Below are 115,343 nucleotides of genomic sequence, written 5' to 3'. Positions count from 1 at the left end.
GGTCTCCAGTGTCGAGGGGGCGGTCATGGTCCGAGGTCCTCCTTGGGCAGGTCCTGCCGGAGCGGCTACTCCTCTCACCATCCGCAGCGCGCTCGTCCGCGTCCAAGACCCATCGGCGACCAGCCGATAAACGGCGTCTATCGAGGGCTGGTCAGGGGCCTGGCAACGCCCTTGATAGACAGCTGCTATCGGCCGTTCGCCAGCGGGTATTGGACGCGCACCGGGTGCCACCGCACGCTCGCAGTGGATGTTTCGTCGGACCTGTGCGAGGGGGTGGGGTCATGGCCGTTCCGGCCGCGGCATCCGTGCGTGACGCGAACCGGTACCGGCCTGCGGAGGTCACGGGCCTTGCCGACCTCCTCGACCGGCAGGTACGTGAACGCCCGGACGCCCGGGCCCTCGTGGTGACCGGCGAGCGTGTGCACCTGTCGTACCGGGGGCTGGCGTTCCTGGCCGAGGATGTGGCGGCCCGGCTCGGTGGTGCGGGGCTGCGTCCCGGTGATGCGGTCGGCCTGATCTGTGCCAATACGGCTGAGTTCGTCGTCGGGTTGCTCGGCGCGGCGCGGGCCGGGCTGGTGGCCGCGCCGCTGGATCCAGCGCTGCCCGGGTCCCAACTGTCCGCACGGCTGATGGCGTTGGGGGCGCGGGCGGTTCTCCTCGATCCGTCGACGTCCGGTGTCGTCCCGCTTCCGGTGCCGGCCTGGCCGCTGCGGGTGGACGTCTCCCGGGCGGGGACTGCTGCGGTGGTTCTCGAACCCGGTGTCTGCGAAGTGTCGCAAGGCGGGGGCGCGGCCGGTGAGTTGTCGGACCGGGACGCCCTCGTGCTGTTCACCGCCGGCACCACCGCCCGGGCGAAGATGGTTCCGCTGACGCACGCCAATGTGGCTGCCTCGGTCCGAAACATCTGCGCCACCTATGAGTTGGGTCCCGGGGACGCGACGGTCGCGGTGATGCCGTTCTTCCACGGCCACGGGCTGTTCGCCGCGCTGCTGGCGTCCCTGGCGAGCGGGGGCTGTGTGCTGCTGCCCGAGCGGGGGCGGTTCTCGGCGGGCACGTTCTGGGACGACATGCGGGCCGTGGGCGCCACGTGGTTCACGGCGGTGCCGGCGATCCACGAGATCCTTCTGGACCGATCGGAGCGGGAGTACCCGGGTCCGCAGGCGCCGCCGCTCAAGTTCGTCCGCAGTTGCAGCGCGCCCCTCAACACGGCGACGCAGCGGGCGCTGGAGCGCACGTTCGGTGCGCCGCTGCTGTCCGCGTACGGCATGACGGAGTCCTCGCACCAGGCGACCAGCGAACCACTGCCGCAGCGGGGAGCGCTCAGGCAGGGTTCGGTGGGCCGGCCGACCGGCGTCGAGGTGCGGGTCGTGGACCGGGGCGGGCATGCCTGTCCGGTGGGTGTCGAGGGCGAGGTGTGGGTGCAGGGGCCCACGGTCGCCCGGGGTTATCTCGCCGACGGGGACGAGTCGGCGCGGACCTTCGTCGACGGGTGGCTGCGCACGGGTGATCTGGGCGCGCTGGACGAGGACGGGTACCTGTCGCTGACCGGGCGGATCAAGAACCTCATCAACCGGGGCGGGGAGAAGATCTCGCCCGAGCATGTCGAGGACATCCTGGCCGGCTGTCCGGGGGTCGCGGCGGCGGCCGTGTTCGCGGTCCCCGACGGGGTGTACGGGCAGCGGGTCGGCGCCGCCGTGGTGGTGCGCGAGGCCGACGGCATCGGGCGCGAGGAGATCCTGCGGTACTGCCGCGACCGGCTGGCCGCGTTCGAAGTACCGGACCGGCTCGAACTGGTCGCCGCGCTGCCGTACACCGCGAAGGGAGGACTGGACCGGAAGGCGGTCCAGTCGCGGTACGCGCCCTGACAGGGGCGGATGGGGGCAGGGGCCCGACGAGGGGCAGGGCTCGCCGTTCCCGGTGGGGGCAGCCTGTGGGTGGCAGCGCTCCGACGAGGCACCCTTGGGGGGAGCGCCCCGACAGGACAGCCGGGACAACGCCCGCCGCACCCGGCAAGGAGCTGCCTGCCGGAGGCAGCGCACCGACGAGGCAGCCTCGAGGCAGCCACCGGCGGCGTAGTCACGGCAGCTCCCACCATGCCCGGCAAGGAGCGACCCGTCGGAGGCAGCGCCCCGACGAGACAGCCTCGAGGCAGCCACCGGCGGCGTAGTCACGGCAGCTCCCACCATGCCCGGCAAGAGGCGACCTGTCGGAGGCAGCGGCCCGACGAGGCAGCCTTGGGGCAGCGACCCGACAAGCAGCCGGGGCAGCGTCCGTCGTGCTCGCCCAGGGAGCGGCCTGCAGGAGACAGCAACCCCGACGAGACAGCCTTGAGGCAGCAACCCGACAAGGCAGCCGGGACAACGCCCGCCGCACCCGGTGAACCCGCCTCGTAGTCCGCGGCCAGGCCCGCCGGGTGGGCGATGGCGGCCGGCGCGCCCTTGGAGGGCTGGAGCGCCTGACCTCGCAGATGACCTTGACGCCGTCGCCGCGCAGGGCGGCCACGCCGTCCTGGGCCGCGGGAGGCTTCGCCGTGCGAGCAGCCGGCCGTTGGCAGCACGCCGACGAGACAGTCTCGGGGGCAGCGCCCCGGCGGTGCAGCCGGGGCCGCGTCCGCCGTGTCCGGCAAGGAGCGGCTGGGACGGAATCGGCCCGGGCAGGCCCGCCCGCCGCCGTGCTGCCGTACGCCGCCGTGCGAGAACCGAACCCGAGAAAGCCGTGCCGACACGCGCGCCCTCGCGGAGCTCAGCGCACCCGGTGTTCGGTGGGCAGGGGGCGGGCGAAGAAGTCGTCCAGGGACAGGCCCGTCGCCGCGTTGACGAACGCGCGGGCGGCGACCGAGCCGGGGGTCGCCGCGTGGATCGCCACGGAGACCTGGGCTCCGGCCTCGGGGTCGACCAGCGGCAGGGCTCTCGTCCGGCCCACCACCGGCATCGCGCGCAGCCAGGTGTGGGGCACGATGCTCGCCCAGCCTCCGCCGCCCACGTGGGCGTAGAGGGAGGCGATCGAGTCCGTCTCGACCTGCGGGGTCACCACGTACCCCTTCTCCGCGAACACGCTGTCGACGATCTGGCGGATCCGCATGTCCGGCGTCAGCAGGGCGAGCGGCAGCTGGGCCGCGTCCGCCCAGGACACGGTGGCGGACTGGGCCACCAGATGGTCGTCGGAGACCAGGAGCATGTACCGCTCCTGGTAGAGGGGGACGACCTGGAGGCCCTCCTGGTCGTCCGGGTCGAAGTGGGCGATGGCCACGTCAAGTTCGTAGTCGCGCAGCTGGCGGTGGAGTTCCTTCGTCGACAGCCGGGAGCGGACCTGGACCTTGGCCAGCGGATGCGCCGCGCAGAAGGCGGCCACGGGAAGGGCGAGCGTCGTGGACGCGGTGGGGTCGGTGCCGAGGCGGAGGGTCCCCGTGATGCCGGACTGCACGGCGGCCACCTCGGCCTTGAAGGCGTCCTGTTCGGCGAGGATCCGCTTGGCCCACACCACGAGCCGCTCGCCCTCCGGGGTGAGGCCCTGGTAGTTGTGGCCGCGGTTGATCAGCGTGACGTTCAGCTCCCGCTCCAGCTTGGCGATCGCCGCCGAGAGCGCGGGCTGGGAGACGTAGCAGGAATCCGCCGCCCGGGCGAAGTGCCGTTCCCTCGCCACTGCCACGAAGTATTCGAGCTGCCGGAACAGCATGAGCGGCTCCTCCCTGCCCATGGGATCACTGTCTCCATACTGTATGCAGTGTGGAGTGATGTACAGGGAGGAGACCGCACCGGTCAGCGCAGAAGCTTCACCGCGGCCACCACCAGGGGGTCGAGGCCGTCCACGCCGGCATCGACGAACTCGTTGAGCCGGGTGCGCATGCGCGGGTCCCAGAACCTGCCGATGTGCCCCGCGATCGCCTCCGCCGCGTCCTCCCCCGGCAGATGTCCGAGGTTCCTGGCGATGTCGTTGGCCATCCTGCACTCCGACGGCACGGTCGCTGTCATCTCAGTCCACCACCGTCACGAGGTCGTTCCCGGCGGCCTCGGTGTCGCTCTGCCGGTCCGGGCGGGCGAGCGCCACCTGTACGGCGGTCACCTTGTACTCCGGGCAGTTGGTCGCCCAGTCGGAGTTCTCCGTGGTCACCACGTTGGCGCCGGTGACGGGGTGGTGGAACGTGGTGTACACGACCCCGGTCGGCATGCGGTCGGAGAGCTCGGCGCGCAGAGTCGTCTGCCCGACGCGGCTGGCCAGGGTGACCATGTCGCCGTCGTTGATGCCGCGGACCTCGGCGTCGTGCGGATGCAGCTCGAGTACGTCCTCGGGGTGCCAGGCGACATTGGCGGTGCGGCGGGTCTGCGCGCCGACGTTGTACTGACTGAGGATACGGCCCGTGGTGAGGACCAGGGGGAAGCGCCGGGTGCTGCGTTCGCTGGTCGGCACGTAGGAGGTGACCACGAACTTGCCCTTGCCGCGGACGAATTCGTCCACGTGCATGACGGGCGTGCCCTCGGGCGCCTCCTCGTTGCACGGCCACTGGACGCTGCCGAGCTTGTCGAGGAGGTCGAAGGAGACTCCGGTGAACGTCGGCGTGACCGACGCGATCTCGTCCATGATCCGGCCGGGATGGTCGTAGGACATCTCGTAGCCCATGGCGGTGGCGATCTCGCTGACGATCTGCCACTCGTGTTTGCCCGTCTTCGGCTTCATCACCGCGCGTACCCGGTTGATGCGGCGTTCGGCGTTGGTGAAGGTGCCGTCCTTCTCCAGGAAGGACGCGCCGGGCAGGAAGACGTGCGCGAACTTGGCCGTCTCGTTGAGGAACAGGTCCTGGACGACGACGAGTTCCATCGCTTCGAGGGCCGCGGTGACGTGCCCCAGGTTGGGGTCGGACTGGGCGATGTCCTCGCCGTGGACGAACAGGCCGCGGAAGGTGCCGTCGATGGCCGCGTCGAACATGTTGGGGATGCGAAGTCCCGGCTCGGCGAGGAGGGTTCCGCCCCAGAGGTTCTCGAACACCGTGCGGACGGCGTCGTCGGAGACGTGGCGGTAGCCGGGGAGTTCATGGGGGAACGAGCCCATGTCGCAGGAGCCCTGCACGTTGTTCTGGCCGCGCAGCGGGTTCACTCCGACCCCGTCGCGGCCGATGTTCCCGCACGCCATCGCGAGGTTGGCCATTCCCATGACCATGGTCGAGCCCTGGCTGTGCTCGGTGACGCCGAGGCCGTAGTAGATGGCCCCGTTGGACGCTTCGGCGTACAGCCGTGCCGCGGCCCGGAGTTCGGCGGCCGGTACGCCGGTGATCTCCTCGACGGCCTCCGAGCTGTTCTCCGGTCGGGCGATGAACTCGGCCCAGTCGTCGAAGCCTTCGCACCGCGCGTCCACGAAGGACCGGTCGACCAGGCCTTCGGTGACCACGACGTGTGCCATCGCGTTGACCACGGCCACGTTGGTGCTGGGCCTCAGCTGGAGGTGGTGCCGCGCCTCGATGTGCGGCGAGCGCACGAGGTCGATGCGGCGCGGGTCCACGACGATCAACTGGGCGCCCTCACGCAGCCTTCGCTTCATCCGGGAGGCGAACACCGGGTGTCCGTCAGTGGGGTTGGCGCCGATCACCATGATGACGTCGGCCTCGGCGACCGAGCGGAAGTCCTGGGTGCCGGCCGACTCGCCGAAGGTCTGCTTGAGGCCGTATCCCGTCGGGGAGTGGCAGACGCGGGCGCAGGTGTCGACGTTGTTGTTGCCGAAGGCGGCGCGGACCATCTTCTGTACGACGTAGACCTCTTCGTTGGTGCACCGTGAGGAGGTGATCGCGCCGATCGCGCTGGAACCGTGCTGTTTCTGGATCTCGCGCATCCGCCGGGCGACCGTGCCGATCGCCTCGTCCCACTCGACCTCGCGCCAGGGGTCGGTGATCCGGTCGCGGACCATGGGCTTGAGCCGGCGGTCGGGGTGGGTGGCGTAGCCGAAGGCGAAGCGGCCCTTCACGCAGGAGTGGCCCTCGTTGGCGCCACCGTCCTTGTACGGCACCATGCGCACGAGTTCGTCGCCGCGCAGCTCGGCCTTGAAGGAGCAGCCGACCCCGCAGTACGCGCAGGTGGTCACCACCGACCTGGTGGGCATGCCCAGTTCGACGACCGAGCGTTCCTGGAGTGTGGACGTCGGGCAGGCCTGGACGCAGGCCCCGCAGGAGACGCACTCGGAGTCCATGAAGGTCTCCCCGGCGCCCGGCGAGACCTTGGAGTCGAAGCCGCGGCCCTCGATGGTGAGGGCGAAGGTGCCCTGGACCTCGCCGCAGGCGCGCACGCAGCGCGAGCAGGCGATGCACTTGGACGGGTCGAAGTCGAAGTACGGGTTGGAGGTGTCCTTCTCGGCGTCGAGGTGGTTCTCGCCCTCGTAGCCGTAGCGGACCTGCCTGAGGCCCACCACCCCTGCCATGTCCTGGAGTTCGCAGTCCCCGTTGGCCGGGCAGGTCAGGCAGTCCAGGGGGTGGTCGGAGATGTAGAGCTCCATGACGCCCTGGCGGAGCTTCTCCACCTTGGGTGTCTGGGTGCTCACCTTCATGCCGTCGGCGCACGGGGTGGTGCAGGACGCCGGGGTGCCGCGTCGGCCGTCGATCTCCACCACGCACAGCCGGCAGGAGCCGAACGCCTCCAGGCTGTCGGTGGCGCAGAGTTTGGGTATGTCGACGCCGGCCTGCGCGGCCGCGCGCATCACCGAGGTGCCCTCGGGGACGGTCACCGGCAGGCCGTCCACCTCGACGGACACCGTCGCCGGTCCTGGCCTCTCGGGGGTTCCGAAGTCGGGTTCCTTGAGGAGTGTCATGCCGTGCCCTCCGTCCTTCGGCCCGTCGCCTGTACGGGCTGGATGTCCAGGAGTCGACGGCCGCCGAGGAAGTCGTCGGGGAAGTGGGTGAGGGCGCTGCGCACGGGCAGCGGGGTCAGACCGCCCATCGCGCACAGTGAGCCCTCGGTCATCAGGTCGCAGAGGTCTTCGAGCAGGGCGAGGTTCTCGTCCCGGTGGGTGCCGGCGACGATCTTGTCGATCACCTCGACGCCACGCACCGCGCCGACCCGGCACGGTGTGCACTTGCCGCAGGACTCCTCGGCGCAGAACTCCATCGCGAAGCGGGCCTGCGCGGCCATGTCGACGCTGTCGTCGAAGACGACCACTCCGCCGTGGCCGACCATCGCCCCGGCCGCCGCGAACGCCTCGTAGTCCATGGGCAGATCGAACATCTCCGTCGGCAGGTAGGCGCCGAGGGGGCCGCCGACCTGCGCGGTGCGCACCGGGCGTCCGGAGAAGGTGCCGCCGCCGTACTCCTCGATGAGCTCGCGCAGGGTGATGCCGAAGGCGGTCTCCACGATGCCGCCGTGGGCGATGTTGCCGCCGAGCTGGAACACCTGGGTGCCGCGGGAGCGTTCGACGCCGAGTCGCTCGTACGCCTTCGCGCCCTCGGCCATGACCACGGGCACGGTGGCGAGGGTGAGGACGTTGTTCACCACGGTCGGTTTGCCGAACAGGCCCTCGATCGCCGGGATCGGCGGTTTCGCGCGGACCATGCCGCGCTTGCCCTCCAGGCTCTCGAGCATGGAGGTCTCCTCGCCGCAGATGTACGCGCCGGCGCCGACACGGACGTGCAGGTCGAAGTCGAGGGCGGAGCCGAGGATGTTCCTGCCCAGCCAGCCGTGCTCGCGGGCGATCCCTATCGCCCGGCTCATCGTGGCCACCGCGTCCGGGTATTCCGAGCGGATGTACAGGTAGCCCTCGCTCGCCCCGACCGCGTGTGCGGCGATCGTCATGCCCTCGATGAGCATGAACGGATCGCCCTCCATGACCATCCGGTCGGCGAAGGTCCCACTGTCGCCCTCGTCGGCGTTGCAGCAGACGAACTTCAGCTCGTCGGCGCAGTCCAGCACCGTCTTCCACTTGATGCCGGCCGGGAATCCGGCGCCGCCGCGGCCGCGCAGTCCGGACGCGGTGACCTCGGCGACCACGTCCGCGGGGGCGCGTTCCAGGGCGGCGCGCAGTCCCGCGAGGCCGCCGTGGGCTTCGTAGTCCTGGGCCGACAGCGGGTCGGTCACTCCGACTCTGGCGAAGGTGACGCGGTTCTGACGCGCCAGCCAGGGCAGTTCGTCGACGAGACCGAGCCGCAGGGGGTGATCGGCGCCGTCGAGCATGCCCGCGGCCAGGAGCCCTTCTACGTCTTGCGAGGTCACCGGGCCGTAGCCGACACGCCCTTGGGGGGTCACCACCTCGACCAGGGGCTCCAGCCACAGCATGCCGCGGGATCCATTGCGTACGACGTCGAGGGCGAAGTCCCCGCGGTCGGCGGCGTGTTGAAGGGCCTGTGCGACCTCGTCCGCGCCGACGGACCTGGCCGCGGAGTCGCGGGGGACGTACACGCTGGCCGTGGGGTGCGTGGGGTTGTTCATGAGGAGACCGTCCCGTTGAGGATCGCGCCCAGCTTGGCCGGGCCAACTCGTCCGTACAGCCGTCCGTCGGCCTCCACCGACGGGCCGAGCGCGCAGTTGCCGAGGCAGAAGACCTGCTCGACGGTGACCGAGCCGTCCGGCGTCGTCTCGCCCAGGGGCAGCCCGGACTGGCGTGCGTAGCTCACCAGTTGGTCGGCGCCCAGCGCCTGGCAGGCCTCCGCGCGGCAGATGCGCACGGTGGTGCGGCCCGCGGGCTCGCGGCGGAAGTCGTGGTAAAAGGTCACGACTCCGTGCACGTCCGCCCGGGAGAGGTTGAGCTCCTCGGCCAGCACCGGCACGGCCTCCTGCGGCACATGGCCCAACTCGGCCTGAACGGCGTGCAGTACGGGCAGAAGTGCGCCGCGCTCGCCCCGGTGACGGGCCACCACCCTTCGGACCACGTCCTCGACCGTCACATCACTCCCGCTGGTCGTCATGATCGCTTCGCCTTCCGTCACACGGGTCCCCGGCGAGGGATGCAGGAGACTGAGACAATACTCCATACAGACTTCTGTATACACAACCCTGCCAACGGGAGGACCGTGAGCGTCAACCAGCGCGGTCCCCGGCGTCGACGGCCGCCATGTTGCATACCAAAACCTGTATGCTGACGCGGCCGTCGGCGACCCTCCGCACGGCCCCCACTTGGCAAAGCCGCCGCCCGGCGACAGCGGCGGCAGAACGGGACAACCATGCGCGAGGCACTCACGGCCGCAGCGTCCCGGCGCGTCACCCGCCCGGCGCCGCTGCGTCAGGCTGTGTACGACGCCCTGACCGAGCTGATCATCAACGGCTCCCTGAAGCCGGGCCAGCATCTGGTCGAGGCCGAGCTCGCCGAACACCTCGGCGTCAGCCGCCAGCCGGTCCGCGAGGCGCTCCAGCGGCTCCAGACTGCCGGCTGGGTCGATCTGCGGCCCGCCCAGGGGGCCTTCGTCCACTCCCCCACGGAGGAGGAGGCCGCCCAGCTCCTCGGCGTCCGTTCGGTCCTGGAGACCTACTCGGCCCAGCTCGCCGCGAAGAACGCCAAGCCCGAGGACATCGCGCGCCTTGACGAACTCCAGCTGGACGGGATCGCCGCTCTCGCCGACGGCGACGTCGAGCGCCTGGTCGCGGCCAACACCGCACTGCACGACTTCATCACCGCGGTCGCCGACAACGCCGTGCTGGCCGAACTGATCGCCCAGGTCGGCCAGAAGGTCCGCTGGTACTACACGCCCATCGCCAAACCCCGCGGCAAGGAGGCCTGGAACGAGCACACCCAGCTCATCAGGGCCATCGCCAAGGGCGACGCGGACCGGGCGGGCGAGGTCATGCGCAAGCACACCGAGCGTACGACCGACTTCTACCGCAGGCAGATCGCGGACGGGGCGAATCAGGACTGACGTTTTGCCGGGCACGGTTCAGGACGCGGCGAGGGAGCCGGCGGGGCGGCGAGCGCTCCCGAGGTCGAGGGCCGGTGGGCGGCGGGTCCCGGCGGCGGCCCGCAGTTCGAGCAGCCATGGCAGGACCGTGCGGAGCACGATGTCGAGTCCGCCGCCGTCCGCTCCGAGCATCGCCTCCGCGGGCACCAGCACCGGGTCGGCGAACACCGTGGAGGTCGCGCTGCCGCGGGGTCCCGCGGCGCCGGCCCGCGCCGGGACGAACAGGTCCGGGGCGTGCGCCGGGACCGCCCAGAGCGTCAGCCCGTCGGGGGCAGCGAGGGGCCGGGAGGACCAGACGTAGAGGTCGGCCTCCCCCGCCGCGACCACTCGCTGCTTGCGGGCCCGCAGGGCCACCACCTCACCGGAACGGGTGGCCGCGGAGCGCGGCACGAGCAGCTGGGTCTCCGCCGACGGCCCATGGCCCTCCCCCTGCACCTCCACCACCGACTCCGACTCCGACTCGGCGAGCGCAAGACTGGCTAGATGGCGTCCGGCGGCGATCTCACCCCGCGTCCAGGGGTCGCCGTATGCCTCGATGACGGCGACCGCCGTGTAGTGGGACTGGAGGACGGCCGCCGTCGCCGCGCAGACGCGTCCGGTCCGCGCGACCACGTCGACGGCCTCCGGCAACCCCCCTCCCCCGCCGCCGAATTCGGTGGAGACGGTGAGTCCCAGCAGTCCGGCGCGGCCGAGGGCCGTCACCGTGCCGCGAGGGAACCGGCCCTGCACGGCGGTTGCTTCGGCGACGGGTCCGACGACACTGGTCAGGACTTCGGAGAGAGCGGTGCGGTACGACACGGGGCGACCCCCTCGGGCGTGGCTGCTGGTCCACTGTCGAATGATGATTGCATACAGTATTCTGCATGGAAGGCCGCCGCGCCAGGGGGACCGGCCGGGCAATATCCGGGAGACCCATCAGCCGAACGAGGGAGACAGGGCCCATGCCCGATACACCCACCGTGACAGCCCGTGGCCCGATCAGCAGGCCCACACCGCTCCGCCAGGCCGTCTACGAGGCGCTCACCGAACTGATCATCAACGGCTCGCTCACGCCCGGCCAGCACCTCGTCGAGGCGGAGTTGGCGGAGAGCCTCGGGGTGAGCCGGCAGCCGATCCGCGAGGCGCTGCAGCGGCTCCAGACCGCCGGCTGGGTCGACCTGCGCCCTTCACAGGGGGCGTTCGTCCACTGCCCCACCACGCAGGAGTGCGCCCAACTCCTCAGCGTCCGGGCGCTCCTGGAGACCCACTCCGCGCGCGGCGCGGCCCGGCACGCCACTGCCCGTGACGTCGCCCGGCTGTGGGAACTCCAGCAGACCGGTCTGGCCGCCCTCGCGGCCGGCGACGCCCGGGCCATCGTGGAGGCGAACGCCGCCCTCCACGGCCACATCACCCTGCTGTCCCGCAACGCGGTCCTGGCCGAACTCGTCCCCCAGGTCGACCTGCGGGTGCGCTGGTACTACATGCCCATCGCCAGGCCCCGTGGCAAGGACGCCTGGAACGAGCACGCGAGGATCATCGAGGCCATCGGCGAGGGTGCCGCCGACCGCGCCGAGGAGCTCATGCGCCGACACACCCGGAACACCACGGACTTCTACTGCGAGCAGATCTCCGCGGTGGCCGGCCGGGACGACTGACCCCGGTCGGCCACCACCGTCAACGAACAAGGGTGGCTCAGGAGTTCGGGTCGATCTCCCGCAGCAGTCCCGTCGTCACGTCGAAGACGAAGCCCCGCACCTCGCCGGTGTGCGGGAGGAACGGCGAGGTGCGCACCCGCTGCATGGACTGCCGTACGTCCTGGTCGACGTCCTGGAAGGCCTCCACCGCCCATGCGGGGCGCTGGCCGACCTCGAGTTCCAGTTCGTGCCGGAAGTCCTCGGTCAGGGTCTGGAGACCGCACCCGGTGTGGTGGATGAGCGCCACACTGCGGGTGCCGAGCGCACGCTGACTGACCGTCAGGGAGCGGATGGTGTCGTCGGTGACGACTCCGCCGGCGTTGCGGATGGTGTGGCAGTCGCCGAGCTCGAGGCCGAGCGCGGCGTGCAGGTCGAGGCGGGCGTCCATGCAGGCCACTACGGCCACGCGCAGAACGGGTCGGGCGCCCATGCCGGGGTCGGTGAATCGGGCGGCGTAGGCGCGGTTGGCTTCCACGAGCCGGTCGGTGACCGTCGCGGTTCGGGGTGCTGAAGTCGACATGTGGGGCTACCTCACTCCGGTCGGGTCGGGTCGGTCAGATGACGCCCTGCTCCTTGAGCCGCGGCAACTCGGAGCGGGAGAACCCGAGTTCGCCGATGTAGATGTCTTCGTTGTGCTGGCCGAGGAGGGGTGGGGTGGTGATGGTGGTGGGGGAGTCGGAGAGTTTGAGGGGGTTGCCGACGGTGGTGAAGGTGCCGCGCTGCGGGTGCTCGACTTCGACGATCATGTCGTTGTCGGCGAGTGAGGTGTCCTCGATGATCTCTTTCGGGGACAGGATCGGCCCGCACGGGATGTTGTGGCTGTTGAGCTGGTGCAGGACCTGCCACTTGGGCAGGGTCGAGGTCCATTCCTCGATCAGCTGGAACATCTTCGCCAGCTTCGGCAGCCGGGCCTCGGGGCTCGCCCACTCGGGGTCGGCGGCCAGTTCGGGCCGGCCGATCAGCGCGGCCAGTGGTGTCCAGCCTTGCGGTTGGACGATGACGTACACGTAGTCGTTGGGGCCGCCGGGCGCGCACCGCACCGCCCAGCCGGGCTGCCCCCCGCCGGAGGCATTGCCCGAACGCGGCACCTCCTCGCCGAAGGTGTCGTTGGGGTATTCGGGGAGCGGGCCGTGGGCCAGGCGCTGCTGGTCACGGAGTTTGACCCGGCACAGGTTGAGGACCGCGTGCTGCATCGCCACGTTCACCCGCTGCCCGCGCCCGGTCCTCTCCCGCTGCAGCAGCGCCGCCAGGACGGCGGCCACCGCATGCACGCCGGTGCCCGAGTCACCGATCTGCGCGCCGGTGGCAAGCGGCGGCCCGTCCTCGAACCCGGTGGTGGCCATCGAGCCGCCCATCGCCTGCGCGACCACCTCGTAGGCCTTGAAATCCGTGTACGGGCCGTCCCCGAAACCCTTGATCGACGCGTACACGATCCGCGGGTTGATCTCCCGGATCCGCTCCCAGGTGAACCCCATCCGCTCCACCGCACCCGGCGCGAAGTTCTCCACCAGCACATCCGCACCCCGGATCAGCGCGGTCAGGATCTCCTGCCCCCGCTCGGTCTTGGTGTTCAGCGTGACACTGCGCTTGTTGCAGTTGAGCATCGTGAAATACAGCGAGTCCGCGTCCGGGACATCCCGCAGCTGCCGGCGCGTGATGTCCCCGCCCGGCGCCTCCACCTTCACCACATCCGCCCCCAGCCACGCCAGCAACNTCAGCGCGGTCAGGATCTCCTGCCCCCGCTCGGTCTTGGTGTTCAGCGTGACACTGCGCTTGTTGCAGTTGAGCATCGTGAAATACAGCGAGTCCGCGTCCGGGACATCCCGCAGCTGCCGGCGCGTGATGTCCCCGCCCGGCGCCTCCACCTTCACCACATCCGCCCCCAGCCACGCCAGCAACTGCGTCGCCGACGGACCCGACTGCACATGCGTCATATCCAGCACCCGCACACCCTCAAGAGCCGACGTCATGCTCACCACCCCATCTCTGCGTCGTCGTGTGTTCGCCGGTGGCCGGGCGGCCGCCCCTTCACGGGGCGCCGCCCGGACTCGCCTCACGGCATCAGCTGGTACTCGGGGAAGTTCCCGGGCAGCCGTTCGCCTTCCGGGCCCCGGGTGACCGCGCGCACCAGCAGTTCGCCGCCGACGAAGGCGCCGCGCCAGGAGGCGCCGAACCCGCCGAACAGCTCGTCCCGGTCACCGCGGGAGCGCGGCTTGCCGTGACCGACCTTGAACGCGCGGATCTGCGGGGCGAGCCGGTCGAAGGTGGCCCGGTCGTCGGTGGACAGGGTGGCCACCAGGGCGCCGTTGGAGGCGTTCATCGCGGCGAGCAGTTCCGCCTCGGTGTCGACCAGGACAATGGTGTCGACCGGGCCGAAGGGCTCCGCGTGGTGCAGGGGCGAGGACCGGGGCGGGTTGAGAAGGGTGACGGGCTGGACGTACGCGGAGGTGTCCTGGCCGGACAGGAAGCGGGCGTCCGCCTCGTTGCCGCGGTGCACGGGGACGGCGCCGCGGTTGATCGCCTCGGCGACCTGGTCGCGCAGTTCCTTCGCCTTGGCCGCGTTGATCACCGGTCCGAAGTCCAGTGCGGGGTAGGGGTCGTCCGCGTGCTCGACGGCGAGCGGGTGTCCCAGGCGCAGGGTGCGCACCGCGGGAAGGTAGGCCGCCAGGAACTCGTCGAACAGCTCGCGCTGGACGACGAACCGCGGGTAGGCGGTGCAGCGCTGTTTGCCGTAGTCGAAGAGCTTGGGGATGACGGCGGTCAGCGCGTCCCAGTCGGTGTGGTTCCAGATGCCCCAGGTGTTGAGTCCCTCCTGTTCGAGTACGTGACGCTTGCCGAGGTCGGCGACGGCCGTGGCGACGGCGGCTCCGGTGTCGCGGCCGCCGACGAAGGAGACACAGCCGATCTCGGGCGCCCGCACCAGCGCCTCGGACAGCTGTCCCCCGCTGCCGCTGACGAGGGTGACGGGGATGCCCTCGCGGGCGGCCAGCGCGCAGGCCAGGGTGAGACAGGCGACGCCGCCGTCGGTCGGGGTCTTGGCGATGACCGCGTTGCCCGCCAGGGCCTGTATCAGCATGGCGTGAACGAGCACGCTCATCGGGTAGTTCCAGCTCGCGATGTTGGACACCGGGCCGTCGAGCGGGGCCCGGCCCTCGACCATCGGCTCGATGCCGTCGACGTACCAGCGGACGCCGTCGATGGCCCGGTCGACGTCGGCCTGCGCGAGGCGCCAGGGCTTGCCGATCTCCCAGACGAGCAGGAGCGCGAGGAGTTCGCGGTGCTGGGTGAGGGCGTCGAGGGTGGCCGCGACGCGGGCCCGGCGCTCTTCGAGCCGTATGTGCCGCCAGGCGCGGTGCTGGTCGAGGGAGGCGCGGACGGCCTGGTGGGCGGCTTCCCGGTCCAGGCGCGGCGGGCCGGCGATCGGGCTGCCGTCGACGGGGCTGGTGGCGGGCAGGGCCCGGCCGTCGGCCCGCCAGGCGGAGGCCCAGAGGTTGAGGACGCGGTCGTCCCGGAAGGCCTCGGGGGCGACGGCGAGGCAGCGCTGCCAGGCGTCGTTCCAGGAGGTACCGGACTTCACCACGAGGTGGGTGGAGTTGAGGGTGGTTGTCATGTGATGTCTCCGCACTCGGTGCACAGTCGGGGGCGGGGTATGGGGGACGGGGTGGAGCCGGACGGGTCTGCGTCCGGCTCCGTGTGGATCCGGGTTCAGGCGCGAGGGGCCTCGCGGACCGTGTCCAGCTGGGCGAGTACGAGGCGGGCCGTCTCGGTGGGGGTGTTCCCGACCTGGACGCCGGCCGCCTCCAGCGCCGCTTTCTTCGCCTGCGCGGTGCCCGTCGAACCGGACACGATGGCGCCCGCGTGGCCCATGGTCCTGCCCTCGGGCGCGGTGAATCCGGCGATGTAGCCGGCGACGGGCTTGGTGACGTGCTCACGGATGTACGCGGCCGCCCGCTCCTCGGCGTCGCCGCCGATCTCCCCGATGAGGACGATCAGTTCGGTGTCGGGGTCGTCCTGGAAGGCCGCGAGACAGTCGATGTGGGTGGTGCCGACGACGGGGTCTCCGCCGATGCCGACACAGGTGGAGAAGCCGATGTCGCGCAGTTCGTACATGAGTTGGTAGGTGAGCGTGCCCGACTTGGACACCAGACCGACGCGGCCGGAGCGGGTGATGTCCGCGGGGATGATGCCCGCGTTGGACTGGCCGGGGGTGATCAGGCCGGGGCAGTTGGGGCCGATGATCCGTGTCCCCTTCTTCTTCGCGTACGAGGTGAAGGCGACGGAGTCGTGGACGGGGATGCCTTCCGTGATGACCACAGCCAGTCCGATTCCGGCGTCGGCGGCCTCGACAACTGCCGCTTTGGCGAAGGCGGGTGGCACGAAGACGACGGTGACGTCGGCTCCGGTCGCCTGTATGCCGTCGGCGACCGAGCCGAAGACGGGGACGACACGGTCGTCGAAGTCGACCGTCTGGCCGGCCTTGCGCGGATTGACGCCGCCGACCACGTTGGTGCCCGCCGCGAGCATGCGCCGGGTGTGTTTCATGCCCTCGCCGCCGGTCATGCCCTGGACGAGGACCCTGGACTCCTTGGTCAGGAAGATGGCCATGTCCCGCTCCTTCAAGTGGCGTCGGCGAGTTCGGCGGCACGGCGGGCGGCGCCGTCCATGGTGGTGGCCTGCTCGACCAGGGGGTGGGCGCGCTCGTCGAGGACGGCGCGGCCGCGGGCGGCATTGTTGCCGTCGAGGCGTACGACGAGCGGCTTGGTGAGCCGGACCTCGTCCAGGGCCCTGACGACGCCGGCAGCGACCGCGTCGCAGGCGGTGATGCCGCCGAAGACGTTGACGAACACGGACTTCACCGCCGGGTCCGACAGGATGACCCCGAGTCCGTCGGCCATGACCTGGGCCGAGGCACCGCCGCCGATGTCGAGGAAGTTGGCGGGACGGGCTCCGCAGCCGGCGACCACGTCGAGGGTCGACATGACCAGGCCGGCGCCGTTGCCGATGACGCCGACCTCGCCGTCGAGCTTGACGTAGTTGAGGCCCTTCGCGGCGGCGGCCGCCTCCAGCGGATCGTCGTAAGCGATGCCGTCGGTACTCCAACGGGTCTGTCGGAAGCGGGCGTTGTCGTCGAGGGTGACCTTGCCGTCTAGGGCGAGGATGTGCCCCTGCCGGGTGCGGACGAGCGGGTTGACCTCGACGAGGACCGCGTCCTGGCGGACCAGTACCTCCCACAGTCGTACGAGAACGTCGACGGTCTGCGGTGGCAGTCCGGCCGCCTCGGCGATCTGACCCGCCTTCGCCGAGGTGACACCTTCGGCGGGGTCGATGTGTATACGGGCGACCGCCTCCGGGCGGGCCGCGGCGACCTCCTCTATCTCCATGCCGCCCTCCGCCGAGGCGATGGCCAGGAACCGGCCCGCGGCCCGGTCGAGCACGTAGGCGACGTAGAACTCCGTCTCGATGTCGACGGTCTGGGCCAGCATGACCTTGCCGACCGTGTGTCCCTTGATGTCCATGCCGAGGATCCGGCGTGCCGCCCGCTCGGCCTCGGCCGGGTCGGCCGCGAGCCGGACACCGCCCGCCCTGCCCCGGCCGCCGGTCTTGACCTGCGCCTTGACGACGGCGCTGCCGCCGAGCCTCCGGGCGATCGCGCGGGCCTCCTGGGGGGAGTCGGTGACCTCCGCCCTCGGCACCGGGATTCCGTGTTCCTCGAAGAGGGCCCGGGCCTGATGCTCGTACAGGTCCATGATGAGGCTCCCGTCTGAAAGTGATGCACGACTGAAAAGTGCTGCACGCCCCCTGGACATCACCCACCGGATGCGGGATAACAATCTTCATACAGTATTCGTCGACTGTATGCAATGTGCCGAACAAGGGTCGGTCCAGCTCATCGCCAGGACGCTCAAGGCAACGGACAAGTGAGGTGGCTTGTGTCGAGGACGGCTCTTGAGGGTGTGCGGGTGCTGGATATGACGCATGTGCAGTCGGGTCCGTCGGCGACGCAGTTGCTGGCGTGGCTGGGGGCGGATGTGGTGAAGGTGGAGGCGCCGGGCGGGGACATCACGCGCCGGCAGCTGCGGGATGTCCCGGACGCGGACTCGCTGTATTTCACGATGCTCAACTGCAACAAGCGCAGTGTCACGCTGAACACCAAGACCGAGCGGGGGCAGGAGATCCTGACCGCGCTGANGTTGCTGGCGTGGCTGGGGGCGGATGTGGTGAAGGTGGAGGCGCCGGGCGGGGACATCACGCGCCGGCAGCTGCGGGATGTCCCGGACGCGGACTCGCTGTATTTCACGATGCTCAACTGCAACAAGCGCAGTGTCACGCTGAACACCAAGACCGAGCGGGGGCAGGAGATCCTGACCGCGCTGATCCGGGGTGCGGATGTGCTGGTGGAGAACTTCGCGCCGGGTGCGGTGGAGCGGATGGGGTTCACGTGGGAGCGGATCCGGGAGATCAACCCGCGGATCGTGTACGCCTCGATCAAGGGTTTCGGGGACGGCCCGTACACGGATTTCAAGGCCTACGAGGTGGTCGCGCAGGCGATGGGCGGCTCGATGGCCACCACCGGGTTCGAGGACGGGCCGCCGCTGGCCACCGGTGCGCAGATCGGTGACTCGGGCACCGGCGTGCATGCGGTGGCCGCCGTCCTGGCGGCGCTGCTGCAGCGGGAGAGGACCGGGCGCGGGCAGCGGGTGAACGTGGCGATGCAGCACGCGGTCCTCAACCTGTGCCGGGTCAAACTCCGTGACCAGCAGCGCCTGGCCCACGGCCCGCTCCCCGAATACCCCAACGACACCTTCGGCGAGGAGGTGCCCCGATCGGGCAACGCTTCCGGAGGCGGACAGCCCGGCTGGGCGGTGCGCTGCGCGCCCGGCGGCCCCAACGACTACGTGTACGTCATCGTCCAACCGCAAGGCTGGACACCACTGGCCGCACTGATCGGCCGGCCCGAACTGGCCGCCGACCCCGAGTGGGCGAGCCCCGAGGCCCGGCTGCCGAAGCTGGCGAAGATGTTCCAGCTGATCGAGGAATGGACCTCGGCCCTGCCCAAGTGGCAGGTCCTGCACCAGCTCAACAGCCACAACATCCCGTGCGGGCCGATCCTGTCCCCGAAAGAGATCATCGAGGACACCTCACTCGCCGACAACGACATGATCGTCGAAGTGGAGCACCCCGAGCGCGGCACCTTCACCACCGTCGGCAACCCCCTCAAACTCTCCGACTCCCCCACCACCATCACCACCCCACCCCTCCTCGGCCAGCACAACGAAGACATCTACGTCGGCGAACTCGGCCTCGGTGACGAGGAGTTGCGTCTGCTCAGGTCGGGCGGGGTGATCTGACGTGGTGAACAGGAGCCACATCCCGGGGCCCTTGGGCGGTGGTCCATGACGTGAATGAGCACGGGGTCCGGCGGCGGTGCGCGTCGGTGGACCCCGGTGATCCGTGCGCGCACGAAAGGAATTTGGACAGGGGGCGCTGGCCAGATCTTTCGACGCAAGGAGTGCTTGAAGACTATGACAACCGTCGATTACTCGTCGTCCGCCACCTTCAGGGAGGTGACGGACCGCAATGGCCGCGTGTACCGGATCGGTGAGACCGACCGGCACATCATGGGACGGCCACGATGGACCATGGTGCTCTTCCCGTGGATGGGCATGCTGGGCATCAGTTCCTCGGAGTACGCGTTCACGTCGGCCGAGGACACACTGCACGAGGCGCATCTGTGGAGCAGTGGGCACATCTTCTGGCTGATGGGTGTCTGGGTGTTCTTCCAGGCGGCCGTGGCCTTCCCGGCCGGGCAGCTCAGGGAGAGCGGAAAACTTCCGGCTCGCTACGCGATGATGCTCGGCGCGCTGGGCACCGTCCTCGGCTATCTCTCGCTCGCCTTCGCGCCGAACGTGATCGTGGCCTACCTCGGCTTCGGTGTGTGCAGCGGTATCGGCGCCGGTCTTGTCTACGCGACCTGCGTGAACATGGTCGGCAAGTGGTTCCCGGAGCGCAAGGGCGGCAAGACCGGCATGGTCAACGGCGGTTTCGCCTACGGCTCGGTGCCCTTCGTCTTCCTGTTCACCTCGTACATGGACCTGAGCAACTACCGGGGCGTCCTGGTGACGGTGGGCCTCGTCTGCTGCTCGGTGGTGGCGTTCGCGGGCTGGTTCTTCAAGGACCCGCCGAAGAACTGGTGGCCCCCGCACGTCGACCCGCTGAAGATGACCGACGACCCGAAGATCCGGCGGGCGCTGGAGAAGAACCCGCCGGCCGTCAAGCAGTACACCCCGAAGGAAGCGGCGCGTACGCCCGTCCTGTGGATGATGTGGTTCTGCCTGCTGTGCACGGCCGGGATCAACATCTTCGGCATCGCCTTCCAGGTGCCGTTCGGCAAGGACATGGGCTTCGCGGGTGGGATCGTGGCCACGGCGATGTCGCTGAAGGCGATCGTCAACGGCACCGGGCGCGGTGTGATCGGCTGGATCTCCGACAAGTTCGGCCGCCGCAACACGCTGATCATCGTGTGTCTGGTGCTGGGCACCGCGCAGTTCGGGGTGCTGGTCTCGGGCCAGATGGGCAGCATGCCGTTCTTCCTCTTCTGCTCCATGGTCTCCGGCTTCGGCGGCGGCGCGATCTTCCCGCTGTTCGCCGCGATGACGGCCGACTACTTCGGTGAGAACAACAACGCCTCCAACTACGGCATGGTCTACAGCTCGAAGCTCATCTCGGGCCTCGTGGGCTCGGGTGTCGGCTCGATCGTGGTCGGCGTGTGGGACTACCAGGGCGCGTTCGTGCTGGCCGGCTCCATCGGCCTGGCGTCCGCGGTCCTCGCGCTGTTCCTGAAGGCACCGGGCAGGCCCCAGACCAGCCGTCGGACCGTCCCCAACCCGCAACCGCTCGGCGAGGAAATGGCCTGACATGACGGCAGATCCGTACGCAGCACGCAGCGAGACCGACAAGACCGCACTCTTCACCGCCGCACAACCTCCCTACCGAGAAGTGACCGACGCCAACGGTCGCGTCTACCGCATCGGCGAGACCGACCGGGACATCCTCGGCCACTCGCGCAAACTCATGGTGTATCTGCCCTGGCTCACCATGATGGCCATCAGCGTCTTCGAGTACGCGTACGGCTCGGCCGAGGACACCCTGTCCCACGCTCACGGCTGGACGCAGAGCAACACCTTCTGGATTCTCAGTGTCTGGGTCTTCTTCCAGGCCGGTATCGCCTTCCCGGCGGGCTGGCTGCGGGAGAAGGGCATCCTGACCGCCCGCAAGGCCATGTACATCGGCTCGGGCATGTGTCTGGTCGGGTTCCTCGCCCTGTCGCACCTGGACAACGTGCTGCTGGCGATCCTGGGATTCGGCGTCATCGGAGGTATCGGCGCCGGACTGGTCTACGCGACCTGCATCAACATGGTCGGCAAGTGGTTCCCCGAACGCCGGGGCGCGAAGACCGGGTTCGTCAACGGCGGCTTCGCGTACGGATCGCTGCCCTTCATCTTCATCTTCAACTACGGCTTCGACACCGCGAACTACCACCGCGTGCTGGACCTCATCGGCTGCTACATCCTGATCGTGGTCGTCGGGTGCGCGTTCTTCTTCAAGGACCCGCCGAAGAACTGGTGGCCCGCCGACATCGACCCGCTCACCCACGGCGGCAGCGGGAAGGGGGGCGTCGCCCTCTCCAAGAACCCTCCGGCGGTACGGCAGTACACGCCGAAGGAGGCCGTCAGGACCGGCATGCTTCCCCTCATGTGGATCGCCCTCGTCATGACCGCGGGGGTGTCGATCTTCGGGATCTCCTTCCAGGTCGACTATGCCAAGGAGGTGGGGTTCGGCCCGCTGGTGGCGGCCTCCTCGATGGGTGTCATGGCGGTCATCAACGGCGTCGGGCGCGGGGTGGTGGGCTGGCTGTCCGACAAGTGGGGCCGTAAGTCCACGCTGGTGTTCGTGATCGTCGTGCTGGGGCTCGCCCAGTTCGGGGTGATCTGGGCGGGCGACATCAGGAGCGAGTCGCTGTTCCTGGTCTTCGCGTTCCTGTCCGGGTTCGGCGGCGGCGCGTTCTACCCGCTGTTCGCGGCGCTGACCCCGGACTACTTCGGGGAGAACTTCAACGCCTCCAACTACGGGCTGGTGTACAGCGGCAAGCTGATCAGCGGCCTGTTCGGCGGCGGCCTAGGCTCCATGGTCGTCGCGGCCTGGGGCTACGACGGGGCGTACGCCCTGGCCGGCGCCACGTCGATGGTCGCGGCGGCGATCGCCCTGCTGCTACGGCAGCCGGGACGGCCCCGGGGCGCCACCCCGGTACCGCAGCCACAAGCGGCGGCCTGAGCAGAGCAGTTCGGACGGATCAGGCGGCCCTGCGCCTCGGCGTTCGCCGGGGCAGGGCCGCCTCATCCGATGGTTCGGGGCCCGCGGCCCAGAGCTTCAGCGGTCTGCACGCGAGGCAGCGACCGCAACCTCGAAAGCTGCCGCCTTGCTCTATCGGTTTGGCGCGCGGCTCACCCCGGGCCAGGGCCAGGCCCGGCTGCCGGGACGCGCGGCGGACGACACGGCCGCGAGAACCGCGCCCCACTGCCGTGGCTTCAACGCGCGGCTCAGCCCGGCAAAGGCCGGCAGCTCGGACGCGCGACGGCAGCACGCCCACAAGAACCCGCACCCCACCGCCGTGGCTTCAACGCGCGGCTCAACCCGACAAAGACCCGGCAGGCCGAACGCACGACGGCAGCACGCCCACAAGAACCCGCACCCCACCGCTATGGCTTCAACGCGCGGCTCAGCCCGACGAAGGCCCGGCATGTCGGACGCGCGACGGCAGCACTCCCGCAAGAACCGCGCCCCGCTCGCTCGGCCTCGGCGCGCGGCTCAGCCAGCCCAAGGCCAGCAGCTCGAACGCGGGGCGGCGACACGCCCGCGAGATGCGCGCCCCACTGCGTCGGCTTGCGGCGCGCGACTCAGCCCGGTTAAAGCCGGCAGCTCGAACGCGCGGCGGCGCTATGGCCGCAGAAAGCCGCCATCCCGTTCCAACGGTCTCTACGCGCGGCCGGAAGCGGGCTGGGCGGCACCGCGTGGGGTGGTCTCGCACGGTCGTGGACGCGGACTCGCTCGGAGGCTACTTCTCGCGGTCGTGGTACATCTTCCGTGTGTGTTCCGTGTGTTGGCGCATGACCGCGGTGGCGCGCTGCTCGTCGCGGTCGGCGATCGCGGCGATCAGCTCACGGTGCTCGATCCAGGACTGCCGACCACGCTGCCGGGCGATCGGCGTGTAGTACCAGCGCACCCGGCGATCCACCTGCCCCGCCAACTCCGCCAGAACCGCATTGCCCGCCAACTCCATGACCATCGCATGCAGTCGGGCATTCAAAGCCACCGCGGCGTCCACGTCGTCCGCGGCGACCGCACTCTCACCCTGCGCGCACAACTCCTCCAGCACGGCGATACCGGCACTGCCCGCGTTCGCCGCCGCCAGCCGCGCAGCCTCCGCCTCCAACAACGTCCGCACCGTCAGAAGCTGATCAGCCTCCTCATCCGTCGGCTCATGCACGAACGCACCCTGAGCAGGCCGCAGATCCACCCAACCCTCAGTGTTCAACCGCTGCAAAGCCTCACGCACCGGCTGCCGCGACACCCCCAGATGCCCCGCCAACTCACTCTCCACCAAATGCTGACCCGGCTGCAGCGCACGCGTCGTGATCAGTTCGAGCAACGCCCCGTAGACACGGTCACGCAGCGGACCGGGGCGCTCGAGCCTGGGCACCGTCCCGTACGGCAGTCCTGTCGTCGGCAACATCGCGGTCCCTCCTGTACAGCGTCGTCGCTGCAGCTGAGAGCCAATTATGAATTGGTTTTCGCCTACAGTCTACGGCACACAAGGCCCCCTGGGCCTTGGCCGTGCAAGGGCGTAGCAGCAGCTCAATGGGCTTGGTGGCGTCACGACCCTTGCTGAGCACTCCCTCCATCCTGTAGACAATATCCAGTCGACACAGTCGGCAGTTCCTCGGTCACCCTCACCGAACGGAGCTTCCACCCATGAAAGTCGCCATCCTCGGCGCCGGAGCCATCGGTGCCTACGTCGGCGCGGCACTCCACCGCGCCGGCGCCGACGTCCATCTCATCGCCCGGGGCCCGCATCTGGCGGCCATGCGGCAGCACGGTGTCCAGGTCATCAGCTCCCGCGGTGACTTCACCGCTCACGCCCACGCCACCGACGACCCGGCCGAGATCGGCCCGGTCGACTACGTCTTCCTCGGTCTGAAGGCCAACTCGTACGCGGCGTGCGGGCCGCTCATCGAGCCCCTTCTCACCGACACCACCGCGGTCATCGCGGCTCAGAACGGCATCCCCTGGTGGTACTTCCACCGGCACGGCGGCCCGCATGACGGCCACCGCATCGAGAGTGTCGACCCGGGCGGTGCGGTCAGTGCGGTGCTCGCGCCCTCCCGGGCCATCGGTTGTGTCGTCTACGCGGCGACCGAGCTCGAAGAGCCGGGTGTCGTACGGCATCTGGAAGGCACCCGGTTCTCCATCGGGGAGCCCGACCGCAGCCTCTCACCCCGGTGCGAGGCGTTCAGTGAGGCCATGCAGGCCGGGGGGCTCAAGTGCCCGGTCGAGCCGGACCTCCGGGACGACATCTGGCTCAAGCTGCTGGGCAACATCTCCTTCAACCCCATCAGCGCGCTGGCCCGTGCCACCATGCGCCAGATGTGTCTGCACGGCGGCACCCGGAAGGTCATCGAGACCATGATGGCCGAGACTCTCGCGGTCGCCGAGGCCCTCGGCTGTACCGTCGGTGTCTCCATCGAACGCCGCCTCGCCGGCGCCGAACGGGTCGGAGACCATCGCACCTCCACGCTCCAGGACCTGGAGCGCGGCAAGCCCCTGGAACTGGACGTCCTCCTCACCGCCGTCATCGAGCTGGCGGAGATCACCGGCGTGGACGTGCCCACGCTGCGCACCGTCCACGCGCTCTCCGACCTCCTCGCGATCCGGTCCGCCGCATGACGGAACTGGGCACCCACGCCATCGGTTCGGTACTTCGGATCCGGCCGAACGTCGGATCCGAAGTACCGATGGCCCATGCGATCGGCCGGGAGATCATCCGGGCGGGCCTTGCCGACCGGGAGTTCATCGATCGTGCGACCCGGGGCTTCGAGGAGTACAGACGACTCGTCGAGCCGTGGACTGTGTCGCTCGCGGTGAAGGTGACGGGCGTACCGGCCGCTGCCATACGTGAGTTGGCGCAGGCCTACGCGCGGGGCGAGCCGTTCCGGGCGTTCGACGGCACCGAGCACGAGGAGGACCGCGCGCTGATCAACCTGTCACTGCTCACCGGCTGCGGTCACACCGAGCGGAAGGGGCGTGCACCTTTCCATCTGGTCCGGCACACCCCTCCCGTCGACCTGACGGACGAGGAGTATCCGGTCCGGCTCACCAAGGGCCGTCGTCTGGACTCGTACAACATCCTTCTGCAGAAGGGTGGTTCGGGGCCGCCGTTGCGGCGTACCGAGTGTGTCGAGCTGAGTCCGGAGGACGCCGAGCGCTATGGCGTGGTCGTCGGCGAGCAGGTGCGGGTCGCCACCCGGCGAGGTTCGACGACGGCACCGGTGTGGGTGGACCCGGCTCTGCGGCCCGGTGTGGCGTTCATGACCGGCCGCCCACCCGAATCGTCGGACGCGAACCAGTGGCCCGGCAGGGCGAGTTGTCCGGTCGCGGGGGCTCTGGAGTTCGAGGCTGCCGCGATTCGGATCGAGAAGATGCCCGTCGTGGCGATAGGGAACTGAGGCCGGACATGGGACGAGTCACGGAACGACGCAAGGTGATCCGCATCCGCGACGGGGCGATCTCCTCCCGCCCCGACACCCTGGTCACCGAGGAACCGCTGGAGATCCGCCTCAACGGCAAACCCCTCGCCATCACCATGCGCACCCCCGGCGACGACTTCGCCCTCGCCGCCGGCTTCCTCGTCAGCGAAGGCGTCCTCACCCAACACGACGACCTCCAGAACATCGTCTACTGCGCCGGAGCCACCACAGACGGCACCAACACCTACAACGTCGTCGACGTCACCACCACCCCCGGCCTCCCCATCCCCGACATCACCCTCGAACGCAACGTCTACACCACCTCCTCCTGCGGCCTGTGCGGCAAAGCCAGCCTCGACGCCGTACGCACCACCACCCACTGGCCCATCAACGACACACCCCCACTCCGCATCGACCCCGACCTCCTCACCAGCCTCCCCGACCGACTCCGCACCGCCCAGCAGGTCTTCGACCGCACCGGCGGCCTGCACGCCGCCGCCCTCTTCACCGAACACGGCGAACTCCTCGACATACGCGAAGACGTCGGCCGCCACAACGCCGTCGACAAACTCATCGGCCGCGCCCTGCAGAACACCAACCTCCCCCTCACCCGCGTCATCCTCCTCGTCTCCGGCCGCGCCTCCTTCGAACTGGCACAGAAGGCCGTCATGGCAGGCATCCCCGTCCTGGCGGCCGTGTCCGCACCCTCGTCACTGGCAGTGGACCTGGCCACGGAAACCGGCCTCACCCTGGTCGGCTTCCTCCGCGGCCCCTCCATGAACGTGTACGCGGGAGAACACCGACTCACCCTGCGGGCCGTGGCGGCCGCGCAGGGCTGACGGTCCTCCCGCTGCACGAACGGCGGGACCCCGACCGGCGGGGAGCGCCCCCTGCGCCGTCGGGGTCCCGCCTCACTCGTGTGCTGTCAGCACTTCTCCCGCAGCGAGTGCAGGTACGCGCTGGAGCGGCGGGCGAAGGTGAAGGACTCGGCGGGCTGGTCGTGTTCGGTCTGCCAGTGGTGGGCCAGGCGCTCGCCCTTCAGCCGGGTCACGGCGGAGATGAACTTCTGGTAGTCGATGTCTCCGTCGCCGACGTCGGTCATGCGGTAGCCGTAGGTGTTGGCCGGGTCGCTCACCCCGTCCTTGACGTGGAAGAGCGGGTAGCGGTGGGGCTGCCTGAGGACGTAGTTCAGGGGTTCGAAGGGGGCGGGGGTGCCGTCGGGCCGCTGGGAGAAGCGGAACTGTCCCGAGTACGCCCAGAAGATGTCCATCTCCAGAAACACCAGGTCGGGGTCGGTCTCCCTGAGCAGCACGTCGTAGAGACGGACCTTGGGGTTGTCGGTGGCGAAGGAGAACTCCTCGGAGTGGTTGTGCTGGTAGAACTTCATGCCGCGTGCCTTCGCCGCGGCTCCGTAGGTGTTGAACTCCTCGGCGGCGCGCTTCCACGCGTCGACGGTCGAGCCGTAGCGGAAGGGTCCTGAGGCGGTGCCGATGTGCTTGAGGCCGAGGGCCTGGGCGTCGTCGAGGACCTTGGTGAGGTTCTGGGCGAAGGTGTAGGCGTTCGGGTCGTCCGCGTAGTAGCCGACATGGCTGCCGATCGGGTTCAGGCCGTGGTCGTGTGCCAGCCGCTTGAGCTGGGCGAGGGTGATGGGCCCGGCCGAGCCCTGGGTGTAGCCGGCGAACTCGACCTCGTCGTAGCCGTACTTCTCGAGTTCGGCGAAGACGGGGGCGAAGCCGAGCGTGGAGACCTTGTCGCGGAGGCTGTAGAGCTGGATGCCGAGGCGGCCGGGGGGCAGGACGGGGCGGCCGCGGCCTGATGTCTTGTCTGCCGTCTCGGTGGCGGCGGTCGCCGGAGTCGCTGCGGCGCCCAGCAAGGCGGCCGCGGTGGCACCCGCGGCCACGCCGAGCATGCCTCGTCTGGTGAGGCGGTGGGTGAGTTCGGGGTCGGGCTGGAACATGCGGCTCATGTCTGGTCTCCTCGGGTCAGAAGGCGTTGTCAGTGGCGGGTGCTTCACTGGTGATCAGTCGGGAAAGACCGGCCAGTCGGAGCAGGAGTGACTTCACGTCGGTGGCCGCGATGCGGTCGCCGACGGCGCGGGGGGTGGAGCAGATGAGGAGCGGACCGTCGTCGTCGCTCTCTGGGAGGCGGCCGTGGCTGCCGCGAATAGGTGACGGGTCGAGGGGCACGACCGCCATGCGATAGCGCAGGCCGAGCTTCTTGCGGGCCAGTGCGGTGGCCGCCTTGACCTTGACGTAGGGGTCGAGCGGGTCCATGAAGAGTTCGACCGGGTCGTAGCCGGGTTTGCGGTGGATCTCGACCAGCTGCGCGAAGTCGGGCGCGCGGTCGTCGTCGAGCCAGTAGTAGTACGTGAACCAGGCGTCCGGCTCCGCCACGGCGACGAGTTCGCCGGAACGCGGATGGTCGAGGTGATGGGCCTTCTTGCCCTTGTCGTCGAGGAGTCGCTCGATGCCGGGCAGGCCGTCGAGGGCGGCGCGGGTGGCGTCCAGGTCCTCGGGGCGGCGCACATAGACATGGGCGATCTGGTGGTCGGCGACCGCGAAGGCACGGGATGCCATCGGGTCGAGGTACTCCATGCCGTCCTGTGTGTGTACCTCGAGGAGTCCGGCGCGGCGCAGGGCGCGGTTGATGTCGACGGGGCGGTCCGCGCGGGTGATGCCGTACTCGGACAGGGCGACGACGGTACGGCCTTCCGCGCGGGCGTCGTCCAGGAGCGGGGCCAGTGCCCGGTCCAGGTCGGCGGCGGCTTTCAGGGAGCGCGGGTCGTCGGGGCCGTAGCGCTGGAGGTCGTAGTCGAGGTGGGGGAGGTAGCAGAGCGTCAGGTCGGGGTGGCGGGTGCCCATGATGTGGCGGGTCGCGTCGATGATCCACTGGCTGGACACCAGGTCCGCGCCGGGGCCCCAGAAGTGGAAGAGGGGGAAGGTGCCGAGTTTCTCGGTGAGTTCGTCGTGCAGGGCCGGGGGCCGGGTGTAGCAGTCGGGTTCCTTGCGGCCGTCGGCGTAATAGACGGGGCGGGGGGTGACGGTGAAGTCGGTGTCGGCGCCCATGGCGTACCACCAGCAGATGTTGGCGACGGTGTAGCCGGGGTGGGCGCGGCGGGCGGCGTCCCAGAGCTTGTCGCCGGCGACCAGACCGTTGTGCTGACGCCACAGGAGTACATCGCCGAGCTCGCGGAAGTACCAGCCGTTGCCGACGATGCCGTGCTCGGAGGGGTGGGTGCCGGTGAGGAAGGTGGACTGGGCGGCGCAGGTGACGGCGGGCAGCACGGTCGCGAGCGGGGCGTGAGATCCGGACTGGGCAAGGGACTTGAGGTGGGGCATGTGGTGGAGGAGGCGGGGTGTGAGGCCGACGACGTCGAGGACGAGGAGAGGGGTCGGTCCCGCCTCTTGGGGCTGGTGGGTCATGGCAGCTCCTTCAGGCCGAGGTCCGTCAGCAGGTCGCGGGCGAGGGTGAGTTCCGCGGCGATGCCGTCGGCGAGCTGGGTGCGGCTGCGGGGGCGCAGTTGCGGTGGGAGGGCCTGCCAGGTGTAGGTCTCGACCTCCAGGTGTCGGGTGAGGGGGTGCGGGCCGCCGACGAGCCGGGTCAGGGCGGACTTGAGTACGGGGAGCGTGGAGGTGAGGGGTGCGGCGGGGGCCGCGTGCAGCGGGACGTGGAAGTGGGCGCGCCAGGGTGCCCCGTCGGGCAGGGCGTCGCCTGCGAGGGCCTCGCCTAGGTCGTCGGTGCCGCGGAGGCCGGCGGACGTCCCGGTGCGGGTCTGGTGCAGGAAGCGGGGTTCGTCGAAGGCGGCGAGTGCCTCGCGGACCTCGGGGAGATGGGGGTGTTCGGCGTGCAGGGCGGCTGAGAGCTGGGACTTGACGACGGGGACACGGGCCGCGGTGAGCGCGTCCAGGGCGGTGTGCGGGTTTTCGAAGGAGGTGGCGAGGTGGCAGGTGTCGACGCAGATGCCGATGCGTTCGTGGGCGATCGCGGTCAGCGGTGCGATGGCGTCGCCGGTGGTCTCGACGACGCAGCCGGGTTCGGGTTCGAGGCCGACGCGGATGGAGCGGCCGGTCAGCTCCTGGAGGGCGTCGAGGCGTTCGGCGAGGGTGAGCAGGGCGGTGCGGGCCTTGTCGGCGCTGCCGTTGTCGTAGGCGGTGCGCCAGGCGAGCGGCAGGGTGGAGATGCTGCCCTCGGTGACGTCGTCGGGCAGGAGTCCGGTGAGGACGCGGGCCAGGGCGGTGGTGTGGTCGAGGCGTTCGGGGTCGGTCCAGTCCGGTTTGTAGACGCGGTACTTGACCTCTTCGGCGCCGAACCCTTCGTAGGGGAAGCCGTTGAGGGTGACGACCTCGAGGCCGCGGCGGTCGAGTTCGGTGCGCAGGTCGCGCAGCGCGGAGGGGTCGCTGACCAGGGCGTGGGCGGCGTCGCGGGCGAGCCACAGGCCGATGCCGAGGCGGTCGCGGCCGAGGCGGCGGCGGACGGGTTCGCAGTGGTCGCGGAGTTGCGCGAGGACGCCGTCGAGGGTTTCGGCGGGGTGGACGTTGGTGCAGTAGGCGAGGTGGACGGTGGTGCCGTCGGGGTGGCGGAAGCGCATGGCTCACGCCCCGCCGCGGAGGATGGAGTTGCCCTCGTGGGTGGCTTCGGTGGCCGCGATGTCGAGGTCGAGCCGGCCGCTGAGTCCGTAGAAGGCGACGGGGTTGCGCCACAGGACGCGGTCGACGTCGTCCTCGGTGAAGCCCTCGGCGAGCATGAGGTCCGCGACCTTGCGGGTCTTGAGGGGATCGCTGCGGCCCCAGTCGGCGGCGGAGTTCACCAGGACCTGTTCGGGGCCGTAGGAGCGCAGGATCGCGATCATCCGCTCCTCGTCCATCTTGGTGTCGGGATAGACGGAGAAGCCGAGCCAGCAGCCGCTGTCCTTGGCCTCCTTGACGGTGGTCTCGTTGAGGTGGTCGACCAGGACCCGGTCGGTCGCCAGGGCGGACTCGCGGACGACGTCGAGGGTGCGGCGCAGCCCGGCGAGCTTGTCGCGGTGCGGGGTGTGGACGAGCGCGGGCAGTTCGTGGTCGGCGGCGAGCTGGAGCTGGGCGGCGAGGGCGTTGTCCTCGGCCGGGGTCATCGAGTCGTAGCCGATCTCGCCGACGGCGACGACCTGGTCCTTGACGAGATACCGGGGCAGCTCGTCGAGGACGGGGACGCAGCGCGGGTCGTTGGCCTCCTTGGGGTTCAGGGCGAGGGTGCAGTGGTGGGCGATGCCGTACTGGGCGGCGCGGAAGGGCTCCCAGCCCAGCAGGGCATCGAAGTAGTCGAGGAAGGAGGCGGGAGAGGTGCGGGGCTGGCCGAGCCAGAAGGACGGCTCGACGACGGCGCGGACGCCGGCGGTGTGCATGGCCTGGTAGTCGTCGGTGGTCCGTGACGTCATGTGGATGTGGGGGTCGAAGATGCGCATCAGGACTCCTTGCCGTGGGTGCCTTCCGCGCCGTTCGGGCCGTGGTCGGTGGCCGGCGCGGGTGGGGTGGCCGTGGGGTCGGTCAGGGTCAGGACGCGGTGCAGGTCCTCGGGCACGGGACGGCCCGCGGCGGTGCGTTCGGTGGCGTAGTCGCCGAGCATGCGGGCGAGTTCGGTGTCCGCGTGGGCCCGTCTGTCCAGGTCCGCCACCTCGGCGACGGGTACCCCGGTGAACAGGCACTTCAGGACGGCGTGGCGCCAGTGGTGGGTGTCGAGGTGGCGGGCGGCGTAGGGGCCGACGGCGGCGGCCAGGAGGCGGGTGTCGTTGGTGCGCAGGGCGTCCTCGACGAGCGGGAGGGCCTCGGGGCCGGACACCAGATGGGGCAGGGCGTGCAGGACGGCACGGCGTTCGGCGGCGGTGCCCTGGGAGTAGACCCGGGTCAGGGCGTCGGTGTCGGCGCGGGCCGCGTGCAGGATCAGGATGCGGACGGCGTCGGCGTGTTCGGGGCCGCAGCGGCGTCCGGCCTCGGCGAGGCGCAACTCCCATACGGAGATGGGGCCGTGGGCGCCGGGGTGGGCGGCGGCCTCGTCGAGGGCGTGGTCGAGCCAGGTGCGGGCGGCTTCGCCGAGGTGTTCGCGGACGTGGTTGCGCAGGTCGTGCAGCGGGGTTCGGGCGAGGGTGGTGCCCTGGGTGTCCGCCGGGGAGGTTGCCTGGTGGGCATGGGAGTGGGTCATGGGGTGCTTCCTTGTGAGAGCGCCACTGCCTGATGGAGGAACGGGAGGGAGAGTTCGGCGAAGTGGGGGCCCGCGTGGGAGTGGCGGGGCAGTTCGACGACCGTCAGGCCCTGGTAGCCGGTGTCGGCCAGGGCGGCCAGGACGGGCGGGAAGTCGATGTCGCCGTCACCGAAGGGGAGGTGTTCGTGGACGCCCCGGCGCATGTCCTCGATCTGGACGTGCCGCAGCCAGGGGCCCGCGGCGCGCACGCACTCGGCGGGCGACAGGGGTTCGAGGCACTGGCAGTGGCCGATGTCGAGGGTCAGTCCGAGGGCTGCCGGGTCCCCGAGGGTGGTGCGCAGGTGGTGGAAGTCGGCGAGGGTGGCGAGAAGGTGGCCCGGTTCGGGCTCGATGGCGAGGGGGATGCCGGCGGTGGTGGCGGTATCGAGGACGGGGGTGAGGGTTTCGGCCAGCCGTTTCCACGCCGTGTCCGGGTCCGTACCCGTCGGGGTGATGCCGCTGAAGCAGTGCACGGCGTGCGCGCCGAGGTCGGCGGCGACCTGGACGCCCCGGACCAGCAGGTCGACGCGGCGGGCGCGGTCGTCCGGGTCGGGGTCGAGCAGCGAGGGGCCGTGTTTGCGGCGTGGGTCGAGCACATAGCGGGCGCCCGTCTCGATGGTGACCGTCAGACCGAGCGCGTCCAGGCGGTGCGCGAGGCGGCGGGTGCGGGCAGCCAGGTTGGAGGCGAGGGGGTCCAGATGCATGTGGTCGAGCGTCAGACCGACACCGTCGTACCCGAGGTCGGCGAGCAGGGCGAGGGCATCGTCGAGACGAAGATCGGCGAGACCGTTGGTGCCGTAGCCGAAGCGGAGCGGGGCGGCGTCGGGGGCTGGGGCGGGGTGGGGTGGAGCGTGGGGGCCGGTCATGGTGCCGTTGGAGCCGGCAGTGGGCCGGGGCGGAGCAACGTGCGCGGTCGTGTCGCCACCGGGACCGGCAGGAGGCCCGGGTACGGCAACGGACGCAGCCGTGTCCCCACCAGGACCGGCAGGAGGCCCGGATGCGGCAACGGACGCAGCCGTGTCCCCACCAGAACCGGCAGGAGACCCGAGTACAGCAACGGACGCAGCCGTGTCCCCACCAGGACCGGCAGGAGGCCCGGATGCGGCAACGGACGCAGCCGTGTCCCCACCAGAACCGGCAGGAGACCCGAGTGGAGCTAGGGGGCCCGTCGTGTCACCGTCGGAGTCCGGAGTGGGCCGAGGCCGCACAACGGGGTCAGCCGTGGCTGCACCAGGGCCCCGAGGGGGCCGGGGCCGAGCCTCGCGGCCGGTCATGACTGCGCGGGGGCGCCGAGGCGGCGGGGGCGGTCCAACGGGCGCAGCGTCGTCGCCGGGGCCCGGAATGGGTCGGCGCGGCGAGAGGGGGTCGGTCATGTGACGCTGACCTTCCTCGCGAAGCGTCCTGCCAGGGGGGCGAGGGCGGTGGTGAGCAGGGCCGTGACGGTCGCGCCCTTCGCACCTGAGCGGGCGGTGAGGGCAGCCTGGAGGGGGATCGTGGCCCGGATGCCGGCGGTGACGGCTCGTTGGGTGAGCGGGGGTGAGGGGTTGAGGGTGGCGTGGAGGTAAGGGCGGGCGGTAGTGGCCGCGTAGGCGGCGGCGAGGGCGAGGCGCAGGGCCGCGTGCGTGTCGAGGGGGTTCGGGCCGGTGCCGGGTGGGGGCCTGTGATCGCCGGTCTGCCGCCGGGGGCGTGACTCCCGGAACATGGCTGCGGCGCCCAGGTCCACCAAGTTCGCCAGGTTCGCCAGTCGGCGCGATCCGGTACCGCGTCGGCTTCCGTCGATCCCGTCCATTGGGCGCGAACGCTGTTGGATCACCGTCCGCGTCAGTGCCGCAGTCGCGGCGAGCGCCGCGAAGGGGGCCAGGGGTGAGCCGCCCTGGGCCTCGCGGCGGGACACGGTGGTCACGGCGAGGGTGTGGGCGCCGAGCAGGGCGGCGGTGGGCAGGGCCTGTCGGATGCTGCGAAGGGCCGCAGAGGGGAATGCCTGGCGGTCACCGAGGAGCGAGGTGGGCGGCAGAGCCCGACGGATGCCCAGGAGGGCAGCCGGCTGCGGCGACCTACGGGCGCCACGGTGAGCAACGGCGGTCGCGGCCCGGCGGATGCCGTCCACGGTGCCGGGAACGGCCGCCGCCCCCAAGGCCACCCGAGGCTCGTGGGCGACGGCTGTAGCCCACGCTCGGCCCGCACCTACCTTCCGGCCCACGCCGCCCACCCCGGCCACGCCGCCCACGCCGGCCCTCGGGTCCAACCGGCTTGCCCCGGCCGTCGCCGCCGCACCGAGGAGCAGGTCAAGCCCTCGTGCCGTCGCCATGGCGAACGGTCCTGCCGGGGTGTTCTTCAGGGCGAGGTCGTATGCCCAGACCGTGGCCGCGAGTGGGACCGCGACCGTGAGGGCGGGGCGTCCCGCGCAGGCCGCCAGGGAGAGGCCCGCGCCGGTGAGGGCGCAGGCCGCGCCGAGGGCTGCCGCGGGGCGGACACGGCCGGAAGGGAGGGGACGGTGAGGGCGTTCCACAGCGTCCACCTCGCGATCGGCCCAGTCGTTGAGGGCCATGCCGGCCTCGTAGAGAGAAAGGGAGGCGGCTATCGCGAGGAGAGTCCGGGCAGTGGGGCGCTCGGAGACCGCCGCCGCTCCGGCGAGGGCGTCGCCGGGGACCGTGAACAGGGCGGGCAGGCGAAGGAGTTCGGCCCAGGCGCGGGCGCCGGCGGTGAGTGGTGGAGGCTCCTTGAGCGGGGGCGTGGTGGGGGTCGGTGTCGTCCCGCCCGTGCCCTTGAACAGGTCCTCCGGCGCCGCGGCTCTGCTCGCCCTCACCACTGCTCCCCCGAACGATCGGCCGAACTCGAGGCGCCGCCGCCACCCCCGCCGTCCGCACCCTCCGCGACCCGTCCCTCAACAAAGGCACCGCCCCGCTGTCCTGAGCGCTCCTCCCGTAGCCGCTCCGCGAACCCCACCAGCCGCGCGTACTGCTCCCCCAGCCCCGCGGGCCCCTCCCCCACCGGGTCCTTGAAGTAGAAGCCCAGCTCGCTCAGCGGGCCGGACAGCCCCCTCTCGTGCGCGCGTACGGCCAGACGGGCCAGGTCGAGTACGAGAGGTGCGGCCAGGGAGGAGTCGCAGCCCTGCCAGGTGGTCTGGAGGACCATGCGGGTGCCGAGGAATCCGTCGAAGGCGATGTGGTCCCAGGCGGTCTTCCAGTCGCCGAGGGCGGGAACGTCGTCGATGTGGACCTCGCCCTCCGGGGTGGTGCCGAGGGTGTCTGCCAGGACGCGCTCCTTGCCGGCGTTCTTCGCCGCGGCGGCCGACGGGTCGGCGAGGGAGGCTCCGTCGCCCCCGCCGAGGAGATTGGTGCCGGACCAGGCCCGGACCGTCAGGGCGCGCTGGGTGAACATCGGGCCCAGCACGGACCGGAGCAGGGTCTGCCCGGTCTTGCCGTCGCGGCCCGCGAACGGCAGGCCGCAGGACTCGGCCTGCCGCCTCAGCGAAGGGTGGTGCAGGCCCGTCGAGGGGGTGAAGTTCACATACGCGCAGCCCGCGCGCAGGGCCGCCGCCGCGTACAGGGAGCTCGGCGGCAGGGCGTCGCCGGTGGGTGCGGGTTCGGTGGAGGCGACGTTCACCACTACCGCTCGCGTCAGCCGGCACCGTCGTACGAAGGACCGTATGTCCGCGGCGAAGGCGGCGATCAGGTCCTCCTCGGACCTCGTGTCTCCGGGGAGGGGGCCGCCGGGCCTGATCTCCCGTTCCGCGGCGGCCAGTTCGGCGCTGACCGCCGTCGGCAGGCCGTGGGGCAGGACGCCGCCCGCGGCCAGGGCTTCGGCCCGTTTGGGCAGGGGGCAGTCCAGTGTGTCGTGGCCGCCGAAGACCAGGGAGGACAAGGCGGGCAGACCGCTCTCGGTGAAGGGCGGTGTCTCGGTGAGCAGGCCCGTCGGCGGGTGCAGGCCCGCGGTCATGGCGGCACAGCCCGCGACGACCGTCGTGGCGACAGAACCTCGGGCCCCGATCAGCCAGACGCCGACGCGCGGTACGGAAATGGACGCGGACATGGCAGCCTCCTTGCCGAGCACATGGGTGCGCAGACCCTGCGACGAAGCGATGGACGACGAAGGGGTGAAGACGGCGGGCGGGGGTCCGGCGTCCCCCGCCCGCCGCCGCTCAATCGCCCTTGGCGGGCAGTTCCTTGACCCGGATGTCGCGGAACGACACCTGGTCGTCGGCTCCGTGGTTCTGGATGCCGACATGCCCCTCACGCAGGCTCCGGGCCGGATCGGTGTTGGTGAAATCGTTGATCTTCACGCCGTTGAGCCAGACGCGGAGGCGTTCGCCCTCCACGCGGATCTCGTACGTGTTCCACTCACCTGGCGGGTTCAGCGCACGGTCGCGCTTCTTCAGGTCGGCGGAGCGGAAGCCGTAGACGGACCCTGTGGTCTTCTCGGGTACGTCGGTGGCGTCGATCTGGATCTCGTAGCCGTTGTCGACGGCGGACCAGGGGTCGTCCGAGGGCGGGAAGCCCACGAACACACCCGAGTTGTCGTCACCCGAGGCGCCGGCCATCTTCCAGTCGAGCTTCAGGGAGTAGGCCCCGAAGCTCTGACCGGCGTACCAGAGCATCCCCATACCGCCGGACGAGGTGAGTGTGCCGTCGTCGGACCGGGTGAAGGAGCCCGGACCCGCCTGTTTCCAGTCGTCCAGCGACTCGGCCGTGCCGTCGAAGAGCGGACGGTAGCCGTTCTCCGGCCGGCAGTCTGCCTGGGCGTCGCCGATCGCATACCGGATTCCGCCCAGGACATGGCCTCGGAACGCCGGGTCCGCGTACGACTCCTTCGTGTGGCCGAGGCCGGTGTAGAAGGCACGGCCGCCCTGGTAGTCCTGGCACCAGGCGATCGGATGGTCGCCGTTCATCGTGCCGCCGGTGTACGACGACTCGTCGAGCGAGGCGAGGACGTGGACCCGATCACGGGGATCGGAGCGGTAGTTGTACCACTCGTCGGTCCGGTTCCACGTGGCAGGCAGCCCTGAGGTGGACGGGTGGGCCCGGTCCTCGGCCACCACCGTGGCCGGCTGGATCGCCGGGTGCGACTGGAAGTAGGCGCCGACGAGGCCGCCGTAGAACGCCCAGTCGTACTCGGTGTCGGCGGCGGCGTGGATACCGACGTATCCGCCGCCCTGCCTGATGTAGCCCTCGAAGGACCGCTGTTGGGTGGGGTCGAGGACGTCTCCGGTGGTGGAGAGGAACACGACCGCGTCGTACCGGCGCAGGTTTTTCGGGGTGAACGCGTTCGCGTCCTCGGTGGCGTCGACCGTGAAGCCGCCGCTCTCACCGAGCTGCTTGACCGCGGCGACACCGTCGGGGATGGAGTCGTGCCGGAAGCCGGCCGTCTTGGAGAAGACCAGCACCCGTTCGGCGTCCGCGGAGTGCGACGCGGCGGGTTCGGACACGCAGCCGAGGAGCAGGGCGGCTCCCACAACCGCCGTCGTCCATCGTCCAGTTGTGTTCATACGAGCCCCTCCTCTCAGCCGGTCGTGAAGGTGAAGTCGTCCACGTCGAACAGGGCGCCGGTGCCGCTCCCCTTGAAGACGAGGTAGAGCGTGGTGGTGCCCCTGGGCGCGCGGGACAGGTTGGCGGTGACGTCCTGGAAGGTCTCCCAGCCGCCGGTCACCGGTACGGTCGCCTTGCCGAGCAGGGTGCCGGTCGCCGATCCCGCGCGGATCTCGAGCGTGCCGCCGGCTCCGCCGGAGGACACCCTCGCGGAGACGGACTTGGCGTTGCTCAGGACGTACGGCGTGAAGGCGACCCAGTCACCGTTGTTGATGTCGCCGACCGTGTTGCCGCCGTGTGCGGTGTCCTTGGCGATGACCGAGACGCCCGAGCTGGTGCCGAAGTGCTCGGCCTGGCGGTGCCTGGGCTGCAGGACGCTCTGGTCGTGGGTGGTCAGCGGGGCCTGGCCGCCGCCACCGTTGTCGGTGTACTCGGCGTCCATCACGCCGAAGATGTTGGCGTCCTCGTCGTGACCGCCGTCGGCGCTGGTCTGGATGGTGCCGGTGCAGCCGTTGGCGGAGGTCACGGGGTGGCCGTGGCTGTCGTGGCCGAGGACGAAGGTGACCTTGACCTTGGTGCAGTCGATGGACCGGCCGTCCTCGGGGTCACTCACCCGCACCTTGAACGGGATCGCGTCACCGAAGCTGAACAGCTGCCCGTCCTGCGGGAGTTCGAGCGTCACCTTGGGCGCGGTGTTCCCGACGACGATCTGCACGCTGGCGCTGCCGGTGCGGCCGCTCGCGTCCTTCGCGGTCAGGGTCGCCGTGTAGGTGCCGTTCTTCTTGTACGTGTGGGCCGGGTTCGCCGCCGTGGACGTGCCGCCGTCGCCGAAGTCCCAGCTGTACGTGAGGGCGTCGCCGTCCTGGTCGCTGGTGCCCTCGGAGGAGAACCGCACCCGCAGCGGCGCCTGCCCGGAGGTACGGTCGGCCGATGCCTGGGCGACCGGGGAGTGGCCGTCGGTGGCGTTCTCGATGCGGTACAGGGCGGAGTTCTCGTCGCCGCCGAACCAGGAGACGCCGTAGTCGAGGACGTACAGCGCGCCGTCGGGGCCGAAGGCCATGTCCATCACCTGGGTGCCGGTCCAGGGAATGTCGTTGATGGACTGGACGGTGCCGGCGGAGTCACTCGTGATCCGTTTGATCCAGCGGCGGCCGAACTCCCCTGCGAAGAAGTCGCCGTCGTAGGCTTCGGGGAACTTCACCGGTGAGTCGAGCGCGGGGTCGTAGTGGTAGACCGGGCCGCCCATGGGGGACTCGGAGCCGGTGCCGAACTCGGGTACCGATCCGTTGTCGTAGGGGATCCAGGCGGCCTGCGCCGGGGGAAGGTCGGTGAGGCCGGTGTTGTGCGGGGAGTTGTTCTTCGGCGCGGCGCAGTCGAAGGCGGCGCCCGAGGTGCCCGTCGCGAAGTCGTAGTCGACGTAGGCGTCGTTGGCGCCCGTGCAGTACGGCCAGCCGAAGTTGCCGGGGCCGGTCACGCGCGCGAACTCGACCTGGCCGGCCGGTCCGCGGGCCGGGTCGGCGGCGCCCGCGTCGGGGCCGTAGTCGCCGACGTAGACGATCCCGGTCTGCTTGTCGACGCTGAAGCGGAACGGGTTGCGGAAGCCCATGGCGTAGATCTCGGGCCGGGTCTTGTCCGTGCCGGGCGCGAACAGGTTGCCGTCGGGGATGGCGTAGGAGCCGTCGGCGTTGACCTTGATGCGCAGGATCTTGCCGCGCAGGTCGTTGGTGTTGCCGGCGGTGCGCTGGGCGTCGAAGACGGGGTTGCGGTTGGCGCGTTCGTCGATGGGGGTGAACCCGTCGGACTGGAAGGGGTTGGAGTCGTCGCCCGTCGACAGGTAGAGGTTGCCGGCCGCGTCGAAGTCGATGTCGCCGCCGACGTGGCAGCAGATGCCGCGGGTGGCGGGGATGTCGATGATCTTCGTCTCGCTGGCGGCGTCGAGGGTGCCGTCGGTCTTCAGGACGAACCGGGAGAGCCGGTTGACACCGTCGAAGGGCGCGAAGTCGGCCGCGGTGCCGGTCTCGGGAGCGTCGCCCGCCGGGGTGTTCAACGGGGGCGCGTAGTACAGGTAGATGAAGCGGTTGTTGGGGAACTGCGGGTCCACGCCGACGCCTTGGAGGCCTTCCTCGTCGTGGGAGTAGACGTCGAGCTTGCCGGCGAGCCGGGTGGTGCCGGCCGCGTCGGTGATGCGGAGTTCGCCGTCGCGTGAGGTGTGCAGGACCGAGCGGTCCGGGAGGACGGCGAGCGACATGGGCTCGCCCATCTCCGGCTCGCCCTTGGCGAGGGTGACCTGCTGGAAGTCCTCAGCGGCGGCCGCGGGGGCGGCCTTCTCGGCGGCGACGGCTGCGCCTGCCTGGGGAGCGGCGAGGGTGAGGGAGGCGCCGGCCAGCAGGAAGCCGGTGAGCAGGGCCGCCGCTCTGCGCCAGGGGGCGCGTGGTCTGTGGGTCTCGATTCTGTCGGGTGTGGTGGTGCGGTCTTTCCCGTGCACGGATGCCTCCAGAAAGGGGCCGGTCGTACGGGTGGGTGCGGGTACGCCGGGATGCGCCGTCATCCCGGAACTGACCAGTGCGGCTCAGTCGTTGCCGCCGAACGCCGCGTCGAACGAGGCCGACGGCGGCTCGAAGTCGTACGCCTTGAGTCGGCTCAGTGCCTCCGGTGCGCCCTGGAGCCGGTCCATGCCGGCGTCCTCCCACTCGACCGAGATGGGGCCCTGGTAGTCGATGGAGCGCAGCATGCGGAAGACGTCCTCCCAGGGGACGTCACCGTGGCCGGCGGAGACGAAGTCCCAGCCGCGGCGCGGGTCGCCCCAGGGCAGGTGGGAGCCGAGGCGGCCGTTGCGGCCGTCGAGGCGCTTGCGGGCTTCCTTGCAGTCGACGTGGTAGATCCGGTCGCGGAAGTCCCACAGGAAGCCGACCGGGTCGAGGTCCTGCCACACGAAGTGCGAGGGGTCGAAGTTGAGACCGAAGGCCGCCCGACCGCCGACTGCCTCCACCGCGCGCTGGGTCGTCCAGTAGTCGTACGCGATCTCGCTCGGGTGGACCTCGTGGGCGAACCGCACGCCCTCGGCGTCGAAGACGTCGAGGATGGGGTTCCAGCGCCCGGCGAAGTCCTCGTAGCCGCGGTCGATCATCGACTCGGGGGCGGGCGGGAACATGGCGACCAGGTGCCAGATGGCGGAGCCGGTGAAGCCGATGACGGTGTCGACGCCGAAGGCGCGTGCGGCCCGCGCGGTGTCCTTCATCCGGTTCGCGGCCCGCTGCCGGACGCCTTCCGGGTCGCCGTCGCCCCACACCTCACCGGGCAGGATGGCCTGGTGGCGTTCGTCGATGATGGCGTCGCAGACGGCCTGGCCGACCAGGTGGTTGGAGATCGCCCAGCACTTGAGGCCGTACTTGTCGAGCAGCGCGTGCCGGGAGTCCAGGTACGACGGGTCGGCGAGCGCCTTGTCGACCTCGAAGTGGTCGCCCCAGCAGGCGAGTTCGAGTCCGTCGTAGCCGAAGTCGCGGGCGAGGCGGCAGACCTCTTCGAGAGGGAGGTCGGCCCACTGGCCGGTGAAGAGCGTGAACTGGCGCGGCATCTTGGGGAGCCTCCTCAGACGGCTATCGGGGTGTAGACGGAGTTCTTCTCGGCGCTCTCCTCCACGGCCGCGAGCACCCGCTGGACCTGGAGCCCGTCGGCGAAGGAGGGTTCGGGGCGGCGGCCCTCGGCGATCGCGTGGACGAGGTCGCGGGCCTGGTGGACGAAGGTGTGCTCGTAGCCGAGGCCGTGGCCGGGCGGCCACCAGGCGTCCAGGTAGGGGTGGTCGGGCTCGGTGACGAGGATGCGGCGGAAACCGGCGTGCGCCGCGGGTTCCGTGCCGTCGTGGTAAGAGAGTTCGTTGAGGCGTTCCAGGTCGAAGGCCAACGAGCCGCGTTCGCCGTTGAGTTCGATGCGCAGGGAGTTCTTGCGGCCGGTGGCGTACCGGGTCGCCTCGAAGGAGGCGAGGGCACCGGAGGTGAAGCGGCCGGTGAACAGGGCCGCGTCGTCCACGGTGACCTGGCCGGTGCCGGTCCCGGAGACGGCGGCGAGGCCCTTGACGGCGCCGCCGGTCAGCGGGCGTTCCCGTACGAAGGTCTCGGTCAGCGCGGAGACTCCGGCCAGTGGCTCTCCCGCCAGGTACTGGGCGAGGTCGACGATGTGCGCGCCCAGGTCGCCGAGCGAGCCCGATCCCGCCTGCTCCCGGCGCAGCCGCCAGGTCAGGGGGAACTCCGGGTCCACGAGCCAGTCCTGGAGGTACGACACCCGTACATGCCGGAGGGTGCCGAGCCGTCCTTCGGCCACCATGCGGCGGGCCAGCGCGGTGGCGGGCACCCGGCGGTAGTTGAAGCCGACCATGGCGAACTGACCTCGGTCGAAGGCCTCTTCGGCGGCCCGGGTCATCACCTCGGCCTCCTCGACGGTGTTGGCGAGGGGTTTCTCGCACAGCACGTGCTTGCCCGCGGCGAGCGCGGCGACGGCGATCTCGGCGTGGCTGTCGCCGGGGGTGCAGATGTCGACGAGGTCGACGTCGTCCCGCTCGATCAGCGCCCGCCAGTCGGTCTCGGCGGCCGCCCAGCCGTGCCGGTCGGCTGCCCGGCGCACGGCGTCCCCGTCCCGTCCGCAGATCGCGGCGAGCACCGGGCGGCGAGGCAGGTCGAAGACGCGTCCGACGGTCCGCCAGCCCTGGGAGTGGGCGGCGCCCATGAAGGCGTAGCCGACCATGCCGACCCGGAGCGGCGGCACCTCGGCCTCTTCTGACTGCTGCGGCTGTGCCATGCGCGATGTCCTCCTCGTCGTCGTGGCGCGGTGGGGGGTGCAGCCCGGTCCGTCGACGAACCGGGCTCCTGGGACCTGCCGTTCGGATCGGCCGGGCAGGGGCGCACCGCTGCTCGCGGCCGGCCCGGTCGGTAAGTCAGGCCCCGGATCGGGACGCCTCACTTGAAGCCGGTGGACATGTACTGGTCGACGTTGGTCTTGTCGACGACGGCCGAGTAGAGGGTGAGCGAGGCCGGGATCTCGAACTCGGAGAGGCCGCTGATGCCCTTGGACTGGCCGAGGGCGCGGGCGAGGTCGATCGCCGAGGCGGCCATGGTCGGCGGGTAGAGGACGGTCGCCTTGAGGACGCCGTTGTCCTGCTTGATGGCCTGGAAGGCGGACAGGGCGCCCGCGCCGCCGACCATCAGGAAGTCGTCGCGGCCGGCCTGGTCGATGGCGCGCAGCGCGCCCACGCCCTGGTCGTCGTCGTGGTTCCACAGCGCGTCGAAGCTCGACTGGGCCTGCAGGAGCTGGGCCATCTTGGCCTGCCCGGACTCCACCGTGAACTCGGCGGCCTGACGGGCCACCTTTTTGACGTTGGGGTAGTTCTTCAGGGCGTCGTCGAAGCCCTTGGTGCGCTGCTTGGTGAGTTCCAGGTTGTCGAGTCCGGCCAGTTCGATGACCTTGGCGTTCGACTTCCCCTTGAGTTTCTCGCCGATGTAGTGGCCGGCGTTGAGGCCCATGCCGTAGTTGTCGCCGCCTATCCAGCAGCGGTACGCCTGCGGGGTGTTGAAGATGCGGTCGAGGTTGACGACCGGGATCCCGGCGCGCATCGCCTTGAGTCCGACCTGAGTGAGGGCCTTGCCGTCGGCGGGCAGCACCACCAGGACGTCGACCTTCTTGTTGATCAGAGTCTCGATCTGGCCGATCTGCTGGGCGGTGTCGTTGGAGCCCTCGGTGATCTCAAGGGTGACGTCGGAGTACTTCTTCGCCCGGTTCTTGGCGTTGTCGTTGATGGCGTTGAGCCAGCCGTGGTCGGCCTGCGGTCCGGCGAAGCCGATGGTGACCGGCTTGCCGGACGACTCGGCGGCGGCCGGCTGATCGTTCGCGGCCGGCTCGTCGTCGCTGGAGTCGTTGCTGGTGCAACCTGCGAGGAGGGCACCGGCCCCGACGGCGGCGGTCCCGAAGAGCAGGCCTCTGCGACTGGTGAAGCGGCTCGTGTGCTGTGGCATGGCGGTGAACCCTTTCCTCAGGTCGTGCTTGCGGTACGGCGCTGGACCAGCACGGCGGCGACGATGATCGCGCCCTTGGCGATCTGCTGGACGTCGCTCTGCAGGTTGTTCAGGGCGAAGATGTTGGTGATCGTGGTGAAGATCAGGACGCCGAGCACGGAGCCGGTGATGGTGCCGCGGCCCCCGCTGAGCAGGGTTCCGCCGATGATCGCGGCGGCGATGGCGTCGAGCTCGTAGAGGTTGCCGTTGGTGTTCTGGCCGGAGCCGGACAGGATGATCAGCAGGAAGGCGGCGATGCCGCAGCACAGTCCGGACAGCAGGTAGAGGTAGAGGCGCTGACGGCGGACGTCGATGCCGGCGAGCCGGGCGGCCTCGGCGTTGCCGCCGACGGCGACCGTGCGGCGGCCGAAGGTGGTGCGGTTCAGCACCAGCCAGCCGATGATCGTCACGACCGCGAAGACCAGGACCAGCGGAGGGATGCCGAGCACATACGCGTCCCGCTCTCCGAGATCCAGCACGCTGTTGATCGAGACGATCTGCGTCCTGCCGTCGGTGATCTGCAGGGCGAGTCCGCGGGCCGAGGCGAGCATGGCGAGCGTGGCGATGAACGGGACCATCCCGCCGTACGCGATGAGCAGCCCGTTGACCAGACCGCAGCCGACTCCGACGATCACCGCGGTGAAGAGGATGCCCGCGAAGCCGTACTCCTGGGTGGCGACGGTGGTGGCCCACACCGAGGCGAGGGCGACGATCGCGCCGACGGACAGGTCGATGCCGCCGGAGGTGATGACGAAGGTCATGCCGACGGTGACGACACCGATCACCGAGGCCTGGGTGAGGACGAGTTGGAGGTTGCGGGTGTCGAGGAACTCGTCGGGCTTGGTGATGCCGCCGATGAGGATCAGTACGGCGAGCACGCCGAGGAGGGAGAGGGTCCGGACGTCGGCGCGGGCGAACACCCCTCGCCACGCGAACGATTCGCTCGCCGGAGGCACTTTGTCGGCGCTTCCCCTCGGCGGGGACACATGTTGCGTCATGACGCCGGGCTTCCTTCCATGACGAGGTCGAGTACACGGTGTTCGTCGAGCTCACGGGCGGGTGCCGTATGCACGACACGGCCCTCGCGGAGCACCAGGACACGGTCGGCGAGGCCGAGCACCTCGGGGACCTCGCTGGAGACCAGCAGCACGGCCAGGCCTTCGTCAGCCAGTCGCCGGACGACCGCGTACAGCTCGGCGCGGGCGCCCACGTCGACGCCCCGGGTGGGTTCGTCGAGCAGCAGGACCCGGCAGCCGCGCAGCAGCCAGCGGGCCAGGACCGCCTTTTGCTGGTTGCCGCCGGACAGGGTGCGGATCGGCACGGAGGGGTTGTCGGGCCGCAGCGACAGTTCACGGGTCGCCGCCCGGGCCGCGCCGAGTTCGGCGCCCCGGTCGATCCAGCCGGCCCGGGAGAAGCGGGACATGGAGGAGACGGAGACGTTGCGTGTGACCGACTCCAGCATCAGCAGGGCCTGCGCCTTGCGCTCCTCGGGGGCCAGTCCGATCCCGGCGCGGACGGCGGCGCGGACACTGCCGGGCTTCAACGCCTTGCCGTCCACGACGACTTGACCGGTGGTGGGCTTCCGGGCGCCGTAGACGGTCTCCAGGATCTCGGAGCGTCCCGAGCCGACGAGTCCGGCGAGGCCGACGATCTCTCCGGGGTGGAGCACGAGGTCGAGGGGTTCGAACTCGCCTTCCCGGGCCAGGCCCTTGACCTCCAGAACCGGCGGACCACCAGGTCCCGACACCGGCCGCTCCGGAAAGACGTACTCGACGTTGCGGCCCGTCATCAGCGCCACGACCTCGCGCGTCGGCGTCGACTTAGCGGGCAGTCCGACGGCGACGGCCCGGCCGTCCTTGAGGACCGTCACCCGGTCCCCGATCCGCCGGATCTCCTCCAGGCGGTGGGAGATGTAGACGACGGCGACGCCCTCGGCGGTGAGGTCGCCGACGATCCGGAACAGGTTGTCGACCTCGTCCGGGTCGAGGGCGGCGGACGGTTCGTCCATCACGATGAGCCGTACGTCATGGGAGAGTGCCCGCGCCATGGACACGATCTGCTGCTGTGCCGCCGACAACTCCCCGACCAGGCGGACCGGATCGATCTCCGGGTGCCCGAGCCGTCGCAGCAGTGCGGCCGTCGACTGACGGGCCGCCTTGCCCCGTACGACGAACCCCGCCGCGGTGGGTTCGTGGCCGAGGTGGACGTTCTCGGCCACGGACAGGTGCTCCACCAGGTCGAGTTCCTGGTAGATGGTGGCGATGCCGAGGCGCATGGCGGCGATCGGCGAGCGGAGCGTGACCTCCTCGCCGCGCCAGCGCAGGCGGCCGGTGTCGGGCTGGTGGGCGCCGGCGAGCACCTTGATGAGCGTGGACTTCCCGGCCCCGTTCTGGCCGAGCAGACAGTGCACTTCGCCGGCCTGGACATCGAGGTCGACGCCGTCCAGGGCCCGGACTCCGGGGAACGACTTGGTGATGCCGGACATGCTGAGCAGCGGTGGTTCTGGTGCCATGAGGTCCCCTTGGCGGGCGTGCGGGCCGGTTTCAGGGCAGGGCGAAGCAGGAGCGCTGTGCTGAAGAGGCGTGTCGGAAGGTGCCGTGGCGGACAGTGCCGTACCGAGAAATGGCTTACGCGGGTGAGAACAGGTGGTCGCTGATGAGCCGGGCCGCGCCGATGACTCCGGCGGTGGGGCCCAACTCCCCCAGAACGATGGGCAGGTTGCCGGTCGCCAGCGGCAGCGACTGGCGGTAGACCTGGGTGCGGATCGCGGCGAGCAGGGTGTGGCCGAGGCCGGTCACCCCGCCGCCGATCACCACCAGGCCAGGGTTGAAGAAGCTGACCAGTCCGGCGATGACCTGGCCGGTCCGGTTGCCTCCCTCACGGATCAGGTCGAGGGCGGTGGGATCACCGGCGGCAGCGGCGGCGGCGACGTCGACCGCGGTCAGGCCGCCGTTCGCCGCGAGGCGTGTGGCGAGCTCCTCGGAGCGCCCCTGCTCGACCGCCTCCACGGCGTCCCGGGCGAGAGCGGCCCCGCTGAAGTGGGCTTCCAGACAGCCCCGGTTGCCGCAGGCGCACGGTCGGCCGTCGGGCACGGCCTGGATGTGCCCGATGTCGCCCGCGCTGCCCGTCACCCCGCGGTGGACCTCACCGCCGGCGACGATGCCGCAGCCGATGCCGGTGCCGATCTTCACGCAGAGGAAGTCGCCCACGGAGCGTGCGACGCCCGCGTGCATCTCCCCCATCGCCATCAGGTTCACGTCGTTGTCGACCATGACCGGACAGCCGAGTTCCTGGCTGAGCGCCTCCCGCACGGGGAAGCCGTCCCAGCCGGGCATGATCGGCGGAGCCACCGGTACGCCCTCGGGGAAGCGGACCGGCCCCGGGACGCCGATGCCGGCGCCGTCGAAACCCTCCGCGAGCCCCGAGGCCCTCAACTTAGCGGCCATGGACAGGACTTGCTCGAAGACCGCGACCGGGCCCTCGCGGACGTCCATGGGCTGGTTGAGATGTCCCAGGATCTCCAGCTCGGCGTTGGTGACAGCGACGTCGACCGAGGTCGCGCCGATGTCCACGCCGAGGAAACGCAGATTGGGGGCGAGCCGGATGTTGTGGGAGCGGCGCCCACCGCGGGAGGCGGCGAGTCCGTCGGCCACGATCAGGCCCGTCTCCAGCAGCCGGTCCACCTCCACGGCCAGCTTGGACCGTGACAGGTCGACCTGATCGCCCAGTTGCGCACGGGAGTTGGGTCCTCCGTCGCGCAACAGTTTGAGCAGCCGGGCCTGATGCGCGTTCGCGGGTCGTGCCGTCATGCGTCTCACGAGCCCCTCCCCGCCTCATTCGGCCACCAGTTGCCGGGCTTTCGAGGGGAACGTAGCAGCGGCTGCCGAACCTGGGAAGAAGCTGTGCACAGATTGATGCCGACTTTCTCCACTCTCAGGACAAAGACCTGTCGCACTCTGGTGTCCCGGCACCCGGCCGCGCAGGATGGGCGCGAGGGAGGGGTGTACATGTTTCTGGTGACGGGTGCGACGGGGAACGTGGGGGCCGAGCTCGTGCGTGCGCTGGCGGAGTCCGGCGAGCGGGTGCGGGCGGTCAGCCGGTCCGGGCGCAGCGAGGGGTTACCGGCCGGGGTGGAGGCCGTGGCGGGGGATCTGAACCGGCCCGAGACCGTGCGGGCCGCCCTGGACGGCGTGCGCGGGCTGTTCCTGATGCCCGGGTACGGCGGCCAGCGGCAGATCCTGGCGGACGCGCGGGCCGCGGGGGTGCGTCGCGTGGTCCTGCTCTCCGGCCTGTCTGCGGGTACCGGCGACAGGGACAACGCGGTCGCCGGCTATCTGCTGGACGCGGAGGACGCCGTACGGGACTCGGGACTCGCATGGACGTTCGTCCGCCCGACGAGCTTCATGACCAACGCGCTGCGGCTCGCGGACCAGATCCGCGAGGGTGACACGGTTCGGGTGCCCTTCCCGGACGCGCGGACCACGGACATCGACCCGTACGACATCGCGCAGGTCGCGCTCCGAGCCCTGCTGTCCGACGAGTTCGCGGGCCGCGTTCTCGAAGTCACCGGCCCCGAGGCGCTGTTGCCCGCCGACCGGGTCCGGATCCTTGGCTCGGCGCTGGGCCGGGACCTGCGTGCCGTGGGACTGGAGCACGAGGAGACACGCGCGGAGATGGAAGCGGCCGGCGTGCCGAAACCGTACGTCGACGCCTTCTTCGCCTTCTTCGTCGACGGCACCCTGGACGAGTCGGTGATGCTGCCCACGGTGCAGCAGATCACGGGACGACCGCCACGCACCTTCGCCCGATGGGCCCGGGACCACACGGACGCGTTCCGATGAGGTGACCACGCTGCCGGCAAGCGGGTACGACGTCCGCTTCATCGTAGACGGCACCCTGGACGAGTCGGTGATGCTGCCCACGGTGCAGCAGATCACGGGACGACCGCCACGCGCCTTCGCCCGATGGGCCCGGGACCACGCGGACGCGTTCCGGTGAGGTGTGGGGTGACTACGGGCGTCGGCGTGCGTGGTACGACGTTCGCGTGTGCTCGGTGTGTTCCCGCATCAGTTCGGTGGCCCGCCGCTGGTCGCGGTCGGCGATCGCGGCGATCAGCTCACGGTGCTCGATCCAGGACTGCCGACCGCGCTGCCGGGCGATCGGCGTGTAGTACCAGCGCACCCGGCGATCCACCTGCCCCGCCAACTCCGCCAGAACCGCATTGCCCGCCAACTCCATGACCATCGCATGCAGTCGGGCATTCAAAGCCACCGCGGCGTCCACGTCGTCCGCGGCGACCGCACTCTCACCCTGCGCACACAACTCCTCCAGCACGGCGACACCGGCACTGCCCGCGTTCACCGCCGCCAACCGCGCAGCCTCCGCCTCCAACAACGTCCGCACCGTCAGAAGCTGATCAGCCTCCTCATCCGTCGGCTCATGCACGAACGCACCCTGAGCAGGCCGCAGATCCACCCAACCCTCAGTGTTCAACCGCTGCAAAGCCTCACGCACCGGCTGCCGCGACACCCCCAGATGCCCCGCCAACTCACTCTCCACCAAATGCTGACCCGGCTGCAGCGCACGCGTCGTGATCAGTTCGAGCAACGCCTCATACACGCGATCGCGCAGCGGACCCGGACGCTCGAGCTTCGGCACGGCTCCCTGCGGCAGACCTGTCGACAACATCGCGGTCCCCCTCCTCGACGGCGGACACCCCGGACACCCCTACCAGTTGCCTTTTGTCTACAGTCTACGGCGCACAGCAGCCAGGTAAACCGCGAATCGACCTCGTCACATCCCGCATGTCACGGGCAGCGGACGACCTGCCCCGCGTACGACAGGTTGCCGCCGAACCCGAAGAGAAGCACCGGGTCCCCGGTGGAGATCTCGCCCTGCTCGACCAGTTTGGAGAACGCGAGCGGAATACTGGCCGCCGACGTGTTCCCGGACTCCGTGACATCACGGGCCACCACGGCGTTGACCGCGCCGATCTTCTCCGCGAGCGGCTCGATGATCCGCAGGTTCGCCTGGTGCAGCACGACCGCGGCGAGGTCCTCGGGGGTGAGCCCCGCACGCTCGCAGGCCTGCCGGGCCAGCGCCGGAAGCTTGGTGGTCGCCCAGCGGTAGACGCTCTGCCCTTCCTGCGCGAACCGCGCCGGCTCACCCTCGATCCGCACGGCGTGCCCCATCTCGGGCACCGATCCCCACAGCACGGGAGAGATGCCGGGCACGTCGGTCCCCTCGACGACCGCCGCCCCCGCCCCGTCGCCGACGAGCACGCAGGTGGTGCGGTCGCTCCAGTCGGTCACCGCCGACATCTTGTCGGCGCCGATGACCAGCGCCCGGGTCGCCGCACCGGCCCGGACGGTGTGGTCCGCGGTGGCCAGCGCGTGGGTGAAGCCGGCGCACACCACGTTGACGTCCATCGCGGCCGGCGAGGGGATGCCGAGCCGGGCCGCGACCCGGGCGGCCATGTTCGGGGACCGGTCGACGGCGGTCGATGTGGCGACCAGGACCAGGTCGATGTCGGCGGGGGCGAGCCCGGCCGAGGCCAGCGCCTTGGCGGCGGCGTGCGAGGCGAGCTCGTCGACCGGCTCGTCGGGACCGGCGATGTGGCGGGTCCTGATCCCGACCCGGGACCTGATCCACTCGTCGCTGGTGTCGACCAGGCCCGCCAGTTCCTCGTTGGTGAGTACCTTGGCGGGCTGGTAGTGGCCGACTGCGGCGATCCGCGAGCCGTTCATGGAGGGTCCCCTCGTTGCCTTGGGTTGGGATCCTCCAGTCTGATCAGTGACCCACGGGTACGAGGGCACGTAAGGCCACAGGAAACGGGCGCCCGAGTTGTCGGCTTCCCTCACACCCTCGGACGCCCGAACACCTACCGAACAGTCACCCGGTGAACAGCTGCGTCGCTTTCTGAACGAGTTCGTAGAGCCCGTAGGCGAGCGGCGCGCCGACCCACACCCAGGCCAGGGCGATCAGCGGGCGCCGGTCAGGCGGACTCTGGCTGCTGTCGGACTGCGACATCGGCGGCCTCCCTCGGTGCGGGAATGTGGTGGCGGGCACTGACGGGGCGGACCAGTTCGTTGGCGACGAAGCCGACGACGAGCAGCCCGATCATGATCACGAACGACAGGCCGTAGAGGGCGGACCCGCTCTTGCCCGCGTCCTCCTGCCGGTCGGCGATCCAGTTCACGATCAGCGGTCCGAGAACGCCGGCGGTGGACCAGGCGGTGAGCAGCCGGCCATGGATGGCGCCGACCTGGTAGGCGCCGAAGAGGTCCTTCAGGTAGGCGGGGATCGTCGCGAAGCCGCCGCCGTAGAAGGACAGGATCACCAGCGCGCACAGGATGAACAGTGGCTTGGAGGAGTCACCGAACAGGGCGATGAGCCCGTACATCACGGCGCCCACGCCCAGGTAGACGCGGTAGATGTTCTTCCGTCCGATCAGGTCGGACGTCGACGACCAGCCGATCCGGCCGGCCATGTTGGCCGCCGACAGCAGCGCGACGAAGCCGGCCGCGGCCGACGCCGAGACCGGGGTCGACGTCTCCTTGAAGAAGTCCGTGATCATCGGCGCGGCCTTCTCCAGGATGCCGATGCCCGCGGTCACGTTCATGCACAGCACGACCCACAGACACCAGAACTGGGGCGTGCGCACGGCGTTGCGGGCCGAGACCTGCGGTCCTTCGAAGGCGCTGGGCGCGCTCTCGACCGGCTTCTCGCTGCGCGGCACGCGCACCAGCAGGACTCCGAGGAGCATGAAGACGGCGTACGACAGCCCGTGCACGAGGAACGCCAGGGCGATCCCGGAGCTGTCGGAGCCGAAGGACTGCAGCATCTGCGCCGACCAGGGCGAGGCGATGAGCGCGCCGCCGCCGAAGCCCATGATGGCGATGCCGGTGGCCATGCCGGGCCGGTCGGGGAACCACTTGATCAGCGTGGATACCGGGGAGATGTAGCCGATGCCGAGGCCGATGCCGCCGACGAAGCCGTAGCCGAGGACTATCAGCCAGTACTGCTCGGTGGCCGCGCCCAGCGCGGAGATCAGGAAGCCGGACGAGAAGCAGATCAGCGCCACCGTCATCGCCCAGCGCGGCCCGTTGCGCTCGACGAGCGTGCCGCCGAACGCGGCGGACAGGCCGAGCATCACGATGCCGAGCTGGAAGGGCAGTGCGCTCTGCGTGCCGCTGAGACCGAGCGAGGACTCGAGCGGCGGCTTGAACACGGACCATGCGTACGCCTGGCCGATGGAGAGATGGACCGAGAGAGCGGCCGGGGGGACGAGCCAGCGGCTCCAACCCGGGGGCGCGACAGGGGGACTCATGATCCCGGACGGTAGGAACAAAGAAGCTGGTTGAAAAGGCGGCGCGTCGACCGTATGCGATGAGCGGTATCCCGGACGCGACGAACGGTCGAACCGGCCGGTTTCCCGAGCGGCCCGGGTCGTGGCTTCGGCGCCCGGATCACCGTAGTCGGACTTCGACAGGCGAGCCGCGGGTACCTGAGGCGAGGCCCGCTCCATGTGCAGGACAATGGGGTCATGAAGGTCACCACCCCGCACGAGCCCACGGTGACCCAGAGCAACCTCTGCAACAAGGGCCGTTTCGGCTACCAGCACGTACAGAACCGGGACTGAGACACATATGGGACGAGTCACGGAACGACGCAAGGTGATCCGCATCCGCGACGGGGCGATCTCCTCCCGCCCCGACACCCTGGTCACCGAGGAACCGCTGGAGATCCGCCTCAACGGCAAACCCCTCGCCATCACCATGCGCACCCCCGGCGACGACTTCGCCCTCGCCGCCGGCTTCCTCGTCAGCGAAGGCGTCCTCACCCAGCACGACGACCTCCAGAACATCGTCTACTGCGCCGGAGCCACCACAGACGGCACCAACACCTACAACGTCGTCGACGTCACCACCACCCCCGGCCTCCCCATCCCCGACATCACCCTCGAACGCAACGTCTACACCACCTCCTCCTGCGGCCTGTGCGGCAAAGCCAGCCTCGACGCCGTACGCACCACCACCCGCTGGCCCATCAACGACACACCCCCACTCCGCATCGACCCCGACCTCCTCACCAGCCTCCCCGACCGACTCCGCGCCGCCCAACGCGTCTTCGACCGCACCGGCGGCCTGCACGCCGCCGCCCTGTTCACCGAACACGGCGAACTCCTCGACATACGCGAAGACGTCGGCCGCCACAACGCCGTCGACAAACTCATCGGCCGCGCCCTGCAGAACGCCAACCTCCCCCTGTCCCGCGTGATCCTCCTCGTCTCCGGCCGCGCCTCCTTCGAACTGGCACAGAAGGCCGTGATGGCAGGCATCCCCGTCCTGGCCGCCGTGTCCGCACCCTCGTCACTGGCAGTGGACCTGGCCACGGAAACCGGCCTCACCCTGGTCGGCTTCCTCCGCGGCCCCTCCATGAACGTGTACGCGGGAGAACACCGACTCACCCTGGAAGCCACAACGGCCACCCAGGGCTGACCACTGGTCCGAGCGTTCAGCCCGCCAGGAAGCGCACCTGGTCCGCCGTCGCCACCGTGCCCAGGCGCGGGAAGTCGAGCCGTGCCGAGGCGTCGTGCTCGGCGGCGGTGAAGGCGGCCATGGCGTCCTCCACGAAGACGAGGTCGTAGCCGAGGTCGAGGGCGGCGCGGGCGGTGGACTCGACGCCGAGGTTGGTGGCGATCCCACCGAACACCAGCGTGGTGACGCCGAGTTCACGAAGGCGCGCGTCCAGGTCCGTGCCCTGGAAGGCGCCGATGGTCCGCTTCACGATCTCGATGTCGCCGTGGCGGGCGAGGCCGGGCATCAGCCCGCTGCCGGGTGGCTGGACGGGGACCCCGGGCCGCTCGACGCGCACGAGCACGACGGGTGCGCCGGCGCCGCGGAAGGCGGCCGCCAACTTCTCGGCGGCGGCGAGGACTTCGGTGCCTTTGCGGGGTTCAAGGGGCAGCGCGACGATCCGGTCCATCAGATCGACGAGTACGAGGGCGCTGCGCGCGGGGTCGAGTGCGAGGGGTCCGGTCATGACGGAACGTTATCCGTCATCAGCCCTGCGTACCGGAGATCCGGATCAACAGTTTCATGAACTGGGCGCGTTCGGCCGCTGAGAGAGGGGCCAGCAGCTCGTCGTTGGCCTCGCGGGCCGCCTTCTCGCAGCGTTTCAGCAGCCGTGCCCCCTCGTCCGTGAGGGACACCGCGTTCTTGCGGCGGTCCGTGGGGTCCGGTTCGCGCAGGACGAGCCCCGCGGACTGGAGGTCGTTCAGGATGCCGACCAGGTCCTTGGGGTCGAGCCGCACCCCGCGGCCGAGGTCGGCCTGGGCGACGGGGGCGAGGTCACGGACGGCGGAGAGCACCACGTGGTGCCACATCTTCATGCCTTCGGCGGCCAGCGCCTCGGCCACCAGGGCCCGGCCGCGGGCGGCGGCGCGGCCGAGGAGCCAGCTGGGGAGGGAGCGGATCGCGGGCAGGGGTGCTTCGGCCATGCGGCCAGCCTAGCCACTATTCATTGGACTTCCCAACGATCGTCCACGTATCGTTGGGACCACCAATGAATTCAGGGGAGGCCGGGTCGATGCGTCGCGTCCGTTACGAGTCCATGGGTGGTCCGCTGTTCCTGGAGGAGGCGCCGGTCCCCGAGCCGGGCCCCGGAGAGCTCCTCGTGCGCTGCGAGGCGGTGGGCGTGACCCTCCCGGTCGTCCGCAAGGTCACCGAGGCCGCGGAGCCGGTGCCGCTCGGGGGCGAGCTCGCCGGTGCGGTGGTGGCCGTCGGCGCCGGGATCACCCGCTTCCGCCCCGGCGAACGCGTCACGGGCCTGTGCTTCGGCCACGGTTACGCCGACTTCGCGCTGCTGCACGAGGCCATGGCCTCCCCGATCCCCGACGGCGCCTCGGCGACCGACGCGGTCGCGCTGGTCCGCAGCGGGCTGGTCGCGCTCGGCGCGCTGGAGGCGGCGCACCCCGAGCCGGGAGAGACCGCGCTGATCACGGCGGCGGCGAGCGGGGTCGGCCACCTCGCCGTGCAGCTCGCGCGGGCCCGGGGCGCCTCCCGTGTGGTGGGCGCCGTCTCCGACCCCGCCAAGACGGACTTCGTGCGCTCGCTGGGCGCCGACGCCACCACCCTGTACAGGGACGGCAGTTGGGGTGATGCCGTCGACTACGTCCTCGACGCGGTCGGCGGCGAACTGCTCACCCTGGCGCTCGCCGCCCTGGCCCCGGGCGGCCGACTGGTGGCGTACAGCTCGGGCGGCGGGACGATCCGGGCGTACGACCTTCTCGTCGGCGCCAAGTCCGTGACGGGGTTCCAGATGGCGCGGATCGCCCGTGAGCGGCCGGAGTTGTACGAGCGGTGGCGGCGGGAGCTGTGGCGGATGTTCCTGGAGGGCGAGCTCCGGCCGGTCGTGCACGGGGACTTCGCCCTGGAGGACGCGGCACGGGCGCACGAGGTGATCGAGTCGCGGCGCAACCTCGGAAAAGTCGTACTCCATCCGTGACGGGACACGCGCACGGTTCTTGTGGGGCGCAAGGTGCGGAACTACCGTCCGTGAACCGAAGGTCATATTTACGGATGTATAACCATGAAAGGCCAGGTTCGTCCGTGCCGTCGAGTCGCGCAGGTCCGAGATCCTTCCTGACCGCCGTGTCCACCGCAGCCGTATCCGCCACCGCCGCGCTGCTCGCCCTGCCGAACCCCGCTCAGGCACAACCTCCCTCCGCCGTACCGGGTTTCGAGCAGCAGATCCTCTTCAGGGCGGACCGGGACCCCGGTTATGCCTGCTTCCGCATCCCGGCGATCGTCCGGACCACCGGCGGCACCCTTCTCGCGTTCGCCGAGGGCCGGGTCCTCAACTGCGGTGACGCCGCCGACATCGACATCGTCCTCAAGCGCTCCACGGACGGCGGCCGCACCTGGGGTCCGCTCCAGGTGGTCAGCGAGGGCGCGGGCGACACCCATGGCAATCCGGCCCCGGTCGTGGACCGCGGGACGGGCCGGGTCCTGCTGGCCGAGACGTACAACACGGGCCGTACGGACAGCGGGAACTGCCAGGTGCCCTGCGACCGCGTCCCGCACCTCCAGTACAGCGACGACGACGGCCTCACGTGGTCCGCGTCCCGCGACCTGGGCGAGGAGATCCTGCCCGCGCGGTGGAACTCCTGGTACGCCACGGGTCCCGTGCACGGCATCCAGCTCAGCCACGGACTCCACGCCGGGCGGCTGGTGTTCGGGGTCAACGCCGAGACGTGGGACGGCAGTCGGGTCACCGCCGACCATGCGGCGCTCATCGTGAGCGACGACGGCGGCGAGCACTGGAGGGTCGGCGCCACCGACTCCTGGCCGGTCGCCGCCGACGGCAGCTTCCGGCAGAAGCCCTCCGAGGTGACGCTCACCGAGCGCACCGACGGCTCCCTCCTCGTCAGCGGCCGCGAACAGGACGGCAGCGACCTCGGCCACCGCACCCAGGCCGTCAGCCTCGACGGCGGTGACAGCTTCACCTCGCCGTTCGGGGCCCTCCCGGACCTGTACGCACCGCAGGTGCAGTGCGCCACCCTCGACCTCGGCGAGCGCATCCTGCTGTCCTGCCCGGGGGACCCCGACCGCCGCCGCACGATGATGATCCGCTCCTCCTACGACGGCGGCCGCACCTGGGACACCGTCGACCGCGGCACGGTCGTCACCGCGGACTGGTCCGGCTACTCCGACCTGGCGCCGGTCGACGAGGACACGGTGGGCCTGCTGTACGAGGGCGGGGCGGCCGACGCGCGCGACGAGATCCGCTTCGCCCGCTTCACCGAGGACTGGCTGACCCCGCGCCGCGGCCCCGACCCGACCACCCCCGACCTCGCGCCCCTGGCCCCGCGCGCTGCGGTGCTCGGCGGCGCCCACGAGACGGCCGGGGTCATCGGCGGCGCCCTGGAGTTCGACGGCGCCGACGACGCCGTACGGCTGCCCTATCGCGAGGAACTCCCCCTCGGGACAAAGGACTTCACCGCGTCACTGTGGTTCCGGTACACGGCCACGACCGGGGAGCAGCCGCTGCTGTGGATGGGCGGTGTCGGCATCGGACAGCCGCAGGTCTGGCTGCGCGGGGAGCCCGCGAGCGGCCGGGTGCGCGGGCTGATCACCGTGCGGGCGGGCGCGAGGACCGTACGGACGGCGTTCGTGAGCACGAGCGGCGCGTACAACGACGGGCGGTGGCATCGGCTGGCCCTGCGCCGGGGCGGCGGCCGGCTCACGCTCTTCGTCGACGGCAGGGCGACCGGCACTCCGGACGTGCCGGGCTCGGTCAGCCGCAACTCGCCGTTCGGCGTGCACATCGGGCAGCGCATGGACGGACGGGCCCACTTCACCGGCGCGATCGACGAGGTCCGGGTCTGGGACCGGGCCCTGACCGACGAGGAGATCACCGGCCCGCACGCCACCGCGGGGCGCACCGTCCTGTGGCTGCCCATGGACCAGGTGAGCGACAGCCGCTAACGTCGCGAACCGTGCCCGAGGACGCACGAGCACGACAGCGAAGGGGCACCGGCGTCGGTCTGCTGCTGGCGCTGGTGCTCGGAGCCGTGCTGATCACCGCTCTTCCGGACGGCGACGGGCGGGACGCCGGCGACTGCACACCGCGCACCGTCGGCTCCTGGTCGGCGGACGACCGGCTCACCGCCGAGTTCGCCCGCTACGGCGACGACGCCGGCCGCGGCGACGACTGGACCGGCGGTGACGGCACCCACTCGGTGCGGCTGCCCGACGGACGGCTGCTGTGGCTGTTCTCCGACACCTACCTCGGTCAGGTGTACGGCCCGCCCAACCCGTTCGGCGAGCCGCACGCCTGGCGCGACACCACCGCTCCCCTGGTGCGCAACTCGGCGGTGCTGATGCGCGACGGCCGCCTGGAGGCCACCCTCCCCGCGCCCCTGTTCCCGGACCCCGGCCCGAACCAGTGGCGCTGGCCGGTCGCGGCCCGCGTCGAACCCCGCTCTCCCGGCTCGGACGAACAGGTCGTCCGGGTCCTGCTGTGGGTGCGCACAGCCGGCCAGTACCCCTGGATCTACGGCGTCCCGACCGCCACCGAGGTCGCCACGCTCTCGCTGCCCGACCTGCGCGTCGAGTCGATCACCAAGGTCCGCGACGAGCAGCGGGTCGAGGACCCGTCCCGGCGGGTGCTGTTCGGCACGACGCTGGTCGAGGACGGGGAGTGGACGTACGTCTTCGGGGGCGACGACGGTCAGGCCGCGTCCCGGTCCGCGTCGTCGGCGTACGTGGCCCGGGTGCCGGAGGGCGGGCTCGCCGAGCCGGGCGCCTGGGAGTACTGGGACGGCTCGGCCTGGACGACCGGCGCCCGCCCGCGCCGGGTGCTCGGGGACGGACGGCGCACCGGGGTGGGCAGCGCCTTCTCCGTCGTACGGCAGGACGGGACGTACGTGCTGTTCACCATGGCCGCGGGGACGAAGGGGCTCGCCGCCGTGACCTCGTACTGGGCCTGCTCGCCCACCGGGCCGTGGCACGGTCCGGAGAAGGACTTCACCCCGCCCCTGCCCGCGGGCCGGGTCGCCGCCTACAACCCGCAGGCGCACCTCGAACTCAGCGGCGGGGGGCGGCTGGTGCTCAGCTACGACGTCAACTGGCTGGAGACGGCGGCCGCTTCGGCACAGCTCAACCGGAACGTGTCGCTGTACCGACCGAGGTTCGTGACGCTGCGGCTGACTCCGGCGCGCTGACCCCCGCGGTCTCCGCCGGGACGGGGTCGTGGGAGCGGCGCTTGGCGATCACCGCGCAGACCATCAGCTGCATCTGGTGGAAGAGCATCAGCGGCAGCACGGCGAGGGAGGCGTGCGCGCCGAACAGGACGCTGGCCATGGGCAGGCCGGAGGCGAGGGACTTCTTCGAGCCCGCGAACTGGATGGCGATGCGGTCCTCACGGCCGAAGCGGAGCCCCTTGGCGCCGTACCAGGTCAGGGTGAGCATCAGGGCGAGCAGGACCCCTTCGACGATCAGCAGACCGCCGAGCCTGAGCGGGCTCACCTGGTGCCAGATGCCCTGGACCATGCCCTCGCTGAACGCGGTGTAGACGACCAGCAGAATCGACCCGCGGTCGACGAGGCCGAGGACCTTCTTGTGCCGGGTGATGAACCCGCCGATCCAGCGGCGCGTCAGCTGTCCCGCCAGGAACGGCACGAGCAGCTGGAGCACGATCTCCAGGAGCGAGTCGGCCGAGAAGCCCCCGCCGCTGCTGCCGAGCAGGGCGGCCGCGAGGAGCGGCGTGATGACGATGCCCACCAGCGAGGAGAAGGAGCCGGCGCAGATCGCGGCGGGCACGTTGCCGCGGGCCATCGAGGTGAAGGCGATCGAGGACTGGATGGTGGAGGGGACCAGGGTGAGGAAGAGCAGGCCCTGGTAGAGCGGGTCCGTCAGGAAGACCGGGACGAGTCCGCGGGCGGCCAGGCCCAGCAGCGGGAAGATCACGAACGTACAGGCGAGGACCGTGACGTGCAGCCGCCAGTGCTTGAGTCCGTCCAGGGCCTCACGGGTGGAGAGGCGGGCGCCGTAGAGGAAGAAGAGGAAGGCGATCGCCGCCGTGGAGGCTCCGGAGGCCACGTCCGCGGAGGTCCCGCGTGCCGGTACGAGGGCCGCGAGGCCCACCGTGCCGAGCAACAACAGGATGTACGGGTCGACCGGCATCCAGGCCGGCCACTTCAGGCGCTTCACGGTGCTCCACTTACTCGTGTTCGACGGCGGTACGGGGTCATGACGGGTGCCTCCCACAGGACGGAGGGTCCCCCTCCATCGTCCTCTTCCACCCCTTGATCGGGAATCCCGCATACCACTCTGACTGTCATCGCGTTCCGCGATAACCTGCCGCCATGTACGACCCGTCGCAGTTGCGTACGTTCCTGGCGGTGGCGCAGACCCTGAGCTTCACCCAGGCCGCCCGGCGGCTGGGGCTGCGCCAGTCGACCGTCAGCCAGCATGTACGGCGGCTCGAGGACGCCGCCGGGCGGCAGCTGTTCACCCGGGACACCCACTCCGTGGAGCTGACGGAGGACGGTGAGGCGATGCTGGGGTTCGCGCGCCGGATCCTGGAGGTGCACGACCAGGCCACCGCGTTCTTCACCGGCACCCGGCTGCGGGGGCGGCTGCGGTTCGGGGCGTCGGAGGACTTCGTGCTGACGCGGCTGCCGGAGATCCTCGAGGGATTCCGGTACGACCATCCCGAGGTGGATCTGGAGCTGACGGTCGAGCTGTCGGGCACGCTGCACGAGCAGCTGGCCGCCGGGAAGCTGGACCTCGTGCTCGCCAAGCGGCGGCCGGAGGATCCCCGGGGTGAGCTGGTGTGGCACGACCGGCTGGTGTGGATCGGGGCGGAACGGCTGCGCCCGGACGCGGACCGGCCGGTGCCGCTGATCGTGTATCCGCCGCCGGGGATCACCCGGACCTTGGCCCTGGAGGCGCTGGAGCGGCAGGGACGCGAGTGGCGGATCGTGTGCACGAGCGGGAGTCTGAACGGGCTGATCGCGGCGGCGCGGGCCGGTTTGGGAGTGATGGCGCACTCCCGGGGGCTGGTCCCGCCGGGGCTGGTGCGGATGCCGGACCGCTTCGGACTGCCCGAGCTCGGGCGGGTGGACTTCGTCCTGGTGCACGGTCGCCGGCGTACGGCCGCTCAGGGGGCGGCGGACGCGCTCGCCGCCGCGATTCTGGCAGGTGGGGACCGGTTGCACCGGCAGTGACGGCCGTATCGGCATGCCTCGGGGCGGAGTGACGAATTCCGGGTCGGCGACGCTGACAGTAGTGAGCACGGCAGCTCGTGAATAATCGTTTCACCAAGGCCGCGAGCCGTAGTCGCCTCGTACAGATTCGGTGGAGATTACGGCTCAGAACCTTACTCAACCGTCAGTTTTCTGTCCGACCCTTCCCCATGTGAGCGTATTTTCCAGTACTGACCAGGCCATACGTGAGCACGGCTCGGCTTCGGCCCCTCTCCCGCCGGATGTCTGGGTGGGGTAGCTTTCACGGCGCTGTGCGGAGCGTCACTGAGCGCCAGGGAGAGCGGGGAGCGGGGTTTGCGCGAGTTCACCAACCCTCCGTTGGCGTTGGCACCCCCGGTGGGAGGACTGGCCGACGTCGTCTTCGAGCATGCCCAGAACGACCCGCTCCACATCGCCCTCGGCCGCAAGGACGAGAACGGACAGTGGCGGGACGTGACGTCCGCGGAGTTCCGCGACGAGGTCATGGCCCTCGCCAAGGGATTGCTTGCCCAGGGCATCCGCTTCGGTGACCGGGTCGCGATCATGTCCCGCACCCGCTACGAGTGGACCCTGTTCGACTTCGCGCTGTGGACGATCGGCGCGCAGGTGGTCCCGGTCTACCCGACCTCCTCCGCCGAGCAGTGCTTCTGGGCGCTGTACGACTCCGAGTGCACGGCCGCGATCGTGGAGCACGAGGACCACGCGATGACGATCGCCACGGTCATCGACCGGCTGCCGCGGCTGCACCGGCTGTGGCAGCTGGACTCCGGAGCGGTGCAGGAGCTGTACGACGCCGGCGCGGCCGTCGAGGACGAGGTGGTGCACCGCCACCGGCAGGCCGTGACCCCCGACTCGGTCGCGACGATCATCTACACCTCGGGCACCACCGGCCGGCCCAAGGGCTGTGTGATCAGCCACGGCAACTTCATGTACGAGTCGGACACCATGATCGAGCGCTGGGAGCCGGTGTTCCACTCCAAGAAGGGCGACGAGGCGGCGACCCTGCTGTTCCTGCCGCTCGCCCACGTCTTCGGGCGGATGGTGCAGGTGGCCGCGTTCCGTGGCCGGGTCCGCTTCGGCCACCAGCCGCAGATGAACGCGGCCGCCCTGCTGCCCGACCTCGCCGCGTTCAAGCCGACGTTCTTCCTCGGGGTGCCGTACATCTTCGAGAAGGTCTTCAACGCCTCCCGCCGCAAGGCCGAGAAGGAGGGCAAGGCCGGTCCGTTCGAAAAGGCCGTCGACGTGGCGGTGAAGTACGCGGACGCCATGGAGGCCAAGGCCTGGGGGATCGGGCCCGGTCCGTCGGCGGGGCTGCGGATGCAGCACCAGCTATTCGACAAGCTCGTCTACTCCAAGATGCGGGCGGCCATGGGCGGCCGCATCAAGCAGGCCATGACCGGCGGTTCGGCCATGGACCGCAAGCTGGGACTGTTCTTCGCCGGCGCGGGCGTGCACATCTACGAGGGGTACGGCCTCACCGAGACGACGGCGGCGGCGACCGCCAACCCTCCCGAGCGCACCCGCTACGGCACGGTCGGCCAGCCCATCCCCGGCATGACCGTGCACATCGCGGACGACGGCGAGATCTGGCTGTACGGCGCCAACGTCTTCCAGGGCTATCTCAACAACGAGAAGGCCACCGACGAGACCCTGCACGACGGCTGGCTCGCCACCGGGGACCTCGGCTCCCTCGACGAGGACGGCTATCTGACCATCACCGGCCGCAAGAAGGAGATCCTCGTCACCTCCGGTGGCAAGAGCGTCTCCCCCGGGGTGCTGGAGGAGCGGGTGCGCGACCATCCGCTGGTCTCCCAGTGCATCGTCGTGGGCAACGACCGCCCCTACATCGCCGCCCTCGTCACCCTCGACCAGGAGGCCGTCGAACACTGGCTGGGGATGCGCGACAAGCCGCGGATGTCCCCGGCCCAGCTGGTGCGGGACGCCGACCTGGAGACCGAGGTGCGGCGGGCGGTGGTCGCCGCCAACACCCTGGTCTCGCAGGCCGAGTCGATCCGCACGTTCCGTATCCTCGCCCAGCCCTTCACCGAGGAGCACGGGCTGCTGACCCCGTCGCTGAAGCTGAAGCGCAAGGCAATCGAGACGGCGTACGCGGACGAGGTCGAGGCGCTGTACCGGGCCTGACGCTCGCCCGCGTCACGGACTGACGGCCCGTCAGCTGATCGTCACGCGGAAGATCTTGTCCGATCCGTCCGCCGCTCCTCCGTTGTTGTCGCAGTTGGTGGTCGACAGCCACAGCTGGTCGGCGCCCGGCACCTTGGTGACCGTGCGCAGCCGGCCGTAGGTGCCCACGTAGTACGCGGTCGGCGTTCCGACGCTCTCGTTGTCGCCGTTGATCGGGATCCGCCACAGCCGCTCGCCGCGCAGGGAGGCCATGTAGACGACGTTGCGTACGATCGCGATGCCGCTCGGCGATGCCTCCGAGACGTTCCAGGTGGCCTTCGGGTTGGTCATCCCCGCGGTGGAGCAGGTGCCTTCGCAGGTCGGCCAGCCGTAGTTGGCGCCGGGCTTGATCAGGTTCAGTTCGTCCTTGGAGCTGTTGCCGAACTCCGCTTCCCACAGGCGGCCGTTGCGGTCGAAGGCGAGGCCCTGCGGGTTGCGGTGGCCGAGGGAGTACACGTAGTTCCCGAAGGGGTTGCCGGGGGCCGGTTTCCCGTCCGTCGTCATGCGCAGGATCTTGCCGTTGAGGGAGTCCTTGTCCTGGGCGAGGTCGGGTGTCTGGGCCTCGCCGGTGGAGACGTAGAGGTAGCCGTCGGGGCCGAAGGCGAGGCGTCCGCCGTTGTGGTAGCGGTTCTTCTTGATGCCTTGGAGCAGGACCTTGTAGTCGCTCAGCGTGGTCCCGTCGTACGTCATGCGGACCACGCGGTTGCCCTCGGACGCGGTGTGCATGAAGTAGACGTAGTGGTTGGTCTCCCACTTCGGGTCGACGGCGACGCCGAGCAGTCCGCCCTCGCCGTTGGTGGTCACGGCGTTCGGGACGGTGCCGACCTGTGTCTTCGTGCCGTCCTTGGTGACCTTCCAGACCCGGAAGTCGTCCCGCTCGGTGACCAGCGCGCTCTTGCCGTCGGGCAGCCAGAAGATCCCCCAGGGGATGGTCCAGCCGGAGGAGAGGCCGGCGACGGAGGAGGGGACGCCGCCGTCGGTGGCACAGGCCTTGGTGGTGAAGGTGACCGTATTGCTCGGCTGGCTGACGTTGTCGGCCGCGTCACGAGCGACGACGTTCAGGCTGTACGGGCTGTTGCAGGCGAGCCCGGTCAGCGTGGTCGAGGTGCCGGAGGTGACGGACTTGTAGACGGTGGTGTCACTGCGCACGTCGTAGCCGGCGACCGCCCGGTTGTCGGTGGATGCTCCCCAGCTCAGTGCGGCGCTGTTCGCCGTGACGTCCGCCGCGGACAGGGTGCCGGGTTTCGTCGGCGGGTTGGTGTCGGAGCCGGCCTTGGTGGTGCAGTCGACGACGGGGCTCGCCGGGGACGTGTTGCCGGCCGCGTCACGGGCGATGACGGTGAGGTTGTAGGTGGTACCGGGAGTGAGGCCGGTGAGCGCCTTGCCGGTCGAACCGCCGGGCGCCTCACCGATCTTGTTGCCGTGCTCGTAGAGGTCGTAGGCCGTCACGCCCACGTTGTCGGTGGAGGCGCCCCAGGCCAGCGTGAGCCCGTCCTCACCGATGTCGGAGCAACTGGGCTGCCCGGGACGGCTCGGGGCCTGGGAGTCGGCGGCCGCGCCGACGCCGATGCGGTCGAGGTTGGGGCCTCCGGCGGCGGTGGTGGCGGTCGCGCGGATCTTGCCGGAGCCCGCGGTGAGCGGGACGTCGACGGTCCTGGTGGCCCAGGTGTTCCAGTCGGCGGTGGCCGGGAAGGAGACGGCCGACGCGACGACCGTGCCGTTCACGGAGATGTCCATGGGCCGGTCGGTCGCGGTCCCGTTGGCGTAGCGGAAGGTGAGGGCCGTTGAGCCCGCGGAGGCGGCACTGACGGTGAACTCCACATAGGAGCCCTTGACGTTGGTGTAGTCGACGAAGCCGGTGCCCGTGTAGCCGGTGTGGTTGGTGGCCACCGTGCCCTGCACGACGGTCGCGTCCTCCGCCTGGTAGTCGGTGGCCGCGAGCGCGGTGGCCTGGCTCAGGCCGGCGAGGGGCAGCGCGAGGGCCGCGGCGAGGCCGTAGGGCAGAACTCTTTTGATTTTCACGGATGTTCCCTTCAGCCCGTGTACTGGGTGAAGACCTTGAGGTAGTCGTACGGCTGCTGCGTCACACCGCTGCAGGAGTCGCCGTCGGCGCCCGAGCCGCAGGGGCGGTCGCGGTTGACGGACCAGTAGGTGAGGCGCCCGATGTGGTGCTGCTGGGCGTAGGCGAGCATGGTCTTGAAGTCGGTGACGCGGACGCGTTCACCGGAGTCGTCGGTCGTGCCGTTCATCGACGACAGCCCGATGTGGGCGTAGGCGGTGGCGTCGCTGTAGCCGTACGCCGACTTGACCCGCGCCTTGAGTCCCTCCATGGCCTGCGTGGTGAGGGTGCCCATGTTCGTGGTGCCGCCGCCGAAGTCGAACGGCATGATGCACCAGACGTCGTTGGCCAGACCGGAGTTCGCGGCCCGCTTGATCATGTCGACCCCGGTGGAGTCGGGGCCGCTGGTGGTGGTGCCGAAGGTGATGACGGTCTTCAGGCCGGGGTTGTTCGCCTTGACCGTCTTCAGGGCGTCGACCACGCGCTGCCGCACCGTGGCGTTCGACCACTCGGTGTTCTCGATGTCGATGTCGAGGGCCTTCAGCTTGTAGGCGTTGATCACCTTCTGGTAGGCGCCGGCGAGCGCCGAGGCGCTGGAGCACTTCTCGCCGAGCTTGTTCCCGCTCCAGCCGCCGACGGAGACCATGACGTCACCGCCGGCGGATCTGATCGCGTCGATCCTCGACTGGTCGGTCCCGCCGGTCAGCGGGCGCGAGCCGTCCCACTTCGGGTTGCAGCCGCCGTCGGAGAGGATGAACGCGAGGGTGAACCACTTGACGCCGGTCGCCGACATCACCGATGTGGGGTTCTGCGGGTTGCCCCAGCCGAGGTACTCGTACGGGGCGACGGCCATGCCCGGTGCAGCGGCCGCGGTCTTCAGGGAGTTGACGGGCTTCACGCGGATCAGCCGGGTCTCGCCGGGCCGCAGGGTCGCGCTGTAGGAGTCGGCGATCGCACCCTTGTGGGAGCCGGACCACAGGTCCGTGACGTCACCGGAGCCGGTGAAGCCGACCTGGGACCAGTCCACGGCGACCGTCGCGTTGCCGGACGTACCGGTGTTGAACAGGGCCACCACGTACTGGCCGTCGCTCTCCTTCTTGCTCCAGACCTGCTTGACCCCGCTGTTCACGATCCGCTTGGCGGCGACGCCGTCCTGGTCGACCCCGATGAGCCGGTCGTTCGTCAGCATCGCCTTGTCGACCGGGTCGAGGTCGGTCAGGTCGGTGCCGAGCAGCAGGGGTGAGGCGGCCATCGCCCAGAGGGTGAAGTGGGAGCGGCGCTGGTCGGCGGTGAGGCCCACCCGGTCGCCGTTGCCGATCTCCAGGGAGTCGAGGTCGTTCCAGCCGCCCGGGCCCGCGTGCGGCTGCCAGGAGGCCGCCGAGTTGAAGCGGGAGGAGACGTGCGACCAGTCGGTGAGCGGATAGCCGCTGCCGTTGGAGCCGGGGCCGCAGTAGCACTCCACGTCGCCCTGGGTGCGCCAGCTGTTCGCCAGCTTCTTCCAGGTGGAGGCGTCCGCGATCGGAAGGTTGTTGGAGAGCGCGAAGTTGATGGGCCGTCCGGAGGCACGCAGCGCCTTGTCCCAGGCCTGGACGTCGGGAATGTCCTGGCTGCCCACCCCGTCGATCTTCAGGTAGTCGACTCCCCAGGAGGCGAACTGCCGCGCCCAGGAGTTCACGAACTCCTGCGCACCAGGCTTCCCGTAGTCGATGTAGTACATGTTCTTGCAGTTGTAGTTCTTCTCCGTCTTCGAGGTGTCCGCGATGTCCTTCGCGTGGTACGACGTCCCCTCGATCGGCGTGTTCTTGGTGACGGCGTTCTTGGCGATGCCGGGCGTCACGTAGAAGCCGAACTTCAGGCCCTTGGAGTGGATGTAGTCGGCCAGCGCCTTGATGCCGGACGGGAACTTGGCACTGTCCACGGCCCAGCGGCCGTAGGAGTCGACGACGAAACCGTTGGAGTCGCACTTCTGCCAGAAGTCGTCGAGGTTGATGTAGACGAAGCCGTGGTTCTTCAGGCCGCCGGCGACGAGCGCGTCGGCCTGGGCCTTGAGCTTCGCCTCGGTCGGCGAGCGGCGGACGAAGCTCCAGCTGCTCCAGCCCATCGCGGGCCGGACCGACTGGCCGTTGTCGGAGGCGGCCGCCGGGCGGGCGGCGGCCAGCAGCGGGATCGCCGAGGCGATCAGCAGCCCGACCAGAGCCACGACCAGTGATCTGACGCGTGTGACGGAGGTGATCCGTGTCATGACTGTCCCCTCTTCGCGGGAGTCGCGTACGAGGTCCCGATCCATGCCTCGTCGATCCGCAGGCGCTGGTAGCGGGTCGTGTCGGTGGAGGCGGCCCAGGTGGAGTCGACCTCGAGGCGGACGTAGCGGGCGTTGGCCGCGGTCAGGTCGATGCCCTGGATGCCGCGGCGGCTCGGCAACTGGCCGGACTTCACCGGGCTGCCCCAGGTCGAGCCGTCGGCGCTCAGGTACACCTTGTAGTCCTTGATCCGCGCCGACTGCTCGGTGTCGGAGCGGGCGTAGGCGACGGAGTCCTCGCGCTGGTTGAGGCCGAGGTACTGGACCTTCTTCGAGCTGCCGAGGTCGAAGGTGAGGCTCACCGGGAGCGTCTTGTTGCTGTCCCAGTAGGTGCGGTAGTCACCGTCACCGGCGGCCGAGCCCGAGTGACCGCTCGCCGAGGCGCTCGCGCTCACCTTGACGCCGGTGAGGATGCCTTGGCGCCCGGTCGTGGTGACCTTGAACACCGTGTCGTACGGGTCCCAGGAACCGAGGCCGGTGAGGGTGAGTACGCCGCCCGACTGCGACCACGAAACCGCCGCTCCGGTACGGAGGTTGGTGACGGACGCGATGCGGTAGCCGTTGTCGCGGATGCGCAGGGTGCTGGTGCTCGGTGGGGTCAGGACATGGACGTACTGGCGGTTCGGGTCGGTCTTGGCGATCGTGGTCACGCCGTGCGCGCCGTCGTTCCAGAAGCCCGGCTTGAGGCCGCCGTACATGTAGCCGCCACCCTCGGTGCCGTGCAGGGACTCCCAGATGGGGGCGAGGTAGGAGTTCGCGAAGTTGTTGAAGTCGGCCTGGTTGGCCGGGAACTTGCCGTTGACCTGGGCGGTCTCGGCCATCAGCGCCTTCACGGACGAGCCCACGTTGGTGACGAGACGGCCGAGGGTGAGCATCTTGTCGACCGACGGGTCGGTGCCGCCGTACCACCAGGCGCCGGTGGAGGGAAGCTTGAAGTCGGCTTCGGTGAGGCGGGGTTGGGCCGTGTAGACCGCCTGCGGGTAGTCGTACCCGGGCGTCATCCCCGTCTTCTGCTCATTGCTGATCATGTCCATGATCGGCGTGTCTTCGTTGTTGTTGCTGATCGTGTAGTTGGGACGCTTCTCGTAGATCTGCTGGTAGAGGTCGTGGCTCTCCCAGTAGGCGTTGTCGTTGTCGATCCAGAAGCCGCCGAGGTCGGGATAGCGGTTCATGACCTCGAAGAAGTTGTCGTAACTGAACTGTCCGAAGCCGTCGTTGGTGGTCAGGTCGACGTTCTTGCCCTTGTAGGCGGAGTAGGCGGCCGAGTCGAGCCACTCGTGGCCGCCCTCGTCGTGCCACTGGGGGTCGTTGGTCATGTAGAGGATGACCTTCAGCCCCTTGGCCTTCGCTGCGGTGACCAGTTCACCCAGGAAGTCCCGCTTGGTGGAGCAGGAGCCGGGGATCTGCGACGGCCAGGCGCGGGCGTAGCCCAGGCGGCTGTGGAAGGAGGCGAGGACGAGGTACTGCGTGTGCAGCTTCTGGGCCTCCTTCACCCAGTAGTCGGCGTTCCAGCCTCCGTTCGTGACGTCGTCCTCCCAGGCGGTGCAGCTGGTGTGGGCGGGCGCGGTGCGCAGACCCCAGTGCAGGAACAGTCCGCCCACCGAGGCGCGGAGGAAGTCCTGGCGGGGGTTGTCCAGGTCGAGGGGTTTGACCGCCGTACCGCAGTCCTGGCTTCCCGAGACGCGCAGGGCACCACCGGACGTGCTGTGACTGTCTGCCAGGCAGGCGCCGGTGACGTCCTGGAAGCCCACGTCGAACGGGGAGTCGCTGCCCTTCTGGGCGGTGAACCGGGTGAGCCGGACGCCGTCGGCCGCGTTGGCGATGAACGCGGGCCGGCCGTCGTCCGAGGCGAACTTCACCGAGCTGTCGGTGAACTGGACGTTGTCGGCGTTGTGCAGGTACCAGCCGTAGGCGGGCCGGGTGCCGATGGTCTTGGGGTTGTAGTCGGTCGAATCGTTGCTCGGTACGCCCGTGGACATGGTGCCGTTGCCACCGGGGACCGTGATGTTGACGTTGGTGAACGTCACGCCCCTGATGCGGTGGCCGGTCTCGCCCCACAGTGTCGGGCTGAAGGACGGGCTGCTGCCGGTGGCCGTGATGTTGTCGTACGTGATGTCGCTGATCGATCCGACACCGGGGCTGTTGCCGCATCGCTTTCGGGTGCCGATCTTCTGCATGATCGGCGAGTGGACGTTCGTCATCGTGATGTCGCGGTAGTGGACGTCGGAGATCTTCGCGCCGTCCATGGACACCATGCCGAGGCCGGACTTGTCGGCACCGTCGATACGGATGTTCTCGAACCGGTAGTCCGAGAAGTCGCCGCAGGTTTCCGAGCCGAACATGAGGGCGTTGCAGCAACGGGCCGACAGGAAGCTGTCGTTGACGCGGACGTGGCCGTTGGGGAGCTTGGCGCCGAGGGCGTAGTCGCTCTTGAAGACCAGGGCGTCGTCGTTGGCCCTGATGTTCGCGTTCGTCACCGTGACGTTCGTCGTGGAGATGATGTTCCAGCCGTCGCGGTCACTCGCGGTGTCGATCGTCAGGTGGTCCGACGTCACGTTCTTGCAGCCGTTGATGAGCGCCGCGAAGTGGCCGCCGCGGCGGAGGGTGAGGCCGTCGCCGATCGTGAGTCCGTCGCACCGGGTCAGGGAGATGATCTTGTCGGCCTCGCCGGACTTCGGGTTGCCGGTGATCAGGTTGCCCATGCCGTCGATGACTCCCTGGCCGACGAAGCCGATGTCGGTCAGCTTGTCGCCGTAGATCATCGCGTTGTGGAAGTGGCTGTGGCCGTAGTCCTGGTAGTCGTCGTACGGGTTGGACTCGGCCTTGTCGTAGGTGTCGGCGCTGGAGCCCTGGAGGGTGGCGCCCTTGTCGAGCCGGAGCGTCACATGGCTCTTCATGTGGATGGTGTTCTTCGCCTTGTAGTCACCGGGCGGGAAGCGGACGACTCCGCCGCCCGCCGCCGAACTCGCCGCGGTGATCGCCTTGTTGACGGCGGGGGTGTCGTTGGCGGAGCCGTCCCCCTTGGCGCCGTAGTCGCGTACGTCGAAGACGGTGGCGGCTCGGGGTGACTCCTGCGGGGTGGCCGGGGCCGCCGGGTGGCTGAGTCCGAGGACGACGGCGACGACGAAGAGGACGATGGCCGCCGCTCGGGAGCGTGGGGCAGTGGGGGGTTTCAAGGTGACGGCTCCTCAGACCAGTTGGTAGCCGCGGAGGTTGCTGAGCAGCAGGTAGGTGTTCTGGAGAGAGCCGGAGGTGTCGCCGAGGGAGCGGTAGATGCCCCACTTCGGGCGGACCCGGTCGGCCAGGAAGGTGTCGACACCGGTCTTCGACGCGTCAATGACGGTCGAGCCTGCGGACTTGAGGATCCAGCGGACCGAACCCGCCGAGCCGTCGCCGACCTTGATCTGGAAGTCGACGTCGGTCCACTTGTCGTGCAGCGGGTCCAGGTCGGTGCGGCCGACGAGGATGTCGTCGATGGCGAGTTTCAGCTCGATGGTCTGCTTGCCGTTCACCCGGCGCAGGGACTGCACGACGATCGGCGAGGTGCCGCTGCCGGGCTGCTTCATCTGCATGATGTGGGTGAAGGTGGTGGTCGCCTTCAGGGAGCTCGGGATGTACATCGAGTAGGTGACCCGCCAGGTCTGGCCCTTCGTCCACTTCAGGTAGTTGCTTCCGCTGCCGTTGCGCAGGCCTGTGACCTCCTGGCGCTGGCGGTCGGTCGAGGTGTCGCGGTCGACGGTGTGCATGTCGAAGCGCCAGTTGTTGCCGGTGGCGTAGATGTGCGGCTGCCCGGCGGAGTGCGAGTCGGCGCGGTCGTCCTCGATCGTCTCGAAGGCGCCGAGGCCGTCGCCGCTCGCGGAGGGGGCCCACTTCTGCTGCCAGGAGGCGGCGTGGGCGGTGGTCGCCGTCGGCAGACCGACCGCGGCCGCCGTGGCACCGCCGAGCGCGGCGCCCAGCAGCGACCTTCTGGATGTGTTCATGACACTAATCACCTCGCAGTTGTTCGTTCATGATCAGGAAGGCGCCCAGGCCGTGGAAGTCGTTGGTGGCCCGGTCGCGAGCGATGTAGTACGCGTAGTCGCCGACGTTGGTGCCGATGGAGATGTCGGCGAGGTTCGTGCGCCCGTCGGAGCCGACCGAGAGCTTGGCGAGCACGCCCTGGTAGCCGCGGTGTGCGACGGCCTTGAAATGCTCGTCCAGATATCCCTGTTGGGCGCCGCGCGAGAGGGCGTAGGTGAACATGCTGGAGCAGGACGTCTCGGTCCAGTTGTCGCCGCGGGCGCCCTTGTCGATCACCTGGAACCAGCGGCCGGTCGCCGGGTCCTGGTACTTCTCCAGGCCGGCCGCCAGCTTGCGGAAGACGCCGAGCAGCTGGGCCCGGCGGGGGTGGCGCTGCGGAATGCCGTCCAGCACGCCGACGATCGCCATGGAGTACCAGCCGACCGCACGGCACCAGTGCTCGGGGGCGAGCCCGGTGCCCGGGTCGGCCCAGCCGGCGCTCTTCGACTCGTCGTAGGCGTGCTCGAGCAGTCCGTTCGCGACCTGCAGGTGGCTGCCGTAGACGGCGAGCTGTTTCGCGGCCTCGTCGTCGGTGTACGAGCTGTCGCCGAACTCCTCTCCGTACTCGACGAGGAACGGGTTCACCATGTAGACGCCGTCCGCCCAGAGTTGGTGGGCGCGGCTCGCGGTGTCGGCGTGCCAGAAGCCACCGTCGCTCGTGCGGGGATAAGTGGCCAGGCGGTCGACGATCTTCTTCGCCGCCTTGCGGTAGCGGTCCTGGCCCGTCTCGTGGTGCAGGATCACCAGGAGCCGGCCGGCCTGCATGCTGTCCAGGCTGTTGAAGGACTGGCCGATCGAGCCGTCGCTCTTCACGAAGCGGTCGACGTAGTCCTTGATGTAGGTCAGGTAGCGGGTGTCATGGGTGCGCTCGTACGCGAGGTACTGGCCGTAGAGGTAGAGGCCGACCGGGTAGGACCAACCACCGATGCTGGTCGGCGTGTAGCGGGCCATGGTCGACTCGACCATGGCCACGGACCAGTCCCGGTCCGGGGACGGGCCGTTCGGGGAGCTGGTGGGCGGGGGTGCGGCGGCCGGCAGGGTGACCAAGGTGGCGGCGGCGAGCGCAAGGGTCGTCAGGGCCGTGCGGAGACGACGGCGTCTCATGTTCCTCCCTCTCCGTGAGCCAGGAGACACAGACACGGAAACATCGGATGAAAGCCATGGGCGGATTCATATCCGTGAACTGAGTTCAGGATTCCGCCCGTTGGCGCGATCCAGAGTCGCGGCAGGACCGTCGAGGGTCAATGGTCTGTACCGAAGAGGTCGGATGCATTTCCGGCCAACTTCAGCCATCGCCCACTGACTCGCGGGTCAGTTCGGACGGATTCTCCGGTCAGGAATGCATCACAGCTCGTGATCGTTGACGATGGGAGCACCACCTGACGACAACCGTAAGGATCAAGAGCTCGTGAGCAGCAAGGTCCCCCCGATCATCCTCAACAACGGCGTCGAGATGCCCAAGCTGGGTTTCGGCGTCTGGCAGGTGCCGGACGACGAGGCCGAGCGCGCGGTCGCCACGGCGCTCGAGGCCGGGTACCGCAGCATCGACACAGCGGCGATCTACGGCAATGAAGAGGGCACCGGAAAGGGCATCGCCTCGTCCGGAGTCGCCCGCGAGGACATCTTCGTCACCACCAAGCTCTGGAACAGCGACCAGGGCTACGACTCGACCCTGCGCGCCTTCGACACCTCGCTGGCGAAGCTCGGCCTGGACTACGTGGACCTGTACCTGATCCACTGGCCCACGCCCTCCCGTGACCTGTACGTCGACAGCTACAAGGCGTTCGAGAAGCTGCACGCCGACGGCCGGATCCGGGCCATCGGCGTCTCCAACTTCGAGCCCGACCACCTGGAGCGGCTGATCGCCGAGACGTCCGTCATCCCGGCCGTCGACCAGATCGAGCTGCACCCGCATCTTCAGCAGCACGCGGCCCGTGAGTACCACGCGGAGCAGGGCATCGCCACCGAGGCGTGGTCGCCGCTCGGCTCCGGCAAGGGTCTCCTGGAGGTCCCGGCCATCGTGGCCATCGCCCAGAAGCACGACCGCACTCCGGCCCAGGTCGTGCTGCGCTGGCACCTCCAGCTCGGCAATGTCGTGATCCCGAAGTCCGTGACCCCGTCCCGGATCAAGGAGAACATCGAGGTCTTCGACTTCAGTCTGGACGACGAGGACCTGGCGGCGATCAGCGCGCTCAACGAGGACCGGCGTCTGGGCCCGGACCCGTCGACGTTCAACGCCGCCTGACGGCAACACCGTTTCGGCCGGCGGTGCGGTCCCTGTCGTAGGGGCCGCACCGCCGGCCGTCGTGTGTCCGGCGTCCGCCGGTCCGCTCCGTACGTCAGACGGGCTGTCCGATCGGCCGTACGACGACGGTGTTGATGTCGACGCCCTCCGGCTGCCGTACGGCCCACACCACCGAGTCGGCGATCTGGTCGGCGGTGAGCAGGTGGCCGGGCGGAAGGCTGCCGTAGCCGTCCCAGAACGGCGTCTCCACCCGGCCGGGCGCCACCAGGGTGACGCCGACACCGAACTCGGTGACCTCACGGCGGGCGTTCTCGGCGAGCCCGGTCACCGCCCACTTCGTCGCCCCGTAGATGTTGCCCGGCCCGTGGATGAACCCGGCGACGCTGCCGATCAGCACGATCCGGCCGCGGGTCTCCTTGAGCGCGTCGATGGAGGCGCGGATGAGGAGGGCGGGGCCGAGCACATTGGTCAGCACCATCTCGGTCCAGCCGGCGGGGTCGCCCCCGGCGACGGTGTCATGGGTGGCGAACCCCGCGTTGGCGACGACCGTGTCCAGTCGGCCGAACTCCTTGAGCGTGCCGTCGACCGCGGCCCTGACGTCCCCGTACTCGGCGGCGTTGCCGACGAACGTCAACAGGCCGTCCGGGTCGCCGAGTTCCTCGGCGAAGGCACGCAGGCGCGGCTCGCCCCGCCCGGTGACGGCCACCCGGTGCCCCGCGTCGAGCAGTTGCCGTGCGACCGCGGCACCGATTCCGCTGCCGCCGCCGGTGATGAGCGCGACCGGTGAGTCGTCGGACATGGCTTCCCCCTGTGTTCCGCTGCGATCCCGTGGATGGCAGGGAGTACATCAGTTGAAGCGTTCTCGAAGTCAAGGGCCGCAGGAGCGGCGGTAGTCGGCGGACGGGAAGTAGCGCCGCCACTCCCCCTCGGTGAGACCCGTCGACACCCGGGCGCACACACTCCGCGCGACCCGTCCCGGGGCCGACGGGAGGGCCCGGTCGGTCAGATGGGGTGTGGCGATGTGCAACTCTCCGCCGTCCCGGGCGAATCCGAGGGCGAGCACCGGGGAGTCCCCCGCGGGCAGGGAGGCGGGGGGCAGAGCGGGCGTGGCCGTCTCCCAGACGTTCACCACTCCGTCGGGGTCGCTCGCGGCGACCAGGGCGCCGTCGGCGGAGAAGCCGAGCGCCGGACCGTGGAGGTTGGAGCCACCCGTTCTCAGGACGGCCAGTCTGCGCCAGCTGTGCGCGTCCCACAGGGTGAGGCGGCCGCGGACGTCGGCGGCGGCGAGGTACCGGCCGTCGGGGCTGAAGGCGCCGTCGGTGAGATAGTCCTCGCCCTCAACTCCCCTGACTCCCTGGAGCCGCTTGCCCGTCGAGACGCTGACGAGCGTGCCCTCCGAGGTCAGCGCGGTGCGGCCGGCCGGGTCCGCGGTGACGGTGTCCCGCCGGTCGACCACCGGGGCCTTCCTCGCCCGCGTCGGCCGGCCCCGGCTGTCGAACGCGGCGGTCTGCGCCGCCCGGTCCCGCCATGCGGTGCCGGTCAGTCCCTGGAGCGAGAGGGTGTGCACCGAACTGGTCCGGCCCTGTTCCCGGTAGCGCAGCACTCCCGCGTCGAGGTCCAGACGCAGGTCGCCCACCGCCGACGAGTCGAGAGGGAAGGTGAGCAGCGGCTCGCGCACGCTGTCGTCAGCGGGGTCCGGCAGGTCGGGGCGCCAGAGGGCGAGGGAACCCAGGGTCCAGGTCAGGGCGTAGTCACCGGCGAACTCCACGCGGTATCCGCCACCGGCCAGGGGCAGCCGGGGCCGTTCCCGTCCGGTGCGGACATCCCAGGTGACGACACCGCCGTCGGTGACGCTCGCCACGGCCCGGCTGTCGGCGGTGAAGGTGAGTTCGTCGCCCCGGCACACCGCCCGTCCGGTCGCGGCGGGCACCGTGGTGGCGGCGGGGCGCGGCTCGCCGGTGTCGAGGACGCGCAGCTGTCCGCCCTGGTCCGTGCACCACGCGAGGTAGCGGCCGTCGGGACTCCGGGCGGGCAACGGGCCGTCGCCGCTGCCCCGTTCGTACCGGAAGCGCACCCGCTGCCGCACCACGTCCCACACCTCCAGCGTGGCCCGCGAGTCGGTCGCGCCGTGGACGAGTCGCCGTACGAGCAGGGTGCTCCCGTCCGGAGCGAACCGGACGTCGACGTCCCGCCAGGAGCCGATCGGCAGCCGGTACGTGCTGCCGTCCGCGAGGCCGCCGACCAGCAGGCCGGTGCCGTCGAACGTCGTGTAGGCGACGAAGCGCCCGTCCTCGCTGACGTCGGTCACGCCCTCGGACAGGCCCGGGAGCCGCACGGACCGGATTCTGCGGTGCGTGGGCACGTTCCACTGGACGACCTTGTCGTGCACCACCGTCGACAGGATCCGCCCGTCCCGGCTGAGCCAGGAGGGCGCGTTCATGGCCCGCGCGTCCCCCTCCTCGGGCTCGGTGAACACGTCCCGCTCGCTCTGTGCGGCGGCCGTGCGCAGTGCCTCGCGGGTCTCGGGCAGGTCGGCGGTCCGCCAGGCGGCCACGGCCAGGCGCATCGCGGTGCGCGGGTCGCCCTCGCGCAGGGTCTCCACCAGGGCCGCGGCCCGCCGGGCCTCCGCCTCGTCGCGCTGCCGGGCACTGACCCCGCTCTGCCGCCAGGCGGCCGCGCCCGCGACCACGGCCAGGACCAGCAGCACGGCGAGCGCTCCGGTCAGGGTGCGCAGGCGGCGGGCGGCGCGGGTCGCGGCACGCCGGCCTCGTTCGTATGTCTCGACGCTCGCGGCCAGGAAGTCGCGCTCGAGCCGGTTCAGTTCACCGACATCCCCACCGTCGCCGTTGTCGCCGAAGGTCTCGCGGGCCTGTGTCAGCCGCGTCCCCCGGTACAGCGCGCCCGGGTCCCGTCCCAACACGTCCCAGGTGAGGGCGGCTTCGGTGAGCGCGCGGTGCAGGCGCAGCCGTTCGCGGTCCTCGTCCAGCCAGCCTCGCAGCCGCGGCCAGGCGCCGAGAAGGGCCTCGTGGGCGAGGTCGACGGTGGTGCCGTCGACCGTCAGCAGCCGGCTGCGCACCAGCAGCTCCAGGACACGGGCCGTCGTCCCGTCCGCGTCGAGTTCCGCGCGGTCCACGGGCCGCCGGGTGTCCTCGGTGCCGTCGCCGGGGTTCACCAGCCGTAGCAACAGGCGGCGCAGCGCGACGGCCTCGGCGGGGACGCACCGGGCGTGTACGGCCTCCGCGGTGTGCGCGACGGCGCCGCGGACGCCACCGACGGCCTCGTAGGCGGCGAGGGTGAGGGTCTTGCCGGTGCGCCGGCGCCAGACCTCGCGCAAGGCGTGGGCCATCAGCGGCAGTCCGCCCGGTTCACCGGCCACGTCCGCGACGATCCGCGCGGTCAACGCCCTTTCCACGACAAGCCGTTGAGCGGCGGCGGGGCGCACCACGGCCTCCCGCAGCGCGGTTGGCGGCATGGGTCCGACGAGCAGCGTGGAGTCCCGCAACGCCTCGGCGAGCGGCCCGTGTTCGGCGCACCGGCCGTAGAAGTCGGCCCGCACGGCGATCACCACGCGCAGCCGTGACGCCGGGTCGAGGGCAGCGAGCAACTCCCCCAGGAAGAAGGTGCGGTCCCCGGCGTCGGCACCGAGCGTGAAGACCTCCTCGAACTGGTCGACGACGAGGAGGGTGTCGCCGGGACCGTCGTGCGGGGTGAAGAGCGCCTCGTGGGTGCGGAGGGGACGGGCGCCCGGGGTGAGCAGACGGATGGCGGCGAGGTCCGTGCCCCTCCCCGCCGAGGGAGCCCGGAGCGCCGGTATCAACCCCGCCCGCAGGAGTGAGGACTTGCCGCTGCCGCTCGCCCCGACCACCGCCACGAACCGCTTGACGGCGGTGAGTCCGACGAGTTCGGCGATCAGGTCGTCGCGGCCGTGGAAATGCTCCCCGTCCGCCGTCTCGAAACGGGCGAGCCCCGGATAGGGGCTGCCCTCCTCGTCGACCTCGACCGCACGCGCGTCGGCCGAGTCGGCGGCCGTCGCCCGCCACCGTCGCTCCCACTCCCCCGGATCGCCGTCGCACGCGGCGACATAGGCGAGGAGCACCGGCAGGGTCGGCAGCCGTTCACCGGCCGCGGCGGCGGACAGGGTGGGTGCCGAATAGCCGGCGCGGGCCGCCATGGCGCGGTAGGTGGGGCTGCCCGCCTCGTCGCGCAGCTTGCGCATCTCGAACGCGAACCGCTGCACGGCCCCCGCCCCCGGATCAAGCGGCTTCTCCCGGCGCCCCATGTGCCTCTCCCCCTTCGCTCACAGCCGTCCCGCACGTCGACGACCGCCCCCGCGAATTGATTGGCCCGCCGATTCGGGGCTGCCCAACAATCCTCCGGCCCCTGGACTCGTCGGTGCACCCCCACTCACCGGGCCCCTTGCTCCCGCCACGCACCGGAGTCGGTCATCGCCACCACACACTCACCAGGACCCCTGCTACGGCCGGTTCGGTTGCCACCCGCGACGTCCAGGACCGCGCCCTCCGCCAGGCGGCCCGGGCTCGCGCTCGTCCCCGCCGCCCTCTCCCTCGCCCTCGGCCTGTGGGGCATCCGGCGCGGCGGCAGCATCTGGCGGGACGAGGTGGTGACGTACGACATGGCGGGGCGCTCCCTGCCGGACCTGTGGAGGACGCTGGGGCACGTCGACGCGGTGCACGGCCTGTACTACCTGCTCATGCACGCCCTGTTCCGTCTGTGCGGCGACATGGACCCCCTGCTCGTGCTGCGCCTGCCGTCGGTGCTGGCGACCGCGGCGGCAGCCGGCACCCTGGCGCTACTGGGTCGGCGCCTCGCCGGATCCCGCGCCGGGCTCCTGGCCGGGATCACCTTCGCCGTGCTCCCGCCGGTACAGCGCTACGCACAGGAGGGCCGTTCGTACGCCGTCGTCTGTGCGCTGATCGTGGTGGCGACGTACCTGCTGGTGCGGGCCGCGGACCGCCGTACGCCCGGAGCCTGGGCGGCCTACGGCGCGGTCCTGCTCACCGCCTGTCTGCTGCACGAGTTCGCCGTCCTGGCCCTGCCCGCGCACCTGTTGGCCCTACCGAGACCGGCCCGCCGCGCCGCCCTCCGTGTCGCTCTCGCGGTCTGCACCTGCCTGGCTCCCCTGTCCGCGCAGAGCATGCGCCAGTCGGACCAGGTGAAGTGGATCGGCGGCCTGGGAGCGGGTGCGCTGCTGGGCTTCGCCGGAGTGAGCGCACTGGCCCTGACCTGCGCCGTCCCGCTCCGACGCGGCCCCGTGCCCCGCCTGGCCCTCCCCCTCGTGATCCTGCCCGCCCTGACGCTGATCCTGCTGACCCCGCTGAAGCCGCTCTACCTCGACCGCTATGTCCTCTACGGCCACGCCGGCACGGCCCTCCTGGTCGGCGCGGCGCTCGACCGGCTGGGCCGGACCCGGGGCCTCGCCATGGCCGCGGCCGTGCTCGCACTGCTACCGGTCACCCTCCAGTTGCGCACCCCGCAGAGCCGCACCGACGACGCCACGGCGATCAGCCGGGCGCTGAGTACCACGCACGCCGAGGGTGTCGTCTACATGCCGTCCCGCCGCCGGGTGTGGTCACTGGCCGACCCGGGCTCGGTACGGCAGCTGCGCGACCTGGCCCTGGACCGCGGCCCGGCTGCGTCGGGCACCCTCTACGGCACCGAGGCTCCCGCCCCGGTGATCCGCGCCCGCATGCTGGTGACGGAACGGATCGTCGCCGTAGGGGATCCGGCGGGGCAGCCGCTGGACCGGACACCGCAGGAGGAGACGAAACGGCGGGTGCTGGCCGAGCACTTCGTTGCCTCCCGTGTCCGGTACGTCGGGGGCGCGCTGATCACCGAGTACCTCAACCGGTCCGCACAGCCGTGTGCACCGTGTGCACCGCCAGCACGAACACATCCGCCCGGCGATGCACACTCGCCGCATCTGCAGGATCGAGCAACCGGTCGAGCGTGTCACGGTCGTCCGCGTCCAGATGCTCGGCAAAACCGTCCCGCAGCCACCCGAGCGACGCGGCGATGTACGCACGGGCCCGATCGGTCGTCGGCGCCGGAAGATCCAGCATGAAGCTGCGCGTACCGGTGTGCCGCAGCCCGGCGGAGGCCATCAGCGCGGGCCAGTCCTCGACCTCGGCGACGGAGTCGGCCAACCCCGCCCGCATCTGCGCGAACCGCTCCTCCTCCAGTGCGTCGAGCCGCGCCTGGAGCCCCGGCCGCCCGAACCCGATGTCCCGGGGCAGGAAGCGCGCGGGCAGCCCGCCCTCCATCAGCGCCAACGTGCCGCCCCGCGCCAGGCGGGCGGCGAACGCGGCGATCCCGGACCGCTGGTCCGCGAGGTGGTGCAGGCTCCGACTGGCCCAGAGGAGGTCGACGGGGTAGTCCAACTCGTCCAGAACCGCGGGTAGTTCACCGGCGAGCGTCCCGAAGCGGTCGGCGACACCGAGCCGCGCGGCCCGGGCCCGGGCCCGCTCGAGGAGCGGTTCGGCCCCGTCGACGGCGATCACCCGGGCCCCCGGGAACGCCTCGGCGAGCAGACAGGACAGCACCCCGGGCCCACTGCCCGCGTCGACGATCAGCCCCGGCTCGGTCTGCTTGTGCCCGAGCCAGGCCAGTGCCCGCTCGTACAGCGGCGTGAACAGTTCCGCCTGGGTCTCCAGGTGCTCGGCCATCGTGGACCAGTCGATGTCGGTGTGGTCGTGGTGATGGTGAGCGTGGGTGCCTTGATCGTGCGCCATGGTGCCAGCCTCTCCTCGGGATACGGCCAGCGTGCTCCGACGCACCGCGAAGAGGCCAGCGATGTTGCCGCGACAGCAAAAAACATGGCAAAGCAGGCGCAAAGAAAATGGGATGCGCCCACCCCGGCCGGTCCCCCACGATGACTGCATGGACGATGAACTGGTGGAGCGCTTCCTCGAGGACGGATTCGTGAAGATCGAGGGCGCCTTCCCGCCACGCGTCGCCCAGCACTGCGCGTCGCTGCTGTGGCGGGAGACGGGCTACGACCCGGAGGACCCGGCCTCCTGGAGGGATCCGGTGGTCTGGGTGGCCGGAATGGCACAGGGCCCGTTCGCGGCGGCCGCCAACTCTCCGGTGCTGCACGAGGCGTTCGACCTGCTGGTGGGCGAGAACCGCTGGCAGCCCCGCTACTCACTGGGCACCTTCCCCTTGCGGTTTCCGCACGGGGAGGAACCGGACGACGCGGGCTGGCACATCGAGGGAAGTTACCTCCCCGAGGACGCGCCCGCCGGCATGTACCACACCAACCTGCGCTCCAGGGACCGCGCCCTGCTGATGCTGTTCCTGTTCAGCGAGGTCACCGAGTCCGATGCCCCGACCCGCATCAGGATCGGCTCCCATCTCGACGTACCGCCGGCCCTGGAGCCGTACGGCGCACAGGGCGCCTCCTTCCTTGAGTTGGGCCCGAAGGTGGACAAGGCCTCGGCACACCGCCCGCTCGCCCTTGCCACCGGCAGTCCGGGGGACGTCTACCTCTGCCACCCCTTCCTGGTCCACGCGGCCCAGCCCCACCACGGCACCAGCCCCCGCTTCATGGCCCAGCCGCCCCTGCTGCCGGCGGTGCCGTACGAGTTGAGCAGAACCGACGGCGACTATTCAGCGGTGGAGTTCGCGATCCGCCGGGGCCTGGCCCAGGAGAACTGACCAGACCCCGGCGGGGTGATTCTTTTAGGGGCGCGGGTCTGTATCAACATGCGGCTCCGCCGCGCGGGCGCGACCAGCCACAACGGACCCGCAGCTCACATCGAACCGCACCCCGGTCCAGCTAGAGCGCCGGATACGCGTTCTTCATGAGCTCCTGGAACTGCGCCGAGAACCAGTGCCCCGACAGCGGAGCGTTCGGCAGCGCACCGGACATGTTGTTGTTGTTCCGCGGGTTGCCGGTGTACGTCGGGTCGCACATCCGGTCGAAGCCCTTGCCCTCGTCGTTCGCGATCGCGGAGCTGGACCCGTCGGACTCACCCGGAGGCTTGATCCACACGTAGGCGTCGATCCCTGCGGCCGGGCTGGCCTTCGGGCGCTCACCGAGACCGGCCCCCGACTGGTTGCACCAGTTGCCGACATGGATACGCCGGTCGATCCGGCCGCCGTTGACGTAGGTGTCCACGTCCGTCATGGCACCGGGACCGGTGGGTCGGGCGGTGCCGCCCCAGCCGTTGCGGGAGGTGTCGATCAGCATGCCGACGCCCGCGGGGAAGCCCTGGTTCACGGCCTCCTGGCGGAAGGCCTGGGCGTAGGAGAGCTCGTCGACGTACCGGTTCCAGTCCACCCACTTGGACTCGCGCACGGACTTGCCGTTCACGGAGTCGTTGATGGTGAAGTTCTGCTCCTTCAGTGCGCTGTAGTTGGCGGTGTTGGTGATGAAGCCCTGCACGTCGTTGACTGTGGCGCCCTCGGCAGTGGCCGCCTGCTTGATCGTCTGGACGGTCGCGGAGAAGTTGTCGTCCCAGCCGAGCCAGCCGTGGTGCCCGGCGTCCACGTAGTTGTAGACGTTGGCGGCGTCACCGAGCTTGTTGAGCGCGTAGCCGACGCCCTTCACGTAGTTGCCGTTGGCCTTCATCGTGTCGCAGTTCGCGGTGGCCGTGGCTCGCGGCGTGACGTTGGTGACGAGGTTCGGCAGCGAGTCGAGCTCGACCGTGTTGACGATCCGCAGCGAGGCGTACTTCGGGTCGGCGAGGATCGCCGCGATCGGGTCGATGTACTGCGTCTTGTACTTGTCGATCTCCGTCGGGCCCAGTTCGCCGTTGGAGGCGAGGGCCGAGCAGTCGCGTCCGGGCAGGTCGTAGATGACCAGCTGGACGACGAGCTCTCCCGAGCCCTTCTGCTTCAGCGCCTCGTCGAGATGGGCGCGCAGACCCATCTTGCCGCCGGTGCCGTTGATCGCGGCGATCCGGTCCAGCCACACACCGGTGGGCTGGTTGGAGATGCGGCTGCCACCCGGCTCGGCGGCGGCGTTGGCGGACCACTCGGGATTCACGTACACCTTGGCGCCGGCGTACGGGTTGTCGACCTTGGTGCCGCTCCCGGGGTCCGTCGGATCGGTCGGATCGGTGGGATCGGTGCCGCCGTCGACGTTGCAGGTCACTCCGTCGAGGGTGAAGGTGGCCGGGACGGCGTTGGTGCCGCTGTAGGTGCCCTGGAAGCCGAAGCTGACCGAGCCGCCGGTGGCGAGGGTGCCGTTGTAGGACTCGTTCGCCGCGGTGACGGCCGTGCCGCTCTGGCTGACCTTGGCGTTCCAGCCGCTGGTGACCTTCTGGTTTCCGGCGTACGCCCACTTCAGCGACCAACTCGACTTGGCCGTGGTGTTGTTGGTGACGGTGACGGCGGCCGTGAAGCCGGTGTCCCACTGGTTCTGCACCTTGTAGTCCACGGTGCAGGGGACGGCGGCGAGGCCTGCGTCGCCGGGGGTCACGGCCAGCGCGGTCCCGGAGGCCCCGGCGACGAGCGCCAGGGCAGCGAGGAGCGCTGTTCTCGTACGACTCATGAGTGCGGGTTTCCTTCTCGTTCGCGGATGGTGTCCGTTGGGCGGTGCTATCCGTTCAGGGCGCGCAGATGGTCACGCAGCCCGGTGCCGAACGCTGTGGGTGTGCCGTCGTAGCCGCTGATCAGGGACGGCCCGGAGGAGCAGTCCCAGGTGTTCCAGGTCCAGCCGAGGTACGACAGGCCATGGCTGTCGAACCACTTCATGACCTGGTCGATGAATCCGTGCGCGCAGGTGTTCTCGCCGATCTCCCCTGCCACGAGGGGGACTTGGGCGGCCACCGGGGCGAGCGTGGAGTTCCAGCAGCTCTCGTCGGCGCAGGTGTTGAAGTTGTACACGTGCCAGGCGGCGGCGAGATTGCCCGCCGGGTCGGCCGGTTTGTACGTCAGCCACTGGCTGAGGTCGTTGGAGTAGGCGATCCCCCCGGCCAGGACCAGGTTGGTCGCGCCGGTGCCCCGGACGCTGTCGACGAGATCCTGCATACCGGCGACCTCGTACCCGATGCCCGGGCAGCTGCCGCCGTCCCGCCAGCACTGCCACGCCTGGGTGGTCGTGGAGGTGGCGCGGTCCGGGTAGGGCTCGTTGAACAGGTCGAAGACGACCGTGCGGTCGTTCTTGAAGGTGTTGGCAACCGAGGCCCAGAAGGAGGGCGTGTACTGCATGTCGGGCATCGGTTTCTGGCAGCTTGCGTGCACGTCGGAGCAGCCGGCGGAGTTGCCGGTGTACTGCCCGTGGGTCCAGTGCAGTTCGACCACGGGTGTCATGCCGTGGGCCTTGACCTTGGCGACCAGGCCCTTGACGGCGTTGATGTAGTTCGCACCGGCGTAGGCCGGGTCGATGTTGGACAGGCCCAGCCAGCACTCCTCGTTGAGAGGGATGCGGACCGTGTTCGCCTTCCAGTCGGCGATCGCCTTCACCGAGGCGTCGTCGACCGGGCCGTCGAAGACGCCGCGGCCCTGGACGCACATGAACTCGCCGCCGGACCGGTTCACTCCGAGCAGACGGCGGGTCGCGCCGCCGGCGTCCACGAGCTTGTTGCCCGACGCGCGGAGGACGGGGGGCCCGCTTTCCGCGGGATCCGTCGGCTCCGGCGTGGGCGAGGGCTCCACAGCCGTGTTGCAGCTGGTGCCGTTGAGCTTGAACGAGGTCGGGACGGTGTTGCTCCCCGACCAGGACGCGATGAATCCGGCGCTGACGCTCGCTCCGGTGGCCAGGGAGCCGTTGTAGCTCTCACTGGCCGCGGTGACCGTCGTACCGGACTGGGACCATCGCGCGTTCCAGCCCTGGGTGAGCTCCTGACCGCCGGCGAAGTCGAAGCCGAGGCTCCAACTACTCATGGCCGCCGTGTTGTTGGTGATTTTCACGGCGCCCTGGAAGCCGCTGCCCCACTGGCTGGTGACGGAGTACTCCACCGAGCAGGCAGGGGCGGCGGCGGACGCCGTGACCACCGGCACCGTCACGGACCCGATGAGGGCGGCCGCGCCGGCAACGGCTGCAAGTACTGAACGCGGGGGGTGTCGCATGAGCGACTCCTTGCAGATCAGCGCGCCGTTACGGACGCGTCGACTGATGGAATCGCTCCCACTGGTGTCAAGGAAGGTAGCGCCAAGTGACAGCAAAGAACAGAGGGGTCACTTGACTTTCCTGGGCCGCGTTCGTCGAATCTTTTCGACTCTTCAAGAGCCTTGACCCCTTGAATGGTCGTCTCCACTATGGGAGCGCTCCCACTGGTTCAAGCCTTGACTTCTCCGAGCCGCACAAGGAGGAACCAGCAATGCCCCCCACCAGGAGACGCCGGGCCGTCCGGCGATTGTGGACCGCTGTCGTGGCGGCCATGGCACTGCCGTTCGCGATGCTGAGTGCGGCTTCAACTCCCGCACAGGCAGCTGCAGTTCAGTGCAGCGTCGACTACAAGACCAACGACTGGGGCTCCGGTTTCACCGCGGACCTGACGATCACCAACCGCGGCACGGGCGCCATCAACGGCTGGACCCTGACGTACGGCTACACGGGCAACCAGAAGCTGAGCAACGGCTGGAACGGGACCTGGTCCCAGTCCGGCCAGACGGTCACGGTCAACAGCGCCACGTACAACGCGAACATCGCCGCGGGCGGCGCCGTCACCACCGGCGCGCAGTTCAGCTACAGCGGCGCCAACGCGGCTCCGACGAACTTCGCGATCAACGGCACCTCGTGCACCGGCGCCCACCAGCCGCCGATCACCGTGCTGACCAGCCCGGCCGCGGGCGCGGTCTACACCCAGGGCGACGCGGTCCCGCTCGCCGCGACGGCCGCCGCCGCGGACAACGCGACCATCAGCAAGGTGGAGTTCTACGACAACACCACGCTGCTGGGTACCGACACGACATCGCCGTACTCGCTCTCTGCCTCAAGTTTGACCGTGGGCAGTCATTCGCTGCTCGCCAAGGCGTACGACAGCCTGGGCGCGTCCGGAGAGTCGACGCCGGTCGGCATCACGGTCGCCTCGGGTCCCGCGGTCGTCGCCTCGGCCACCCAACTCGCCGTCCAGCAGGGCAAGACGGGCACGTACACCGTGAAGCTGTCGACGCAGCCCTCGGCCAACGTGACCGTCACGACCGCCCGCACCGGCGGCAATTCAGGTCTTACGGTGACCGGCGGGGCCTCGCTCACCTTCACCCCGTCGAACTGGAACACCGCGCAGACGGTGACCATCACCGGCAACGCCTCCGGCACCGGCGCGGCGACCTTCGAGTCGACGGCGACGGGTCACGCCAAGGCCTCGGTGACGGTCACCCAGATCGCGGCGACGGGCACCTACAACGCCCGCTTCCTGGATCTGTACGGCAAGATCACCAACCCGGCGAACGGCTACTTCTCCCCCGAGGGCATCCCCTACCACTCGGTGGAGACGCTGATCGTCGAGGCGCCGGACCAGGGCCACGAGACCACCTCGGAGGCGTACAGCTACCTCCTGTGGCTCCAGGCCATGTACGGCAAGGTGACGGGCGACTGGTCCAAGTTCAACGGTGCCTGGGACATCATGGAGAAGTACATGATCCCCACGCACGCCGACCAGCCGACCAACTCCTTCTACAACGCCTCCAAGCCGGCGACCTACGCGCCCGAGCTGGACACCCCGAACGAGTACCCGGCGAAGCTCGACTCGTCGGTCTCGGTCGGCTCGGACCCGATCGCGGGCGAGCTGAAGAGCGCGTACGGCACGGACGACATCTACGGCATGCACTGGCTGCAGGACGTCGACAACGTCTACGGCTACGGCAACTCGCCCGGCAAGTGCGAGGCGGGACCGACCGACACCGGGCCGTCGTACATCAACACCTTCCAGCGCGGTGCGCAGGAGTCGGTGTGGGAGACGGTGCCGCAGCCGACCTGTGACCAGTTCAAGTACGGCGGCAAGAACGGGTACTTGGACCTCTTCACCGGTGACGCCTCCTACGCCAAGCAGTGGAAGTTCACCAACGCCCCGGACGCCGACGCGCGTGCGGTGCAGGCCGCTTACTGGGCCGACAAGTGGGCCAATGAGCAGGGCAAGGGCTCCGACGTCTCCGCGACCGTGGGCAAGGCCGCGAAGATGGGCGACTATCTGCGCTACGCCATGTACGACAAGTACTTCAAGAAGATCGGCAACTGTGTCGGGCCGTCCACCTGCGCGGCCGGTACCGGCAAGGACGCCTCGATGTACCTGCTGTCCTGGTACTACGCCTGGGGCGGCGCCACCGACACCTCGGCGGGCTGGGCCTGGCGCATCGGATCCAGTCACGCGCACGGCGGCTACCAGAACCCGATGGCCGCGTACGCGCTGAGCTCCTACGCCGACCTGAAGCCCAAGTCGGCGACGGGCGCGTCGGACTGGAACACCTCGCTGGGCCGGCAGCTGGAGTTCTACCGCTGGCTGCAGTCCGACGAGGGCGCGATCGCGGGCGGTGCGACGAACAGCTGGGCGGGCCGCTACGCGACTCCCCCGGCCGGCAAGTCGACCTTCTACGGCATGTACTACGACCAGCAGCCCGTCTACCACGACCCGCCGTCCAACCAGTGGTTCGGCTTCCAGGCGTGGTCGATGGAGCGGGTCGCCGAGTACTACCAGCAGACGGGGAACGCGCAGGCCAAGGCGGTTCTCGACAAGTGGGTCGACTGGGCGCTGTCCAAGACCACGATCAACCCGGACGGCACCTACCAGATCCCGTCGACGCTTCAGTGGTCGGGCCAGCCCGACACCTGGAACGCCTCAAGTCCCGGTGCCAACAGCGGACTTCACGTCACCGTCGCCGACTACACCAACGATGTCGGCGTGGCCGCCGCGTACGCCAAGACCCTGACGTACTACGCGGACCGCAGTGGTGACACCCAGGCCGCCTCCACGGCCAAGGCCCTGCTGGACGGCATGTGGAGCAACTACCAGGACAGCCTGGGCATCGCGGTGCCCGAGAGCCGGGCGGACTACAACCGGTTCGACGACTCGGTGTACGTCCCGAGCGGCTGGACCGGGACCATGCCGAACGGTGACGCGATCAACTCGTCGTCGACCTTCGAGTCCATCCGGTCGTTCTACAAGGACGACCCGGCCTGGTCGAAGATCGAGGCGTATCTGGCGGGCGGCGCGGTGCCGTCGTTCACCTATCACCGGTTCTGGGCCCAGGCGGACATCGCCCTGGCCATGGGGTCGTACGCGGAGCTTCTCGAATAACCAGCCCCCGCCGGGCGCTCCGCGGGTTGCGCCGTGTTCTGACTGCGGGTCCGTTGTGGCTGGTCGCGCAGTTCCCCGCGCCCCTGAAGGGCGCCACAGTGCACGGCGTTTCCTCGGAACCGCCTGAAAGGCTCCGCGTATAAGGCTCCGCCACCGGACGGCGGGGCCGAACAGCCGGGCGGCCCCCTCCCGCACTGGGGGTCGCCCGGCAACTCTCGCACCGCAGAGAAAGCGCTTACCCCCTACGCCCCCTTTCCCGGAAAGGACCCCCCGTGCGAAGAACCCGCATCCTCACGGCCGTGCTCGCGCTCGCGGCCGGGCTGCTCGCCGGCACCCCGCCCGCACTGGCGGCCGACAGCACCGCGAAGGTCTCGCTCGCCGCCGACACGTACACCTGGAAGAACGCCCGGATCGACGGCGGCGGTTTCGTCCCCGGGATCGTCTTCAACCGCTCCGAGAAGAACCTGGCGTACGCCCGAACCGACATCGGCGGGGCCTACCGCTGGCAGGAGTCGTCCAGGACCTGGACGCCGCTGCTCGACTCGGTCGGCTGGGACGACTGGGGGCACACCGGTGTGGTCAGCCTGGCCTCCGACTCCGTGGATCCGAACAAGGTGTACGCGGCCGTCGGGACGTACACCAACGGCTGGGACCCGAAGAACGGCGCGGTCATGCGCTCCTCGAACCGGGGCGCGAGCTGGCAGAAGGCCGACCTGCCCTTCAAGCTCGGCGGCAACATGCCGGGGCGGGGCATGGGCGAGCGGCTGGCGGTGGACCCGAACAAGAACAGCGTGCTGTATCTCGGGGCACCGAGCGGCAAGGGGCTGTGGCGGTCGACGGACTCCGGGGTCAGCTGGTCGCAGGTGGCGAACTTCCCCAACGTCGGCAACTACCAGCAGGATCCGAGCGACACCAGCGGCTACGCGAGCGACAACCAGGGCGTCGTCTGGGTGACCTTCGACGAGTCGACGGGCACGTCCGGGAACGCCACCCGGGCGATCTACGTCGGCGTCGCGGACCTCCAGAACTCGGTGTACCGGTCGACGGACGCGGGCGCGACCTGGACGCGGCTCGCCGGCCAGCCGACGGGCTACCTGGCCCACAAGGGCGTCCTGGACGCGACGGGCGGCTATCTGTATCTCTCCTACAGCGACAAGGGCGGCCCCTACGACGGTGGCAAGGGGCAGGTGTGGCGGTACGCGACGGCGACCGGCACCTGGACGAACATCAGCCCGGTCGCGGAGGCCGACACCTACTACGGCTTCAGCGGGCTGACGGTGGACCGGCAGAAGCCCGGGACGGTGATGGCGACGGCGTACAGCTCGTGGTGGCCCGACACCCAGATCTTCCGGTCCACCGACAACGGGGCGACCTGGACGAAGGCGTGGGACTACTCGTCGTACCCCAACCGCGCGAACCGCTACACGATGGACGTCTCGTCCTCTCCCTGGCTGACCTGGGGCGCGAACCCGTCACCGCCCGAACAGAGCCCGAAACTCGGGTGGATGACCGAGTCCCTGGAGATCGACCCGTTCAACTCGAACCGCATGATGTACGGCACGGGGGCCACGCTCTACGGCACGGAGAACCTCACGAACTGGGACTCCGGCGGCCAGTTCGCCATCAAGCCGATGGTGCAGGGCCTGGAGGAGACCGCGGTGAACGACCTCGCCTCACCGCCCTCCGGCGCCCCGCTGCTGAGCGCGCTCGGAGACGTCGGCGGCTTCCGGCACACGGACCTCGCCAAGGTCCCGTCGATGATGTTCACGTCCCCGAACTTCACCACGACCACGAGTCTGGACTTCGCCGAGACGAACGCCAACACGGTCGTACGGGTCGGCAATCTGGACTCGGGCCCGCACATCGCGTTCTCGACGGACAACGGGGCCAACTGGTTCGCGGGGACCGACCCTTCGGGCGTCAGCGGTGGCGGGACGGTGGCCGCCGCCTCGGACGGCAGCCGGTTCGTGTGGAGTCCGGACGGCACGGGCGTGCAGTACACGACGGGCTTCGGTTCGTCCTGGTCGGCGTCGAGCGGCCTCCCGGCCGGGGCGATCGTGGAGTCGGACCGGGTGGACGCGAAGACCTTCTACGGCTTCAAGTCCGGGAAGTTCTACGTGAGTACGGACGGCGGGGCGACGTTCACCGCGTCCGCGGCGACCGGACTGCCGAGCGGTGACAGCGTGCGCTTCAAGGCGCTGCCCGGCGTGAAGGGTGACGTCTGGCTCGCGGGCGGGGCCACCGACGGGGCGTACGGTCTGTGGCACTCCACGGACGCCGGCGCGAGCTGGACGAAACTCGCCCACGTCGACCAGGCCGACGCGATCGGATTCGGGAAGGCGGCCACGGGTGCGTCGTACCAGACGCTCTACACCAGCGCGAAGATCGGTGGCGTCCGCGGCATCTTCCGCTCGACCGACAAGGGCGCGACCTGGACCCGCATCAACGATGACGCCCACCAGTGGGGTTGGACCGGCGCGGCCATCACCGGTGACCCGCGGGTGTACGGCCGGGTGTACGTCTCGACCAACGGACGGGGCGTGATCTACGGCGACACGTCCGACACGAGCGGCGGAGGCGGCACCGATCCGACGGACCCGACGGATCCGACGGACCCGACCCCCACGGGCGCCTGCGCGGTGACGTACAAGATCACCAACCAGTGGTCGGGCGGCTTCCAGGCGGACGTCCAGCTGAGCAACACGGGCTCGAGCACCTGGACCGGCTGGTCACTCGGCTGGGCCTTCCCCAACGCTCAGACGATCTCCCAGACCTGGAACGCCGAGTCCACCCAGTCGGGCTCGACGGTCACCGCGAAGAACGTCGGCTGGAACGCCAACGTGGCCGCGGGCTCGTCCGTGAGCTTCGGCTTCACGGGGAGCTGGTCGGGGACGAACGGAAAACCGACCGCGTTCAAGCTGGGCGACCAGACCTGCACGGTGGCCTGACCCGAGGACAGGGCGGCTGTCCGCAGCCGCCCTGTCGCTCATGTCAGGGCGTGTACACCGTCGGCCTCGGCGCCGTCGCCATCCCGTTGCCGATGAAGAAGCTCGGGTGCGGGGGCTGGTTGTACGCCGTGTTCTGCCAGGCAAGGCCCGTGCGGTACATCGTGTCGTGGAGGAGGGTCGTGATCTTCGTCGTCGTCTCGTACGGCGTCGAGTAGATCCGCAGGGCCGTGTTGTCCGACGTCGGCCAGACGACTTCCTCGCGCCAGTCGCCCAGGATGTCGCCGGACAGGGACGGGGTCGCCTTGGTGCCGTTGTTGGAATGGACCGACGCCCCCGTCAGGAGGCGGGTGTCCGACGAGGTGCCGTACTTGTCGATGTGGGTGCCGTCCAGGAGTTCACGGACCGTGTCGCCGTCCCACCAGGACAGGAAGTTCACCGAGGACGGCTCGCGGCCCTTCGTGGCGCCCGCCTCGTCGCGGATCGAGGTGTCGGAGGCCGACCAGACCTCCGCGCCGTCGTTGCCGGCCCAGATGTCGCCGGCGACGCCCCGCCCGTTGTCGCAGCACGCGGCCAGTTTCCAGTTCACCATGCCGTTCGCCGGGTTGATGTACAGCTCCGCCGGCTGGGAGGCCGACTCCGAGACCTTGAAGTACTCGAGACCCGCGTGGGAGGGGTCGAGGTCGCCGAGGTGCTGGGCGTCGCCGTGGCCCGTCTTGGTGGTCCACAGCCCGTTGCCGTTGTCGTCGACCGCCATCGCCCCGTAGACGATCTCGTCCTTGCCGTCGTTGTCGACGTCCCCGACGGACAGACTGTGCGAGCCCTGGCCGTCGTAGCCCTTGCCGCTGTTGGTCGAGGAGTTGGTGTCGAAGGTCCAGCGGCGGGTGAAGGTGTCGCCTCGCCAGTCCCAGGCCGCGATCACCGTTCGGGTGTAGTAGCCGCGGGCCATGATCAGCGACGGGCGGGCGCCGTCCAGGTACGCCGTCCCGGCGAGGAAGCGGTCGACCCGGTTGCCGTACGAGTCGCCCCACGACGACACCGTGCCGCGGGCCGGGACGTAGTCGACGCTCTGCATCGCCTTGCCGGTCAGGCCGTTGAACATCGTCAGGTACTCGGGGCCGGACAGGACATAGCCGCTGGAGTTGCGGTGGTCGGCCGACGCGCTGCCGATCACCGCGCCGGTGCCGTCGACCGTACCGTCCGCCGTCTTCATGGCGACCTCGGCCTTGCCGTCGCCGTCGTAGTCGTACGCCTGGAACTGTGTGTAGTGGGCGCCGGAACGGATGTTGCGGCCCAGGTCGATCCGCCACAGCCGGGTGCCGTCCAGCTTGACGCCGTCGAGGATCGTGTTGCCGGTGTAGCCGGACTGGGAGTTGTCCTTGGCGTTGGTCGGCTGCCACTTGAGGACGAAGTCCAGCGCCCCGTCGCCGTCGAGGTCGGCCACCGACGCGTCGTTGGCCTCATAGGTGTAGGCGACGCCGTCCGGGGTCGTGCCGCCGGCCGGCGGGCTGATGGGAACGTCCTTGTAGCCGCCGCGGAGTTGGACGGCGTGGACCGAGTCCGCCTGCTCGACACCGCCGACGATCGCCCGGACGGTGTAGTCGGCCTCGGCGGGCGCGCCGGAGTGGAAGTAGTTCGTGGAGCCGGTGACCGGGGTCGAGTTGACCTTCGTGCCGGCGCGGTAGACGTTGAAGGACACGTCGTTCGGGTCGGTGCCGAGCCAGCGCCAGCTGACCAGGTTGCCGCTGCTGGTGTGCACGCTGACGACTCCCCGATCGAGTTTCTCGACCTGGCGGGCGGTGGCGGCCTCGGCCGTACCGGGCGACAGCGCGGTCAGACCGGCGGCCACGAGGGCCACGGCGGCGGTCGTCGCCGAGAGGAGGACTCGGCGTCTGCGGTGCGGGTGCGGGTGCTGCACGGGGTGAACCTCCGGAGCGGTGAGGACGGACGGGTTCCGCTCCTCAGTCGCCGCACGGGGACGCCGCGTTGCCGTATCTTTCGGCCAGTTCGGCGATCGTGCGGGCCATCCGTTCACGCAGCTCGGAGGGTTCCAGCACCTCGACGTCCGTGCCGAGGCACAGGAATTCGCCATGGGCGTGCTTACGCTCAAGACCGTTCGGGGCGTGCGGCTGGCTGGGGCTCACTCCTGCTCAGTCTTCAGGAACGGTAAGGACCCGGGCACACTCGGCGACCATGGCACGGACGCCCTCGGGTCGATCGAGGAGGTGCAGCAGACACCCGCTGGTGACGACGTCGAACACCACGTCGGGGAGCGGCAGCGCACGACTACCGGCGAGCACGACCGCGCCGGGCAGCCGTACGGCGGCCATGCGGGCCCAGCCGTACGTCAGCCGGCACCCGGGGCTCGGGCCGGGCGGCGCGAGCCTGCGGGGGACGATCCCGGTGCCGCAGTCCACGTCGAGGAGCCGCCGGATGTGCGCGGGGACCGGACCGAGTACGGCGTCCGCGGCCGCGGCGGCCCGGGCTCGCCGCCGCGGGAGACGTCGTGGGAGTCGGCCTCCTCGTCGTCGAGCACGGGCTCACTCGGCTCCGTGGCCCTGGGCGAGCGCCTCCACCCGCTGGGCGAGCTCGAAGTCCTTCGCGGTGACGGCGCCGCCCGCGCTGTGGGTGTGCACGGACAGCGCGACCGTGTTGTAGCCGAGGGTGAGGTCGGAGTGGTGATCGAGTTCCTCCTGGACCTGGGCGATGTGGACGACCATCGCGGTCGCGGCGAAGTGCGTGCCGAGGCGGTACGAGCGGGTGAGGCGGCCGTCGTCGACGGACCAGCCCGGCAGTTCCGCGAGCCGGTCCTCGATCTCCTTCTGCGACAGGGGTTCGACGGGCATGACCTCGCTCCTTCCTGAGGGTCCGGGTGTCTTCAGCGTGCCACAGCTGCGCCTCCGCGGCCCTGCCGAGCGCCGCCGTGCCCTGTCCGCCGCTCCTCGGCTACGGTCGTACATATGACCATTACCGCCTCCCCTGCAGCCGCCCCCTCCGGTCAGGGCGTCGGTCCGCTTCTGCGCGCCTGGCGGGAGCAACGGCGGGTAAGTCAGCTGGAGTTGGCGCTGCGGGCGGACTCCAGCGCCCGGCACATCAGCTTCGTCGAGACGGGACGCTCCCGGCCGAGCGAGGAGATGGTGCTGCGGCTCGCCGAGCATCTGGACGTGCCGGTAAGGGAGCGCAATGCGCTGCTCCTCGCGGCGGGGTACGCCCCGCGCTTCCCGGAGACCCCGCTGGACGATCCGTCCCTGGACTCCCTGCGCGAGGGGATCGAGCGGTTGATCCAGGGCTATGAGCCCTACCCCGCTCTGGTGTTCGACGCCGGGTACCACGTCGTGGCCGCGAACCGGGGCATCATGATGCTCCTCGACGGCATCCCGGAGTCCCTGCTCCGGCCCCCTCTCAACACCATGCGGCTCACCCTGCACCCCGAGGGCCTGGCCCCGCGCATCCGCAATCTGCGGGAGTGGCGCGGCCATCTGCTGGAACAGATGCGGCGGCAGATCGCCCTGCGCCGCTCCGAGTCGCTGCGGGAGCTGTACGAGGAGGTGGCGGCGTACCCGGTGGCGGCCCCCGAGACCGACGCCGGCTCCGAACAGACGCATCCCGTCCCGTACTTCGCGCTGCCGATGCGGATCGAGCACGAGGGCCGGACGCTGTCGTTCATCTCCTCCACGTCCACCTTCAACACGCCCATGGACGTGACCGTCGCCGAGCTGGCCATCGAGACGTTCCTCCCGGCCGACCCGTCGACGGTCAAGTACCTTCACTCCCTGCTGCCCTGACGGGGCGCGGGGAGGGCCCCGGACCGGAGTGCGCCGGCCCGGAACCCGTGACCACCACGATCCCGGCCGCCCGGCTCCCGGTCGATTACGCGGGAGGTAATTGAGGGAAGCGGTCGTGACCGGTGAGACCGGCCTGGGAGCATGGCACACTGCACGCAAGCTTCGACGCGTAGGGGAGGCGTGGCGTGAGTGAGCGGCGACCTGCGCCGACAGTGGGCCAGGTGGTGCTCGGCAGACGGCTTCAGGAGCTGCGGGAGGCGGCCGGCCTCAAGCGCGAGGAGGCCGCGCGGGTACTGCGGGTGGCCCCCGCGACCGTACGGCGCATAGAGATGGCCGAGGTCGCCCTGAAGATCCCGTATGTCCAGGTGCTCCTGGAGACGTACGGCGTGCCCGGGGAACAGGTCGAGACCTTCGTCCGGCTGGCCGAGGAGGCGAACAGACCGGGCTGGTGGCAGCGGTTCCACGACGTGCTGCCCGAGTGGTTCAGCCTGTACGTGAGCCTCGAGGGCGCGGCCGGGATCATCCGGTCCTACGAGCCGCACTTCGTGCCCGGACTGCTGCAGACCGAGGACTACGCGCGTGCCGTCATGGCGGCCGGGACCATCGGGCACGCGGGTCCTGAGTCGCTGGAGCGGCATGTGTCGCTGCGCATGGCCCGGCAGCAGCTGCTGGAGCGCCCGAACGCGCCCCATCTGTGGGTGATCATGGACGAGACGGTGCTGCGTCGCCCGGTGAGCATCCGCTCCGGGGTGATGCGCGAGCAGCTCGACAAGCTCCTGGAGTTCGCCGAGCGCGACCGGGTCACGCTCCAGGTGTGCGAGTTCGAGGACGGCCCGCACCCGGGGACGTACGCGCCCTTCTCCCTGTTCCGCTTCTCCGAGCCGGAGCTGCCCGACCTGGTCTTCACCGAGTACCTGACCGGTGCGCTGTATCTCGACTCCCGTCAGGAGGTCGCCACGCACCTGGAGGTCCTGGACCACATGTCGGCGCGGGCCGCGTCGGCCGAGCGTACGAAGAAGCTGCTGCGGGAGCGCCGCGAGGACTTCTGAGCGGGGCGGCACGACCACACGCCACGCGCACCACCGACGGCATCACAGGGGAGAGGACACCGCATGACCGGATCCGACGCACCCGGAATCGACACGAGCCGCCCGCACCCGGCGCGGGTGTACGACTGGTGGCTGGGTGGCAAGGACAACTACCCGGTGGACGAGGCACTGGCCCGCAGGATCCTCGAGGTGGACGCCACCGTGGTGCGCGGGGCGCGTGCCAACCGCCGCTTCATGCAGCGGGCGGTGCGGACGGCCGCGGAGGCCGGTGTCCGCCAGTTCCTCGACATCGGCACCGGAATCCCCACCGAGCCCAATCTGCACCAGGTGGCACAGGAGATCGCCCCGGAGTCGAAGGTCGTGTACGCGGACAACGACCCGATCGTCCTGAGGCACGCGCAGGCCCTGCTGCACAGCACCCCTGAGGGCGCCACGGACTATGTGCACGCTGACGTCCGCGACCCGGACACCATCCTGCGGTCGGCCGCCGAGACCCTGGACTTCTCGGAGCCGGTCGCGCTGTCCCTGGTGGCGCTCACCCACTACCTGGACGACGACGCGTACGGGCTGCTCAAGCGGTACGTCGCCGAGCTCGCCCCGGGCAGCTTCGTGATCCTCTCGCAGGTCACGCCCGATCTGAGCCCCGAGGCCATCGAGAAGGCCGCCGAGCAGTTCCGCCGCACCGGCACCCCCTTCTTCCCCCGCTCGCTCGCCGAGTTCTCCCGCTTCTTCGACGGTCTGGAGCTGCTCGGCCCCGGGGTGATCCCGGTGTCGGGCTGGCGTCCGGGTCCGCAGGACGTGGCGGCCCAGGCGGAGGGCATCGTGCCGGTGTACGCGGGGGTCGCGCGCAAGGTCTGACCCGTACGGGTGCCGGTAAAGGGTGCGCTCCCGCGCCCCGCCCTAGGTTCGAAGCAGCCACGGGCAGGCCGAGGGAGCGCACGTGACCGACACCGGGCACCGCCGCGACCGCGGGACGACGCTGAGGAGGTCCGATGCCCTCGGACGCGGTGCTGTACCAGGCGGCGGCGCTCTGCCTGACGTATCCCGACGGCGACTTCCGCGCGCGGCTGCCGCTGCTGCGTGAGGCGGCTCCGCAGCTGCGGGAGTTCGTCGACCACGCGGCGGTGACGCCCGCGCGGGAACTGGCGGCGCACTACGTCCAGGTCTTCGACTTCGGGAGCCGGCACAGTCTGTATCTGAGCTCGTGGCAGGACGGGGACACGCGGCGCGGGATGTCACTGATGCGGTTCAAGGAGGTCTACCGGGCCGCCGGGCTGGAGTTCACCGGTGCGGAACTGCCGGACTTCCTGCCCTCGGTGCTGGAGTTCGCGGCCCGCACCGGGGACCTCGACCTGCTCACCGAGCACCGCGACGCTCTGGAGCAACTCCGTTCCCGGCTCACCGACTTCGGCACGCCGTACGCGACGGTCCTCGACGCCGTGTGCGCCACGCTGCCGACCGCCGGGGCCGGGACGCACCCATGACGACCTCAGGCGGCCCCGCCCTTCTGGTCCTTCTCGTCGTCGACGATCTCCGCGTCGACCACGCCCTCCTCCTCCTGTTGCGGTGAGGCCGGTTCGTCCTGCGGGGGCTGCTGCTGGGCCTGGGCGTACATCGCCTGGCCCATCTTCTGGCTGACGGAGGCGAGTTGCTCGACGCCGCCCCGGAGGGTGTTGGTGTCGGCGTTCTCCTCCAGGAGCCGCTTCAGGTCCGCGACCGCCGACTCGACCTCCGTCTTCGTGTCGGCGGGGACCTTGTCGGCGTTCTCCCGGACGAACTTCTCGGTCTGGTAGACGAGTTGCTCGGCCTGGTTACGGGTCTCGGCGGCCTCGCGGCGGTTGCGGTCCTCCTCGGCGTACTGCTCGGCCTCGCGCATCATGCGGTCGATGTCGTCCTTGGGCAGCGCCGATCCGCCGGTGACCGTCATCTTCTGTTCGCGCCCGGTCGCGAGGTCCTTCGCCGAGACGTGCATGATCCCGTTCGCGTCGATGTCGAACGCGACCTCGATCTGGGGAACGCCTCGCGGGGCGGGCGGCAGACCGGTCAGGTCGAAGACGCCGAGTTTCTTGTTGTACGCGGCGATCTCGCGTTCCCCCTGGTAGACCTGGATGCCGACCGAGGGCTGGTTGTCGGTCGCGGTGGTGAAGATCTCCGAACGGCGGGTGGGGATCGTGGTGTTGCGCTCGATGAGCTTCGTCATGATGCCGCCCTTGGTCTCGATCCCCAGGGACAGCGGGGTGACGTCGAGGAGGAGCACGTCCTTGACGTCGCCGCGGATGACGCCCGCCTGGAGCGCCGCGCCGACCGCCACGACCTCGTCCGGGTTGACTCCCTTGTGCGGGTCCTTGCCCGTGAGCTCCTTGACGAGTTCCGTGACCGCGGGCATCCGAGTGGAGCCGCCGACGAGGATCACGTGGTCGATCGCGGCGAGCTTGATGCCGGCGTCCTTGACCGCCTGGTGGAAGGGGGTCTTGCAGCGGTCGAGCAGATCGGCGGTGAGCTCCTGGAACTGGGCGCGGGTCAGCTTCTCGTCGAGGTGCAGGGGCCCCTCGGCGGAGGCGGTGATGTAGGGCAGGTTGATCGTGGTCTCGGAGGACGACGACAGCTCGATCTTCGCCTTCTCGGCCCCCTCGCGCAGCCGCTGCAGCGCCATCTTGTCCTTGCCGAGGTCGACGCCGTACTGCCCCTGGAACTTCTTCACGAGGTGCTCGACGACCCGCTGGTCCCAGTCGTCGCCGCCCAGGTGTGTGTCGCCGTTGGTCGCCTTGACCTCGATGACCCCGTCGCCGATCTCCAGAAGGGACACGTCGAAGGTGCCGCCGCCCAGGTCGAAGACCAGGACCGTCTGCTCCTCGCCCCGGTCCAGGCCGTAGGCGAGCGCGGCCGCCGTGGGTTCGTTGATGATCCTCAGGACCTTGAGCCCAGCGATCTCCCCGGCCTCCTTGGTGGCCTGTCGCTGGGAGTCGTCGAAGTAGGCGGGCACCGTGATCACAGCGTCGGTGACGTCCTCGCCGAGATAGGACTCGGCGTCCCGCTTCAGCTTCTGCAGCACCCGCGCCGACAGTTCCTGCGCCCGGTACCGGATGCCGTCGATGGAGCCCTGGTCCGGGAAGCGCCAGCTCCCGTCGCCCATGTACCGCTTCACGGAGCGCGCGGTGCGCTCGACGTTGGTCACGGCCTGCCGCTTGGCGACCTCGCCCACCAGCACTTCGCCGTTCTTCGCGAAGGCCACGACCGACGGTGTGGTCCTGGCCCCCTCCGCGTTGGCGACAACGGTGGGTTCACCGCCCTCCAGCACGGCGACCACCGAGTTCGTGGTCCCGAGATCGATCCCGACCGCACGTCCCATCGCTGTCCCCTTCCGCCCAGGAATGTCCACCAGGGAGCCGTCCCGCACTCCAGCACAAAACTTGAGTGCGCTCTTGTCAATGGCGCGGGATGGCCCCGCTCAGTGGGACGAGTACCCCGGCGGACGCTCCTCGTGCGGCTCCCCGCGCAGTGCGACGGCCCGTCGCGGCCGGTCGGTGATCAGGACGTCGACGCGTGGATGGCCGAGAAACGCCCGCATCAGGGTGTCGTCGTTGACGGTCCAGACCATGGTGAACAGGTCGTGCCGGGCCGCCGCGCGCAGCACGTTGGCGCGGGCCAGCCGTTGGTGCACGGCCACTCCGCTCGCCCCGCAGGCGCGCACCCGGCGCATCGGCAGCAGCTCGCTGAGCCGGGTGCCGGCGAGGCGGGCCCGGGCGATCTCCCTGCGGTCGCGGCCCAGCGACAGGGCGGTGCGCACGCGCGGGAAGGCTTGTGCGATGGCCGCGACGGAACGGTCCTCCAGGGTCGTGGCGACGAATCCGTCCGCGCCGAGCAGGGCGACCGCCCGGTCGATCAGCTCGTGCTCGTAGCCGCTCTCCTTCAGGTCCAGATGTCCGACCAGCTTCCCTGCGATCAGGGACATCACCTCGTCGACGACCGGCACGCGACGACCGGACCGTTCACTGAGCTCGGCGTGGCTGATCTCGCTGAGAAGCGGGCCGGTGTGCCCCACGCGGGGGTCGTGGTGGACGACGAAGACCCCGTCCGCCGTACGCCGGACGTCGAACTCGACGTACTCCGCCCCGGACCGGATCGCGTCCTCGTAGGCCTCCCAGGTCGCGGCGCCGGCACGCTCGGATCCGCCCCGGTGGGCGGAGACCGCGGGACGTCGTGGCATACGGCTCTCAGCTTCCGGACGGGGGACGGGACGGCGACCGCGGTGCGGGCACCGGGGCGGCCGTCGGGGTCGCCAGCAGCGCGCCGGAGCGCCTGCTGACCCGCCTGAGCAGGAGGTATCCGATCACGGCGAGGGCGATGAAGGGAAGCCAGGCCAGCAGGTAGGCCGGGAGGTAGTGGGCGTCGAAGAGGGACCGCCGATCGTCCACGTTGGACGCGTTGGCCCCGAAGAACGCCAGCAGCAGCGTCGGCGGCAGAGCGATGCCGGTGGCCACCGCGACGAGCGCCGACACCGTACGGTCCCTGCGGTCGTCGCGCTCGGCGAGCTGGGCCTGCAGAGCGGCCGAGCGGGCGCTGATCACCGAGGTAAGACGCTCGACCATCCTGGCGGAGTTGTCCAGACTCTCGGGGATGCCGAGCGCGTCGCGCAGCGAGGACTGGAATGTCTCCATGACCATCTCGGGGATCAGCAGGCTGTCGACGTACGCCTCGACGCCGAAGGCCAGGTCCAGCTGGAGTTCGTTCACCCCGTCGGAGAGCCGGGAGATCAGCCTGCGGATCTCGTACGGCGACTCGGCCGCGGCCCGTTCGTTGGCGCGCATGGTCTCGAAGGCGGCCAGCCGGGTGCGCTGGAGGACGGCGAGGGCGGAGATCATGCCGACGGCGACCAGGATCAGGCCGTTCTCCACGTGCCCGGCCCAGCCGGCGTGGACGGAGACCCCGCGGCCGTGCGCGGAGAGCGTGCGGCCGTTCCTGTGGAGGTGGGGCGGCTCGGACGTGGACAGCCGGCCGCGGTACACGATCTCGGTCAGCAGGGTGGGAAGGCGGGTCTCGTCGGGGCCCAGCAGGTCGTTCGCCAAGTCGCCGCCGGGAAAGACCAGTTGGTGGACGTTCTGGCCGAAGGCGAGCGGTTCCCGCGGGGTGAGCCGTCGGCCCAGCGAGTCGAGCAGGGCGCTGGTGCCGAGGGTGATCCGGTCCCGGTCGAAGCAGGTGTCGGCGAGCCACGCCGCGAGGGCGGCAGGAGGCGTCTGTCCGGCGAATCCACAGTCCAGGGCCAGGGTGATGTCCCCGCGCGGGGTGGCGAGGACGGCGATCTCGACGGACGCGAGCTCGAGTCCGTGGTCGCCGTGCGGCAGCCGCAGTTCCCCGGGTGCCACGTCCTCGACGAGCACCGGTACGGGCAGCACCGCCTCGCTGGACTTCAGGTGCAGGGCGAAGCGGCCGAAGTCGAATCTGTCGACGAGGCTGCCCAGCGAGGGCTGTCCCGGGTCCAGGCTGCCGGTGAGGCTGAACAGCACGACGACACGGGTGAGTTCACGGGTGCCGGAGTCGAGTGCCGCCGTACCGCCGGCCGTTCCCACAGTCATCGCGTTCCTCCCGCACCACCGAACCGATCCCCGAACCGCGCCGCGCGCAGACCGCCCCTGGCGGGCGGCCTGCGCGACCTGGTGCCTTCGGGTTCAGGCGAGCTTCGCGTCCAGGGTGATCGGGACGGACTTCAGGGCCTGACTGACCGGGCAGTTGGCCTTGGCGTCGTCCGCGGCGGCGGCGAAGCCCTCCTCGTCCAGGCCCGGCACGGTGCCCTCGACGGTCAGGTGGATGCCCGTGATGCCCTCGCCCGGCTGGAAGGAGACGTCGGCGGAGGTGACGAGCTTGGTGGGCGGGGTGCCCGCGCCGGCCAGGGCGTGCGACAGCGCCATCGAGAAGCAGCTGGAGTGCGCGGCGGCGATCAGCTCCTCGGGGCTGGTCTTGCCGTTGGCGTCCTGGGAGCGCGAGGCCCACGTGACCGGCTGTGCCTCGATGGCACCTGAGGAGTCGAAGTTGACGACACCGCTCCCCTCGAGGAGGTTGCCTTCCCAGACGGTGTGTGCGGAGCGCGTGGTGGCCACGGTCAGTCCTTTCGTGTGGTCCCGCTGACGGGGGTGTACGGGAACCATCCGATCACACTACGGCTCAGCTCACGCGGAAGACCGGCCCCCGTGCGGTGAACGGCAGTCTGGCCCCCTGCGGGATCAGATAGGCGTGCTCGCGCCGGACGCGCAGTACGTCGCACCAGCCGTCGGTGATCACCAGCACGGGCGCGCTCGCGGGGAAGTCGTCGGCGCGGTGCAGCAGGTCGATGCCGGGCTGCAGGACGGTGCCGCCGCGGCCGTGCACCCGGACCCGCTCGGCGATCTCGGTGACGGGCAGATAGCCGGCGTCGTGCGGGGCCGCGTCGCAGAACACGACCCGGGCGGCGGGGACGTCCCGGGCCTCGGCGTACGAGGCGATCGCACCGAGTGCCTTGCCGAGCAGGGTGCGGTTCATCGACCCGGAGGTGTCCAGGACCACGCCGAAGGTGCAGCGGGCGATCTCCTCGGGCGGGAAGTAGTGGCCGGCGCGCGGGATGTCGGGGGTGGAGGACTGACGGCGCGAGGGACGGGCGTAGGACCGCACGGGCTGTGGGCTGGGCACGAACTCGTCGAACCAGCGGGCGAGTTGCGCGTCCCAGGGCAGCGGCGGATGGCTGAGCGCGCGGATCTCCTCGACCAGGCCGCCGGGCAGGAACCCGCGCTCCTGCCGCTGGTGCAGGTCGAGGCCCCGGGCGAGGCCACGGCGGTAGAACTCGTCGAGGTCGACGTAGTCGCGGGGCGAGCCGAGCGGGCCTCCGAGGATGTCGCCGGCGCCCTTGCCGCGGAGGGTGGCCAGCCGGCGCATGCGGCGCAGATCGCCGGCGATGCGGTCGTAGACCTCCTCGGAGGAGAGGCCGGTGAGCTCGGGGTCGTGCAGCAGGCCCTCGGGCATGGTGCCGATGCGCATCTCGGTCAGCCAGCCGTTGATGACGTAGTCGCAGGCGATGTTGAAGAGGTAGGGGTCGCGGGTGCCGCAGCGGTCGCCGTGGCGCAGGGCGGCGTGCAGCATCTCGTGGGCGAGGATGAACCGCCATTCCTCGTCGTCGAAGCGGCGCAGCGGGTTGATGTAGATCTCGGCGGCCTCGGCGTTGACGGCGGCGATCGCGATGCCGTGGGCGCGGGCGAGTTCGGCGTCGGCCACCAGCTTGATGCCGGCCGCGATGCCGCCGAGCAGCGGGTAGGAGGAGATGAACCAGCTCAGGGCCCGCTGCCAGGGGCGTTGCGGGGTCACTTCTCCGCTGAGGGAGTCGCGGCGGCCGCCCGCCATGTCCATCGCCGCGGACATGGTCCGGGTCAGTGCGGTGGCGAACGCCAGCTGCCAGTCGGGCGCCTGCGACCAGCCCACCCACCTGAGCAGCAGCTGATCGGGGTCCGGGCCCGCCGTACCGCAGTGTTCGTGGACGGCCGGGATGCCGTCGCGCCGCCAGCGCGCGGCGAGTTGCTCCTCGTCGCCGTCGGGGTAGGAGGCGGGCAGGTGCTCGGGGGCCCTGCCGACGGGGAAGCCGAGCAGGAAGCGGTTGACGACGAGACAGCGGGCGGCGAGGTCGAAGCGGTCGGGCTGGACGCGTTCGCCCTTCACCGCCGGTACGTGCCCGAAGCCGAGGTGCAGGACGGCGTGGGCGAGCGCCCAGGCCCAGGCGGCGGGCTCGGCAAGCCGGTCGGGGTGGGCGTGGAGATTGCCGTCGGAGTCGACGACCACGAGCCCGTTCCGGGGCGCGAACCGGCACTCCTCCCGGCGGCAGACGTCGAACTCGACCGCCGCGAGCGCCGGGTTGGCCCGCATCAGCCTCATTCCCTCGGCGAACGCCTCGCCCGCGAGATCCCGCTTCTTCTTCTTTTCGGGGCTCCGGCTCACCGCCGCGCCTCCACCAGCCGGGGCATGTCCCGGGCGGCCTCGACGAGGAACCAGGACGGCAGTACGGGGTTGCCGTCGTCGTCGGAGGCGATGACGGTCTGGGCGACCTCGACGGAGATCTCGGCGAGCTGGACGAGCAGCGACTTGGCGCGGTACGCGGTCTGGCGGCCGGCCGCCGACATGTGCTCCTTGCTGACCGGGAGTTCCTTGATCAGACGGCCGCGGAAGGACTCGGCGAGGTAGTAGAGCAGGTCGCGGTCCTCCAGGCGGTTCGGCCAGCGTGCCTCGCCCTTGATGATCGCCTCGATACCGAACCGGCTGCGCACGATCTTGACGTAGCCGCAGAACGCGGTGGCGTGCCGGGGCGTCAGCGTGCCGTGCGCGAGCACCTTCAGGGTCTCCTCGTCGAGGTCCCGGCCGAAGGAGTGCAGCGCGTCGGAGAGCATGTGCCAGGAGCGGGGCGTGGAGAAGGGCTCCTCGGTCTTGGGCGGCTTGGACCACAGGTGGTCGGGCCGGTCGGTGAGGTGGTCGAGGATCCAGGGGTGGATGCCGTTCTCGGCGGCCCAGACCAGCCAGTCCTTCGCGGACGCCTCCAGATGGACATGGGTGAGACGGTTGACGAGGGCGGACGCGATGGGCCGGGCGAGGGCGTTGTCGGTGGCCCGGTTTCCGGCACCGATGACGATGGAGCCCTTGGGGAGTTCGTAGTCGCCGATGCGGCGGTCCAGGATCAGCGAGTAGAACGCCTTCTGCACATCCGGCGTTGCCGCGTTCAGCTCGTCCAGGAAGAGACAGTACGGCTCGTCGCGCGCGATGGATTCCGGCGGACAGAACACCGACCGCCCGTCCCGGATCTGGGGCACCCCGATGAGGTCCTCGGGAGCGAGCTGCGTACCGATCAGGCTCACGCACTCCAGGCCCAGCGAGGCGGCGAACTCCCTGACGAGGGACGACTTGCCGATGCCGGGGGCGCCCCAGACGAAGACGGGCCGCACGGTGGCGAGGCCGAGGAGAAGCTCGGGGATACGGGAGGGCGACACGGTGACGGCAGCCTGCAAAGCGGTGGCTCCAGGGAGTGTTCGAGAAAGGGCAACTCGAACAGTGTCCGCGCCGGGCCGAAGAGACGCAGCCGATTTTTCTCAGGCCGACCGGACCCACCAGGGGAGCGGGCTGTATCGATATACGGCTCCGCCGCGTGTGCGCGACCGGCCCCCACCGGCCCGCAGCCGGACAACTACGCGGCCTTCTCCTCGGGCTTCTGCAACGGCACTTGAGGACCCCCGGCCTCGTCGAGCCACCTCCGCAGCACGTCGTGCACCCGCTCTGCCCCGGCGAGTGGCTCGGGCGGCGCGGACAGGGCGAGCGGCGACAACAGGAACGGTTTGGCCTGCGCACCGCCCAGCCCGCCGTGCGACCCGATCTGCTCCTCGAAGGCGAGCACCTCGCCCTCCGCCGGGTCGTACCAGGAGTTGACCATGATGTCGGCGGTGTGCGGAAAGGAGTGCGTACGGCGTATCGCCTCGACCGCGCCGGGCCCGAAGTCGGCCAACGGCCCGGGATCGTCGTCGAGCCGGTCGAGGGGGATCTCCTTGCCGAACGGCCCCAGCACCACCCCACCGTGCTCCTCGCTGCGCACCAGGAGGAAGCCGACACCGGGATGGTTGGCGAGAGTGGCCAGCAGAGCCGGGTGCCTCGCGTCCATCTCCTCCTTGCTCATCCGGTGATGCACGTCCGGGAAGGAGACCAGGCCGAGGTTGCCGGAGGCCAGCACGATCGGCTCGGAGTCACGCGCGGGCCGGTACTGCTCGCGCCCCTCCTTGCCCGGCCGGCGCAGCGCGGCACGGACGGCGGCGCGGGCCTCGGCCCCGCTGTGGGTGCGCTCCGCCTTGCGCGACACGGGCAGCCCGCAGCCGGCCCGGACCAGGTCGCCGAGGGTGAGCCCGTAGCGGGTGCGGAAGGTCTCGCCGGGGCTCTGGCCGTGGTCGGAGAGGACGACGATCCGGTACGGACGCGGGGCGTGTTCGGCGACGTTCTCGATCAGCGCGAGCGAGCGGTCCAGGCGCTCCAGTACCTTCGCGGCGTCCCGGCTCGTCGGCCCGGAGTGGTGGGCGACCTCGTCGTAGGCGACGAGGTCGGCGTAGACGGCCGTACGCCCGGCGAGCATGTCCCCCATGACGGCGGCGACCACGACGTCGCGTTCCACGACGGTCGCGAAGGCGCGGACGAGCGGGTACAGGCCCCCGCGGCCCACCCGGGGACGCTCCTTGCGTATCCGGGTGCGGGTCGACTGGCCGATCTCGCGGCCGACCTCGGCGAGGAACGACATGGCGGTGCGGACGGCGTTGGCCGGGTCGGAGAAGTAGGCGAAGTAGCCGGCCCGGGAGCGGGTCTCGCGGCTGCGGCGGCGGGTGGCGATGGACAGGACGAGGGCCTGTTCCTCGGCGCCGCCGGAGAAGAGGTTGCCGCGGCTCGCGCCGTCCACGGCGAGGAGTCCGCCGTGTCCCGCCTGTGCCACGGCCCGCTGCTGGAGTTCGACGGCACTGGTCGGGCGGTTGCAGACCATCACCTCGCCGCGGTCCTTCTCGTACCAGCGGAAGGCGGGGACGTCGTGGTTGCTGCCGTGCAGGATGCCGAGCTGGCTGGCACCGGTCTGGCTGGACCAGTCGGTGCGCCAGGGGGTGAGCCGGTGGGTGGGGCGTGCCGCGCGGCCGGGCTTGTCGCCCTGGCCCAGCCAGCGGGCGATCGTGGGCATCAGGCCGTTGCCGACCGCGGCCAGCAGGACGTCGTGGCCCACTCCGTCGAGCTGGAGGAAGACCGTGCCGGGGCCGGCCGGACCCACCGGGCCGCCTCTGCGGCGTCGGTCGGCGAGCCGGTACAGGCGGCGCCGGTAGGCGTCGTCGTCGCGCACCGCGAGGGCACCGCCGGTGGCGGAGGCGACCGCGGACATCACGGCGGCCACCACGACCGCGGTCTCCGGGGCGGCGTCGCCGCGCTCTGCGGGGTTCAGGCGCAGGGCGAGCAGCAGCAGCGCCCCGTTGAGGAAGAAGACGAGGAGTCCGAGCACCAGGGTCGGCACGAGCAGGAACAGCCGTACGAGCAGCGGCCACACGACGGCCGACAGCACACCGAAGGCTCCGGCGCCGAACGCCGCCGTGACCGCGATCCGGGTCGCGCTGTCACCGGTCGGGGACTGGAGCCGGAAGTCCGGCAGGATGCCCGCAAGGACCAGCATCGTCAGGGTCGAGACGACCCATACCGTGACGCTCCGCCCGACCTGACTGGCCACCCGCCGCCAACGCCCTGCACGCACGCCCCGTACACCTCACCGTCCCGGCCCGTCGTCGGTGCGGGCGCTGGGACCAGCGTGTCATACGGGTGGCTAACGGCCGTCGTATCCCGCCGTCGGCATCGACAGCCTGCGATGCACGCTGGCCTTCATCTGGGCGTCGTAGAGGGGCTCCGCGAAGCCCACCGTCTCGACCCGTACCCCGCGGCGGGCGCACTCGGCGGTGAACTCCTCGACGGAGGACAGGGCGCTCTCCAGGACCCTGCGGCTCGGGGCCACGAAGAGATCCCGTCCCGCCCGCACCCCGTCCCACAGCACGCAGTGGTCGGCCCTGAGGCCCCGCACCAGCAGCTCGCGCCGCACGGTGTACCCCCGCTCCGCGGCCCAGCGCGCACACATCGCGTGCTGGCTGCGGGAGTCCACCAGGAAGGGGTCGGCGTCCAGCTCCTCCAGCGGCGTCAGACTCGCGATCGCCGTGACATGAACCGCTCCCATGGTGTCCCCCTCACCTCCGGGTTTCGCCGCCGACCCTACTCCAGCCCGTAGGCTTCGGGGAGTCGCGCGAAGGAGGCAAAGAGGTGCCGGTGGAGATCACCTGGTGGGGGCACGCCACCTGCACGGTCACGGATTCGGACGTACGTGTGCTCACCGACCCTCTGTTCGCCCGCCGGCTCGCCCATCTGCGCCGGCGCCGCGGTGCCGTACCGCCGCCCGGCGCCCGGCGCGCGGACGTGGTCCTCGTCTCCCATCTGCACGCCGACCACCTGCACGTTCCCTCGCTGGCACGGCTGGAGCCGGGCACGCGCCTGCTCGTGCCCCGGGGCGCACCACGCCAGGTGCCGGGACTGCGCCGGCTCTCCCATTTGCGAGTTGACGAAGTGGCTCCCGGCGACGAGCGGCGCGTCGGCGACCTCCTGATACGCGTGGTCCCTGCCTGGCACGACGGGCGCCGGCTGCCGGTCGGGCCGCACCGCTCCCCCGCGCTCGGTTTCGTCGTCGAGGGCTCGGCGCGGACGTACTTCGCCGGGGACACCGGGCTGTTCGACGACATGGCCAAGGAGGTCGGGCCGGTCGACGTGGCGTTGCTGCCGGTCGGCGGGTGGGGGCCGTATCTCGGGGAGGGGCACCTCGACGCCGGGCGTGCGGCCCAGGCGCTGGCCCGGTTGGCGCCGCGCAGTGCGGTGCCGGTGCACTACGGGACGTACTGGCCGATCGGGATGGACGCGGTGCGGCCGCACGAGTTCCATGCGCCGGGTGCGGAGTTCGTGCGGCTGGCGGCGGAGTTCGCGCCGGGCGTGGATGTGCACCGGCTGGAGCACGGGGAGAGCGTGCGGCTGGAGGTTGCGCGGTGACGTGGCTCGCGGCCGCCACCACGGGGGCGACACCGGGGGCTGCCGGACAGGCGATCGGGTATCCGACGTTGTTCCTGCTGGTGTTTCTGGGGGCGTTGGTACCGGTGGTGCCCACGGGGGCGCTGGTGAGCTCGGCCGCCGTCGTGGCGTTTCATCAGGCGGCGCCGCTCGCTCTGCTGTTGGTGTTCGTCACGGCCTCCCTCGCCGCGTTTCTCGGGGACGTCGTCCTGTACTGGCTGGGGCGGCGCGGGATGAAGTCGAAGAACGGGTCACGGTGGCTGGAGGCGCTTCGGTCCCGGGCGCCGGAGGAGCGGCTCTCCCAGGCGCAGGGCAAGCTGACCGACCACGGGGTGGCCGTCCTCGTCCTTTCCCGGCTGGTGCCGGCGGGGCGGATTCCGGTGATGCTGGCCTGTCTGATGGCCGAGTGGCCGTTGCGGCGGTTCGTTCGGGGGAATCTGCCGGCCTGTCTGGCCTGGGCCGTGACGTATCAGCTGATCGGGATTCTGGGCGGGTCGCTGTTCAAGGAGCCCTGGCAGGGTGTGGTGGCGGCGGTCGCGCTGACCGTGACGATCAGCGCGGCGCCGACGGTGTGGAAGCGGGTGCGCTCCTAGCGTCCTCTTGAAGGCCTCCCAGGGACCTCCTAGGGGCGCTCGTTGGGGTGTTCCAGCACACGTGAGCCTCCGATCGGCAGGTCCCACAGGTCCTCGCGTGCCAGGCCCGCCTTCTCCCACGCCTCCCTGACCCTCGTCAGCGGTTCCAGCACCGGTTCCGCCGACAGCACGAACGTCGCCCAGTGCATGGGGGCCATGCGGCGGGCGCCCAGGTCCTGGGCCGCTCGCACCGCCTCCTCCGGGTCGCAGTGCACATCGCTGAGCCACCAGCGGGGGTCGTAGGCGCCGATGGGCAGGAGGGCGAGGTCGATGCCGGGATAGCGGTGGCCGATGCGGGAGAACCAGTGGCCGTAACCCGTGTCGCCAGCGAAGTAGACGCGCTGCCCCTCCTGCGCGGTGAGGACCCAGCCGCCCCACAGCGTGCGGCAGGTGTCCGTGAGGGAGCGCTTGGACCAGTGGTGGGCGGGGACGAAGTCGAAGCGCACACCGCCCAGTTCGGTCGCCTCCCACCAGTCGAGCTCGGTCACCGCGGTGAAACGGCGGCGGTGGAACCAGCGGGCCAGGCCGGCCGGGACGAGGACCGGGGTGTCGCGCGGCAGGCGGCGCAGGGTCGGGGCGTCCAGGTGGTCGTAGTGGTTGTGGCTGATGACGACCGCGTCGATGTGCGGCAGGGCGTTCCAGTCGATGCCGACCGGGGTGATGCGGGCCGGGGTGCCGAGGATGCGGCGGGACCAGACGGGGTCGGTGAGGACGGTCAGGCCGCCGATCCGCACCACCCAACTGGCGTGTCCCGCCCAGGAGACGGCGACCGTGCGGGCGTCGACGGCGGGGATCGGGGCGGGCGCGTAGGGCAGGTTCGGGATGTCGGCGAGGCCCTCGGGTCCGGGGCGTACAGCGCCCTCGCGGGCGAAGCGGGCCATGGCCTTGAGGCCGGGCAGCGGGGCGGTCAGACGGTCGTGGAAGGACCGCGGCCACACTCTGCGCTCCGCCGGCGGACGGGGTTCGGCGAGCGGCGGGGACGGGGGCGCGAAGGAGGGGGCCGAGGGCTCGTCGGCCACTCGGGCGGTGGTGGTCGACTCGGACTGCTGCGTCATCGAGGAGGCTCCCATCGCTGAGCGTCGTCGCGGAGGTCGTCGAAGACCGACCCCAGGGTGTTCAACGCGCGTTGCACGTGTGGCAGTTCCAACGGTGCGGGTGCGGTGAGGCATTCCGCGCGTTCCGCGTCGGAGCCGCCGAGCAGGGGGCCGGTGGACAGGCGTACGCGCAGCGCGCCGAGGTCGTCGCCGAAGCGGTGGCCGCCGGGTGCGGGCATGCCGAGCCGGGCGGTGAGGAAGTCCTCCAGGTCCTGGGCGTCCCCGACACCGCGCGCGGTGAGCGCGGGGCGCAGTGGGCCGAGGTCGACGTAGAGGTGGCGGCCGGCCCGCGGTGGCCGGGAGAGGGCGCCCGCGCCCACGACGGCGGCGTGTGCCGCGGCGGCCACGCGCGCGTGGAGATGTCCTACGGCGGCGCGGTGGGCGGTGACCGGTTCGGGCTCGGTGAGGGCGTGGGCGGCGGCCGCGGCGACCGGGGCGGCGATGCGGGCGCCGAGGGCGGTCAGGATGTCCAGCACGCGTGCGTGGAGGCCGTTGCCGTCGCCGTTCGCCGGGAAGCGGGCGAAGGCGGCCGGCCAGCCGGTCGGGAGCAGGCTGCCCGCCAGGTCGGTGACGACGGTGACCCGGTCGGGGAGCATCTCGGCGGGGCTGAGCCAGACCGTCTCGTGCGGGGCGTGCACGGTGTCGCGCCAGGTCTCGTCGCTGACCAGGTGCAGGCCCTCGCTCGCGGCGGCCTCGACGGTCTCGTGCAGCACCTCGGGCGGGGCGACGGTGGCGGTGGGGTCGTCGGCGACGGACAGCACCAGCAGCCGGGGATCACCGCCCTCGGCACGCACACGGCGCACGGTCTCCAGAAGGGCGTACGGATCCGGGACGCCGCCGCACTCGGCCGGTGTCGCCACGTGGAAGACGGGTCGTCCCAGCAGGCGGGCGTACGGCGCCCACCAGGCGGCGCAGGGGCGGGGCACCAGGACGTCGCCGCCGAGCGCGGCGGTCAGGGCGAGCAGGAGGGCGGGGGCGCCGGGGGCGGCGGCCACGTGGTCGGGTCCGGCGGGCAGGCCGCGCCGGTCCGCGTAGTCGCAGGCGGCCTCCAGGAGCGGTGTGCCGCCGCCGACCGGTTCGGCGCGGGGGCGGGCCGCCGCGGCGGCGAGGACGGCGGTGAGTTCGGGCAGTACGGGCAGCCCGTCGTCGGGCAGCGGAGGGCCGTAGCGGACGGGGCCGTGGCCCTCCGGGTCGGTCCGCATCGGTCACCTCCGTAAGGCGCTGTCCGGTGGCTCGTCCGGTCCGCCGTCTCGTGTTCTCGCGCCTGGCGCGCTCCTCGCGCTCTGAGTACCCACGGTGCCGCCCTGCCATGGCCGCCCCTGCGGGTTGCGCCCGTCACACGGAGCTGACGTTTCGTCTCAGGCGTCCGCCACGGGGGACTTGCGGCGCAGCCTGTAGACGGCGCCCGCGGCGGCGCCCGCGATCAGCAGGGCGCCGGTGGCCAGAGCGGGCACGGAGTCGGTGAAGCTGCCGCCCTGACCGGCGTGGACCGGCCTCTGGACGACCGCGGTGTCGCAGCTCTCGGTGCGCGGCTCCGTGCGGGGCTCGGTGCTCGGCTCGGCACGGGGCTCGGTACGCGGCTCGGTGCACGGGCGGTGACTGCTGCCGGTGGCGGCGCCGCGGGTGACGGTGAAGGTGGCGCTCCAGGCCTGGCCCGGTGCGCGGTCCGCGGTCGGGCAGGTGCCGTCGACGGTCCACGCGGAGTCCGGGCCGACGCCGCCGGCACCTTCCTGGAGTTCCTGGTCGGCGGCGATGCGCGCGGTGCCGCTGTAGGCGGGGCCGGACGCCTTGTCGTCGTTGCCGGGCACCAGCTGCAGCCGTACGGTCCCCGTCTCGAAGGCCTCCGAGGTGGCGTCGACGGTGGCGGGCGGCGTCCCGGTACCGGGATCGCAGGAGACGGACACGGTGACGCTGCCGCCCGGCTGGACACTGCTCGGGCTGACCTCGGCGGCCGGTTCCGCGAAGGCGTTCGGCGGGGCGACGCCCAGGGTGATCCCGAGCACGGGCAGGACGACGGACAGGGCCCGGAGACGGGCGGTGCGGCGCATGGGGTGGACTCCTTCGGCCGACGGCTGCGGGGCCCGTCGTCGGGCGTCGGGTGACGACGACCGGAGGTGACGACGACTGGACCGAGGGCACGACGGTCGCACCCACAGCCATCACAGCCCGGCCCTGCCCGTCCCGCGCGCGGCCGGACGCCATTGGCGGGACGGGCGGGGCCGAGTGGGTGACGCCGGGGCGCGGGGGCGCCAGGGCGCGGGGCGCCTGGGGCGCTCCCTCAGAGCGGTGCGCTCACGCGGCGGCGTCCCGCATGATCTGCTCACGAAGCCGTCCGCAGCAGCGGCTGATCAGGCGGGACACGTGCATCTGGGAGATGCCCAGCTGCTCGGCGATCCGGCTCTGGGTCATGTCGCCGAAGAAACGCATGTAGAGGATGGCGCGCTCCCGCTCGGGCAGCGCGGCCAGCCGTGGCTTGACGGACTCGCGGTCGACGACCGTGTCCAGTGCGGGGTCGGACGAGCCGAGGGCGTCCGCGAGCGAGTAGCCGTCCTCGCTGCCGGGCAGTTCGGCGTCGAGTGAGAGGGCGGTGAAGCTCTCCAGGGCCTCGAGGCCCACCAGGACGTCCTCCTCGCTCATGCTCGCGTGCTCGGCGATCTCGGCGACGGTGGGCCTGCGCCCCGGGATGGTCTGGGCGAGGTCCTGGGCGGCGAAGCGGACGCGGTTGCGCAGGTCCTGGACCCGGCGCGGCACGTGCAGGGTCCACATGTGGTCGCGGAAGTGCCGCTTGATCTCGCCGGTGATGGTGGGGACGGCGTAGCTCTCGAAGGCGTTGCCGCGCGCGGGGTCGTAGCGGTCGACGGCCTTGACCAGGCCGAGGGCCGCTACCTGGCGCAGGTCGTCGAAGCTCTCGCCGCGGCTGCGGAAACGGCCGGCGAGCCGGTCCGCCATGGGCAGCCATGCCTCGACGATCTGGCCGCGCAGGGCGTCGCGCTCGGGCCCCGGGGGAAGTCCGGCGAGCCTGCGGAAGGAGTCCGCGGTGTCGGGTGCGTCGTCGTGCGGGTGGTGCTTCGCGCTCACTGGAGTGGGCATGTGCGTCGCAACTCCCTTGATGATGCTCTGGGTTGGACGATCGACAGGAGAGCGCATCCACGTTCGGACGGGCGCGGCCGGCGCGGCCGGGCGCCGCTCCCCCACACGTGCCTCCGGTCCGAAGCACTGTCACGCGCCTGCCCCCGGCCCCCTGCGGCAAACCAGGGGCAGGTTTTCCAGGGCCGTGCAGGGTGACTCGTAAGGCTGCTGCCTGTGCCATCCAATCGGGAGGTCAGCCCATGAGCACCAAGGTGTCCGATCACATCCTCGAACGACTGCGCGAGTGGGGTGTGGACCATGTCTTCGGCTATCCGGGCGACGGCATCAACGGTCTGCTGGCGGCCTGGGGCCGGGCCGACAACCAGCCACGGTTCGTGCAGTCCCGGCACGAGGAGATGTCCGCGTTCGAGGCGGTCGGTTACGCCAAGTTCAGCGGCCGTATCGGAGTGTGCGCGGCGACCTCGGGCCCCGGCGCGATCCACCTGCTCAACGGTCTGTACGACGCCAAGCTGGACCATGTGCCGGTGCTGGCGATCGTCGGCCAGACGCACCGCACCGCGATGGGCGGTTCGTACCAGCAGGAGGTGGACCTGCACACCCTGTTCAAGGACGTCGCCTCGGAGTTCGTGGAGACGGTGACGGTCCCCGAGCAGCTGCCGAACGTCCTGGACCGGGCGATCCGCACCGCGTACGCCCGCCGTTGTCCCACGGCGATCATCATCCCAGGGGACGTGCAGGAGCTCGACTACTCGGCGCCCACCCACGAGTTCAAGATGGTCCCCTCCAGCCTGGACCGCAGCGACTGGACGGCGGTTCCGACCCAGGAGTCCCTGGAGCGGGCCGCGGAGATCCTCAACTCCGGTACCAAGCCCGCCATTCTGATCGGTCAGGGCGCGGCCGGAGCGCGGGCCGAGGTGGAGCGGATCGCCGAGCTGCTGGGCGCGGGCGTCGCCAAGGCGCTGCTCGGCAAGGACGCGCTGAGCGACGAACTCCCGTACGTCACCGGCTCGATCGGCCTGCTGGGCACGCGGCCGTCGTACGAACTCATGCGGGACTGCGACACCCTGCTGACCATCGGCTCGTCGTTCCCGTACACGCAGTTCCTGCCGGAATTCGGCAAGGCGCGGGGCGTGCAGATCGACATCGACCCGCACATGATCGGAATGCGTTATCCGTACGAGGTGAACCTCGTCGGCGACGCGAAGGCGACGCTGCAGCGGCTGATCCCGATGCTGGACGTGGAGCGCGGCGGGCGCGAGTGGTTCGACACGGTGTGCGGCAACGTCACGCGCTGGCGCGAGGTGATGGAGCGGCGGGCCCAGCAGTCGGCCGACCCGATCAACCCGGAGTACGTGGCCCACGCCCTCGACCCGCTGCTGCCCGACAACGCGATCGTCACCTCGGACTCCGGTTCCACCGCCAACTGGTACGCCCGGCACCTGACCATGCGTCCCGGCATGCGCGCGTCGCTGTCCGGCACGCTGGCGACGATGGGCCCCGGGGTGCCGTACGCGATCGGCGCGAAGTTCGCGCATCCGGACCGGCCGGCGATCGCGCTGGTCGGGGACGGGGCGATGCAGATGAACGGCATGGCCGAGCTGATCACCGCGGCCAAGTACCGGGATCTGTGGGAGGACCCGCGGCTGATCATCGCCATCTGGAACAACCACGACCTCAACCAGGTCACCTGGGAGATGCGGGCCATGGAGGGCGCCCCGTCGTTCCTGCCCTCGCAGCAGCTCCCGGACGTGCAGTACGCCGCGTTCGCCCGCTCCCTCGGTCTGACCGGGATCCGGGTGGAGAAGCCGGAGGACGTGGAGGCGGCCTGGCGGGCCGGTCTCGGGGCGGACGGGCCCGCGGTCCTGGAGTTCCTCACCGACCCGGCCGTACCGCCGATCCCGCCGCACGCGACCTGGGAGCAGATGGAGGCCACGGCCGCGTCGGTCCTCAAGGGTGACGCGGACCGGGGCTCCATGGTGAAGCAGGGCTTCAAGGCGAAGGTGCAGGAGTTCCTGCCGGGGCGGGAGAAGAAGTAGCCACCGGGAGGGCGGCCGGTTCGCGCCGGTCGTCCTCCTGCTCCGACAGCATCAGCTCCTCGTACCGGCCGAGCGCGAGCACGACGCCGAGCATGAGGATCGGTATGAGCGCGGCGAGGACCATCATCGCCATGTCCTTCCCAAGGGAGGTGCGCGGGGGGTGCGGGCCGGGTCTCCCGGCTTCGGTCCGGCAAACCCTGTGTCGGCCTCCGGTGCACGGGTACGCGGTGCGGACCCCGAAGATCTGGAGGGAGACATGCAGCGAGGCAGCGACCGGCTGAGTCGCCACCGTGACGACGAGATGAAGCACGAACTCCAGGGTCTGCTCCGCTCCGGGCATCCCACCCGCAGTGAGGAATGGAACGACCCCGAGCCGACCGCCGACGACGATCCGCAGGTCTGGGGCGGACCTGTGGCGCCGGGCAGCGAGGGGGCGTCACTGGAGACCGTCCGACTGGAGCTGGCCCGGCTCCTGGGCCGCAGCTCGTTCCCCGCCACTCCCGTGGAGCTGGGGCGGGTGCTGCGCCGCAAGAACGCCCCCGACGCTCTCACAGAGGCGGTGGAGGGACTGCCACACAAGGAGAACTACGCCAACGTCCAGGAGCTCGCGCGGGCACTCACCCGTACGGAGGGCACCCCGTGACGGCGGAGCTCGTGAGGGACGTGATGACGCCCGGTGTGGTGGCCGTCCGCCCGGACGCCTCGCTGGTCGAGGCGGCGCGGCTGATGCGCGCACAGGACATCGGCGACGTCGTGGTGGCCGACGGTCAGCACGTGGTGGGTGTGCTCACCGACCGGGACATCACGGTCCGGGCCGTCGCCGAGGGCGTCGACCCGCTGACGGTGAGTGCCCAGTCGGTGTGCACGCCGGATCCGCTGACCGTCGCCCCCGGCGACCCGCTGACGCAGGCGGTCGCGCTGATGCGCACACACGCCGTACGGCGGCTGCCGGTCATCGAGGACGGCCTGCCGGTCGGCATGGTGAGCCTCGGGGACATCGCCGAGGGCCGGGACCCGGGGTCGGCGCTCGCCGACATCAGCCGTGCTGATCCGGACGACGGGGCCTCCGTATGATCCGGGACCAGGCCGCGCGGATCAGCGCCACCGGTGCCACGGTAGACGTGGGGGACGTGACCACCCGGTATCTCCTCTACGGGCTGCTGCCCGGCTGGTTCGTGCCGGGGCTCGCCGAC

The 115,343-nt window shown here is 70.5% G+C and carries 93 protein-coding genes and 6 pseudogenes (2 of these 99 running past the window's edge); 34 read left to right on the top strand and 65 right to left on the bottom strand.

The annotated features are described in order from the left end of the window. On the bottom strand, positions 1–27 hold the 5' portion of the coding sequence (gene oxc / locus BFN33_RS14620) for an oxalyl-CoA decarboxylase (protein WP_069760455.1). It extends 1,722 nt beyond the left edge of the window; only the first 27 of its 1,749 coding nucleotides appear in the window; its start codon is at positions 25–27; the stop codon falls past the left edge of the window. Between the two features lie 254 nt (positions 28–281). On the opposite strand from oxc, the gene BFN33_RS14615 reads away from it, so the two are divergent. Continuing rightward, positions 282–1,865 carry a FadD7 family fatty acid--CoA ligase gene (locus BFN33_RS14615; protein WP_069760454.1) on the top strand — a complete coding sequence of 528 codons (1,584 nt, stop codon included), beginning with the start codon at positions 282–284 and terminating at the stop codon, positions 1,863–1,865. 491 nt (positions 1,866–2,356) lie between these two features. Here the strand turns inward: BFN33_RS14615 and BFN33_RS49755 are convergent. The 6 genes and pseudogenes from BFN33_RS49755 to BFN33_RS14590 form a co-directional block, all read right to left on the bottom strand. Beyond that, positions 2,357–2,535, bottom strand: a pseudogene (locus tag BFN33_RS49755) (indole-3-glycerol-phosphate synthase TrpC); the annotation flags it as partial. Between the two features lie 207 nt (positions 2,536–2,742). Next, a complete protein-coding gene (locus BFN33_RS14610) occupies positions 2,743–3,675 on the bottom strand; it encodes a LysR family transcriptional regulator (RefSeq protein ID WP_069760737.1) in 933 nt (310 codons plus the stop codon). 83 nt (positions 3,676–3,758) lie between these two features. Continuing rightward, positions 3,759–3,971, bottom strand: coding sequence for a formate dehydrogenase subunit delta (locus BFN33_RS14605; protein ID WP_069760453.1), 213 nt, complete (start codon positions 3,969–3,971; stop codon positions 3,759–3,761). A 1-nt stretch (position 3,972) separates the two neighbouring features. Further along, the gene (fdhF, locus tag BFN33_RS14600; protein WP_069760452.1) at positions 3,973–6,789 is read right to left on the bottom strand and encodes a formate dehydrogenase subunit alpha; all 2,817 of its coding nucleotides are present in this window, start codon (positions 6,787–6,789) and stop codon (positions 3,973–3,975) included. Then, the gene (locus BFN33_RS14595) at positions 6,786–8,399 is read right to left on the bottom strand and encodes an NADH-quinone oxidoreductase subunit NuoF (RefSeq protein ID WP_069760451.1); all 1,614 of its coding nucleotides are present in this window, start codon (positions 8,397–8,399) and stop codon (positions 6,786–6,788) included. Before BFN33_RS14595 ends, fdhF begins: the two co-directional genes overlap by 4 nt. Then, complete coding sequence (locus BFN33_RS14590) at positions 8,396–8,875, bottom strand: formate dehydrogenase subunit gamma (protein ID WP_069760736.1); 480 nt, start codon at positions 8,873–8,875, stop codon at positions 8,396–8,398. The genes BFN33_RS14595 and BFN33_RS14590 overlap by 4 nt, the downstream gene beginning before the upstream one ends. Positions 8,876–9,130: 255 nt before the next feature. Here BFN33_RS14590 and BFN33_RS14585 point away from each other — a divergent pair, with 255 nt between their 5' ends. Next, entirely contained in the window at positions 9,131–9,820 is a 690-nt protein-coding gene (locus BFN33_RS14585; protein ID WP_069760450.1) for a GntR family transcriptional regulator, read from the top strand. Positions 9,821–9,838: 18 nt separating this feature from the next. On the opposite strand, the gene BFN33_RS14580 is transcribed toward BFN33_RS14585, so the two are convergent. After that, positions 9,839–10,657, bottom strand: coding sequence for an acyl-CoA dehydrogenase family protein (locus tag BFN33_RS14580; protein ID WP_069760449.1), 819 nt, complete (start codon positions 10,655–10,657; stop codon positions 9,839–9,841). A 143-nt stretch (positions 10,658–10,800) separates the two neighbouring features. Between BFN33_RS14580 and BFN33_RS14575 the strand changes: the two genes are divergently transcribed. Next, positions 10,801–11,493, top strand: a complete 693-nt coding sequence (locus BFN33_RS14575; RefSeq protein ID WP_069760448.1) for a GntR family transcriptional regulator — start codon at positions 10,801–10,803, stop codon at positions 11,491–11,493. A gap of 37 nt (positions 11,494–11,530) precedes the next feature. Here the strand turns inward: BFN33_RS14575 and BFN33_RS14570 are convergent, their stop codons facing one another. The 6 genes from BFN33_RS14570 to sucC form a co-directional block, all read right to left on the bottom strand. Further along, positions 11,531–12,052 carry a carbonic anhydrase gene (locus BFN33_RS14570; RefSeq protein WP_069760447.1) on the bottom strand — a complete coding sequence of 174 codons (522 nt, stop codon included), beginning with the start codon at positions 12,050–12,052 and terminating at the stop codon, positions 11,531–11,533. A 34-nt stretch (positions 12,053–12,086) separates the two neighbouring features. Continuing rightward, positions 12,087–13,244 carry a formyl-CoA transferase gene (frc, locus tag BFN33_RS14565; RefSeq protein ID WP_256122758.1) on the bottom strand — a complete coding sequence of 386 codons (1,158 nt, stop codon included), beginning with the start codon at positions 13,242–13,244 and terminating at the stop codon, positions 12,087–12,089. 2 nt (positions 13,245–13,246) lie between these two features. Then, a partial coding sequence (locus BFN33_RS55480) for a CoA transferase (protein WP_370743287.1) occupies positions 13,247–13,502 on the bottom strand: 256 nt, incomplete at its 3' end. Positions 13,503–13,585: 83 nt separating this feature from the next. Next, entirely contained in the window at positions 13,586–15,142 is a 1,557-nt protein-coding gene (locus BFN33_RS14560) for an aldehyde dehydrogenase family protein (RefSeq protein ID WP_069760446.1), read from the bottom strand. Positions 15,143–15,237: 95 nt separating this feature from the next. Next, complete coding sequence (gene sucD, locus BFN33_RS14555; protein WP_069760445.1) at positions 15,238–16,137, bottom strand: succinate--CoA ligase subunit alpha; 900 nt, start codon at positions 16,135–16,137, stop codon at positions 15,238–15,240. 11 nt (positions 16,138–16,148) lie between these two features. Further along, a complete protein-coding gene (gene sucC / locus BFN33_RS14550) occupies positions 16,149–17,279 on the bottom strand; it encodes an ADP-forming succinate--CoA ligase subunit beta (RefSeq protein WP_069760444.1) in 1,131 nt (376 codons plus the stop codon). A 114-nt stretch (positions 17,280–17,393) separates the two neighbouring features. Here sucC and BFN33_RS55475 point away from each other — a divergent pair. From BFN33_RS55475 to BFN33_RS14535, 4 genes and pseudogenes are all read left to right on the top strand, one after another. After that, positions 17,394–17,721, top strand: a pseudogene (locus tag BFN33_RS55475) (CoA transferase); the annotation flags it as partial. A gap of 2 nt (positions 17,722–17,723) precedes the next feature. Beyond that, complete coding sequence (gene frc / locus BFN33_RS14545; protein WP_256122757.1) at positions 17,724–18,881, top strand: formyl-CoA transferase; 1,158 nt, start codon at positions 17,724–17,726, stop codon at positions 18,879–18,881. Positions 18,882–19,055: 174 nt separating this feature from the next. Next, on the top strand, positions 19,056–20,447 hold the full coding sequence (locus BFN33_RS14540; RefSeq protein ID WP_069760443.1) for an OFA family MFS transporter: 1,392 nt from the start codon (positions 19,056–19,058) through the stop codon (positions 20,445–20,447). A gap of 1 nt (position 20,448) precedes the next feature. Next, positions 20,449–21,864: an OFA family MFS transporter gene (locus BFN33_RS14535; RefSeq protein ID WP_069760442.1), complete on the top strand. Its 1,416-nt coding sequence runs from the start codon at positions 20,449–20,451 to the stop codon at positions 21,862–21,864. A 781-nt stretch (positions 21,865–22,645) separates the two neighbouring features. Here BFN33_RS14535 and BFN33_RS14530 read toward each other — a convergent pair. Then, positions 22,646–23,320, bottom strand: a complete 675-nt coding sequence (locus BFN33_RS14530) for a GntR family transcriptional regulator (RefSeq protein ID WP_088245342.1) — start codon at positions 23,318–23,320, stop codon at positions 22,646–22,648. Positions 23,321–23,562: 242 nt separating this feature from the next. On the opposite strand from BFN33_RS14530, the gene BFN33_RS14525 reads away from it, so the two are divergent. The 3 genes and pseudogenes from BFN33_RS14525 to fdhD (BFN33_RS14515) all read left to right on the top strand — a co-directional run bounded on the left by BFN33_RS14525 (position 23,563) and on the right by fdhD (BFN33_RS14515) (position 26,173). After that, a complete protein-coding gene (locus BFN33_RS14525; protein WP_069760440.1) occupies positions 23,563–24,534 on the top strand; it encodes a 2-dehydropantoate 2-reductase in 972 nt (323 codons plus the stop codon). Positions 24,535–24,581: 47 nt separating this feature from the next. Next, positions 24,582–25,313: pseudogene (locus BFN33_RS14520) on the top strand (molybdopterin dinucleotide binding domain-containing protein); the annotation flags it as partial. A gap of 8 nt (positions 25,314–25,321) precedes the next feature. Further along, positions 25,322–26,173, top strand: a complete 852-nt coding sequence (fdhD, locus tag BFN33_RS14515; protein ID WP_069760438.1) for a formate dehydrogenase accessory sulfurtransferase FdhD — start codon at positions 25,322–25,324, stop codon at positions 26,171–26,173. Positions 26,174–26,259: 86 nt separating this feature from the next. Here the strand turns inward: fdhD (BFN33_RS14515) and BFN33_RS14510 are convergent, their stop codons facing one another. The 16 genes from BFN33_RS14510 to BFN33_RS14435 all read right to left on the bottom strand — a co-directional run bounded on the left by BFN33_RS14510 (position 26,260) and on the right by BFN33_RS14435 (position 46,922). Next, positions 26,260–27,300, bottom strand: a complete 1,041-nt coding sequence (locus BFN33_RS14510; RefSeq protein ID WP_069760437.1) for a sugar phosphate isomerase/epimerase — start codon at positions 27,298–27,300, stop codon at positions 26,260–26,262. A 16-nt stretch (positions 27,301–27,316) separates the two neighbouring features. Beyond that, positions 27,317–28,756, bottom strand: coding sequence for a nucleotide pyrophosphatase/phosphodiesterase family protein (locus BFN33_RS14505; RefSeq protein ID WP_069760436.1), 1,440 nt, complete (start codon positions 28,754–28,756; stop codon positions 27,317–27,319). Further along, the gene (gene eboE / locus BFN33_RS14500) at positions 28,753–29,922 is read right to left on the bottom strand and encodes a metabolite traffic protein EboE (RefSeq protein ID WP_069760435.1); all 1,170 of its coding nucleotides are present in this window, start codon (positions 29,920–29,922) and stop codon (positions 28,753–28,755) included. The genes BFN33_RS14505 and eboE overlap by 4 nt, the downstream gene beginning before the upstream one ends. Before the next feature lie 3 nt (positions 29,923–29,925). Continuing rightward, positions 29,926–30,774, bottom strand: coding sequence for a TatD family hydrolase (locus BFN33_RS14495; RefSeq protein ID WP_069760434.1), 849 nt, complete (start codon positions 30,772–30,774; stop codon positions 29,926–29,928). Next, positions 30,774–31,508: an EboA domain-containing protein gene (locus BFN33_RS14490; RefSeq protein WP_069760433.1), complete on the bottom strand. Its 735-nt coding sequence runs from the start codon at positions 31,506–31,508 to the stop codon at positions 30,774–30,776. Before BFN33_RS14490 ends, BFN33_RS14495 begins: the two co-directional genes overlap by 1 nt. Next, on the bottom strand, positions 31,505–32,413 hold the full coding sequence (locus tag BFN33_RS14485; RefSeq protein WP_069760432.1) for a sugar phosphate isomerase/epimerase: 909 nt from the start codon (positions 32,411–32,413) through the stop codon (positions 31,505–31,507). The genes BFN33_RS14490 and BFN33_RS14485 overlap by 4 nt, the downstream gene beginning before the upstream one ends. Before the next feature lie 503 nt (positions 32,414–32,916). After that, positions 32,917–34,353, bottom strand: a complete 1,437-nt coding sequence (locus BFN33_RS14480) for a UbiA family prenyltransferase (RefSeq protein ID WP_256122756.1) — start codon at positions 34,351–34,353, stop codon at positions 32,917–32,919. After that, entirely contained in the window at positions 34,350–35,579 is a 1,230-nt protein-coding gene (locus BFN33_RS14475) for an inositol-3-phosphate synthase (RefSeq protein WP_069760431.1), read from the bottom strand. Before BFN33_RS14475 ends, BFN33_RS14480 begins: the two co-directional genes overlap by 4 nt. Before the next feature lie 109 nt (positions 35,580–35,688). Beyond that, entirely contained in the window at positions 35,689–37,032 is a 1,344-nt protein-coding gene (locus BFN33_RS14470) for a ThuA domain-containing protein (protein ID WP_069760430.1), read from the bottom strand. A gap of 14 nt (positions 37,033–37,046) precedes the next feature. Next, entirely contained in the window at positions 37,047–39,557 is a 2,511-nt protein-coding gene (locus tag BFN33_RS14465) for a PQQ-dependent sugar dehydrogenase (protein WP_069760732.1), read from the bottom strand. Positions 39,558–39,641: 84 nt separating this feature from the next. After that, the gene (locus BFN33_RS14460; protein ID WP_069760429.1) at positions 39,642–40,646 is read right to left on the bottom strand and encodes a sugar phosphate isomerase/epimerase; all 1,005 of its coding nucleotides are present in this window, start codon (positions 40,644–40,646) and stop codon (positions 39,642–39,644) included. A 14-nt stretch (positions 40,647–40,660) separates the two neighbouring features. Further along, entirely contained in the window at positions 40,661–41,863 is a 1,203-nt protein-coding gene (locus BFN33_RS14455; protein ID WP_069760428.1) for a Gfo/Idh/MocA family protein, read from the bottom strand. 158 nt (positions 41,864–42,021) lie between these two features. Beyond that, positions 42,022–43,074: a substrate-binding domain-containing protein gene (locus BFN33_RS14450; protein WP_069760427.1), complete on the bottom strand. Its 1,053-nt coding sequence runs from the start codon at positions 43,072–43,074 to the stop codon at positions 42,022–42,024. Between the two features lie 17 nt (positions 43,075–43,091). Continuing rightward, positions 43,092–44,111, bottom strand: a complete 1,020-nt coding sequence (locus tag BFN33_RS14445) for an ABC transporter permease (RefSeq protein ID WP_057616217.1) — start codon at positions 44,109–44,111, stop codon at positions 43,092–43,094. After that, positions 44,108–45,625 (bottom strand): sugar ABC transporter ATP-binding protein, encoded by a 1,518-nt coding sequence (locus tag BFN33_RS14440; protein ID WP_069760426.1) that lies wholly within the window; start codon positions 45,623–45,625, stop codon positions 44,108–44,110. The genes BFN33_RS14445 and BFN33_RS14440 overlap by 4 nt, the downstream gene beginning before the upstream one ends. A gap of 115 nt (positions 45,626–45,740) precedes the next feature. Then, positions 45,741–46,922, bottom strand: a complete 1,182-nt coding sequence (locus BFN33_RS14435) for an ROK family transcriptional regulator (protein WP_069760425.1) — start codon at positions 46,920–46,922, stop codon at positions 45,741–45,743. Between the two features lie 198 nt (positions 46,923–47,120). Between BFN33_RS14435 and BFN33_RS14430 the strand changes: the two genes are divergently transcribed. Further along, positions 47,121–47,954, top strand: coding sequence for an NAD(P)H-binding protein (locus tag BFN33_RS14430; RefSeq protein WP_069760424.1), 834 nt, complete (start codon positions 47,121–47,123; stop codon positions 47,952–47,954). A gap of 1 nt (position 47,955) precedes the next feature. Beyond that, entirely contained in the window at positions 47,956–48,111 is a 156-nt protein-coding gene (locus BFN33_RS51920) for a hypothetical protein (RefSeq protein WP_176742387.1), read from the top strand. Positions 48,112–48,123: 12 nt separating this feature from the next. Here the strand turns inward: BFN33_RS51920 and BFN33_RS14425 are convergent, their stop codons facing one another. From BFN33_RS14425 to BFN33_RS14415, 4 genes are all read right to left on the bottom strand, one after another. Further along, positions 48,124–48,801 (bottom strand): GntR family transcriptional regulator, encoded by a 678-nt coding sequence (locus BFN33_RS14425; RefSeq protein WP_069760423.1) that lies wholly within the window; start codon positions 48,799–48,801, stop codon positions 48,124–48,126. Between the two features lie 119 nt (positions 48,802–48,920). Next, positions 48,921–49,859, bottom strand: coding sequence for a beta-ketoacyl-ACP synthase III (locus tag BFN33_RS14420; protein ID WP_069760422.1), 939 nt, complete (start codon positions 49,857–49,859; stop codon positions 48,921–48,923). A gap of 145 nt (positions 49,860–50,004) precedes the next feature. Further along, positions 50,005–50,142, bottom strand: coding sequence for a hypothetical protein (locus BFN33_RS53155; RefSeq protein WP_176742386.1), 138 nt, complete (start codon positions 50,140–50,142; stop codon positions 50,005–50,007). Beyond that, entirely contained in the window at positions 50,108–51,442 is a 1,335-nt protein-coding gene (locus BFN33_RS14415) for an OFA family MFS transporter (RefSeq protein ID WP_069760421.1), read from the bottom strand. The genes BFN33_RS53155 and BFN33_RS14415 overlap by 35 nt, the downstream gene beginning before the upstream one ends. Before the next feature lie 192 nt (positions 51,443–51,634). On the opposite strand from BFN33_RS14415, the pseudogene BFN33_RS51915 reads away from it, so the two are divergent. Together BFN33_RS51915 and fdhD (BFN33_RS14410) are read left to right on the top strand one after the other, a co-directional pair. Beyond that, positions 51,635–51,754 (top strand): annotated as a pseudogene (locus tag BFN33_RS51915) (Fe-S-binding domain-containing protein); the annotation flags it as partial. 7 nt (positions 51,755–51,761) lie between these two features. Further along, complete coding sequence (gene fdhD / locus BFN33_RS14410; protein ID WP_069760420.1) at positions 51,762–52,613, top strand: formate dehydrogenase accessory sulfurtransferase FdhD; 852 nt, start codon at positions 51,762–51,764, stop codon at positions 52,611–52,613. A 16-nt stretch (positions 52,614–52,629) separates the two neighbouring features. Here fdhD (BFN33_RS14410) and BFN33_RS14405 read toward each other — a convergent pair whose 3' ends face one another. Next, positions 52,630–53,157: an isochorismatase family protein gene (locus BFN33_RS14405; RefSeq protein WP_069760419.1), complete on the bottom strand. Its 528-nt coding sequence runs from the start codon at positions 53,155–53,157 to the stop codon at positions 52,630–52,632. A 19-nt stretch (positions 53,158–53,176) separates the two neighbouring features. Then, on the bottom strand, positions 53,177–53,614 hold the full coding sequence (locus BFN33_RS14400) for a MarR family winged helix-turn-helix transcriptional regulator (RefSeq protein WP_069760418.1): 438 nt from the start codon (positions 53,612–53,614) through the stop codon (positions 53,177–53,179). 89 nt (positions 53,615–53,703) lie between these two features. On the opposite strand from BFN33_RS14400, the gene BFN33_RS14395 reads away from it, so the two are divergent. The 3 genes from BFN33_RS14395 (at position 53,704) to BFN33_RS14385 (ending at position 57,841) form a co-directional block, all read left to right on the top strand. Further along, a complete protein-coding gene (locus tag BFN33_RS14395) occupies positions 53,704–54,621 on the top strand; it encodes a zinc-binding dehydrogenase (protein WP_069760417.1) in 918 nt (305 codons plus the stop codon). A gap of 104 nt (positions 54,622–54,725) precedes the next feature. Beyond that, positions 54,726–56,603: a sialidase family protein gene (locus BFN33_RS14390; protein ID WP_069760416.1), complete on the top strand. Its 1,878-nt coding sequence runs from the start codon at positions 54,726–54,728 to the stop codon at positions 56,601–56,603. 11 nt (positions 56,604–56,614) lie between these two features. Further along, positions 56,615–57,841 (top strand): DUF4185 domain-containing protein, encoded by a 1,227-nt coding sequence (locus BFN33_RS14385; RefSeq protein WP_069760415.1) that lies wholly within the window; start codon positions 56,615–56,617, stop codon positions 57,839–57,841. On the opposite strand, the gene BFN33_RS14380 is transcribed toward BFN33_RS14385, so the two are convergent. Beyond that, a complete protein-coding gene (locus BFN33_RS14380; protein WP_069760731.1) occupies positions 57,777–58,802 on the bottom strand; it encodes a bile acid:sodium symporter family protein in 1,026 nt (341 codons plus the stop codon). The two genes, BFN33_RS14385 and BFN33_RS14380, sit on opposite strands and share 65 nt — an antisense overlap. A 182-nt stretch (positions 58,803–58,984) precedes the next feature. Here BFN33_RS14380 and BFN33_RS14375 point away from each other — a divergent pair, with 182 nt between their 5' ends. Together BFN33_RS14375 and BFN33_RS14370 are read left to right on the top strand one after the other, a co-directional pair. Next, a complete protein-coding gene (locus BFN33_RS14375; protein ID WP_069760414.1) occupies positions 58,985–59,848 on the top strand; it encodes a LysR substrate-binding domain-containing protein in 864 nt (287 codons plus the stop codon). A gap of 333 nt (positions 59,849–60,181) precedes the next feature. Next, positions 60,182–62,008, top strand: a complete 1,827-nt coding sequence (locus BFN33_RS14370) for a long-chain fatty acid--CoA ligase (protein ID WP_069760413.1) — start codon at positions 60,182–60,184, stop codon at positions 62,006–62,008. Between the two features lie 30 nt (positions 62,009–62,038). Here the strand turns inward: BFN33_RS14370 and BFN33_RS14365 are convergent, their stop codons facing one another. From BFN33_RS14365 to BFN33_RS14345, 5 genes are read right to left on the bottom strand one after another with little or no spacing between them, the layout of a single operon-like run. Next, positions 62,039–64,069 (bottom strand): PQQ-dependent sugar dehydrogenase, encoded by a 2,031-nt coding sequence (locus BFN33_RS14365; protein WP_069760412.1) that lies wholly within the window; start codon positions 64,067–64,069, stop codon positions 62,039–62,041. Between the two features lie 11 nt (positions 64,070–64,080). Beyond that, complete coding sequence (locus BFN33_RS14360; protein ID WP_069760411.1) at positions 64,081–66,348, bottom strand: alpha-galactosidase; 2,268 nt, start codon at positions 66,346–66,348, stop codon at positions 64,081–64,083. Further along, positions 66,345–69,581: a glycosyl hydrolase family 28 protein gene (locus BFN33_RS49750; RefSeq protein WP_256122755.1), complete on the bottom strand. Its 3,237-nt coding sequence runs from the start codon at positions 69,579–69,581 to the stop codon at positions 66,345–66,347. Before BFN33_RS49750 ends, BFN33_RS14360 begins: the two co-directional genes overlap by 4 nt. A 12-nt stretch (positions 69,582–69,593) precedes the next feature. Beyond that, complete coding sequence (locus tag BFN33_RS14350; RefSeq protein ID WP_069760410.1) at positions 69,594–70,385, bottom strand: heparin lyase I family protein; 792 nt, start codon at positions 70,383–70,385, stop codon at positions 69,594–69,596. Positions 70,386–70,389: 4 nt separating this feature from the next. Beyond that, positions 70,390–71,568: a glycoside hydrolase family 105 protein gene (locus BFN33_RS14345; protein ID WP_069760409.1), complete on the bottom strand. Its 1,179-nt coding sequence runs from the start codon at positions 71,566–71,568 to the stop codon at positions 70,390–70,392. Between the two features lie 304 nt (positions 71,569–71,872). Here BFN33_RS14345 and BFN33_RS14340 point away from each other — a divergent pair, with 304 nt between their 5' ends. Then, complete coding sequence (locus tag BFN33_RS14340; RefSeq protein WP_069760408.1) at positions 71,873–72,709, top strand: aldo/keto reductase; 837 nt, start codon at positions 71,873–71,875, stop codon at positions 72,707–72,709. Positions 72,710–72,803: 94 nt separating this feature from the next. Here the strand turns inward: BFN33_RS14340 and BFN33_RS14335 are convergent, their stop codons facing one another. Further along, positions 72,804–73,508 carry an SDR family oxidoreductase gene (locus BFN33_RS14335; RefSeq protein ID WP_069760407.1) on the bottom strand — a complete coding sequence of 235 codons (705 nt, stop codon included), beginning with the start codon at positions 73,506–73,508 and terminating at the stop codon, positions 72,804–72,806. 69 nt (positions 73,509–73,577) lie between these two features. Next, the gene (locus BFN33_RS14330) at positions 73,578–76,988 is read right to left on the bottom strand and encodes a PD40 domain-containing protein (protein WP_069760406.1); all 3,411 of its coding nucleotides are present in this window, start codon (positions 76,986–76,988) and stop codon (positions 73,578–73,580) included. Positions 76,989–77,342: 354 nt separating this feature from the next. On the opposite strand from BFN33_RS14330, the pseudogene BFN33_RS54275 reads away from it, so the two are divergent. Continuing rightward, a pseudogene (locus BFN33_RS54275) lies at positions 77,343–77,783 on the top strand (glycosyltransferase family 39 protein); the annotation flags it as partial. Positions 77,784–78,570: 787 nt separating this feature from the next. Here the strand turns inward: BFN33_RS54275 and BFN33_RS14310 are convergent. Then, the gene (locus BFN33_RS14310) at positions 78,571–79,458 is read right to left on the bottom strand and encodes a trans-aconitate 2-methyltransferase (RefSeq protein ID WP_069760402.1); all 888 of its coding nucleotides are present in this window, start codon (positions 79,456–79,458) and stop codon (positions 78,571–78,573) included. A gap of 112 nt (positions 79,459–79,570) precedes the next feature. On the opposite strand from BFN33_RS14310, the gene BFN33_RS14305 reads away from it, so the two are divergent. After that, complete coding sequence (locus BFN33_RS14305) at positions 79,571–80,383, top strand: phytanoyl-CoA dioxygenase family protein (protein ID WP_069760401.1); 813 nt, start codon at positions 79,571–79,573, stop codon at positions 80,381–80,383. A 121-nt stretch (positions 80,384–80,504) separates the two neighbouring features. Here the strand turns inward: BFN33_RS14305 and BFN33_RS14300 are convergent, their stop codons facing one another. Continuing rightward, the gene (locus BFN33_RS14300; RefSeq protein ID WP_069760400.1) at positions 80,505–82,223 is read right to left on the bottom strand and encodes a glycoside hydrolase family 6 protein; all 1,719 of its coding nucleotides are present in this window, start codon (positions 82,221–82,223) and stop codon (positions 80,505–80,507) included. Positions 82,224–82,270: 47 nt separating this feature from the next. Continuing rightward, positions 82,271–83,743: a cellulase family glycosylhydrolase gene (locus tag BFN33_RS14295; RefSeq protein ID WP_176742385.1), complete on the bottom strand. Its 1,473-nt coding sequence runs from the start codon at positions 83,741–83,743 to the stop codon at positions 82,271–82,273. A 251-nt stretch (positions 83,744–83,994) separates the two neighbouring features. Here BFN33_RS14295 and BFN33_RS14290 point away from each other — a divergent pair, with 251 nt between their 5' ends. Both BFN33_RS14290 and BFN33_RS14285 read left to right on the top strand, forming a co-directional pair. Then, complete coding sequence (locus BFN33_RS14290) at positions 83,995–86,910, top strand: glycoside hydrolase family 48 protein (RefSeq protein WP_069760399.1); 2,916 nt, start codon at positions 83,995–83,997, stop codon at positions 86,908–86,910. Between the two features lie 272 nt (positions 86,911–87,182). Next, positions 87,183–89,858, top strand: coding sequence for a cellulose binding domain-containing protein (locus BFN33_RS14285; RefSeq protein WP_069760398.1), 2,676 nt, complete (start codon positions 87,183–87,185; stop codon positions 89,856–89,858). Positions 89,859–89,901: 43 nt separating this feature from the next. Here BFN33_RS14285 and BFN33_RS14280 read toward each other — a convergent pair whose 3' ends face one another. The 4 genes and pseudogenes from BFN33_RS14280 to BFN33_RS14265 all read right to left on the bottom strand — a co-directional run bounded on the left by BFN33_RS14280 (position 89,902) and on the right by BFN33_RS14265 (position 92,701). After that, positions 89,902–91,773, bottom strand: a complete 1,872-nt coding sequence (locus BFN33_RS14280; RefSeq protein ID WP_069760397.1) for a rhamnogalacturonan lyase — start codon at positions 91,771–91,773, stop codon at positions 89,902–89,904. Positions 91,774–91,816: 43 nt separating this feature from the next. Next, entirely contained in the window at positions 91,817–91,999 is a 183-nt protein-coding gene (locus BFN33_RS14275; RefSeq protein WP_069760396.1) for a WYL domain-containing protein, read from the bottom strand. Between the two features lie 24 nt (positions 92,000–92,023). Beyond that, a pseudogene (locus tag BFN33_RS14270) lies at positions 92,024–92,391 on the bottom strand (class I SAM-dependent methyltransferase); the annotation flags it as partial. 4 nt (positions 92,392–92,395) lie between these two features. Continuing rightward, positions 92,396–92,701, bottom strand: coding sequence for a 4a-hydroxytetrahydrobiopterin dehydratase (locus BFN33_RS14265; protein ID WP_069760395.1), 306 nt, complete (start codon positions 92,699–92,701; stop codon positions 92,396–92,398). 114 nt (positions 92,702–92,815) lie between these two features. Here BFN33_RS14265 and BFN33_RS14260 point away from each other — a divergent pair, with 114 nt between their 5' ends. The 4 genes from BFN33_RS14260 to narJ all read left to right on the top strand — a co-directional run bounded on the left by BFN33_RS14260 (position 92,816) and on the right by narJ (position 96,173). Then, complete coding sequence (locus BFN33_RS14260; RefSeq protein WP_069760394.1) at positions 92,816–93,640, top strand: helix-turn-helix domain-containing protein; 825 nt, start codon at positions 92,816–92,818, stop codon at positions 93,638–93,640. Between the two features lie 185 nt (positions 93,641–93,825). Further along, entirely contained in the window at positions 93,826–94,689 is an 864-nt protein-coding gene (locus BFN33_RS14255; RefSeq protein ID WP_079140825.1) for a helix-turn-helix transcriptional regulator, read from the top strand. Positions 94,690–94,752: 63 nt separating this feature from the next. Continuing rightward, positions 94,753–95,547, top strand: coding sequence for an SAM-dependent methyltransferase (locus BFN33_RS14250; RefSeq protein WP_069760392.1), 795 nt, complete (start codon positions 94,753–94,755; stop codon positions 95,545–95,547). 134 nt (positions 95,548–95,681) lie between these two features. Continuing rightward, positions 95,682–96,173 (top strand): nitrate reductase molybdenum cofactor assembly chaperone, encoded by a 492-nt coding sequence (gene narJ / locus BFN33_RS14245; protein WP_069760391.1) that lies wholly within the window; start codon positions 95,682–95,684, stop codon positions 96,171–96,173. A 5-nt stretch (positions 96,174–96,178) separates the two neighbouring features. On the opposite strand, the gene dnaK is transcribed toward narJ, so the two are convergent. From dnaK to BFN33_RS14205, 8 genes are all read right to left on the bottom strand, one after another. Beyond that, positions 96,179–98,038: a molecular chaperone DnaK gene (gene dnaK, locus BFN33_RS14240; protein WP_069760390.1), complete on the bottom strand. Its 1,860-nt coding sequence runs from the start codon at positions 98,036–98,038 to the stop codon at positions 96,179–96,181. A gap of 99 nt (positions 98,039–98,137) precedes the next feature. Next, positions 98,138–98,896, bottom strand: coding sequence for a glycerophosphodiester phosphodiesterase family protein (locus BFN33_RS14235; RefSeq protein WP_069760389.1), 759 nt, complete (start codon positions 98,894–98,896; stop codon positions 98,138–98,140). Between the two features lie 7 nt (positions 98,897–98,903). Beyond that, positions 98,904–100,262 (bottom strand): hypothetical protein, encoded by a 1,359-nt coding sequence (locus tag BFN33_RS14230; RefSeq protein ID WP_069760388.1) that lies wholly within the window; start codon positions 100,260–100,262, stop codon positions 98,904–98,906. Between the two features lie 93 nt (positions 100,263–100,355). Then, positions 100,356–100,784, bottom strand: a complete 429-nt coding sequence (locus BFN33_RS14225; protein WP_069760387.1) for an OsmC family peroxiredoxin — start codon at positions 100,782–100,784, stop codon at positions 100,356–100,358. A gap of 64 nt (positions 100,785–100,848) precedes the next feature. Continuing rightward, a complete protein-coding gene (locus tag BFN33_RS14220) occupies positions 100,849–102,579 on the bottom strand; it encodes a hypothetical protein (protein WP_370743290.1) in 1,731 nt (576 codons plus the stop codon). Positions 102,580–102,638: 59 nt separating this feature from the next. Then, entirely contained in the window at positions 102,639–103,700 is a 1,062-nt protein-coding gene (locus BFN33_RS14215; RefSeq protein ID WP_069760385.1) for an ATP-binding protein, read from the bottom strand. A gap of 176 nt (positions 103,701–103,876) precedes the next feature. Beyond that, complete coding sequence (locus tag BFN33_RS14210) at positions 103,877–105,952, bottom strand: phage holin family protein (RefSeq protein ID WP_088245333.1); 2,076 nt, start codon at positions 105,950–105,952, stop codon at positions 103,877–103,879. Between the two features lie 69 nt (positions 105,953–106,021). Then, complete coding sequence (locus BFN33_RS14205) at positions 106,022–106,423, bottom strand: hypothetical protein (RefSeq protein ID WP_069760383.1); 402 nt, start codon at positions 106,421–106,423, stop codon at positions 106,022–106,024. Between the two features lie 83 nt (positions 106,424–106,506). Here BFN33_RS14205 and BFN33_RS14200 point away from each other — a divergent pair, with 83 nt between their 5' ends. Beyond that, on the top strand, positions 106,507–107,280 hold the full coding sequence (locus tag BFN33_RS14200; protein WP_069760382.1) for an MBL fold metallo-hydrolase: 774 nt from the start codon (positions 106,507–106,509) through the stop codon (positions 107,278–107,280). Further along, a complete protein-coding gene (locus tag BFN33_RS14195) occupies positions 107,277–107,891 on the top strand; it encodes a DedA family protein (RefSeq protein WP_069760381.1) in 615 nt (204 codons plus the stop codon). Before BFN33_RS14200 ends, BFN33_RS14195 begins: the two co-directional genes overlap by 4 nt. 29 nt (positions 107,892–107,920) lie before the next feature. On the opposite strand, the gene BFN33_RS14190 is transcribed toward BFN33_RS14195, so the two are convergent. The 4 genes from BFN33_RS14190 to BFN33_RS14175 form a co-directional block, all read right to left on the bottom strand. Continuing rightward, positions 107,921–108,985, bottom strand: coding sequence for an MBL fold metallo-hydrolase (locus BFN33_RS14190; protein ID WP_069760380.1), 1,065 nt, complete (start codon positions 108,983–108,985; stop codon positions 107,921–107,923). Then, positions 108,982–110,226 carry an aminotransferase class I/II-fold pyridoxal phosphate-dependent enzyme gene (locus BFN33_RS14185; protein WP_069760379.1) on the bottom strand — a complete coding sequence of 415 codons (1,245 nt, stop codon included), beginning with the start codon at positions 110,224–110,226 and terminating at the stop codon, positions 108,982–108,984. Before BFN33_RS14185 ends, BFN33_RS14190 begins: the two co-directional genes overlap by 4 nt. Positions 110,227–110,382: 156 nt before the next feature. Continuing rightward, entirely contained in the window at positions 110,383–111,072 is a 690-nt protein-coding gene (locus BFN33_RS14180; RefSeq protein WP_069760378.1) for a hypothetical protein, read from the bottom strand. Positions 111,073–111,316: 244 nt separating this feature from the next. Further along, complete coding sequence (locus BFN33_RS14175) at positions 111,317–112,114, bottom strand: RNA polymerase sigma factor SigF (RefSeq protein ID WP_069760377.1); 798 nt, start codon at positions 112,112–112,114, stop codon at positions 111,317–111,319. A gap of 239 nt (positions 112,115–112,353) precedes the next feature. Between BFN33_RS14175 and BFN33_RS14170 the strand changes: the two genes are divergently transcribed. Continuing rightward, positions 112,354–114,150 carry a thiamine pyrophosphate-requiring protein gene (locus BFN33_RS14170; RefSeq protein ID WP_069760376.1) on the top strand — a complete coding sequence of 599 codons (1,797 nt, stop codon included), beginning with the start codon at positions 112,354–112,356 and terminating at the stop codon, positions 114,148–114,150. Here BFN33_RS14170 and BFN33_RS49740 read toward each other — a convergent pair. Further along, entirely contained in the window at positions 114,104–114,283 is a 180-nt protein-coding gene (locus BFN33_RS49740) for a hypothetical protein (protein WP_062036958.1), read from the bottom strand. The two genes, BFN33_RS14170 and BFN33_RS49740, sit on opposite strands and share 47 nt — an antisense overlap. Positions 114,284–114,406: 123 nt before the next feature. Here BFN33_RS49740 and BFN33_RS14165 point away from each other — a divergent pair, with 123 nt between their 5' ends. The 3 genes in view from BFN33_RS14165 to BFN33_RS14155 are tightly spaced (each overlapping or abutting the next) and all read left to right on the top strand, a layout consistent with a single transcriptional unit that may run on beyond the window. Further along, on the top strand, positions 114,407–114,793 hold the full coding sequence (locus BFN33_RS14165) for a DUF2795 domain-containing protein (RefSeq protein ID WP_069760375.1): 387 nt from the start codon (positions 114,407–114,409) through the stop codon (positions 114,791–114,793). Next, positions 114,790–115,224 (top strand): CBS domain-containing protein, encoded by a 435-nt coding sequence (locus BFN33_RS14160; protein WP_176742384.1) that lies wholly within the window; start codon positions 114,790–114,792, stop codon positions 115,222–115,224. The genes BFN33_RS14165 and BFN33_RS14160 overlap by 4 nt, the downstream gene beginning before the upstream one ends. After that, positions 115,221–115,343, top strand: the 5' portion of a protein-coding gene (locus tag BFN33_RS14155) for a diguanylate cyclase (RefSeq protein ID WP_069760374.1). The gene runs 507 nt beyond the window's last position; 123 of the gene's 630 nt are visible here — the first part of the coding sequence; it begins with the start codon at positions 115,221–115,223; the stop codon falls past the right edge of the window. Before BFN33_RS14160 ends, BFN33_RS14155 begins: the two co-directional genes overlap by 4 nt.

Source organism: Streptomyces sp. LUP47B (assembly GCF_001746295.1).
Lineage (GTDB): Bacteria > Actinomycetota > Actinomycetes > Streptomycetales > Streptomycetaceae > Streptomyces.
This window is presented reverse-complemented; position numbering and strand designations above follow the sequence as displayed.

Coding starts and splice junctions, on each gene's coding strand:
- BFN33_RS14615 (WP_069760454.1), top strand. CDS start 282: ATGGCCGTTCCGGCCGCGGCATCCGTGCGTGACGCGAACCGGTACCGG.
- BFN33_RS14610 (WP_069760737.1), bottom strand. CDS start 3,675: ATGCTGTTCCGGCAGCTCGAATACTTCGTGGCAGTGGCGAGGGAACGG.
- BFN33_RS14605 (WP_069760453.1), bottom strand. CDS start 3,971: ATGACAGCGACCGTGCCGTCGGAGTGCAGGATGGCCAACGACATCGCC.
- fdhF (WP_069760452.1), bottom strand. CDS start 6,789: ATGACACTCCTCAAGGAACCCGACTTCGGAACCCCCGAGAGGCCAGGA.
- BFN33_RS14595 (WP_069760451.1), bottom strand. CDS start 8,399: ATGAACAACCCCACGCACCCCACGGCCAGCGTGTACGTCCCCCGCGAC.
- BFN33_RS14590 (WP_069760736.1), bottom strand. CDS start 8,875: ATGACGACCAGCGGGAGTGATGTGACGGTCGAGGACGTGGTCCGAAGG.
- BFN33_RS14585 (WP_069760450.1), top strand. CDS start 9,131: ATGCGCGAGGCACTCACGGCCGCAGCGTCCCGGCGCGTCACCCGCCCG.
- BFN33_RS14575 (WP_069760448.1), top strand. CDS start 10,801: ATGCCCGATACACCCACCGTGACAGCCCGTGGCCCGATCAGCAGGCCC.
- BFN33_RS14570 (WP_069760447.1), bottom strand. CDS start 12,052: ATGTCGACTTCAGCACCCCGAACCGCGACGGTCACCGACCGGCTCGTG.
- BFN33_RS14560 (WP_069760446.1), bottom strand. CDS start 15,142: ATGACAACCACCCTCAACTCCACCCACCTCGTGGTGAAGTCCGGTACC.
- sucD (WP_069760445.1), bottom strand. CDS start 16,137: ATGGCCATCTTCCTGACCAAGGAGTCCAGGGTCCTCGTCCAGGGCATG.
- sucC (WP_069760444.1), bottom strand. CDS start 17,279: ATGGACCTGTACGAGCATCAGGCCCGGGCCCTCTTCGAGGAACACGGA.
- BFN33_RS14540 (WP_069760443.1), top strand. CDS start 19,056: ATGACAACCGTCGATTACTCGTCGTCCGCCACCTTCAGGGAGGTGACG.
- BFN33_RS14535 (WP_069760442.1), top strand. CDS start 20,449: ATGACGGCAGATCCGTACGCAGCACGCAGCGAGACCGACAAGACCGCA.
- BFN33_RS14525 (WP_069760440.1), top strand. CDS start 23,563: ATGAAAGTCGCCATCCTCGGCGCCGGAGCCATCGGTGCCTACGTCGGC.
- fdhD (WP_069760438.1), top strand. CDS start 25,322: ATGGGACGAGTCACGGAACGACGCAAGGTGATCCGCATCCGCGACGGG.
- BFN33_RS14510 (WP_069760437.1), bottom strand. CDS start 27,300: ATGAGCCGCATGTTCCAGCCCGACCCCGAACTCACCCACCGCCTCACC.
- BFN33_RS14505 (WP_069760436.1), bottom strand. CDS start 28,756: ATGACCCACCAGCCCCAAGAGGCGGGACCGACCCCTCTCCTCGTCCTC.
- eboE (WP_069760435.1), bottom strand. CDS start 29,922: ATGCGCTTCCGCCACCCCGACGGCACCACCGTCCACCTCGCCTACTGC.
- BFN33_RS14495 (WP_069760434.1), bottom strand. CDS start 30,774: ATGCGCATCTTCGACCCCCACATCCACATGACGTCACGGACCACCGAC.
- BFN33_RS14490 (WP_069760433.1), bottom strand. CDS start 31,508: ATGACCCACTCCCATGCCCACCAGGCAACCTCCCCGGCGGACACCCAG.
- BFN33_RS14485 (WP_069760432.1), bottom strand. CDS start 32,413: ATGACCGGCCCCCACGCTCCACCCCACCCCGCCCCAGCCCCCGACGCC.
- BFN33_RS14475 (WP_069760431.1), bottom strand. CDS start 35,579: ATGTCCGCGTCCATTTCCGTACCGCGCGTCGGCGTCTGGCTGATCGGG.
- BFN33_RS14470 (WP_069760430.1), bottom strand. CDS start 37,032: ATGAACACAACTGGACGATGGACGACGGCGGTTGTGGGAGCCGCCCTG.
- BFN33_RS14460 (WP_069760429.1), bottom strand. CDS start 40,646: ATGCCGCGCCAGTTCACGCTCTTCACCGGCCAGTGGGCCGACCTCCCT.
- BFN33_RS14455 (WP_069760428.1), bottom strand. CDS start 41,863: ATGGCACAGCCGCAGCAGTCAGAAGAGGCCGAGGTGCCGCCGCTCCGG.
- BFN33_RS14450 (WP_069760427.1), bottom strand. CDS start 43,074: ATGCCACAGCACACGAGCCGCTTCACCAGTCGCAGAGGCCTGCTCTTC.
- BFN33_RS14445 (WP_057616217.1), bottom strand. CDS start 44,111: ATGACGCAACATGTGTCCCCGCCGAGGGGAAGCGCCGACAAAGTGCCT.
- BFN33_RS14440 (WP_069760426.1), bottom strand. CDS start 45,625: ATGGCACCAGAACCACCGCTGCTCAGCATGTCCGGCATCACCAAGTCG.
- BFN33_RS14435 (WP_069760425.1), bottom strand. CDS start 46,922: ATGACGGCACGACCCGCGAACGCGCATCAGGCCCGGCTGCTCAAACTG.
- BFN33_RS14430 (WP_069760424.1), top strand. CDS start 47,121: ATGTTTCTGGTGACGGGTGCGACGGGGAACGTGGGGGCCGAGCTCGTG.
- BFN33_RS14425 (WP_069760423.1), bottom strand. CDS start 48,801: ATGTTGTCGACAGGTCTGCCGCAGGGAGCCGTGCCGAAGCTCGAGCGT.
- BFN33_RS14420 (WP_069760422.1), bottom strand. CDS start 49,859: ATGAACGGCTCGCGGATCGCCGCAGTCGGCCACTACCAGCCCGCCAAG.
- BFN33_RS53155 (WP_176742386.1), bottom strand. CDS start 50,142: ATGTCGCAGTCCGACAGCAGCCAGAGTCCGCCTGACCGGCGCCCGCTG.
- BFN33_RS14415 (WP_069760421.1), bottom strand. CDS start 51,442: ATGAGTCCCCCTGTCGCGCCCCCGGGTTGGAGCCGCTGGCTCGTCCCC.
- fdhD (WP_069760420.1), top strand. CDS start 51,762: ATGGGACGAGTCACGGAACGACGCAAGGTGATCCGCATCCGCGACGGG.
- BFN33_RS14405 (WP_069760419.1), bottom strand. CDS start 53,157: ATGACCGGACCCCTCGCACTCGACCCCGCGCGCAGCGCCCTCGTACTC.
- BFN33_RS14400 (WP_069760418.1), bottom strand. CDS start 53,614: ATGGCCGAAGCACCCCTGCCCGCGATCCGCTCCCTCCCCAGCTGGCTC.
- BFN33_RS14395 (WP_069760417.1), top strand. CDS start 53,704: ATGCGTCGCGTCCGTTACGAGTCCATGGGTGGTCCGCTGTTCCTGGAG.
- BFN33_RS14380 (WP_069760731.1), bottom strand. CDS start 58,802: ATGCCGGTCGACCCGTACATCCTGTTGTTGCTCGGCACGGTGGGCCTC.
- BFN33_RS14375 (WP_069760414.1), top strand. CDS start 58,985: ATGTACGACCCGTCGCAGTTGCGTACGTTCCTGGCGGTGGCGCAGACC.
- BFN33_RS14360 (WP_069760411.1), bottom strand. CDS start 66,348: ATGACACGGATCACCTCCGTCACACGCGTCAGATCACTGGTCGTGGCT.
- BFN33_RS14350 (WP_069760410.1), bottom strand. CDS start 70,385: ATGAACACATCCAGAAGGTCGCTGCTGGGCGCCGCGCTCGGCGGTGCC.
- BFN33_RS14345 (WP_069760409.1), bottom strand. CDS start 71,568: ATGAGACGCCGTCGTCTCCGCACGGCCCTGACGACCCTTGCGCTCGCC.
- BFN33_RS14335 (WP_069760407.1), bottom strand. CDS start 73,508: ATGTCCGACGACTCACCGGTCGCGCTCATCACCGGCGGCGGCAGCGGA.
- BFN33_RS14330 (WP_069760406.1), bottom strand. CDS start 76,988: ATGGGGCGCCGGGAGAAGCCGCTTGATCCGGGGGCGGGGGCCGTGCAG.
- BFN33_RS14310 (WP_069760402.1), bottom strand. CDS start 79,458: ATGGCGCACGATCAAGGCACCCACGCTCACCATCACCACGACCACACC.
- BFN33_RS14305 (WP_069760401.1), top strand. CDS start 79,571: ATGCGCCCACCCCGGCCGGTCCCCCACGATGACTGCATGGACGATGAA.
- BFN33_RS14300 (WP_069760400.1), bottom strand. CDS start 82,223: ATGAGTCGTACGAGAACAGCGCTCCTCGCTGCCCTGGCGCTCGTCGCC.
- BFN33_RS14295 (WP_176742385.1), bottom strand. CDS start 83,743: ATGCGACACCCCCCGCGTTCAGTACTTGCAGCCGTTGCCGGCGCGGCC.
- BFN33_RS14290 (WP_069760399.1), top strand. CDS start 83,995: ATGCCCCCCACCAGGAGACGCCGGGCCGTCCGGCGATTGTGGACCGCT.
- BFN33_RS14265 (WP_069760395.1), bottom strand. CDS start 92,701: ATGCCCGTCGAACCCCTGTCGCAGAAGGAGATCGAGGACCGGCTCGCG.
- BFN33_RS14260 (WP_069760394.1), top strand. CDS start 92,816: ATGACCATTACCGCCTCCCCTGCAGCCGCCCCCTCCGGTCAGGGCGTC.
- BFN33_RS14250 (WP_069760392.1), top strand. CDS start 94,753: ATGACCGGATCCGACGCACCCGGAATCGACACGAGCCGCCCGCACCCG.
- narJ (WP_069760391.1), top strand. CDS start 95,682: ATGCCCTCGGACGCGGTGCTGTACCAGGCGGCGGCGCTCTGCCTGACG.
- dnaK (WP_069760390.1), bottom strand. CDS start 98,038: ATGGGACGTGCGGTCGGGATCGATCTCGGGACCACGAACTCGGTGGTC.
- BFN33_RS14235 (WP_069760389.1), bottom strand. CDS start 98,896: ATGCCACGACGTCCCGCGGTCTCCGCCCACCGGGGCGGATCCGAGCGT.
- BFN33_RS14230 (WP_069760388.1), bottom strand. CDS start 100,262: ATGACTGTGGGAACGGCCGGCGGTACGGCGGCACTCGACTCCGGCACC.
- BFN33_RS14220 (WP_370743290.1), bottom strand. CDS start 102,579: ATGAGGCTGATGCGGGCCAACCCGGCGCTCGCGGCGGTCGAGTTCGAC.
- BFN33_RS14205 (WP_069760383.1), bottom strand. CDS start 106,423: ATGGGAGCGGTTCATGTCACGGCGATCGCGAGTCTGACGCCGCTGGAG.
- BFN33_RS14190 (WP_069760380.1), bottom strand. CDS start 108,985: ATGACGCAGCAGTCCGAGTCGACCACCACCGCCCGAGTGGCCGACGAG.
- BFN33_RS14185 (WP_069760379.1), bottom strand. CDS start 110,226: ATGCGGACCGACCCGGAGGGCCACGGCCCCGTCCGCTACGGCCCTCCG.
- BFN33_RS14180 (WP_069760378.1), bottom strand. CDS start 111,072: ATGCGCCGCACCGCCCGTCTCCGGGCCCTGTCCGTCGTCCTGCCCGTG.
- BFN33_RS14175 (WP_069760377.1), bottom strand. CDS start 112,114: ATGCCCACTCCAGTGAGCGCGAAGCACCACCCGCACGACGACGCACCC.
- BFN33_RS14170 (WP_069760376.1), top strand. CDS start 112,354: ATGAGCACCAAGGTGTCCGATCACATCCTCGAACGACTGCGCGAGTGG.
- BFN33_RS49740 (WP_062036958.1), bottom strand. CDS start 114,283: ATGGCGATGATGGTCCTCGCCGCGCTCATACCGATCCTCATGCTCGGC.
- BFN33_RS14165 (WP_069760375.1), top strand. CDS start 114,407: ATGCAGCGAGGCAGCGACCGGCTGAGTCGCCACCGTGACGACGAGATG.